The sequence below is a fragment of the Sphingomonas sp. UYEF23 genome, assembly GCF_040546165.1.
GTDB lineage: Bacteria > Pseudomonadota > Alphaproteobacteria > Sphingomonadales > Sphingomonadaceae > Sphingomonas > Sphingomonas glacialis.
Window position 1 is genome coordinate 563,588 of record NZ_JBEPNG010000001.1, and the last position, 100,927, is coordinate 664,514.

Sequence of the window (100,927 nt, forward strand, 5' to 3'; positions counted from 1 at the left end):
AGCGCCGCGATCGCCGACACGCCGTGCGTATCGCGCGCCAGCGGCGCGTTCCAGTCGAACTCTTCCTCGGTATCGACGAGCACGATGAAGCGCGTGCCGAACGCCGACGGCCACGCCACGAGATCGCGCGGCTCGGGGGCGCGCGGGCGATACCCGGGGGGTGGCACGCTTGCAGCCACGGTCAGTTGCTGGAAACCTGCTCCATATCGGCAGGAAAGGCGACCGGAAGGCGCAAAGTCAAGCTCTTGTCGCCGAGCGTCAGGCTCCCGCGCAATTCGACGGCGAGATTGCGCGCGAGCCGCAGCGCAAACCCGGTCCCGAGCAAGGGTGCACCGCCGGACTGGTCGGCGCGATCGGCCTCGGATTCGGCGTCGATCGTCAGCAGCGTTTCCTCGGCATAGGCGGCGAGCGCCTTGGGCCGATCGAACACGATCACGACCGCGCCATCATCGCGCCTCGCGACAACACCGATCCGGTCGCCAGCGCCGCCGGCTGCGACGAGCGTCGCGAGCAAGCGCGCGATCAGCCGCTCGACCGCGCGATCATCGCCGAGGATCGCCAGGGCGGGATCGTCGACCTGCAGCTCGAGCACGGTGCCGCGCAGCGTCGCGAGCGGCGCGAGATCATCGGCGATCCGCGTCAGCAGCGGTGCCAGCGGGACATCGGCGGCGCGCAGGTCGAGCGCGTGCGTCTCGATCCGCGCGGCCATGTCGATATCGTCGATCGCCGTGAGCAAGCCGCTCGTCTGGCTTCGGATCACACCGGCCTGTTCGCGATACGGCTGCGGGACTGGCCCGAGCATCTGCGCTTCGATCATCTCGGCAAAGCCGGCGATGGCATTGGTCGGCGTACGCAATTCGTGCGCGAGCTGGCGCAGCGCGTCGGCGGCGGGGTTGCGCGCCTCGCGCGTCGGTTCGGCGGTTTCGTCGGCACGCGGGCGCCGCGCGCTGCCGCGATAGCCGGTGAAGCGGCCCGTCGTCCGGTCGAACACCGGGATCCCGGTGATCCGCCACGGACCTGCCGCATCGGACGTGCCATCGACCACCAATCGCGCGTCGCTGAAGCCGGCGCGGCGCCGGAAGGCGCCTGACGCGACGCCATCGACCTGCGATCCGATCGCCCCGTGATCGAGCGTCAACCCGATCAGCGGCGCGCGCGCTGCGCCTTCGACCCAGCGCAGCACGCCCGCAGCGTCGGTCTCGAAGCGGAAGGTCTCGGCCTGGCGTGCCGCAGGGACGGACGGCTCGGGCTGGATTTCGAGCGGTGGCGGCGCGGGCGCCTCGGCGCGCTTGCGCTGATAGGCGTCGATCCGCGCGACGAGCTCGGCAATCGGGAAAGTGCCCGACTGCGGCTTGTCGGGCTTCGGATCGGCGCTCGGCGGTGCCACCGAACCGCCTTCGCTCGCCTGCTCGGCGCGGCGCCGCGCCTCGGCGACGAGCGGCATCGCTGCGGCGACCGAGGCAATCGACAGGAAGGGCGAGACGGGCGCGATCGTCTCGGGAATGGCGAACGGCTCGGGTTCGGCTTCGAGTATCGGCTGGGCGATAGGCGCTACGATCTCCGCCGGCGCCGGGATTTGGGCTGGCGCAACGACGTCTGCGACGGGCTCGGGCGCGCCGAGCACGAAATCGACGCTTCCGAAGCTTTGCAGCGCGCGCGTCACGCCGTCGGCCAAATCGCGGCGGTGGCGGAGCACCGAGCGCGCGGCCGGCGACAGCGTGGGAAGGATCGCGGCCCACTCATCGGTCGACAAATCGGCAGTGCGCAACATCGGTGCGGCGATGGCGAGCTCGTCCTGGGCGAAGAAAGCCACCAGGGCTGCGGGCGGCGTGGCAAAAGCCAGCGCGCGCGCACTCGCCGCGCGGACCGGCGGCGGGACGTCGCGCCGGATCGACGCGAGCCGTGCGATGGCGACGTCGCTGGCCGCAACACGCCCGCGACCGATCAGATCGACCAGCTGCCGCCACGTCGATTGCGCACCGAACGGCGTCGACATGTCTGCCGAAAGAACCGTGTCGAGGCTGTCGTCGAAGCGCAAGTCGGATCGTTCCCTGTGGTCGCCCATCGCGCCGTAAGAATTTCTTAACCGGGGGGAGGACTCGGTGGAAGCCCAAGATTTCGAGGCGTCGCATTGTGGGACAATTGCGTTCGCCGGCAATTATCTTATGCTGGGGGCAGAGCATGCGACGCGAAAGACGCGTCGCGGGGGAGCTGCACGTAATGAGCTTTGATTCGATCGACCGGCGTATTCTGGAATTGCTCCAGGACGACGGACGGATGACCAATGTCGAACTGGCCGAGCGCGTCGGGCTGACGGCACCACCGTGCCTGCGGCGTGTCCGCGCACTCGAGGAAGCCGGGGCGATCCGCGGCTATCACGCCGAGATCGATGCAGCAACGCTCGGGTTCCCGATCACGGTGTTCGCGATGGTATCGCTGCGCAGCCAGGCCGAGCACGATCTCGCCGCGTTCGAAGAGCATGTCGCGACGATCCCAGAGGTCCGCGAATGCCACATGCTCAATGGCGAGATCGACTTCATCCTGAAGATCGTCGCGAGCGATCTCAAGAGCTTCCAGGAAATCCTGATGACGCACCTGACGCCGGCGCCGAACGTGGCGAGCGTCAAGACATCGCTGACGATCCGCACCGCCAAGGCGCTGCCCGGGATCCCGATCCGATCGGCGTAGAGCGGACGGGAAGCGCGGCGATCGAACGAACGGATGGTCTTGCGCGCCGGTTCGGCCTAGGCGGCAGCGATGTCTGACACATCGCCCGCCCGGATCATGTCGCAGCGCGAGTTCGTCGCCTTTGTCGCGGCGTTGATGGCGGTCAATGCGCTCGGCGTCGATCTGATGCTCCCCGCGCTCGCCGATATCGGCCATCGCCTGGCGATCGCCACCGCGAATCAGCGGCAGTGGATCATCACGATCTACATGCTCGGCTTCGGCTCGGGACAGTTGGTCTACGGGCCGCTCGCCGATCGCTACGGACGCCGGCCGGTACTGCTGATCTCGCTCCTCGGGTTCGTCGGGGCGAGCGTGTTTGCTGGCGGGTCGCAGACCTTCGCGGCGCTGCTCGGCGCGCGCTTCCTGCAAGGGCTGATGTCAGCCTCGACGCGCGTGCTCGCTGTGGCGATCGTGCGTGACCGCTTCTCGGGCCGGCAGATGGCGCGGACCTTGTCGGTCGCGCAGATGATCTTCTTCCTGGTGCCGATCCTCGCGCCCAGCATCGGGCAAGTCCTGCTCGCGTTCGGGCCGTGGCGCTTCATCTTCTACGGGCTCGCCGCCTTCGCCGCGTTCGTGCTGAGCTGGACGTTCTTTCGGCTGGGCGAATCGCTGTCGGTCGAGCGGCGCTCGCCGCTGTCGCTCGCGTCGCTCGGCCAGGCGTATCGGCTGACGCTGACCAACCGCTATTCGGCCGGTTATGCGGTGGCGGCGTCGATGACCTTCGGCGCGATCATCGCGTTCGTGTCGTCGGCGCAGCAGATCTTCGTCGAGGAATTCCATGCCGGCACGCGCTTCACGATCCTGTTCGCGATCTGCGCCTTCTCGATGGGCTGCGCGGCCTTCGCCAACAGCCGGCTGGTCGAACGGCTCGGGACGCGGCTGATCTCGCAATCCGCCTTGCTCGGCCTCATCGCGCTGTCGGTGCTGCATATCGGCGTGATCGCGGCGGGCTTCGAAACGCTGCTGACCTATATGGTCTTCCAAGCGCTGAGCATGACGTGCATCGGCCTGTGCGGTTCCAACTTCGGCGCGATGGCGATGGAGCCCGTCGGGCATATCGCCGGGACGGCGTCGTCGATCCAGGGCTTCATCACCAGCGTCGGCGCGGTCATCGTCGGTTCGCTGATCGGGCAATCGTATAACGGCACGACCTATCCGCTGGCGATCGGCTATCTCGCGATCGGGCTGGTCGTGCTGGCGATCGTCTATTGGGTCGAAGGCGGCCGGCTGTTCCACGCACACCACGCGCGCTGACGCCGCGGGAGAGTTTGGCCAGCAGGATCGGGCGGCGCACCCACGCGTCAAGCCGAGCCGGTTGCGCTTGCGGTCGCCCGAAAAGAGCAGAGGATGGACCCGCGAACGGGCGGCCGTAGCGGGCAAGACCCCCATCCTAGGAGAGTGACGATGGACACGAGAGCCGGCAAGGAAGTCCATGACCTCATCGGTTTCGTCGGACTACGCGCGCATGCCACCGCGGTCGGCTTGCTCCAGCTCTCGGCCGAACTGGTCAAGGCCGGCGTCCTGCAGGAAGATGCGGTAACGCGGATCAAGGCGGCGATTGCCGACGAGCTCGAACTGTCGCGCCCGTCGACCGTGTCGAAGGCCGAATTCGACCGCACGACACGTCGGCGGCTCGACCGGCTCTTCGCTGGCGACGAGAAGCTCGCGCCGGGTCCTGCAGCAGAGCCAGCGACCGAAACCGGCGCGCACGCAGCCGAGCGTTCTTCCTGATCGAAGTTAATTCCCGAAGAAAGCTGTGCTTTTCGCGGGACCAAAATCGTGTCTCCGCCCGTTAGGACGCTCCTGACGCTGGGAGAGACTGACGCGATGCCGTGCCGATCATGAGCGAGACAAAGCGTGCGGCGGGTGCCGTAATCCCCGTGTCGGAACAGCCCCTTGCTGCTCGCTGACGCCAATCCGCCAGCGCCTGAAGCGCGCCAGACCGAGCGTGATGCCGCGATCGGGATCGTCGCGACCAAGCTCGCACAAGCGGCCGAGACGCACGACATTCTCTACATCGCGACCGACGAACAACGCGCCGAGGCGGTGGCCGCAGCGCTCGCCTGCGCCGAGCCCGATCTGCTGGTGGTGCACAGCCCCTCGAGCGACGCGCTGCCCGGCGACACCGCGCCCGCCTCCCCCACCAATGTCGGCCGCCGTATCGCCGCGTTACGCCGGTTGCGCGTCGCGCTGACCGACCAGCAGCGCGTCGCCTTCGTCACCACCGCCGAGGCGGCTGCCGCGGCCTACCCCCCGCCCCCGGCGTTCGATGATGCCCCACCGACGCTGCGGGTCGGCGACGACGTCGACATGACGGCGCTCGCCGAAATGCTCGGCGCGATCGGCTATGTCGCCGACGACCGGGTCGACGAGCCGGGCGAAATGGCGCTGCGCGGGCAAGTCGTCGACCTGTACCCCGCCGACGCGGTCGCCCCCGTACGCATCGAGATCGTCGACGGCGCGATCAGCGCGATCCGGCTCTATGATCCGATTTCGCAGCTCGGCACCGAGCCGATCGAGTCGATCCAGGTTGGCCGCGTGTCCGAACCAGCGCTTGGCGCCGACTGGGAGTCGCTGTTCGACCATGCGCCCGACGCCGTGATCGCGATCGACCCCGCGGGAACCGCGCGGCGCGATCGCTATGTCGGCCTTGCCACCAGCGCCGCCAAGGCGCGCGGTCTCGACACGCTGCCGATCGTCGATCGGAAGCGCTGGGACAAGGCGCTGAAAGGGCGCACGATCATCGCGGTCGCCGCCGCCGACGAACAGCCCGTCCCACGCTTCGTCGAGCGCAAGGCGGCGGGTCGCGCTTTCTCGCGCTTCGCCAAGGCGGCGCTGGCGCAGGGCGACCGGCTCGTCCTGCTCGGCGCGGCGCGCGACATCCGTTTCCTCGCGCCGCGCCTCGCCAAGGCGCAGGGCATCGCCTTCACCAAGATCAGCCATTGGGCCGAGGTCGCGACGCTCGAACCGGGCAGCGCGGCGATGCTCGACATGCCGATCGACCATGGCTGGCAAGCGCCCGGCCTCAGCGTCGTCGCGGCTGCCGATCTGCTCGGCAGCCGCGTCCAGGCGACGCATGCGCCGTCGGATGCCGCGGCGGCGCTGCGCGGCGACATGGGCGACATCCGCATCGGTGACGTCGTGGTCCACGAGGATTTCGGGATCGGGCTTGTCGCCGGGGTCGAGCCCGTCGGGGTCGATGCCGATGGCGGCGACGCGATCGTCCTCGAATATGCCAATGAGGGCCGGCGGCTGGTGCCGGTCGCGGATGCCGACCGCATCTGGCGCTATGGCGCCGACCAGGACGCGGTCGCGCTCGACACGCTCGACGGATCGAGCTGGGAAAAACGCCGCGGCGCGATCGACGCCGCGGTCGCCGAGAGTGCGCGCGGGCTGACCGCGCTCGCCGCCGAACGCGACCGCAAGACCGCAGCGGTGCTCGAGCCCGACGTCGACGCCTATGAGCGTTTCGCCGCCGAGTTCGCCTTCACCGAAACCCCCGACCAGGCGCGCGCGATCGCCGCGACGCGCACCGATCTGGCGGCGGGCAAGCCGATGGATCGGCTCGTCGTTGGCGATGTCGGCTATGGCAAGACCGAGGTCGCGCTCCGCGCCGCCGCGATCGCGGCGCTGGCGGGCAAGCAAGTCGTCGTCGCCGCGCCGACGACGGTGCTGGTGCGCCAGCATCTCGAACTGTTCGCCAAGCGCTTCGCCGCGACCGGGCTCGCGGTGGCCGGCCTGTCGCGGTTGTCGAGCCCGGCCGAGAAGAAGGCGGTCAAGGCCGGTCTCGCCGACGGATCGATCGCGATCGTGATCGGCACCGGTGCGGTGGCTGCGAAGGGCGTCGCCTATCGCGACCTTGGCCTCGTCGTGATCGACGAGGAACAGCGCTTCGGAGCGGCCGACAAGGCCAAGCTGCGCGGGCTCAACGCCGATGGCCATGTGCTGACGCTGACCGCCACGCCGATCCCGCGCACCTTGCAGGCCGCGCTGATCGGGCTTCAGCAGGTCTCGGTCATCGCCACGCCCCCCGCGCGGCGCCAGCCGATCCGCACCAGCGTCGGCAGCTTCGATCCCGTCACGGTCCGCACCGCGTTGCTCAGAGAACGCGAACGCGGCGGACAGAGCTTCGTCGTCGTCTCGCGGATCGAGGATATCGCGCCGATGGCCGAACGGCTCGCCGCGCTCGTTCCCGGCCTCACCATCCGGCAAGCGCATGGCAAGCTGCCCGCCGCCGAAATCGACACCGCGATGGTCAGCTTCGCGAACGGCGATGGCGACGTTCTGCTCGCGACCAACATCGTCGAGGCCGGGCTCGACGTACCGCGCGCCAACACGATGATCGTCTGGCGCGCCGACCGCTTCGGCCTGTCGCAGCTCCACCAGCTGCGCGGACGCGTCGGGCGGGGCGGGCGGCGCGGGCAGATCCTGCTGCTGACCGATCCCGAGAGCAAGGTCGCCGAAGCGACGCTCAAACGGCTGCGGACGCTCGAGGCGCTCGACAAGCTCGGCGCCGGCTTCGCGATCAGCGCGCGCGATCTCGACATGCGCGGGGCGGGCGATCTGCTCGGCGATGCGCAGGCCGGCCACATGAAGCTGATCGGCGTCGATCTGTACCATTACCTGCTCGAATCGGCGCTTCGCACCGCGCGTGGCGAGCATGTCGAGCGCTGGACGCCCGAGCTTCATCTCGGCATCGCGGGCAATCTTCCGTTGGACTGGATCCCCGAGGACGATGTCCGCGTCGCGCTGTACGGCCGGCTGTCGCGGCTGAGCGAGATGGCCGCGCTCGACGCGTTCGAGGCAGAGCTCGAAGATCGCTTCGGGAGTTTGCCACCCGAGGCGCATGCCTTGCTGGCGGTCGCGCGATTGCGCGTGCTCGCGTTCGGTGCGCGGATCGCGCGGATCGACGCCGGCCCCGCGGCGATCGCGCTGACCCCGCGGCACGATTTCGCCGGCGACGCGGCGGGGCTCGAGGTGAAGGGCGACCGGCTGCTTCTCCGCAGCGCGCAGGACGACGCGATGGCGCGGCTCGGCGTGATCGAGACGCTGCTCGAAGGACTGTCGAGCGACACTTGACCTTGCCGCACCGTTTCCTGTCTGTAGCGTGAACCAAAGCGACCGGTTGAGCGTTCGGTTGCGACGGATTACAGGTTGGCGCCGTAAATCGACGCTGACGGCGCAATGGCTGCGTGGCCATTTGATCACAAGAAGGACGTGCGGTGGATATCAAGAGCGAGACAGAGGTGTCGCGGCGCGGCGTCCTGGTGGGCGGCGCGATGACGGCGGGGCTGGCCGCGATCCCGGCAGCGGCGGCGCCGGTCGCAGCACAACAGGAGCGACCGATGACGATGCCCGTGACGCTCACCGTCAACGGCAAGAAGCAGACGCTCGAGGTCGATACGCGGACGACGCTGCTCGACACGCTGCGCGAACATCTGCATCTGACCGGCACCAAGAAGGGCTGCGACCACGGCCAGTGCGGTGCGTGCACCGTGATCGTCGACGGCAAGCGCATCAATTCGTGCCTCAGCCTCGCGGTGATGCACCAGGGCGACAAGGTAACGACGATCGAGGGGCTCGGCACGCCCGATCATTTGCATCCGATGCAGGCGGCGTTCGTCAAGCATGACGGCTATCAGTGCGGTTATTGCACCCCCGGGCAGATTTGCTCGGCCGTCGCGGTGCTCGCCGAGATCAAGGCCGGCACGCCGAGCCATGTCACCGCCAGCCTCACCGACGCACCGCGCGCCACCAATGCCGAGATGCGCGAGCGGATGAGCGGCAACATCTGCCGCTGCGGCGCCTATTCGAACATTCTCGACGCGATGAGCGAAGTTGCGGGGACAAACGCATGAAGCCTTTCACCTATGCGCGCGCCACATCGCCCGCCGAAGCGGCCGCTGCGGTCGCCCGCACCCCGAATGCCAACTTCATCGCGGGCGGCACCAATCTGCTCGATCTGATGAAGCTGCAGATCGAGACCCCGGCGCATCTGATCGACGTGCAGGACCTGAAACTCGACCGGATCGAGGAGACCAAGGACGGGGGCTTGCGCATCGGCGCGTTCGTCAGCAATTCGGATCTCGCCTCCGATGCACGCGTACGGCGCGATTACGGCGTGCTCAGCCGCGCGATCGTCGCGGGGGCGAGCGGCCAGTTGCGCAACAAGGCGACCACCGCGGGCAATCTGCTCCAGCGGACGCGCTGCCCGTATTTCTATGACACCAACCAAGCGTGCAACAAGCGCAAGCCCGGCTCGGGCTGTGCCGCGATCGGCGGGTTCAGCCGCCAGCTCGGCATCATCGGGACGAGCGACGCGTGCATCGCGACTTATCCCGGCGACATGGCGGTCGCGATGCGGCTGCTCGATGCAACCGTCGAAACGGTCCGCCCCGATGGCGCCGCGCGCGCGATCCCGATCGCCGATTTCTACACGCTACCCGGCAGCACGCCGCATATCGAGACGGCGCTGGTGCCCGGAGAATTGATCACCGCGGTCACGCTGCCCAAGCCGATCGGCGGGACGCACATCTATCACAAGGTGCGCGACCGCGCGTCCTACGCCTTTGCGCTCGTTTCGGTTGCCGCGATCGTCCAGCGCGATGGCTCGGGCCGCGTCGCGGTCGGCGGGATCGCGCCGAAGCCATGGCGCGTCGAGGCGGCCGAAGCGGCGCTGCCGCAAGGCGCCGCGGCGGTGACGCCCAAGCTGCTCGCCGGCGCCAAGCCGACGCACGACAATGCCTTCAAGGTCACGCTGGTCGAGCGCACGCTCGCCGCGGCCCTGATCGAAGCGAAGGGCTGAACGCCATGAAGTTTGATACACCCGCCGGCCAGAACCCGATCGACCAGCTCAAGCATGTCGGCAAGCCGATCGATCGCATCGATGGCAAGTTCAAGACCACCGGCACCGCGCCCTACGCCTACGAGCGCCATGACGTCGTCGCCAATCCGGCGTACGGCTATGTCGTCGGCGCGGCGGTCGCCAAGGGGCGGATCAGCCGGATCGACATGACCGCCGCCAAGGCCGCCCCCGGCGTGCTGACGATCGTCACTGCGGAGAGCGCAGGGCCGCTCGGCAAGGGCAATTTCAACACCGCCAAGCTGCTCGGTGGGCCCGAGATCGACCATTATCACCAGGCCGTCGCGCTCGTCGTCGCCGAGACGTTCGAACAGGCGCGCGCCGCCGCCGCGCTGATCGTGATCGATTACGCGCGCACCGCGGGCCGGTTCGATCTCGAGAAGGAGTTGAAAGACGCGCCGCTCCACAGCGAAAAGGGCAAGCCGCCCGTCACCAAGATCGGCGATTTCGACGCAGCGTTCGGCACCGCGCCGGTCAAGCTCGACGCGACCTACACCACGCCCGATCACAGCCATGCGATGATGGAGCCACACGCCACCACCGCCAAGTGGGACGGCGACAAGGTCACGCTGTACACATCGAACCAGATGATCGCCTGGAGCAAGGGCGACGTCGCGAAGACGCTCGGTATTCCCAAGGACAATGTCCGGCTGGTCTCGCCCTATGTCGGCGGCGGTTTCGGCGGCAAGCTGTTCATCCGCGCCGACGTGATCCTGGCGGCGCTCGGCGCGAAGGCCGCGGGCCGTCCGGTCAAGGTCACGCTGACGCGCCCGATGATGTTCAACAACACGACGCACCGTCCTGCGACGATCCAGCGGATCCGCATCGGCGCCAGCGCCGATGGCAAGATCACCGCGATCGCGCACGAAAGCGGATCGGGCGATCTGCCCGGTGGTGGCCCCGAGACCGCCGTCAGCCAGACGCGGCTGCTCTATGCCGGTGCCAATCGTCTGACGTCGATGCGGCTCGCGGTGCTCGATTTGCCCGAGGGCAATGCGATGCGCGCGCCGGGCGAAGCGCCGGGGCTGATGGCGCTCGAGATCGCGATGGACGAAATGGCCGAGAAGCTCGGCATGGATCCGATCGCCTTCCGCGTCGCCAACGACACGCAGGTCGATCCCGAAAAGCCAGAGCGCCGCTTTTCGCAGCGCCAGCTCGTCCAATGCCTCGAACAAGGCGCAGAGCGCTTCGGCTGGAAGCAGCGCAGCGCCAAGCCCGCGCAGCGGCGCGACGGCCAGTGGCTCGTCGGCATGGGCGTCGCGGCGGGCTTCCGCAACAGCATGGCGATGAAGTCGGCGGCGCGGGTCGCGCTCGACAAGAAGGGTATCGTCACCGTCTCGACCGACATGACCGATATCGGCACCGGCACCTACACCATCATCGCGCAGACCGCGGCGGAGATGATGGGCGTCGATGTCGCCAAGGTCGTCGTCCAGCTCGGCGATTCCGATCACCCGGTCTCGGCCGGATCGGGCGGGCAATGGGGCGCGAACAATGCGACCGCGGGCGTCTATGCCGCGTGCGTCAAATTGCGCGAGGCGATCGCGCAGAAGCTCGGCTTCAACTCGGCCGACGTCACCTTTGCTGACGGCAAGGTGCGCTCGGGCAACCGCAGCGTCGCGCTCACCGAAGCGGCGGGCGATGCCGGGCTCGTTGCCGAGGACGCCATCGAATATGGCACTTTGAGCAAGACCTATCAGCAATCGACCTTCGCCGGGCATTTCGTCGAGGCGGCGGTCCATAGCCTGACGGGCGAGGTCCGTATCCGCCGGATGCTCGCGGTGTGCGCGGCGGGGCGCATCCTCAACCCGAAATCGGCGCGCAGCCAGGTGATCGGCGCGATGACGATGGGCGCGGGCGCGGCGCTGATGGAGGAGCTCGCGGTCGACACGCGCTTCGGCTTCTTCGTCAATCACGATCTCGCGGGCTACGAGGTGCCGGTCCATGCCGACATCCCGCACCAGGACGTGATCTTCCTCGACGAGGTCGATCCGACATCGTCGCCGATGAAGGCCAAGGGTGTCGGCGAGCTCGGCCTGTGCGGTGTCGGCGCGGCGATCGCCAACGCGATCTACAATGCGAGCGGGGTGCGCGTGCGCGACTATCCGGTCACGCTCGACAAACATATCGCCCACCTGCCTCCAGTGGCATGAGCCCGGGGATCGCCGGCGGCATGGCAATCGTGCCGCCGGCATCCTAAATAGTACCACTGACCGTCGTCCGTCCCCGTTCGCCGTCCCCCATGAGTTTCCCATCTCCGATGTCGAACATCCGCCCCGACACCCCCCCGCCCCGCCCGCTCACCGACAGCTTCGGCCGCCGGATCACCTATCTGCGGTTGTCGGTGACCGACCGCTGCGATCTGCGCTGCCGCTATTGCATGAGCGAGGCGATGACGTTCCTGCCGCGCAAGGAAGTCCTGACGATCGAGGAAATGGGCGCGGTCGCCGATGCCTTCATCGCGCGTGGCGTGCGCAAGATCCGGCTAACCGGCGGCGAACCGCTGGTGCGGCGCGGCGTCGACGATCTCGCGCGCTATATCGGTCGGCATATCGCGACGGGTGCGCTCGACGAGATGACGCTCACCACCAATGCGACACGGCTGTCGCAGCATGCCGAGGCGCTGTTCGCGGCGGGTGTGCGGCGCGTCAATGTCAGCCTCGACAGCCTCGATCCCGACAATTTCCGCCATATCACGCGGACCGGCAACCTTGCCGAAGTGCTCGACGGCATCGCCGCGGGCAAGGCGGCGGGACTGTCGATCAAGATCAACATGGTCGCGCTGAAAGGTGCGAACGAGGACGAGATCGAACCGATGATCCGCTGGTGCGGCACGCACGGTTTCGACCTCACGCTGATCGAGACGATGCCGCTCGGCGTGGTCGATGAGGACCGCACCGATCGCTACCTCCCGCTCGACGTCGTTCGCGAGCGGCTCGAGGCGCGCTTCACGCTCGAGCGCGACGATCATCGCACCGGCGGCCCGGCGCGCTACGTCCGTGTGCGCGAGACGGGGACGCGGCTCGGCCTGATCACCCCGCTCACCAACAATTTCTGCGAAGGCTGCAACCGCGTGCGGCTGACCGCGTCGGGGCGGCTCTACATGTGCCTCGGCCATGACGACAAGATGGACTTGAAGCAGGTGCTGCGCGAGGGCGGCCCCGCCGCGCTCGATGCGGCGATCGACGCCGCCTTGCTGACCAAGCCGCTGCGCCATGCCTTCGAGATCGGCGACCGCAACGCCGCGCCCGCGGTCGGGCGGCACATGAGCGTCACGGGGGGCTGACACGATGGCCGATAACGAGACGGCGCTGGCGGCATTTGCAGCCTGGCGCGGGGCACCGATGGCGATCGCCACGGTCATCTCGACCTGGGGATCGGCGCCGCGCCCGCGCGGCAGCCATATGCTCGTCCATGCCGACGGTCGGCTCGAAGGCTCGGTTTCGGGTGGGTGCGTCGAAGGCGACGTGCTCGCGCTCGCCGCCGATGTAATCGCGCGCGGGACGCCCGAACGCCGCCAATACGGCGTCGCCGACGGCTCGGCGTGGGAAGTCGGCTTGCCGTGCGGCGGGACGATCGAAGTGCTCGTCCAGCCGGTGTCCGACGCGGGCTTCTCGCCCGCGCTGTTCGACGCAATCGAGCATGCGCAAGGGTCCGGTCGCGGCGTGACGGTCTATACCGATCTGGCGACCGGGCGCAGCAGCCTCTCGCCGATGCCGGGCGACGGTATCTTCGCCAACACCTATGCCGCGCCGCGCCAGGTGCTGATCGTCGGTGCCGTACAGATCGCGCAGGCGCTCGCGCAGATTTCCGAGACGCTCGGTGTCAAGGCGACGGTGATCGACCCGCGCACGCGCTTTTTGACCGAGGAGCGCTTTCCCGGCGTGACGCTCGACGATCGCTGGCCCGACGAAGCCGTCGCGGCATACAATCCCGGCCCGTCGACCGCGGTGATCACGCTCAGCCACGACCCCAAGATCGACGATCCCGCGCTGATCGCGGCGCTCTCGGCCGAGACCGGCTATATCGCCGCGCTCGGCTCGCGCCGCAGCCATGCCGCGCGGCTCGAGCGATTGGCCGCGGCGGGCTTCGGCCAGGACGATCTGGACCGGATCGACGGGCCGGCCGGGATCGACATCAACGCGATCGGCGCGAGCGAAATCGCGTTGTCGGTCGCCGCGGGGATGGTCAAGGCGCTGCACGCGCGGGGGTAACGTCGCCGGATTGCACGCGCGGCCCCCTACTCCGTTCGGGCTGCGCCTGTCGGAGCCCTGCCATCCGCACAAGCGCGCGGGTCCCATTGGGAGACCGGCCCTTCGACAGGCTCAGGGCGAACGGGTGAAGAGTCGCTTCATCCTCACCGCTCTGCGGGAGGCGCTGCCCGCCGCAAGTGTCGATCTTACATCAGCTTGTCGAGCGTGATCGGCAGATCGCGAACGCGCTTTCCGGTCGCGTTGAACACCGCGTTCGCCACCGCCGCAGCGACGCCGGTAATGCCGATCTCGCCGATGCCGTGCGCGCCCATCGGGGCGTGCGGGTCGGCGATGTCGGTCCAGATCACCTCGATCTCGGGCACGTCCATATGGACCGGCACATGATATTCGGCGAGGCTCGGGTTCATCACGCGCCCGGTCCGCTCGTCGAATTGCGTCTCCTCCATCAGCGCCATGCCGAGCCCCATGATGATGCCGCCACGGAACTGGCTCGTCGCGGTCTTGGGATTGAGGATCTTGCCGCAATCGAACGAGCCGAGGAAGCGGCTGACGCGCACCTCGCCGGTCACCGTATTGACGCGGACCTCGGCGAACATCGCGCCGTACGAGTGCATCGACCAATGCTGCGTCTCGAGCGGGGCCGAGCCCGCGGCCTCGACGCTGACCGCGTCACGCTGCGCGCGCGACAGGATCGAGACATAGCTTTCGCACGCGCTCGGAGCGTCGAGCTTGCACAGGCCACCCTCATACCCGCCGACTTCGCTCGGCTTGAGCCCGGCGAGCGGCGAATCGTTGCCCGCCAGCTTGAGCAATTCGGTGAACAGCGCGGTCTGCGCCGCGATCACCGCCGCGCCGATCGACGCGGTCTGCTGCGATCCGCCTGCCATCACCGTCCCCGGCATCTTCGAATCGCCGTACAGGAACGTGACCTTGTCCATCGGCAGCCCGAGGCGTTCGGCGAGCACCATGGTGTGCGTCGTCGCGGTCCCCATCCCCATTTCGTGCGCGGCGATCTCGACCGTGGCGTGGCCATCCTTGGTCAGCGTCAGCCGCGCAGCCCCACCGGGCATGCGGTAGTAAGGATAGGTCGCGGTCGCGCAGCCCATACCGACCAGCCACTCGCCCTCACGCCGCGTTCCTGGCGTGGCGTTGCGCTTGTCCCACCCAAAGCGCTCGGCGCCGCTGCGATACGCCGCGACGATGTTGCGCGACGAGAAGGGCGTGCCCGTCGTCGGGTTGGTCTCGGGCTCGTTCGTCTCGCGCAGCGCGATCGGATCGACGCCGAGTTGGGCCGCCAGTTCGTCGACCGCGCTCTCGAGCGCGAAGGTCCCGACCGATTCGCCCGGCGCGCGCATGAAGGTGTTGGCGAGCATGTCGAGCTCGACCGCTTTGACGTTGAGGAGAAAGCTCCCGGCGGCATAGGCCGAGCGCGTCGGCAGGATGAACGGCTCGGGCATGTTGTTGTGCGACGTCATCGCGACGACGCCGGTGTGGATCAGCGCATCGAAATGCCCATCGGCCTGCGCGCCGATCGCGACGCGCTGCTCGGTCAGCGTGCGCCCGCCGACCATCCGGTAGACGCCCTCACGCGACAGCATGATACGCACCGGCCGCCCGGCAAGCTTGGCGGCGGCGGCCGCCAGGATCTGGTGGTTCCACAGCGTCTTGCTGCCGAAACCGCCGCCGACATAGGGCGAGGTCACGTGGACCTGCGCCTCATCGATGCCGAACACCTGCGCGAGCGTCCAGGCGACGTGCGCGACGCATTGCGACGCGTCGTGGAGGATCAGGTCGTCGCCCTGCCAGACCAGTGTCGCGCCGTGGAGTTCGATCGGATTGTGGCTGTGGCGCGGCGTGCGATAGGTGCGGTCGACGCTGTGCGGCGCCGCGGCGAGCGCGGTCTCCGCATCACCGATCTCGAGCAGCATCGGCGCGCCCATGAACGCCGCGTTCTTGCGATCGGCCTTGGCGTCCTCGAACCGCGTCATCGCGATCTCGGTCTCGTACGTGACCGCGATCAGCGACGCGGCATGATCGGCCTGCTCCTGCGTTTGCGCGAGCACCACCGCGACCGGTTCGCCATTCCAATGGATGCGGTCATCCTGCATCACGGGCAACCTGTCACCACCAACCGCCTTCGGCGCGGTCATCATTACCGGCGTCGGGTTGAGCCGCGGCGCGGTCTTGTAGGTCATGACCAGCACCACACCGGGCAGCGCCTCGGCCGCAGCAACGTCGAGCGTGGCGATCCGCCCCTTCGGAATCGTGCTATAGGCGAGCGCGGCGTAGACCAGGTCCTCGAGCGGGAATTCAGCGGCGAAACGCGCCGCGCCCGTGACCTTCAACGGCCCGTCGAGCCGCGACACCTGCGTGCCGACGAGCCCGTGCTTGTGCGCGATCAGCGGATCAGGAACGCCGCCCGGCACCCAGCTGTCGGGCGCGAGCTCGACTGCTTTCTTCATCTCCGCCTGCATCGCGCCCTGCGCGAGCTGCGTGGCGTTTTCGATGATGCTCATGCCTGCTCTCCGCTCAGTTCGGCGAGGGTCGCGACGATCGCGCGCTTGGTCAGTTCGATCTTGAAGCCGTTGTCGCGAAGGCCCGCGGCGTCGGCCAGTTCCAGCTCGGCCGCGGCGCGGACGTTCGCTTCGCTTGACACCTGACCGCGCAAAGCGGCTTCGGCCTTGAACGCCCGCCACGGCTTGTGCGCCACGCCGCCGAGCGCGATGCGGACCTCCTTGATCGTGCCGTTCTCAGTCTCGAGGGCCGCGGCGACCGAGACGAGCGCAAAGGCATAGCTCGCGCGGTCGCGGACCTTGCGATAGGTCGAGTGCGCCGCGAATGGGAGTGCGGGCAGCGCGACCGACACGATCAGCTCACCCGGCTGAAGTTCGGTATCGCGCTCGGGCGTGCTGCCCGGCAAGCGATGCAAATCAACCAGTGCGATGGTCCGCTCGCCGCCCGGCCCCGCCACGCGCACCTGCGCATCGAGCGCCGCCAGCGCAACGCACATGTCCGAGGGATGCGTCGCGACACACGACGGCGACGCACCCAGGATCGCATGGATGCGGTTGAACCCGTCGATCGCGTCGCACCCCGCGCCGGGCGCGCGCTTGTTGCAGCGCGCTGCGTCGTCGTAGAAATAGCCGCAGCGGGTGCGCTGGAGGAGGTTCCCGCCGACGGTCGCGACGTTGCGGATCTGCGCGCTCGCCCCCGCCAGGATCGCGCGCGACAGCATCGGATAGTTCGCGCGGATCGTGCGGTCGGCCGCGAGCGCGGTGTTGGTCACCCCCGCGCCGATCACCACGCCGCCATCGGCGCCGACCATGATCTCGCGCGACAGGCCGGTCACGTCGACCAGCGCCGCCGGCCGCTCGATCGTCTCGCGCATCAGATCGACCAAATTAGTCCCGCCGCCCAGATATTTCGTATCCGGCGTGGCGCCTGCAAGCGCGATCGCGCCCGCCACGTCTTCGGCGCGGGCATAGCTGAACGGGGTCATGCCGCTTCCTCCTGCCGTGCGGGCGCGGCAGCATAGGTCTCCGCGATCGCCGCGACGATGCCGTTATACGCGCCGCAGCGGCACAGATTGCCGCTCATCCGCTCGCGCAGTTCGTCATGGTCGAGCGCGATCGTCGCGGCGGTGAGGTCGCCCGTGACATGGCTTGGGATACCGCGCGCGATCTCGTCGGCCATCGCCACCGCCGAGCACAGCTGGCCTGGCGTGCAATAGCCGCACTGGAACCCGTCATGCGCGATGAACGCGCGCTGGAGCGGGTGCAGCCCGTCGGCATCGGCCAAACCCTCGACCGTGGTAATCGCGCGGCCCTGATACTGCACCGCGAGCGCGAGGCAGGAATTGATTCGCTCGCCATCGACGAGCACGGTGCAAGCGCCGCATGCACCCTGGTTGCAGCCCTTCTTGCTGCCCATCAGGCCGAGATGTTCGCGGAGCAGATCGAGCAGCGAGGTGCGGAGGTCGACCTCGACCTCGACGGGCCGGTCGTTGATCGTGAATTGCATTCAGCACCTCGCCTCAGGATCCAGGCCGCGGCATTTCCGCGCTCGCCCGGCCGATGGTGAGTCGCCTGGTCGTGGCGAGTCATCGGCACCGCTGCTTTACGGCAGAAGACCAGCGTCCGTCACGCGATCTTGCCGCGCACGCACCAGATCAGCGCTTATTTCGGCTCGCGCGAGGCCCACGCTGCCGCAGCGGCGTCATCGGCAGCACGCGGCTCGACCCAATGCGCCGCGCCGTCGCTCTGCCATTCCTTTTTCCAGAACGGCGCGGCGGTCTTCGCCCAGTCGATCAGGAAGGCGCAGGCCTCCATCGCCGCGCCGCGATGCCGCGAGGCGGTACCGACCAGCACGATCCGCGCACCGACCGGCAGCCGGCCGTAGCGGTGGATCATCGTCACGCCGAGCAACGGCCAGCGCTCGGTCGCGGTCTGCGCGATCGCGCGCAGCGCCTGCTCTGCCATCGCGGGATAGGTTTCGAGTTCGAGCGCGACGGTGTCGACGGCGTCAGCGCGGACGATGCCGGTGAAACTCGCCACCGCGCCACCGCCCAGCGCCTCGAGCCGTTCGAGTTCGGTCGCGGGGATGAAATCCGCCTGCTGGACGCCGATCAGGATGCTCATCCGCCCGTCACCGGCGGGAAGATCGCGACTTCGCGCGCGTCGCCGATCGGCGTCGACAGCGGCGCGAAGGTCTGGTCGATCGCGCAGCGCAGGCGCTCGGTGGTGGCGAACACGCCATAGCCCTCGCCCCGCGCTGCCAGCCAGGCGAGCAAATCGTCGACCGTTGCGACCTCCGTCGGCAGCTCGACGACCTCACCATCACGGCCGACCGCTTCGCGCACCCAGGAAAAATAGAGCAGATCGAGTTTCATGCCACGTCACCATCAGCGCCGAACCGACGATCGCGGCGCGTGTTTCTGGGTCGTCACGTAAGACCGAAGCCAGCGTCATGCCACCTCCCTTCGCGCGAAAACGCACCGACCGACAAATTGACTTCCGCTCGCTATATTCGACGGTATACAGCGATTCGCAGCGAGCCGAATGTGGCGCGTAAGGGGTTTTGCGAATGCGAGTGTTGATCATGGCCGCCACCATTTCGGCGGCGGCCCTGTGCAGTGCCATGCCGACCGTCGCATCGGCCAAGGATGCGCCGCCCGCTGTCCCCGCCCTGGACAACAGCGCGGAGGGCACGGCCGACATCACCGTCACCGCGCGCCGCCGCAGCGAGGATCTCGAAAAGGTCCCGCTCGCGATTTCGGTGGTGGGCGGCGCACTGATCGAGCGGTCGTACACCGTCAACACCAACCAGCTCAGCCTGCTCGTTCCGGCGCTCAACTACAGCTCGGCCAATCCGCGCAACACCGCCTTCACGATCCGCGGCCTCGGCAGCAGCGTCGTCGCGGTGAGTCAGGCGAATGACGGGCTCGAGCCCGGCGTCGGCTTCTATGTCGACCAAGTCTATCACGCCCGCCCCGCCACCGCCGCGTTCGACTTTTCCGACATCGCGCAGATCGAAGTGCTGCGCGGGCCGCAAGGCACGCTGTTCGGCAAGAATACGACGGCGGGCGCGATCAGCATCACCAGCAAAGCGCCAAGCTTCAGCCCCGAGGCGAGCGAGGCGCTCTCGGTTGGCAGCTATAATTTCGTCCAGGCCAAGGCGTCCGCCTCGGGCCCGCTGATCGGCGATACGCTCGCCTTTCGCATCGCGGGGCTGACGACGCGACGCGACGGCGTGATCGACAATGTCCGCACCGGCGCCAAGCAAAACGGCATCGGCAACCAGGCGGTGCGCGGCCAATTGCTGTTCAAGCCGACCAGCGATTTCCAGCTCCGCCTTAGCGCCGACTTCACCAATTTCGAAAGCGAATGCTGCACCCAGGTCTATCTGCGCGTCGGCCAGAGCCTGCGCGCCGCGACGCGGCAATATGCCGGGCCGACCGGGCTCGCCGCGCAATTTGGCTATGCACCACCGAGCACCAACCCGTACGACCGCAAGACCGACATCGACGCGCAACTCGGCGTCGACACGAACGAGGGCGGCGTCTCGGCTATCGCCGACTGGAACTTGGGCAAGATCGGCACGCTCACCTCGGTCAGCGCGTGGCGCTTCTGGAACTGGGATGCGGCGAACGACCGCGATTACACCGGCATCCCGGTCCAGATCACGCAGCACATCCCCTCGCGCCAGGACCAGTTCAGCCAGGAACTGCGGCTCGCCTCGAACGGCGAGCACCGCCTGAGCTATGTCGCCGGCCTCTACTTCTTCGACCAGAAGATCACCGGCGAGCCGATCAGCATCTACGGCCCCGCCGCGGCGCGCTATCTGATCGGCACGACCACCGGAACCGGCGCGGCGGCGGTCGCGGTGCCGGCGAACCTGCTCGACGGCTATGGCACCGATGGCAACACCCGGCTCAAAGAAGACAGCTACGCCGCCTTCGCCGAACTCAACTACAAGCTCCTGCCGCGCCTGACGCTGACCGGGGGCCTACGCTACACCTATGAGGTCAAGGACGGCAGCTACAGCGCCTATACCTTCGGCGGACCGACCGTCACCAACGCGGCGCTGCTCGCGGCACAGCTCGGCGTGCTGCGCGGGCAGAGCTATTCGGGACACGACACGGAAAGCAACCTGTCGGGCCGCGCGAACCTCGCCTGGCAGGCGACCGATCAAGTGCTGGCGTACGCAAGCTATGCGCGCGGCTTCAAATCGGGCGGGATCAACCTGTCGGGACTGCCGCTCGACACCGCCAACCAGCCGGTGCTGACCACCGCCGTCATCCGGCCCGAGCTCAACACGACCTATGAGGCCGGGCTCAAAGCGGCGCTGTTCGAGCGGCGGCTGACCTTCAATCTTGCGGGCTTCACCACCGCCGTGCGCGATTTCCAGGCGACGATCGTCGACAGCGCGCAGACGGTAGCGCTGCGCGGCTATCTCTCGAACATCCCCAAGGTCACGGTGAAGGGCGTCGAGGCCGACATCACCGCCACGCTCACGCCCCGTTTCCAGCTCCGCGGCAACCTCGCCTACGCGCATGGCCAATACTCGCGCTACCCCGCCGGCCCCTGCCCGCTCGAACTCCAGACCGCCGCGACGGCCGCCTGCAACCTGACAGGGCGGCCGCTCGCCGGGCTGCCGAAATGGTCCGAGACGATCGGCGGCGACTATACGTTGCCGGTCGGCACGCTGGCGGTCATCCTCCATGCCGATTCGAGCTGGCGGACCAGCTATTATGGCGATCCGAGCCTGTCCAAATACACGCTGATCGACGGCTACACCGTCACCAATGCGAGCCTGGCAGTGCGGACCCGCGCCGGCCTCGAAGTCGCGGTGTTCGTCCGCAACGTGTTCAACGCCGACTACATCCAGAACCTGACGATCCAGGCGGGCAATTCAGGGCTGATCCTCGGCACGCCGAGCGACCCGCGCGTGATCGGCGTGACGCTGCGCGCGTACCAATAGCGCTCAGGTCAGCGGATAGACGCGGCGGCGCTCCCCGTCGGGCGTCGTGTCGGCGACCACCCAGCAATTCGCTTCGATCAGCGGGCGCAACGTGTGCGATCGCTGATCGGCGAGGATCCGGATCGCTCCAGCGGCATCGCGCGACGCCTTGAGGAACAGCGTCGTGTCGGGTCGCCGATCGGTGTCGATCTCGACCGTTTCGCCGCATTCGGGCGGAAGTCCGCTCATCACGCGGAGCGCCGCGCCGAGGAAAAAGCGCGCGCCGAGCAACGCCGCGACCGGGTTGCCCGGCAATCCGAAGAACAGCGTGCCATTCGGCAGCGTCGCGAACAGCAAGGGCTTGCCCGGCCGCATCCGCACCCCGTGGAAATGCACCTGCGCGCCGAGCCGCGCCAGCGCCCGGCCGAGATGGTCATGGTCGCCGCCCGAAGCGCCGCCCGTCGTCACGACGATCGCGCTGTCCGACGCGGCCGCGATCGCGCGCTCGAGTTGCCCGGCATCGTCGCTGACCGGCGCGGCGCGCAGCGGTTCGATTCCCTGCTCGCGCAGCAGCGCCGTGAGCATCACGCTGTTGGCGTCGAAGATCGCGGCGGGCCGCGCGACGCTCGGCGGCACGAGCAGTTCGTCCCCGGTCGGCAGCAGCGTGATCGAGGGTTGCCGCGCGACATCCAGCGCCGCGACCCCGTAGCAAGCGAGCGCCCCGATGACCTCGGGCGTTACCCGCGTTCCCGGCGACAGCACGCGCGCACCGGCGGCCGCATCCTCGCCGCGACGCCGCACGTTCCGCCCCGGCAGCAGCGGGCGATCGAGGACGAGCGCCCCCTGCTCGATCCGCGCTTCCTCATGCGGCAGAACGTAATCGCACCCGGCCGGGACCGGCGCGCCGGTGCTGATCCGGCACGCGGTGCGCGGCGCGTGCGTGGTCGGGCTGATGCCCGCGCGGACCGATCCCGCGATCGGCAAATGCGCTGGCTGCTCGGGCGTCGCGCCCACCGTATCGGCCGCGGCGAACGCGAAGCCGTCCATCGCCGCGGCATCGAAGCGGGGATAGTCGCTCGCCGCGATCCCGTCGCCCGCCGTCACGCGGTGCAGCGCATCGAGCAGGCCGACCGTCTCGACGCCGAGCGATGCCGACTGTTCGCGGATGATGGCGAGCGCGGCGTCGAAACTCGGCCGCGCGGGGCGTGGTGCGTCGCTCATTCGGCCCGGTCCGCGAGCCGCGCGAGATCGGCGGCGCGGTTGACGTTGGGCAGATCACCCCCCGCATCGATCGCCACCGCGCCGACACGCGACGCCCAACGATAGACCGCGCGATCTCCGCTCTGCGTCAGATGGTGCGAGAGGGGCTCGGTCAGCGCGACGGGCCAATAGCCGATGATCGGCGCCTGCCGCAAAAACCGCGCTTCGCCGCCCGCCATCAAACGCTCGACAAGTGCGGTCGGAAGATACGGCGTATCGCACCCGATCGACAGCACCGCGTCATGCCCGTGCGCTTCGGCGTGCCGCAACGCGGCGCACAGGCCGCCAAGCGGCCCGAGATCCGGCGCCGGCCAATCGGGAATCGCGGCAAGCCCGTCTGGCCCCGTCGTCCGCCCGCAGACGATCACCGTATCGGTCGCCGCCCGCAACGCCGCTGCCGCATGTGCGATCAGCGTCTGCCCGTCGAGCAGCGCGAGCGCCTTGTCGCTCCCGAACCGCGTCGCCTGGCCACCCGCGAGGATCGCACCGAGCAGCGTCATGCCGCGCCGTGCGCCGCCAGCACCGCATCGCTGCGCGCGAGCATCACCACGCGCAGATCGCACGACGCCGCACGCCGCAACGCAAGGTCGGTCGCCGCCGAGATCGTCACGAGGAGCGGGCAATTCGCCAATGCCGCTTTCTCGACCAGTTCGTATGAGCAGCGCGACGAGAGCAAGGCAAACCCGCCATCCCAGCCGCGCCGCTCGCGCGTCATCGCGCCGATCAGCTTGTCGAAGGCATTGTGTCGCCCGACATCCTCGCGGACGAGCAGCACTTCGCCCTCTGCCGAGCACAAGGCCGCGGCATGGACCGCGCCTGTCGCACGGTTGAGCGGCTGGAGCGGGCGAAGTGCGTTCAAGCCGCGGAACAGCGCGGCGCTGTCGGCACGGCTCTGCGCCGTCACGGCGGGCAACGGGCGCAGCGCCTGTTCGAGATTTTCTATCCCGCACATCCCGCACGACGATTCGGACACGCGGTGCCGCACGCGTTCGAGCAGATTGGGTCCGCACTCGGGCGCGAGCGCGACGCGCACGATGTCGCCGTCGGCGCGCGAATGCACGTCGATCCCGAGCACTGCCTCGACGCCAGGAATGAGCCGCTCGCTCAAGGCGAAACCGGTTGCGAAATCGGCGAGATCGGTCGGCGTCGCCATCATCACGGCATAGCCGACCCCGCTGAACTCGAGCGCGATCGGCCGCTCGACCGCGACCGCGCGGCGGATTTCGCTGTGCGTGCCGTCGGCGCGGATCTGCGCAAACGTCTGATCGAGGGAGGCATCCGTCATCGCATTCCCCTAGCCGATCCATCGGCATCGCCAAATGCGCAATCGCGCGCAAGCGATGCGCAAATCGTACGCTTTTGTGGGTGAACCAATCGGTTGCGGTATCGTTCAGCGAAAAGGTCCGCTCTGTCGTGCGGGCGAAATGCGGGAACGGTCATGGTCAAGCAGAAGTCGGACGCCCCTGAAATCGAGCCGTTCGAAGGGCCCGCCGGAGGCTGGGGTTCGGTCCGTTCACTCGCCGAGATCCTGCCGCGCGAACGCGTCGGCCCCGAGGCGCTGCGCGAACTCGTCCGCCAGAACAAGCCCGACGGCTTCCAGTGCGTCAGCTGCGCCTGGCCGAAGCCTAAGCATCTCCACCCCGTCGAATTCTGCGAGGAAGGCGCCAAGGCGACCGCGTGGGAGCTGACCAGCTACCGCACCACGCCCGATTTTTTCCAGCAGCACACGCTGAGCGAACTGCGCGACTGGAAGGATTACGACCTCGAGCAGAACGGCCGCCTGACGCATCCGCTGCGCTACGATGCCGCGACCGACAAATATGTCGCGTGCAGCTGGGACGAGGCGTTCGCCGAGATCGGCGCGACGCTCAAGCCGATGGATCCCAAGTCGGTGGTCTTCTACTCTTCGGGGCGCACCAGCCTCGAGGCGTCGTACATGTACGGCCTGATGGCGCGGATGTACGGCAACCAGAACCTGCCCGACAGTTCGAACATGTGCCACGAATCGACCTCGGTCGGCCTCAAGGCGGCGATCGGCGTTCCCGTCGGCACGACGCGGCTCGAGGATTTCGAAAAATGCGACATGATCCTGTTTTTCGGGCAGAATGTCGGGTCGAACGCGCCGCGAATGCTGCATGACCTGCGCAGCGCCCGCAAGCGCGGGGTCGAGATCGTCACCTTCAACCCGCTGAAGGAACGCGGGCTCGAGCGCTTCACCGACCCGCAGAACCCGATCGAGATGGCGACGCTCGGCGAGACCAACATCTCGACGCAATATCATCAAGTGAAGGCCGGTGGCGATCTCGCGGCAATGATGGGGATCGCGAAGTTCCTCGTCGAATGGCACGATGCAGCGCTCGCCGCGGGCAAGCCGCCCGTGCTCGATACCGCCTTCATCGCCGAGCACACGCACGGCTTCGACGCCTTCGTCGCCTCGGTCCGCGCCGCCGACTGGGATGCGATCGTCCACGAATCGGGCCTGCCCAAGGCCGAACTCGACGAATCGGCGCGGCTCTACGCCAAGGCGAAGGCAGTGCTCGCGATCTACGGCATGGGCCTGACGCAGCACGTCAAGGGCGTCGAGAACGTCCGCATGGTCGTCAATTTGCTGCTGATGCGCGGCAATATCGGCAAGCCCGGCGCCGGACCGACCCCGGTGCGCGGCCATTCGAACGTGCAAGGGCAGCGCACCGTCGGCATCACCGAGAAGACCGAGCTCGTGCCGGTCGACCAGCTCGAAAAGCAATACGGCTTCACCGCCCCGCGCGAGAAAGGCCTCAACACCGTCGAGGCGTGCCGCGGCGTGATCGACGGGTCGGTCAAGGCGTTCATCGCGCTCGGCGGCAATTTCCTGCGCGCGGTGCCCGAGACCGAGCCGATGGAAGCCGCCTGGACCAAGCTAGACGTGTCGGTCCAGATCGCGACCAAGCTCAACCGCAATCACCTCTTCCCGGGCAAGGTGACCTATCTCCTCCCCTGTCTCGGCCGGATCGAGAGCGACTTGCAGGCAAGCGGCCCGCAAGTCGTGACGGTTGAGGATTCGACGAGCTGCATCCACGCCTCGCGCGGCAAGGCGCATCCGGCGAGCGAGCATCTGCTGTCCGAACCCGCGATCGTCGGTGCGCTCGCCAAGCAGCTCCTGCCCCCCAATCCCAAGGTCGACTGGGACGCCTGGGTCGGCAATTACGCGCTGATCCGCGACGCGATCGAGGAAACCTATCCAAAGATCTTCCCCGATTTCAACAACAAGTTGTTCAGGCCCGGCGGCTATTGGAAGGGGAACAAGGCGTCCGAGCGGATCTGGCTGACGGAGAGCGGCAAGGCCGAATTCCTCGCGCCGAGCGGGCTGTGCGCCACCGGATTCGACGATGCCGAGGGTCGCTTCCGGCTCATGACGCTGCGCTCGAACGACCAGTTCAACACGACGATCTACGGCTATCACGATCGCTTCCGCGGCGTGAAGGGGACGCGCGACGTGCTCTTCATCCACGCCGCCGACATGGCGGATGCCGGACTCTCGGAGGGGCAACTCGTCGCGCTCGAAAGCGATGCGGGCGACGGCATCGCGCGCCGCCGCGACGGGTTGATCGTAACGCCGTACGATATCCCGCGCGGTTGCCTCGGCGCCTATTATCCCGAGTGCAACGTGCTGATGCCGGTCGAGCATTATGCCGAGAAAAGCTTCGTGCCGGCAGCGAAGTCGGTGCCCGTTAGGATTGTCGCCGACTAACCCTACGCCGTCACCCCGGCCTTGTGCCGGGGTCTACCGCGACCCGAGTGTGCCGCCGAAGCGCGCGCGGAACGGTGGGCCCCGGCACAAGGCCGGGGTGACGTATTCGCTTCGATCGAGGATCGCTTACCCCGCGCCCATATCGACGACCGTCGTCGCCAGCCGATCGACCTCGTTTCGGTCGTGGCTGACATACAGGATCGGCAGCCCGACTTCGTCGCGCACACGCTCGATTAACACCATGATCTCCGCCCGCCGCGCGCGGTCGAGCGAGGCGAGCGGCTCGTCCATCAGCAGGAATGCCGGCCCAGACAGCAGCGCCCGCCCGATCGCGACACGCTGCGCCTCGCCCCCCGACAGCGTGCGCGGCCAGCGATCGAGCAGATGCGCGATGCCGAGCAGTTCGCTCACCTCGTCGAGCGTCATCCCTGCCCCTGCCGCACGGCCAGTGCCGTACAGCAGATTGGCGCGCACGCGGTAATGCGGGAACAGCCGCGCATCCTGGAAGATATAGCCGCAACGGCGCTGCTCGGCGGGAACGTTGGTGGTGCGATCGAACAACGTGCGCCCCGCGACGCGGACATGCCCCGCATCCGGCCTGAGCAACCCCGCGATCATCGCGAGTGCGCTCGATTTGCCCGCGCCCGACGGACCGAACAGCGCGGTCAGCCCCGCCCCGCTCTGGAAGGCCAGCGCCGCGACGGTGCCAGAGCGGAAGCGATGCCGCACGTCGACGTCAAAAGACATGGTCGACGCCCCCGCGGCGGCTGAGCCATTCCGACAGCACCAGCGCCGCCAGCGACAGCAGCACCGAGATCGCCGCCAGCCGCGCGACCATCGGGTCCGATCCCGGCACCTGCAGCGCCGAATAGATCGCGATCGGCAGCGTCTGCGTTTCGCCCGGGATGTTCGAGACGAAGGTGATCGTCGCGCCGAACTCGCCGAGCGAGCGCGCGAACCCGAGCACCGCACCCGCCGCGATCCCCGGCAGCGCGAGCGGGATCGTGATCGTCCGCCACACGCGCAGCCGCGACGCGCCGAGCGTCCGCGCGGCACCCTCGAGCCGCGGGTCGACCGCCTCGATCGACAGCCGGATCGCGCGGACCATCAGCGGCAGCGCCATGATCCCAGCCGCCACCGCCGCCCCGGTCCATCGGAACAGCAGCGACACGCCGATCGCCGCAAGCGGCGCGCCGAGCGGTCCGTTCGGCGCGAAAGCCAGCAGCAACAACCAGCCCGTCACCACCGGCGGCAATACCAGCGGCAAATGGACGAGCCCGTCGAGCAGAAACTTCCCCGGAAACCGCGCCCGCGCGAGCAGCATCGCGAGCACGAACGCGATCGGCAGCGTCACCAGCACCGCGACGAGGCTGATCTTGAGCGACAGCCAGACGATCGTCCAAAGCTCGGGGGTCATCGTCGCTGCGACGCTCAGCGTGCCACGAAGCCGTAGCGCCGGAAGATCGCCTTGCCCGCGCTCGACACCAGGAAGCGCCGGAACCCCTCCGCCGCCGCTGGCGACGGCGCGGCCTTGAGCACCGCGACCGGATACGTGATCGGCGGATGGCTCGCCGCGGGGAACACCCCGACGATCCGCACCCGCTTCGAGGCATAAGCGTCGGTGGCGTAGACGATGCCGTACGGCGCCGCGCCCCGCTCGACCAAGGCGAGCGCCGAGCGCACGGTATCGCCGCGCGCAACCTTGGGCGCGACCGCGCTCCATACGCCCAACGCCGTCAACGCCTTTTGCCCGTATTTCCCCGCCGGGACCGCGCTGTCCGCCATTGCGAGCCGCCCGCTGCCGAGCCACTGCGCCAGCGCGAAGCCGCGCTTGATCGTCACTGGCTTCGCAACTGCCGCTGGCGCGACGAGCACCAGCCGGTTGCCGAGGAACGTCACGCGGGTCGCCGGCACGATCGCGCCCTTCTTAGCCAGCGCGTTCATCCAATCCTCGTCGGCCGACACAAACAGGTCGGCCGGCGCCCCCGCCTCGATCTGTCGCGCGAGTGCCGAGGAGCCGCCGAACGAAATGACCGGCCGCTTATGCCGCTGCGCCGCCCAGGCATCTGCCGCGGCGTTCATCGATTCCTGGAGGCTCGCCGCCGCGAGCACGAGCGGCCCGCGCGCGAGCGCCGGGGTCGCAGCAAGCAAGGCGACCGACACGGTGAGCACGCGAAAGAGGGGGCGCATCGTCAAACTCCTATGGCCGAAACCGTGCATGGCGCGCTCCGTGCGGGAGAGCAACCCGGTCCGCTGCCCGCCTAGAAGTCGATCACCGACACCGTGCTCCCGGCCGGTGCCGCGGCGGCATGCGGCAACCGCCGGATCAGCACATCGGCCTCGGCCAGCGCGCGCTGCAGCCCCGAATCCTGGTTGGCGAGCGGCGCAACGCCGTCGCCGTCGAAGCGCGCGCGCACGAAGGTCTCGCGCGCGCTCACCGCATCGAGCGGCGCGGTCAGCGTCGCACTCCGCCAGCGCAGCGCCGCCGACGGCGCGCGACCGCTCAGCCCTGCGAGCAGCGTCGTCAGGAACAAACGCGCGGTGACCATCGCCGAACTGGGATTGCCCGGCAGCCCAAGCACCAGCTGGTCGCCGCGCCGGCCGAACCAGACCGGCTTGCCCGGCATGATCGCGATCCGCGAGAACAGGATTTCGGTCCCGAGCGACACGAAGATCTGCTTGGCATAATCCTTCTCGCCGACCGACGCCCCGCCGGTGACAACGACGACATCGGCCTCGCCAAGCGCCTTGGTCGCGCCTGCGGTCAGCTCGGCAATGTCATCGCGCAGGCGGTACCGCCCCATCAGCTGCGCGCCCCAGCCTTCGCCGAGCGCCGCCGCGCCATAGGACGCGCTTTCCGGGATGCTCCCCGTCCGCTCGCGCGCGTGACCCGGCTCGGCGAGCTCGTCGCCCGTGCTGATCACGCTGAGCCGCGGACGCCGCCACACCGCAAGCGTCGCGACATCCGCCCCCGCCGCCGCAACCAACGCGCGCGGTCCGAGCACGGTGCCCGCGGGGAGCAGGACTTCGCCCATGCGGAAATCCGACCCATGCGGCCGGATGTAGCGCTTGCCGGAAAGTGTCCCGACGACGCGCATCGTATCGCCGTCGCGCGCGACATCCTCCTGTACGACGACACGGTCCGCGCCTTGCGGCAATGGGGCCCCCGTGAAGAGCCTGACACACGCGCCAGACTGCACCACTCCGTCGAAGGCCGTGCCCGGATAGGCAGCGCCGATGACGCGGAACGGTGCCCCCAGCGCGAGATCGGCGTCGCGCAGCGCATAACCGTCCATCACCGATATGTCCGAGCGCGGCGCATCGACCTGCGCGACGCACGGCTCGGCCAGCACACGCCCGAGTGCCGCACCGAGCGCAACCGTTTCCGCCGCGAGCGGCTTCGCCTCGGCAACGACGATCGCGAGCGCCGCGTCGAACGAGATCACGCCGCGTCCGCCTGCCAGACGCCCGAGCGGCCACCCGATTTGTGCGTCACCTGGATCCCCTCGATCCGCATCGTCTTGTCGACCGCTTTCAGCATGTCGAACAAGGTCAGGCATGCGACGCTGACCGCGGTCAATGCTTCCATCTCGACTCCAGTCTGCCCCTTGGTCTTGACGGTCGCCTCGACGCGAAAGCCCGGCAATGCGGGATCGGGCGCAATCCGCACCTTGATGCTCGTCAGCAGCAGCGGGTGGCACATCGGGATCAGCGTGCTGGTCTGCTTGGCCCCCATCACCCCGGCAAGCTCGGCGGTCTGCACCACCGCGCCCTTGGGCGCCTCGCCGCGCAGGACGATGTCGAGCGTCTCCGCGGTGCAGTGCAGTCGCCCCTCGGCGGTGGCGACGCGTGCGGTATCGGCCTTTTCGCTGACATCGACCATATGCGCCCGGCCCGCAGCGTCGATATGCGTCAACGCATCCGCGGTGGCGAGCGACGGGCTGGTATCAGGATCGGGCATGGTCTGTCCCATAGCTGGCGTCGCGCTCACCGTTCAGCCCTCGTCGATATCGAGGAACGGCACCACGTCGTTATCGGTCGCGAACCACAGCCCTGCCTGAACATCTTCGGGCTGTTGACGCGCGAGGACCATCGCGTCGGCGAGCGACCCGTAGAACAGCGTCTGCGCAACGGGGTCGCTCTCGTCGAGATAATATAGCCGCACGCTCGCGGTGGAGGAAGTGGTGCGCATCGCGCTGCTTTGCCGCCGCCGCGCGACCACGGCAAGGCCTCACGATGGTACCGGTGTCAGGGGGGCGGTGTCAGCGCTGAACGCGACCGAGGCCGCTCGCCTTCGCCATGCCCGAGCGCACGACGCTATAGTCGGCCGCGGTCATCGGATAGGATTCGGGCAACGACCATTTCTCGCGATAGGTTTCCGGCGTCAGCCCGTGGCCCGACAGATGGCGCTTGAGCGCCTTGAAGCGCGCACCGCATTCGAGGCACGCGATCGAATCAGGACGAACGCTCGCGCGCACCGAAACGGCCGGCGTGGGCGCTTCGGCGGCTGCTTCCGCCGGCGCTTCGCCAAGCTGCGTCATTGAGGCGTAAACCGACTTTATTAATTCGGGCACTTCACCGCTGGCGACGCGATTGGCGCTGACTTGCGCGATGACAATATCGCCAACGAGCCGTAACATCTTCAAATCCAACAATATCTCTTCCTCGTGTGCGCTCTTTGTGCGCCGCAGCACCTCAAGAGCCGTCTATTATAAGGTGATATAGTCTTAAAGGTCCCAGAAGGTTGCGGCCTTGCGGGAATTAACATGGTTTATATGCAGGGTGCGCGATATGGAACACCTACCTCCGCCAGCGCTTCGCGCTATACATCGTGCGCTCATCCCGATGTGCCAATTGCGTTAGATGGACGATGATCGACCAGTTTTCCTATCACCAGCGTTCGATCGGTCCGGCCCTGCGAACAGCCGACGCATGATCAAGGTCGTCAGCTACAACATCCACAAGGGCATCGGGCTCGATCGGCAGCGCGACCCGCAGCGCATCCTCGACGTGCTGCACGAGATCGGCGGAGACGTGATCGCGTTGCAGGAGGCCGATCGCCGCTTCGGCACCAAGGCGCGCATCATCCCGCAGCGTCTGATGGACGAGCATAGCCCCTGGCGCGCGATCCAGATTGGCCATGACCGCGCGAGCATGGGGTTTCACGGCAACGCATTGCTCCTTCGCAAGGAGGCCGCGGTGCAAAGCTGTGCGACACTGCATATCCCGGCGCTCGAGCCGCGCGGCGCGATCCGTGCCGATGTCGTCGCGAACGGCACGCCGATCCGCGTGCTGGGGATGCATCTCGATCTGTCGGGGCTGTGGCGCCGCAAGCAGGCGCGCGCGATCCTCGCGCATATCGACGGATGCCCCGCACGCCTGCCGACGGTGTTGATGGGCGATCTCAACGAATGGACCCCGGCCGGCGGATGTCTGCACGATTTCGGACGCGACTATCCGAGCGTCCCGACCGGCCCGAGCTTCCATGCCCGCCGCCCCGTCGGGCGACTCGACCGGATCATGACGCGCGGCTTTCGCGTCGTCGATTACGGCGTGCATGCCAGCGTGATCGCGCGCCGCGCCTCGGATCATCTGCCGATCTGGGCGGTGCTGGACCCCGAGTGATGCGCGAGAAGGAACTCCGCCTCGCGCTCGTCTGCTATGGCGGCATCAGCCTTGCCGTCTACATGCACGGCATCACCAAGGAAATCTGGCGGCTCGCGCGGGCCAGCCGCGCCTTCCACGCGGGCGACTCGGCTGCGGCGACGGGCAGCGAAGCGGTCTATTTCGCCTTGTTCGAAGAAATCGAGGCCGAGACCGGGCTCAAGCTGCGCGTGCTCGTCGACATCATCGCCGGCGCGAGTGCGGGCGGGATCAACGGCATCTTTCTGGGCCAGGCGATCAGCACTGGCCAAAGCCTCGAACCGCTCACCCAGCTCTGGCTCGATTCGGCCGATATCGAGGCGCTGGTCGATCCCAAGCAAGCGCCGACGCACCGCTTCACCAAGGTCTGGGCGCTGCCGCTCGCCTGGATGGCGGGGCGGCGCGATGGCGAGGATATCGACCAGACCGTCGAGCCCGGCGAGCGCGAGGAAGTCCGCGCCAAGCTTTCGCATTTCATCCGCTCGCGCTGGTTCGAACCGCCGTTTGGCGGCGAGCGTTTCACCGGGCTGATCCTCGATGCGCTCGCAGCGATGGCCGCCTCACCGCGCGAACCGCGCCTGCTCCCCCCGGGTCAGCCGCTCGACCTGTTCGTCACCGTCACCGACTTCCGTGGCCATCCCGAACGGCTGACGCTCAATTCGCCACCCGAAGTGGTCGAAACCGAGCACCGTGTGATCGTCCCGTTCAGCGACCACGGCATCGCCGGCGAGACGCTCGCCGACCCTGCCGAGCTCGCCTTTGCCGGGCGCGCGACGTCGAGCTTTCCGGGGGCCTTCCCGCCTTTCATGGTCGGCGAACTCGATCGCGTCCTCGAAACGCGCAAGGCCAGCTGGCCGGGCCGCGCCGCCTTCCTCAAGCGCATCCTGCCGCGGCAATTTGCCGTGAACGCCGCCGAAAGCGCGGTGCTGATTGATGGCTCGGTGCTCAACAACGCGCCGTTCCGCCCCGCGATCGAAGCGCTGCGCGAGCGTCCGGCGCGCCGCCAGGTCGATCGGCGCTTCGTCTATATCGACCCCAACCCGCGCGGCGCGCTGGTGTTCGGTGCGACGCGGAGCGAAGTCCCGGGCTTCTTCCAGACGATCCTCGGCGCGGTCACCGAATTGCCGCGCGCGCAGCCGATCCGCGACAATCTCGAGGAGATCGCCACGCGCTCGCGCCAGATCGAGCGCATGCGCGCGATCATCGCGGGGATCCGGCCCGAGGTCGAAAAGCAAGTCGAGGCGCTGTTTGGCTACACGCTGTTCCTCGATTCGCCGACTGCGGCACGGCTCGCGACATGGCGCCGCCGCGCGCAAGCCGCCGCCGCCAAGAGCGCGGGCTATGGCTATGCCGCGTACGGCCATCTCAAGATCAACGGCGTGGTCGAGGCGATCACCGACTTGCTGTACCATGCCGGCGGCGAGCCCGGCGGGCAGCATTGGCGGCGGATCCGCGGGCATATCGCCGAGGCGGTCAGCGCGCGCGGGTTCGACGATATGCAATCGAGCCTCGCCGGCGGAGCGAGCCGCGCGACGATCGGTTTCCTGCGCACCTTCGACCTGGGCTTTCGCTTGCGTCGGCTGCGCCTGCTCGCGCGCCGCATCACCGATCTCGAGGGCGACCAGCCCGAGGCCGAACTCTCCGGGATCCGAGAAGCGATCTACGAAAGCCTTGCCGAATATCTGGAGCGCAAGCGGACCGACCGCTACGGCGCGTTGCGCGACGCGGTGCAGGGCTTGCGCGGCGATGCCGGACCGTTGCTCGACGCGCTGGGCACGGCGATGGACTTGAAGGCGCTCGACAGCCGCACCGAGGCGCGCCTGGCAGCGGCGTTCGCCGGGCTCAGTCGCGACATCAAGCGGCCGATCCTGCTGACCTATCTCGGCTTTCCCTATTTCGATGTCGCGACGCTGCCGCTGCTGCAGGGCGAAGGGCTCGACGAATTCGACCCGATCAAGGTCGATCGGATCTGCCCCGACGATGCCGCGAGCATTCGCAGCGGCGGCGCCGAAGCAAGTTTGAAGGGCATCCAGTTCAACAGCTTCGGTGCGTTCTTCAGTCGCGCCTATCGTGAGAACGACTATCTGTGGGGCCGGCTGCACGGCGCCGAACGGATGATCGACATCGTCCTGTCAGCGCTCGAACCGGGCATGACGCTCAAGGCTGGACGCACCGCCGCGATCAAACGCGCGGCGTTCCTCGCAATCCTCGACGAGGAAGCCGAGAAGCTGACCGCGATCCCCGGCCTGTTCGAGACACTGCGCCGCGAGATCGGCTGAGGCGGCGAACGACGCGGCAGGTTGGCAACCCACCGCATTGCCATTACGCTGCCGTCATGCAGTTCCTCAAAATCCTCTTCTGGTGTCTACTCGCCTTCATTGCGGCGGTCTTTACGCTCGGCAATTGGACCAGCGTGCCGATCAAATTGTGGGGCGGGATGGAAGCGCTGGTCAATTTGCCGCTGCTGCTGCTGCTGACCTTCCTCGCCGGGCTCGTGCCGACGCTGCTGTGGCATTCGACGTTGCGCTGGCGCTTGCGCAACCGCCTCACCGCAGCCGAGCGTGCGCTGCACGATCTGCGCGTCACCGCGGCACCCGTGCCGGTCTCGACGCTCAGCCCCGAATCCTTCGTCGTCGTCCATCCGGTCGACCCGGCATGAGCAACCGCATCTACGTCGCGCTCGACACGCCCGATCTCGCCAAGGCGCACGCGATGGCGGGCAAGCTTCGCCACCATGTCGGCGGGATCAAGCTCGGGCTCGAATTCTTCATGGCCAATGGCCGCGCCGGCGTGCGAGACATGGCCGAGCTCGGCCTGCCGATCTTCCTCGACCTCAAGCTCCACGACATTCCCAACACCGTCGCCAAGGCGATCATGGCGCTGCGCGATCTCGCGCCGGCGATCCTCACGGTCCATGCCGCCGGTGGACGCGCCATGCTCGAGGATGCCAAGGCAGCGGCGCCTGTGGGCACCAAGGTGGTCGCGGTGACGACGCTGACGAGCCTCGACGGAACCGACCTTAAGTCGATCGGCTGCATGGGCGACCCGCACGAACAGGTGCTGCGCTTGACCGAACTCGCGCGTGACTCGGGTGTCGATGGTGTGGTCTGCTCGGGCGAGGAAGTCGCCGCCGCACATCGATTCTGGCCCAGAGGTTTCTTCGTCGTGCCAGGTGTACGGCCCGCCGACGGCGTGGTCGGTGACCAGAAGCGCGTCGTCACCCCCCGCGCAGCGATCGACGCGGGCGCGTCGATCCTGGTGATCGGTCGCCCGCTAACGCAAGCCGAGGATCCCGACGCGGCCGCGCGCGCGATCGCCGCGACGCTCTGAGCAAGCGCTGAGGAACCGTCATGCAGATCAGCGCGAAAATCTGTGGTCTCTCGACCCCCGAAACGCTCGACGCCGCGATCGACGGCGGCGCGAGCCATGTCGGATTCGTGTTCTATGCGCCGTCGCCCCGTACGCTATCGCGTGATCGTGCCGCACAACTCGCGGCGCGCGTGCCAGCGCATGTCCAGCGTGTCGGGGTGTTCGTCGATCCCGATGACGCGTTGCTAGACCGCGCGATCGCGGCTGGGCACCTCGACGTGCTGCAACTCCACAAGACCCCGGCTGCGCGCAGCGCCGCGATCAAGGCGCGGACCGGCCTGCCGCTGTGGAGCGCGGTCGCGGTGCGGACGCGCGCCGATTTGGCGGAGGCGGCGACCTATGGCGGCGTCGCCGATCGGATCCTCTACGATGCCAAGACGCCGCCCGGTGCCGCGCTTCCCGGCGGGATGGGCGTGCGGTTCGACTGGAGCTTGCTCGAGGGCTTCCGGCATCCCTTGCCGTGGTTGCTGTCGGGCGGGCTCGATCCGGTCAATCTGCACGAGGCGGTGGCGATGACCGGCGCGACGCTGGTCGACGTCTCCTCGGGCGTCGAAAGCGCCCCGGGGATCAAGGATGTCACGAAAATCCGCGCGTTCCTACAGGCGGTAAGCGACCTCTGATCTTAAAGCCCTCTCCCATCCTTCATGGGAGAGGGTTGGGTGAGGGTCTTCTATCTTCTGTCGTTTTTCCGCGCATCACGCCTCGAGAAGAAGACCCTCACCCAACCCTCCCCCGCGAAGGCGGGAGCGGGCTTTACGCCGCACCCGGCTCGACACGCCCGCGCCAGGTGCTAAACGGCACGGCATGAACGCTCCCAACTCCTTCCGCACCCAGCCAGACGAGCGCGGCCATTTCGGTGACTTCGGCGGCCGCTATGTCGCCGAGACCCTGATGCCGCTCGTGCTCGAGCTCGACACCGCCTATCGCGCCGCCAAGGCCGACCCGGCCTTCAAGGCGCAGTTCGACGATCTGCTCGAACATTATGTCGGCCGCCCGAGCCCGCTCTATTACGCCGAGCGCTTGACCGAAGCGCTGCGCGAATCCGCGCCCGAGGGCAAAGGCGCGCAAATCTGGTTCAAGCGCGACGAGCTCAATCACACCGGCGCGCACAAGATCAACAATTGCATCGGGCAGATCCTGCTCGCGATGCGCATGGGCAAGACGCGGATCATCGCCGAGACCGGCGCTGGCCAGCACGGCGTCGCCACCGCGACGGTCTGCGCGCGCTTCGGCCTGCCGTGCATCATCTATATGGGCGCCAAGGACATCGAGCGGCAGGCCTCCAACGTGTTCCGCATGAAGCTGCTCGGCGCCGAAGTCCGCCCGGTGACGAGCGGATCGCATTCGCTCAAGGATGCGATGAACGAGGGCATGCGCGACTGGGTCGCCAACGTCCACGACACCTTCTACATCATCGGCACCGCTGCCGGCCCGCACCCCTATCCCGAAATGGTGCGCGATTTCCAAAGCGTGATCGGCATCGAGGCACGCGCGCAGATGCTCTCGCGGATCAACCGCCTGCCCGACATGCTCGTCGCGGCGATCGGCGGCGGGTCGAACGCGATCGGGCTGTTCCACCCCTTCCTCGACGATAGCGACGTCATGATGCTCGGCGTCGAAGCCGCGGGTCGCGGGCTCGACAAGGAGCATGCGGCGTCGCTCGCCGGCGGCGCGCCGGGCATCCTCCACGGCAACAAGACCTATCTGCTGCAGGACGAGGACGGCCAGATCACCGAGGCGCACTCGATCTCGGCCGGGCTCGATTATCCGGGCATTGGCCCCGAGCACAGCTGGCTGCACTCGATCGGCCGCGTCGAATACACCTCGATCACCGACACCGAGGCGCTCGATGCGTTCCAGCTGCTGTGCCGCACCGAGGGCATCATCCCCGCTTTGGAACCATCCCACGCCATCGCCGCGGTGGCGAAGCGCGCGCGCGAAATGGACCGTGACCAGATCATCCTCGCGAACCTGTGCGGGCGCGGCGACAAGGACATCTTCACCGTCGCCGAGGCGCTCGGGGTGGCGCTATGAGCGCCGTCCAGAAGGCATCGTCACCCCGGCCTTGTGCCGGGGTCCACCAAGCCGCAAACTCCCCAGTCCGACACTCTTGCGTTGCGCTCGCTGCACAGTGGACCCCGGCACAAGGCCGGGGTGACGACCGATGAGTAACCGCCTCGCCGCCGCCTTCGCCAAGGGCCACCCCGCGCTCGTCACCTTCGTCACCGCCGGTGACGGCCCGACGCCTGCGATCCTCGACGCGCTCGTCGAGGGCGGCGCCGACGTGATCGAGCTCGGCATGCCGTTCACCGATCCGATGGCCGATGGCCCCGCGATCCAGGCGGCGAACATCCGCAGCTTGCTCGCCGGCACGCGCACCGCCGACATCCTCGCGATCGCGACCGACTTCCGCGCGCGCCACCCGGATACCCCGCTCGTCCTGATGGGCTATGCCAATCCGATGACGATCCGTGGCGGCGCGTGGTTCGCTGACGCCGCGCATGCAGCGGGCGTCGACGGCGTGATCTGCGTCGACATCCCGCCCGAGGAAGACCCCGAACTCGGCCCCGCGCTGCGCGCCAAGGGCATCGCGCCGATCCGCCTCGCTACGCCGACCACCGACGCTGCCCGCCTCCCCGTCGTGCTCGATGGCGCGAACGGCTTCCTCTATTACGTCTCGGTCGCCGGGATCACCGGGCTGCAGCAGGCGGCGCAGACTTCGATCGACGAAGCGGTCAAGCGGCTCAAGGCGCATACCGACCTCCCCGTCGCGGTCGGCTTCGGCGTGCGCACGCCCGAACAGGCCGCTGCAATCGCCAAGGTCGCCGACGGCGTCGTCGTCGGCTCGGCGATCGTCGAGCTCGTCGCCGAACATGGCGCGGCAGCGCCGCACGCCGTGCGCGCCTATATCCAGTCCCTGTCGGCGGCGATCCGCACCGCCCGCGAAGGAGTTCCCGCATGAGCTGGCTCACCAGCGTCCGCAACGCGCTCGCCTATGTCGTCCCCGTCAAGAAAGAAACGCCCGACAATCTGTGGCACAAGTGCAAGAGCTGCGGGACGATGACGTTCCACAAGGAGCTCGAGGACAATCTCCACGTCTGCCCGCATTGCGACCATCATGATCGCATCGGGCCGCTGCTGCGCTTCGAATATGTGTTCGACAAAGGCAGCTACACGATCGTGCCGCTCCCCAAGGTGCCCGACGACCCGCTCAAGTTCCGCGACACCAAGCGCTATGTCGATCGAATCAAGGCCGCGCGCGTCGCAACGTCGGAAGGCGATGCGCTGATCACGGCGCGCGGGACGATCGAGGGCCGCAAGGCGGTGATCGGCGTCCAGGACTTCGCCTTCATGGGTGGATCGATGGGACTTGCGGTCGGCGAGGCGTTCATCCGCGGCGTCGAGACCGCGATCCAGGAGAATTGCCCGTACATCATCTTCACCGCCGCCGGCGGCGCGCGGATGCAGGAAGGCATTCTCAGCCTGATGCAGATGCCGCGCGCGACAGTGGCGATCGCGATGCTGCAGGATGCCGGGCTGCCCTATATCGTCGTGCTGACCGATCCGACGACGGGCGGCGTCACCGCGAGCTATGCGATGCTCGGCGACGTCCAGATCGCCGAGCCGGGGGCGTTGATCGGTTTCGCCGGCCAGCGCGTGATCGAGCAGACGATACGCGAGAAGCTGCCCGACGGCTTCCAGCGCGCGGAATATCTGCTCGAGCACGGCATGATCGACATGGTCAAGCATCGCCGCGACCTGCGCGCGACGCTGGCGAGCCTGATCGACTATCTGTGCGGCGCGAAGATCGCTGCGTAGCGCAACCAACGCCCCTCCCGCTTGCGGGAGGGGCCGGGGGGTTGGCGCGCTATGCACGCGCGCTACGCCTGCCGGGGTGGGCTAGCGCTCTCAACGCGCGTATCGTTTGCTGATAGCGCGCGCCCACCCCCTACCCCCTCCCGCAAGCGGGAGTGGAGGAGTTGAAATGCCCGATCACGCAACTTCCACCGACTCAGCGGTCCAAGCCCAGCTCGACCGGCTCTGGTCGCTTTCCCCCGGCGCGGACATCCTTGGGCTCGAGCGCATCACGGCGCTGCTTGACCGACTCGGTAATCCGCACCACCGCCTGCCCCCTGTGATCCATGTCGCGGGCACGAACGGCAAAGGCTCGACCTGCGCGTTCCTGCGTTCGGCGATCGAAGCGTCGGGGCTTACCGCGCACGTCTACACCAGCCCCCATCTGGTCCGCTTCAACGAGCGGATCCGCCTCGCCGGCACCCTCATCACCGACGACGCCCTCGCGATCTTGCTCGCCGAAGTGCTCGATCACGCCGCCGACCTGACGGCGAGCTTCTTCGAAGTCACCACCGCCGCCGCCTTCCTCGCGTTCAGCCGCACGCCCGCCGACGTGTGCATCATCGAGGTCGGGCTTGGCGGCCGACTCGATGCGACCAACGTGGTGCCGGCGCCGATCGTCACCGGGATCGCGCAACTCGGGATCGATCATCAGAGCTTTCTCGGTGAAACGCTAGGCGAGATCGCGGGCGAAAAGGCCGGGATCGCCAAGTCCGGTGTTCCGCTCGTCACGATGCGCTATCCCGCGCCGATCGCAAAACGCGTCGCTGCGGTCGCGCGGACGGCCGGAGCCAAGCCAGCGCCCGCGGGCGACGACTGGCACTTCACGGTGGAAAGCGATCGCCTGATCTATACCGACGCCAATGGGACGATCGAAACCCCGCTGCCGCGCATGGCGGGCCCGCACCAGCCCGAGAACCTTGCGCTCGCCATAGCGCTGCTGCGCCACCAGAGCGCTCTGACAATCCCCGCCGACGCCTATCGCATCGCCGCCGAGACGACGCACTGGCCCGCGCGGATGCAGCGGCTCCACCCCGGCCCGCTGCTCGACCAGCTTCCAGCAGGCAGCCAGCTCTGGCTCGACGGCGGGCACAATCCCGCCGCAGCACAGGCGATCGCGGCAGCGCTCGACGCGATTGCGCATCCCGCCGTCGGGCGAAGCGAAGTGCATCTCGTGCTCGGCATGCTCGCGAACAAGGATCCGGTCGGGCTGCTCACCCCGTTCGCGCGACTGGCGACGACGCTTCACGCGGTGCCCGTCCCGAACCACGAGCATCACGCGCCCGCTGCGCTCGCCGCGGTTGCGCATGACCTCGGGATCGCAGCCCATACCAGCGCCGATATTGCGGGTGCGTTGCGCGACATCACGACGATCGCCGATCCGGCGGAACCGCCGATCGTGCTGATTCTGGGCTCGCTCTACCTCGCCGGGGAAGCGCTTTCGGCGAATCTCGAGGCGCCAGACTGACGCTTTTTTATTGCGATTGACTTGCAATAGCGAATGCCAGAGGATGCTCCCAGTAACGGAGCATCCCCTCATGAGTCTCAGCCCAGCCCCCTCGCCCAGCCCCGCACAGCGCCCGTCGGCGCTCGCCGCCAGCTTGCCGAATGCGATGCCGGAAGACCCGAATGCGCGCTTGCTGCTGTTCGCGTTCCGCCGGCTCGGCGCGAACGGCCTCAACGACGCGCACGGCGCGCAGGCGTTGTTTCACAGCTTTGGCGCAGCGTTTCGCCGGCCCTTGCTGTTGCTGCGCACGATGATGGCCGACCTCGCGCATTCCGCGATTTGCCCGATCGCGATCGCGCCGTGCTGCTGTCTGCGGATGACGAGCGCCGAGGCCGCGATCCTGACGATCGTCGCCCGCGCCGAGACCGCCCCCGAAACCGCACGGCTGCTGCTCGGCGACTTGATCGGCGTGCGTCGCCCGGACGGCGTGCTCGCCAGCATCACCGCGCTGGCGCAGGCGTTCGCCGATGCCGGGCGACCCGTTACGGCGTGACGCTGTCAGCCGGCCGGTTGCGCATCCTCGGTCTCGCCGACCGAGGCGTCGATCAGCCCCTTGCGGCTCATCCACCAGAACAGCAGCACGCCCGGCAGCGCCGCGACCGTCGTCAGCAGGTAGAAGTTCACATAGCCCATCGCGTCGATCAGGCCGCCCGCGGTGGTGCCCGTCACCGCGCGCCCGACGATGCTCGTCGCCGCCGAGATCAGCGCATATTGCGCCGCGGTGAAGCGCGAATTGGTCAGCGCCGAGAAATAGGCGACGACGGTGACGCCGCCGATCCCGCTCGAGAAATTCTCGAAGCCGATCGCGCCCGCCATGCCGAGGTTCGAATGCCCCGCCATCGCCAGCCCGGCAAAGCTGAGGTTCGACACCATCATCAGCACGAGCGAAATCAGCACCGAGCGCTTCATGCCCAGCCGCGTATAGATCAACCCGCCGATGAAGATCCCGACGAGATAGGCGAGGAAGCCGATCCACACGTCGTAAAAGGCGATCTCGTCATTGGTGAATTTGAGCGAGTCGAACAGCAGTCGGAAGGTCAGATTGGCGAGCGTGTCGCCGATCTTGTGGATCAGGATGAACAGCAAGACGAGCAAAGCGCCCTGCCGCTGGAAGAACTGCACGAACGGCCCGATGATCGACGCGCCGAGATTGGCGATCCCGCCGCGTGCATCGGGCTCGCGGTGCCGCGCGGGCTCGCCGTAGAGCAGGCCCGCGATCATCGCGGGAAGCGCGAACAGGCCGCACAGCAGATAGGCGTTCGACCAGCCGAAGCGCGCCGCCACGACCAACGCGAGCGCCCCCGCGCCCGCCGACCCAAGCCGCCAGCCATATTGTGACATGCCCGAGCCGACGCCCAATTGCCGCGGCTCGAGGATTTCGATGCGATACGCGTCGATCACGATGTCGAAGGTCGCGCCCGCCGCGCCGACCAGGATCGCTGCGATCGCAGTCGCGTAAATATCAGCCTTTGGATCGACCAAAGCGAGGTTGGCGACCGCCGCCATCACCAGCAGCCCGGCGACGATCAGCCACGAGACACGCTGTCCGAGCCGCCCGATCAGCGGTAGGTGGACGCCGTCGACGACCCACGCCCAGATCCATTTGAGGTTGTAGACCAGGAAGGCGAGGCTGAACGCGGTGACCGTCGACTTGGTGATGCCGCTCTGCGCCAGCCGCGTCGTCAGCGTCGCGCCGATCATCGCGAACGGGAAGCCCGACGAGATCCCCAATGCCAGCGCGGCGAGCGGTGCCTTTTCAAGATACGGCCGGACACCGTCCCACCAATTCGGGTCGCGCCCGGTCACCGCATCCATTCGTCACTCGCCCCTTGCTCGTTAAAGCGCGAGACTAGCGGTAAATCACGTCGGAGGAACCTCCCAATCGTCACCCCGTCACGGACCGGGGCGAGCGATCAGCTTACGGTCACGAACAAACTGAAGCCGTTGGGCATCCGCTTGGGCTTCTTCCCCTCGAGCACGGCTTCGATTGCGGCAATCGCCGCAAGCAAATCACGCTGCGCATAGGGCTTCGCCAGGCACCCTGCGGCGACTTCACGCCCGCCCTCGGGGCAAGAGCCCGTCACGAACAGCACCGGCACGCCGACGCCATGCGCCGCGCGCGCGACGTCGAGTCCGCTGCCATCGGCCAAACTGATGTCGACCAACACCAGATCGATCTCGCGCTCGCGCCCGATGACCACAAGCGCATCGGCGACGCGGTCGACCGTCGCCACCACAGAATATTCGGCATCGCGCAGGAAATGCTCGGTGTCGAACGCCACCAACGGCTCGTCTTCGACAAGCAAGAGGTTGGAAATCCGCCGCTTCTTCTTCGCGAAAAGCATCGCAGGAAATACCCGTCTTTTTTCTGGGGCCACCACAATGGCGGCGTGCGCACCGCCCTCGTTACGCATCCGAGCCTTAACGCGCGGCTACGAGATTGGGCACACATTATTTTGTGCGCACAACATGAGATAAATTGGGTATCAGGCGAGTGTGTCCAAGCCCCCTACCCCAATAGACCGCTCGAACGAGCCCCCGCGACCTTCGACGCGACCCAAAGACGAACAGAGGATCGCAAAACTGCTCGCGCGCGCCGGCGTCGCGTCTCGGCGTGAAGTCGAACGCATGATGGCCGAGGGGCGCGTCGCGCTCGATGGCGTCGTGCTCGATACGCCGGCGACGATCCTGCACTCGCTCACTGGTGTGACCGTCGATGGCGAGCCGATCGCCGCGCCAGCCGCTGCACGGCTGTTCCTCTATCACAAGCCGCCCGGCCTGCTCGTCACCGAGCGCGATCCCGCCGGGCGCCAGACGATCTACGACCAGCTGCCCGACGATCTGCCGCGGCTCGTGCCCGTCGGCCGGCTCGATCTCAACACCGAGGGCTTGCTCCTCATGACCACCGATGGCGAGTTGAAGCGCCAGCTCGAGCTGCCCGCCACCGGCGTCGAGCGTGCGTACCGCGCCCGCGCCTACGGCCCGATCACGCAGGAGCAGCTCGAGGAGCTGATCCACGGCGTCGAGATCGAGGGCATTCGCTACGGCTCGATCAACGCCAATCTCGAGCGCCGCACCGGCGCGAACGTGTGGATCGAAATGATCCTGACCGAAGGCAAGAATCGCGAAGTGCGCCGCGTGCTCGAATATCTCGGGCTCAAGGTCTCGCGGCTGATCCGTACGCGCTACGGCCCGTTTCTGTTGGGGGATCTCGCGGTCGGCGAGATTGGCGAGGTCAAGCAGCACGACGTCGTCAGCTTCCGCAAGGATCCGACGCGCAAAGGCGGCGGCGAAGCCCCCAAGCTGGTCGAGAAGCCGCGCCCGCAACAACGCGGAATGCAGCAGATCCCGTCCGCGCCAAAGGCCCCGACGCCTAAGCCGCAGCCCGCGCGGCGCATCACCAAGACCTCGGCCAACCGCGCCGACAAGGCGGCGTTCGCCGAACCGACGCGCCAGGCGCAGCCCGGCCGCGATCCGGTCGTGCTGACCAAGGCGACCAAGGTGAAACGCTTCTACGACGCCAAGCCGAAGGCCGGCACCGAACCCGTTGCCCCGCGCGCGATCGCGCCGGGCCAGCGCCCCAAGGTGTTCAGCCCCGAGCTCGGCCGCAACGTCCGCGCCAAGCCGGGCCGCACCGCCACGCCGACCGAGACCGCCGAGCGCAAACCCGCCAAGGCGACGCCGCGCACCGCGGGCAAGGCGCGCGCCGCGCCGTCGAAGCCGGCGCGCGTGAAGATTCACAAGAGCCGGACCAGGAAGTAAGATGCGCATCATTGCCGGAAAATGGCGCGGCCGCCCGCTCGTCGCGCCCAAGGGCGACGCGACTCGCCCGACTGCCGATCGCGTGCGCGAGGCGCTGTTCTCGATGCTCACCAGCCGCGTCGGTAGCTTCGAGGAATTGGCGGTCGCCGATTTCTTTGCGGGCTCGGGCGCGCTCGGGATCGAGGCGCTGTCGCGCGGCGCCGCGTCGTGCATCTTCGTAGAGCAGGACAAGCCCGCGCTCGACGCGCTGCGCGTGAACCTGACCAAATTGGGCGGCGCGAAGGAAATCGGCGCCGACGTCCGTGCGCAGTCGGTACTGGCTTTGGGGCTTGCCGCCAAGCCGCTCGATCTGATCGTGATGGACCCGCCCTATGACAGCGGCGCGGGCGCGGTTGCGCTCGACAAGCTCAACCGGCTGGGGTGGATCGGCGAGGCGACGTGGATCAGCATCGAGACCGCCAAGGCCGAGCTGGTCGAGGTGGCCGGGTTCGTCGAGGACGTCAGCCGCGTGCACGGCAAGGCGCGGATCACGCTGCTGCGGCGGGCTTGAACAGATAAGCCCCTCCCCTGAAGGGGAGGGGCTTTAGATTAGCTCAAACGTGATGCGACAGCCCGAACAGCGTCAGCATCAGCCAGTACAGCCCGCCCGACAGCGCCATTGCCGCGGGCAGCGTCAGCACCCACGCCAGCGCCATGTTGCGGAGCGTCGTGATTTGCAGCCCGGCGCCATTCGCCACCGAGGCACCCGCCACGCCGCTCGTCAGGATGTGCGTCGTCGACACCGGCACCGCGATGAAATCGGCCCCGGCGATCGTCGCCGCAGCGACGATTTCGGCAGCGGCACCCATGCCGTACGTCAGATGCGTCTTGCCGATCCGCTCGCCGACGGTGACGACGATCCGCTTCCAGCCGATCATCGTGCCGAGCCCGAGCGCGATCGCGACGATGATCTTCACCCAATACGGAATGTAGCGCGTGCCATGCTCGAGATTGGTGGCGTAGCTGTTGATCGCCTTGAGCTCGGCCGGCGCGAAGGTCTTCGCCGCCTTGTCCTTGTCCTTGACCGCGAGCTTGATCGTATCGAGCGCGAGATACATGTCGTTGCGCAAATTGGGCGTCGCCGCAGCGGGCACCTTCTGCAGCGTGCCATAGCCCTCGATGCGCTGGCTGACGTCGCGTGACAGCGTATCGATCGCGCCGAACACCTGCGGCGACAGCACCTCGCGCACGCGCAGCGCCTTGGTCAGCGTCGTGCGCGCCGCGTCCACCGTCCCGTCCGGAGCATCGCCAGCATGCGCGCGGAATGCGCCGGCAGCCTGGTTGGCGGTCTGGACGAAGGCGGGCATGTCGCGCTCGGGCATCGTGCGATTGAGCGCATAGGCGGTCGGCGCGCAGCCGATCAGGATGAGCATGATGAGGCCCATGCCCTTCTGCCCGTCATTGCTGCCGTGGAAGAAACTCACCGCGGTGCACGTGCCGATCAGCAGCGCACGGATCCCCGGCGGCGGCGGCGTCTGGCCCTCGGGCTCGGCATACAGCTTGGGGTTCCGGATGACGCGCTTCATCAGCCACAGCAGCGCGAGCGCACCGCCAAAGCCCATCAGCGGGCTGAAGAACAGCCCCTTGAAGACGTTGAGCGCTTGCGACCAATCGACCCCCGAGGTGCCGCCGGTGTTCGCGGCAATCAGCTGGTTGGCGAAGCCGACGCCGAGCACCGAGCCGATCAGCGCATGGCTCGACGAATTGGGGAGCCCGACATACCAGGTGCCGAGATTCCACAGCACCGCGGCGAACAGCAGCGCGAAGATCATCGCGAACCCGGCGTTGCTGCCGACATGCAGGATCAGGTCGACCGGCAGCAGCGTGACGATCGTATAGGCGACCGCCCCGCTCGACAGCAGCACGCCGAGCAGATTGCAGCATCCCGACCACACCACCGCCACGGGTGCGGGAAGCGAGTGGGTATAGATGACGGTGGCGACGGCATTGGCAGTGTCGTGGAAGCCGTTGACGAATTCGAACCCCAGCGCGATCAGCAGCGCGAGCCCGAGAAACGCGAAGGTGCCGAGCGCCAGCCCCTCGCCGACGTTCGCGGTGTCGGTGAAGATGCTGTACGCGGCATAGGCGATCCCGGCGAACAGCACGCCGAAGAAGATCCAGCGCCCCGCAGGATGCAGTTTATGGTCGAGCCGTGGCCCATGCGATGCGTCCGTCGCCGATTCGGGGGACGCGAGAAAGGTGGTCGCCATGTCCCCTAAGGCCTTCGCTGGGTTCTGTTACGGTATGATGACAGCGCGCGGCTCGCGTGCCGCATCGGTGCCGCCGAGTCGGGAGCCAGCGCCCGGAAAATCGCGCTATTTCAAGCAACGGTCGGCTCGTAGCCCGGCGCGACCTCGAGGATTCACCGCGAGCGTCGACTCCGGTAGGCGATGCCGGGTGCATGGCGTAATGCGATTTGCGTGTCGCGCCGCCGCGCTCTAAAGCGTTTCGACGCGACCGGGGGGCGCAGGAGAGATTTGGGTGGGCACGGCTTTTATCGCGAGGGCGCAAGTCGATACTGCCGAGCCTCCGCTGATCGCTCCCCCCCCTGCCCCGTTCCAGCATCCACCGATTGCTGGCCCGCTGCGGATCCTCACCTATCTCTACAGTTTCGCGCCAGGCGGCGTCGAACGCGTTGCGGCTCGGCTGCATGCGGCATGGAGCATTCGTGGTTTCGACGCGCAGGTCGTGCTCGCCGACGCCCGCGTCGCGCCACCGCAACAGTTGCGCGCGACGCGGCAAGTCGGCGTTCGACCGGCGGCGGGCCAGCTCGCCGGGTTCGTCGCACTCGCGCGCGGGCTTCCCGCGATGATCGGGGTGGAGCGCCCCGACATCCTGTTCTGCGCGGGCAATACCTATACCGCGCTCGCGGTCGTGCTGCGCTTGCTGCTCGGGCGGAAATTCCCGCCGATCGTCGCGAAGATCAGCAACTGCCTCGAGCGCCCCGACATGTCGCCGCCGGTGCGCGCATTCTACCGCATCTGGCTGCGCATCCAGGGGCGCTACATCGACCATTTCGTTGCGATGGCGCCCGCGATGCGCGACGAAATCGCGCAGCGGACCGGGGTCGCGGTCGACCGGATCAGCGTCATCCCCGATCCGGCATTGTGCGCGGACGATCTCGCCCGGCTCGCCGCCGCGCGCGATGCGGCATCGCGCGGTCGCCCCGGCCGCCATTATCTCGCGGTCGGTCGACTTGCACCGCAGAAGAATTTCGCGCTGCTGCTCGAGGCGTTCGCGCGCGTCGTGACGCCGGGCGATACGCTGACGATCCTCGGCGAAGGGCTCGAACGCGCGAGCCTCGAACGACTTGCGGCGTCGCTCGGGATTGCCGGCGCGGTGCACATGCCGGGGCATACCGACCCGCTCGACCAGTGGCTGGCGCAGGCCGACGTGTTCGTGCTGTCCTCAACCTATGAGGGCGTTCCCGCCGTGCTGATCGAGGCGCTGGCCGCCGGCTTGCCGATCGTCGCGACCGATTGCTGCGTCAGCATGCGCGATCTGCTCGGCCACGGTGCCTTCGGCGCGATCGTGCCGAAGGGCGATTGCGCGGCACTGGCGCGCGCCATGACGACAATCGCGCTCGACGATCGCGCGGTCGTCACGGCCCGGCGCGCCGCCGCCGCGGCGTTCACGGTCGAACATGCCGCCGACGCCTATCTCGACGTCATGCACACGCTCGCCGCACCACGCCGCGCGCTGGTGGCGGGCAGGATCGACGCGCCCGCGCTCGCGGCCGAATAAGCGGAAGCGCTTGCCCGCGGGCGCGCCGTTCCCTACCTGTTCACCGATGAGTCTCCCCGCCCCTACCGATCAGGATCCGCCCTATTTGCGCGGCCTCAACGCGCCACAGCGCGACGCCGTGCTCACCACCGAGGGCCCCGTGCTCGTCCTCGCCGGCGCGGGCACCGGCAAGACCGCCGCGCTTACCGCGCGGCTCGCGCATCTGCTCAACACGCGGAAGGCTTGGCCGAGCGAGATCCTCAGCGTCACCTTCACCAACAAGGCCGCGCGCGAGATGCGCCACCGCGTCGGCATGCTCGTCGGCGACGTGGTCGAGGGAATGCCGTGGCTCGGCACCTTCCACGCGATCGGCGCGAAGATGCTGCGCCGCCATGCCGAGCTGGTCGGGCTGCAGAGCAATTTCACGATCCTCGACACCGACGATCAGCTGCGCCTGCTGAAACAGCTGATCCAGGCCGCCGACCTCGACGAGAAACGCTGGCCCGCGCGCTCGCTCGCCGGGCTGATCGACGGCTGGAAGAATAAGGGCCTCACGCCCGCCCAGATCGATGCCGGCGAGAGCGAACTCTACGCCAACGGCCGCGGGCAGGAACTCTATGCCGCCTATCAGGCGCGCCTGGTCGCGCTCAACGCCTGCGATTTCGGCGATTTGCTGCTCCACATGCTCGTCATCCTGCAGCGCGACCGCGACGTGCTCGCCGACTACCAGCGCCGCTTCAAATACATCATGGTCGACGAGTATCAGGACACCAACAGCGTCCAGTATCTCTGGCTCCGCCTGCTCGCGCAGGAGCGCAAGAACATCGCCTGCGTCGGCGACGACGACCAATCGATCTATTCGTGGCGCGGCGCGCAGGTCGAGAATATCCTCAAGTTCGAAAAGGATTTCCCAGGCGCCAAGATCATCCGGCTCGAGCAGAATTACCGCAGCACGCCGCACATCCTCGGCGCCGCCTCCGGCGTCATCGCCAACAATAGCGGCCGCCTCGGCAAGCAGCTGTGGACCGAGCTCGACGCGGGCGAGAAGGTCAAGGTGCTCGGCGTGTGGGACGGCCCCGAGGAAGCGCGTCGCGTCGGCGAGGAAATCGACAGCGTGCAACGCGGTGGCAAGTCGCTCGACGAGATCGCCATCCTGGTGCGCGCGCAGCACCAGACGCGCGAGTTCGAGGACCGCTTCATCGCGACCGGCATTAATTACCGCATCGTCGGCGGTTTCCGCTTCTACGAACGCGCCGAGATCCGCGACGCGCTCGCCTATCTGCGTGTCGTCGCGCAGCCGGCCGACGACCTCGCCTTCGACCGCATCGTCAACGTCCCCAAGCGCGGCCTTGGCGACAAGGCGGTCGCCAAGATCCACCAGCTCGCGCGCGCGCAGAACGCCCCGCTCGTCACCGCCGCCGCGCGGCTGCTCGATACCGACGAGCTGAGCGGCGCGGCGCGCAAATCGCTCGGCAATCTCGTGATCGACATGGCGCGGTGGCGCGCGCAGGTGACCGAGCTGCCGCATGGCGAGCTCGCCCGCATCATCCTCGACGAGAGCGGCTATACCGCCGCGCTCCAGGCCGAGAAATCGGTCGAGGCCGCGGGGCGCCTTGAGAACCTCACCGAACTCGTCCGCGCGATGGAGGAATATGAGACGCTCGGCGCCTTCCTCGAACACGTTTCGCTGGTGATGGACAATGAGGCCGCCGCCGAGGAGCCCAAGGTCACGATCATGACGATCCACGCCGCCAAGGGCCTCGAATACGACACGGTGTTCCTGGTCGGCTGGGAGGAAGGGCTGTTCCCCTCGCAGCGCTCGCTCGACGAGGGCGGCACCAAGAGTCTTGAGGAGGAGCGCCGGCTCGCCTATGTCGCGATCACGCGCGCACGGCGCCGCGCGATCATCCTGCACGCCGCCAACCGCCGCATCTACGGCCAGTGGACGAGCAGCATCCCGAGCCGCTTCGTTGGCGAACTCCCGCCCGAGCATATCGAGGCCGAGTCGAGCATGGCGGGCGGCGAGAGCCTGTGGCGTGCCAATTGGTCCGAACGCGCCGATCCGTTTGCCGACGTCGCGCGCGGCACCGGCCGCGGCCCGGGGTGGCAGCGCGCGGCGGGCGTCGATTCCGCCAAGCCCGGCGGCGGCTACACGAACCGGACCTTCACGCGCGAGCCGAGCCGCGTCCAGGAATCGCGCGCTTCGGCGGTGAGCCTCGGCAACAAGGGCCGCGCCGACGTTTCGGTCGGGATGCGCGTGTTTCACCAGAAGTTCGGCTATGGCGCGATCGCCGAGATCGAGGGCAACAAGCTCGAGATCGACTTCGAGAGCGCCGGGCGCAAACGCGTGATGGATACGTTCGTGACGGTCGAGGCGTAGCCGCGATCGCAATCGTCGCCCCGGCGACGGCCGGGGCCGCCAGATCGGGCGCGAGACGCGGAGATGCAGCAAAGCGAGGAGATCGGACACCGCCGCCGCGCCATCGCACTGCGCGGTACGGCTCGCCGAGCCCGCTTCCGCGCAACGCGTTTTACCAGCGCCTAGCGCGCCACCGCGCGTACCGGCACCAGCACGTTGCACAGATCCGTCGCACCCGCGGGCACCGTGAAGAACGGCCCGCCGCGATTGGCCCGCGCCTCTAGCGTCGCTGCGAAGACGGGCGCGTCGGGGCGCAGATATTCAAACGCCGGGCGTTCCGCCGCGGGCAGATCGGCCGCGATCGCAATCCGCTTGATCGGCACGCGTTTCTTTGGATCCTCGTACAGCCCGAGCCCCCCGCCCGTCCCGCGCGGCAAGGCCGAGAGCGCCGCCATCCCGTCGATCACGCGCCCGACCAGCGCGATATTGCGGTCGAGATGGCGCGGGGCGTGCCCGATCACGGTATAGAGATCGCCCCCTGTCCCGGTATCGGGCGCAAGGTCGCGCGCGACGCCGACCATCCCATAGCAATGCGGCAACCACTGTCGCGCACCATCGCCCGCGACCGCCCAGCCGCTTGGGGTAAAGCCGGTCCGGGTGGCATAGGCATCGCGATACGGATTGGCGACGGCTGCGCCATGCGCGCCCCACGACCACTCATATTCGGCGGGCGGCTTGGCGGTGATCCCAACGGCGGGCGGCTTCTTCTCGGTCGCATCGCCCCATTGCGTGACGTAATTGTCCTGCACGCGGTAGACGGTCGCGTCGTTCCACCAGCCGCTCCGCGCGATCGTGCGGATATTGGCGACGTGTACCGGCGCGAACGCCGGGGCGAGCCAGATCACGCTGCGACATCCGTCGGCAAAGTCGATCAGCAGCAGATCCTGCGGGTCGATCGCGCCCCAGGCACTCGCCGGAGCGGCGGCGGCGAGCTGCGCCGCGGTCGGCTTCGGGGCGGGGGCGGGCGCGGGGGCGGCCTGGGCGGCGGCGAGCAGGGCGAAAAGCGGGAGCAGCATCGGCATCCCGCCAACCTGCCCGTTCGGCACGGCAGCGGCAATCCCTGTCGCGCGCAGCAGAATGCTTGCACAGCGGGCAGCGACGCTCTAGGGCCACCCTCCTGTCCAGGACATGCGGAGCGGTGGCCGAGTGGTCGAAGGCGCTCGCCTGGAAAGTGAGTATACGTCAAAAGCGTATCGAGGGTTCGAATCCCTCCCGCTCCGCCAGTCAGTCTTGTTCTGACCACTACAATCTGCCTCCTAGGACCAGAACCACGGGTTTCCGCGCCATTCCCGTCTGCAAACGGTACTACTAAGAACCAAGCCTTCGCTAAATCGGCGTAGATTCGCGGCGAATTCTCCGCCCCTCCGCCGGCAGTACCGTTTCGAATTAGGTGGCAGATCGCTGCAACCAGGGCCGCACAAACCATCTCGCGAAAATAAATCTCGAGCCCGCCTTCTCGCGTGTCGAAGGCCTCCGTCGCGCGCATCGAAAGCGTCGTTTTGCCTGATACCGACGATTAAACAGGTTGCTGGACACTTTCGCGACCGCACGGGGCATTTTGAGACTGCCATCACTCTGATTTTTTGGCAAAATCCGATCGCCAACCCTGTTTTTCTTAACAGCCTAAAAACAGGCAAGGATCAGGCAAGTAACAGGTTGCCAAATGAGCGAACAGGCTAAGCGCCCAGCGACGCTTCGCGGCTGCCAACAAGCTTTGAGACAGCCGAGATTCATTGTCAACATACTGATTTCTTTAGCTTTTCGCAAATGTCTTGCTTGACCTAATTCGAGATCGCGCTTAGCTTAAATCCTGGTCGACAGACCAACTCGCGTAACGAAGACGCGCCGGCTCAATCGGCAACATCAGAGCACGAGCCATTCAACGAACCGTCAATGTGGCGATCGGTGAAGGCTGTCCGATGTTGATTGGATGCCTGAACCATCGTCGCTCTCACTCTGTGGAGCGATGAACATGCGTAAAATACCTTCAAGTAAGAGAGCGAAGTCGACGTCTTCGGATTTCGACTTCGGCATCGTCGACCCAATCATTTTCGGCGAGATCGAATATATGCAATTGGACCAGATCAAGGTCCCGCCAGGCAACCCACGCAAGCACGACGCAAAGAATTTGGAGGCGATCGCAAAGGCGATCGCGGCCACGCGGGTGATGACGCCGCTGGTCGTCAACAGCCGCAATGAGCTGGCATCTGGCGAAGGCAGGCTCGGCGCGGCCAGGCTGCTAAAGCTGACCACCGTACCGGTGCTTCGCGCGGAGGCGCTGACGCAGGAGCAGTTCCTGGCGTTCCGCATCGCCGACAATCGAATCGCTGAACTTTCATGCTTTGACGACAAGGCGCTCGCGCTCGCCTTGCAGGAGCTGTCGAGCACGAGCCTCACGTTCAATATCGAGCATATCGGGTTTGATCTGCCTGAGATCGACATCAGGATCGACAGCCTCAGCGCAGCAGTGAACCCCGATGAAGACCCCGGAGACCTGCTACCCGCGATGCCATCCCCAGCCGTAACTCTCCTGGGCGACGTGTGGCTGTGCGGTGATCACCGGATCATCTGCGGATCGGCGCTCGACCCACTGGTCTATCAGGCACTGATGCGAGACGAGCGCGCACGCATGTCGATTCAGGACCCGCCGTACAATGTTTCAGTGACGAAGCATGTCGGTGGCCTTGGAGCAATCCAACATCGTGAGTTTGCGATGGCTTCGGGAGAGATGTCCGAAGATGAGTTCTTCCATTTCCTTGCGAGCGAACTCGATCTCGCACAGCAGTACCTGGTCAAAGGTACCATCTTTATGGCCTTCATCGATTGGAGAAGCATCGATAAGCTTATCGCCGCTGGAAAAGCGGCCGGGCTCGAGCTCGTCAATCTTTGCGTCTGGAACAAGACCAACGCGTCCCTCGGATCACTCTACCGGTCAAAGCACGAACTGGTCGCCGTATTCAAGAAGCCCGGCGCTCGACATACCAACAACGTCCAGCTCGGTAGCTACGGGCGGTATCGGACGAACGTCTGGGATGCGCCAGGCTGCAACACGTTTGGCGCGAACCGGATGGCAGAACTCGCCTCGCATCCGACCGTAAAGCCTGTCGCTCTTGTGGCAGATGCGATCCGCGATGTCTCGCATCGTGGCGAGATCGTGCTCGATAGTTTTGGTGGCTCGGGTACGACCATGATCGCCGCCGAGCGGACCGGTCGCATAGGCTATCTGATCGAACTCGATCCGATCTACGTCGATACAACCGTACGGCGCTGGGAAGCGTTCACCGGCCGCCAGGCGGTACTCGAGGCGAGCGGGCAGATCTTTGCCGACACCGCAGATGCGCGCGCGGCCGGCACAAAGCCCGCCGTGTTCGCACGCGCGCGGACACGCCCGATCGCTGCCTAATTCTCCCCGTTAATCGAAAGCTTTTCCCATGGACACGCCATATACATCTCCGCGCCCGCGTATGCGCATCCGTGCCGTCACCGATATCGGTCTGCAGTCAACAGCCGATCGACCTGGCCCTGAAGTATCGCGTATCATCGCCGACGCCGAACCGAAACAAGGAGCGCGCAAGCGTGAACCCAACAAGGGCAGCTTCCAGCACGGCCAGTCCGGCAACCCCGCGGGTCGTCCGCGCGGCGCCAAAGGCGTCAAGGCAATGGTGCGAAAGGCGTTCGACACCCGCATCGAGATCAAGTCGGCCAAGGGTCCGAAGAAGGTCAGGATTTTCGAGGCGCTGTTGAAAAAGGAAGTGTCACTGGCGGCAGAGGGAGACTGGCGCGCGCGCAAGACCGTATTCGACCTTGGCAAATGGGCGTTGGGCGACAGCATCGAACTTCCGCTCACGCCTGAGGCGTCATCGCCCGAGCAACTCACCGAGACCGGCCAGGCTATCATCGCATGGTTCAAGGATGAGATTACCGAACAGTCCCGCAATCAGGGAGACGGACAATGACGGCGGTCAGACACAGCGCAGTTGCCGATGCCCTGGCACGGGACCGGCTTATGCCATTCCTGATGTTGGTGTTCGCCCACCTTAATCCGAACCAACCGCCGTTGCAGTCCTCCTGGTATCTGCGCGCGATGTGTTACTGGCTCGAGCGCATCGAACGCGGCGAGTTGCTGCGCTCGATGATCTGGCTGCAGCCCCGCGCGCTGAAATCTATCACGGTCGCGGTCGCATTCCCGTGCTGGATCCTTGGTCGCGATGCATCACGCGAGATCATGGTCGCAACCTATGGCGGCGCCCTCTCGGCCCAGCACGCCGATCACCGTCGTTCGGTGCTGAAGTCGGACTGGTACCACAAATTGTTTCCGCAAACGAAGATAGCGCCGGGCGGCGATCGGCAGGATGAGATCGTTACAACCATGCACGGCCGATGCCTGTCGATCTCGGTCGGTGGGCGAGTCACCGGGAGCGGTGCAGACTTCCTCATCTTCGATGATATCATGAAGGCGGATGAGGCAAACAGCGAGGCGATCCGCGCCGCAATGAAGAACTGGATCGACTCTGCGGCCACGCAGCGGCTTAATCCAAAGGGTGTAGGGGCGATCATCTCGATCCAGCAGCGTCTGCACGAGGACGATCTGCCGGCCTATCTGCGCGACAAGGGCTATGCGTGCTTGTGCCTGCCCGCGATCGCGCAACGCGACATGGTGATCGAAACCGGGCCGGGGGTAACGCACCTGTTCCGTCGCAACGATGTTCTATGCCCGGAGCTCGTGTCGCGCGAGCAGCTCGAACAAAAGCGGCTCGAGTCCGGCCGTCAGGTGTTCTCCGCCCAATATCTGCAGGAGCCGGTTGCGCTCGAAGGCAACCTGATCCGGCTCGAGCATTTTCGGAGGTTCGAATGCGAAATCCCGCGCCAAAAGTTCGACAAGGTTTTCATCAGCTGGGACACGGCGACTAGCAGCCTTCCGACCGCGGACTGGTCGGTGGGCACGGTCTGGGGAGCCGTGGCGGGGCGCCTGTTCCTGCTGGAAATTTATCGCAGACGGGTGGATTATCCTGATCTGAAACGGGCGGTGATCGCATTGCAAAGAAAATGGCGGGCCGACCGCGTCTTGATGGAGGACGCCAATGCCGGCACCGGCCTGATCCAGGAGTTCCGCAAGTCAGGACCGTTCCGGCTGTTCGCTTGCCGTCCCATAACCGGGAAGGTGGAACGGCTGGTGGCGCAAACCGGTCAAATTGAGGAGGGTCGCGTCTATCTTCCAGCTGAACTTGATGGCTTGGACGCTATGCTCGGCGAACTCCGCGCGTTCCCGCATGGTGCGCATGACGACATCGTCGACAGCATCTCGCAGCTACTCGAATATTGGATGATGCACTGGAAATACACCGAGACAGAATTTGCTGCTGACGGGCGCGCCGAACGTTTGTTGCGGCAGCGGAAGCGGCCGCTACTACCGCAGCTCCCGGACTGGATATCGTAAGCTCGGCGATGGTCAGTTTGATTGGTGCGCGCCCAGCCGCTCTAACAGGACCACCATTGCTAGCGTATCACGCGCGCAATAATCGAGCAGCCCGGCGCGGATGACGCCGTGCTGCTCGACCGTCGTCGCGGGGTCGACCGCCTCGAGATACGCATCCTGTGCTTCCATGCCCGAGCGTGCGCCGTCGAGCGTAGTGTAGGCAAGTTCGGGCGCGAGCGTAGGCAGTACCGCTTTGATCGACCAGCTGCCACGCATGTCGCGGTGGTAGTAATGCCGCCTGGCAACCGGCAGCAGGTCGACCAGCAGGCTCGCGAGTGAGCGCAGCGCCTGGGCATGGTCCGGGACATGCTCGGCGAGCTTGTGCAGGCACGATCGCTCGAAGCTGGCATTCCACGCGATTACCGCGCCGCTCACCGGCAGGTTTGCCAAAGCCTCGGCGCAAGCCGTACGCGGGTCGGCACCGTCAGTGGAGAGAAACGCGAAATGCTCAAGCGCGCCGCTCCCGCGATCGATATGTGCAGAAAACTGGAACGGGACCTGTTGGTAAGGGCCGGTCCCGATCCAGCGCGGGACCGCGAACGCGATCGTCTCGAAGTCGAGGAACGTTCGCGGGTAAGCCCACCTTTCTGTCTCAAAGCGTACAGCCTGAACGTCATGGTATGGCGTGCCGGTCATGGTCGCGGCGTGGACCCGCGTCAGCAGCGGTTGGGTCAGAAGTGCCGCATCAATCAGTAGCAGGTCTTCGACACCATCTTGGGCGACCGCGCGGGCAAAGGCTTTGCCCGCGACCCCCGGCAGCAGGCTCGCCGGCCACGCGGGCGGCGGCGGTAGGTCGCGTTCACAATATCCAACGAACGAGCAGGCGAATGGCTCGGCGCAGTGCGGGCCTGGTCTGATCGCGGGCTCGCCACCGGTCAGCGTCGCCACCGCGCTGGCGACGATCTCGCGCCGAGCCGCGATCAACGGCTTTATCCCCTCCCCCGCGGGCTCATCGATAAACAGTCCGTGATAGTCGCCCGCGGCGCGAAACACGAACGTAGGGTCGATAACGCGCACTGACGCGCGTGTAATGTTCACACCGCAGCCGTTGAGCACCCAAAGCTGCGTTGCAAGATCGGCGCGCTGATACGGTTTGACGCTGGTCGTGCTCTTGACCTCGGCCACCTGCCAGCCATTCCCGTCCGGGATCATCAGATCGACCCGTACTGCTACACCGGCATGGATAAAGGTCGCCTCGAATAGCGGCACGCGAATGGCACGGCCGAGGGCGATCGCGGTCGCTTCAGCCGCGGCGGCCATGCCGGCGCTGCCGTCAATCTCGATCCCGTCCGGATAGAGTGCGCAAGCGGCCGCTCCCACTTCGTGTCCGATCCGAAATACGCGACGTGTGCCGTCGCTCTCCTGCGCAAGGTCCGGCCGATGCACCGAAAGCCACAGCCGCTTTGCGCACTGTTCAAAGATCGCGATGCGCGATTTAGACAGGCCGGCGCGGCGCTGCACGAACGGTTGTGCCAGCGTGGCGGCCCCGGGCGGCGGATCAGCCATGCACGTTTTGCAGCCGAGGACGGAAGCTGTTCACGAACTGGTTGGCAACCACTCCCATCCAGCGCAGCATCCGGTCCTGTTCGGCAGGCTCCCACGGGATGACAGACGGGGTGACCAGCCCTATTGCCGGGCCCTCGCCCTCGCCCTCGCTCCAATCGGGCGCAGGCAGTCCAGCTGCTGTAAACTCGGCATCGATCGCATCTCGGTCGGCGTAGCATAGCTTCCATGCCGCCCCGTCCAGGCTAGCGAACCTCATCTGTGCCCCGCACTGCTGGTTGGCCGCGGACCGGTAGAGGTTTACATACAACCCATCCGGCAGCGGCACGCGAATCCAGCCATTGCCGCCGCGGCGCGCAAGCGGCTGCGCTGGATCATCGAACACCGTCTCGGCGACGAAGCGGTCAACGAACTGTTGCCATGACCGGCTGGCATCCGATGGCTCGCTTGCGGGCGCGACTGTGCGCGGGGTCGGTCGTGGTTCGATCGCGTCGATGCTGACGCCGGCCACCTCGCTGCGGATCACATGGCGCTCGATCGTCACCGTCTGCGCCAATATCCGAGGCTGGATGATCGTCCGGGTGGCACCGCTCGCGTCATCTGCGCGGTACTCGGCAAACTCGATCAGCGCGAATTCGAACGCGAGCCCAGGCTGCGCACGCAAATATTCGCCGATCCGCCTCGTGCCCTCGGTGATCCCGTCGCCCGCGATTAGCAGCAAGAACCGCCCGGCCGCCAGATCGCGCGAGACGCGGTCGACGAACTGCGCCTCGTCGAGTGCCCCGCCTGCTTCACACGCCAGCGCATACAGCACGTTGCCCTGCCGCCGCGTGGCGATGCTGATCTGGCGCTGCAGGTCCTCATAGCCGTAGCGGCTCAGCTCGCGCGCATAGTCGAGGATTTGCCCCACCACCTCGCGCCGCGCCTGCGGGTTGCGCCAGAGCTTGCACTCGACCACCACCAGCCGGCCGTGCTCGTCCGCGAGCAGCACGTCGATGAATCCGACGCCGGGGATATTCAGTTCGCGCGCGACTGTGAACAGCCGCCCGTAGCCAGGGTCGATATCGCGCACCGGCAGAATCGCCGGGTTGTCGTAGATGAGGTCGCGCAGCGTGCGTTCGCGCCGGGCTTCGCCCTGCGGCACGCGCTCGACGATCGTCGGCGTATCGTCATCGCGTATCAGTACCAGCGTCATGGTCGCACCTCATGTCTGGATGCGAATGCTGTCCGCCGGATGGCTTCCTCGTCGCACCTATGTCCACTCAGGGCGACGGCCGAAGCCGGATGTTCGAAACCTGCAGGAGTCCAACAGGCGCATGCGCCTTTACCGTTGCCGGCTGGACATGCGCGCATGCCACCCGGCCTCCGCTTTCGCAGTGACCGGCTGACTCCTTTGTGAGGTTTCGACGCCCCGCTCCCGATCTCTCGGGAGCAGTGTCAGATTGCTCGCTTCGTGCGCGCAGACAAGTGGAATATCGCGGGACGGGCCGGTTTCGCGGATTTTAAGCACGATCCGCTCCGATCAGCGAAGGGTCGCCCTGCCCGCCTCTGGTCGTCCGTCGCTGGCTCCGGTACGCCGGGCGCGGAGATCGACCATGACGCACTTCGGCGACTATCAGAACCTGATCTACGGGAGCGGCCTGTCGGGCGTTCAGCCAACCTGGCCGGTCGATTACGCGACCCTCAAAGCACGTGCCGAAGCCGCAATGCCGCCAGGGGTGCTCACCTACGTCCAGGGCGGCTGCGGCGACGAGTTCACGCAAGACGAAAACGCTCGCGCGTTCCAGCATTGGGGCATGGTGCCGCGCATGATGGTAGACTGCTCGACGCGAGACCTCTCGACACGGGTGTTCGGCATGGAGCTGACGAGCCCGCTGTTCATGGCACCGATCGGGGTCACGGGTATGTGCACGCAGGATGACCACGGCGACCTAGCCGCCGCTCGCGCCAGCGCAGCGACGGGTGTGCCATTAATCGCGTCGACGCTGTCCAATGACCCGCTCGAAGCGGTTCGAGTTACGTGCGACGACACCCCGGCGATGTTCCAACTCTACACGCCGCGCGATCCCGACGTCGCGTCGAGCCTGGTGTCGCGCGCCGAGGCGGCGGGGTACAAGGCCATCGTCGTGACGCTCGATACATGGGTGACCGGCTGGCGGCCGCGCGATCTCAACGTTGCCAATTTCCCGCAGCTTCGCGGTCACGTGTTGCAGAACTATTTTACTGATCCCGCCTTTCGCAAGCTGCTCGCCAAGCCGCCCGAGGATGACATGCGCACCGCAATTGGCACCTGGGCTGCAACCTTCGGCAAAGTGCTGACGTGGGATGACATGGCGTGGTTGCGGAGCCTCACCAAGCTGCCAATCGTGCTAAAGGGCATTTGCCACCCGGATGACGCGCTACGCGCGATAAATACCGGTGCCGATGGTATATACGTTTCCAACCATGGTGGTCGCCAGGCTAATGGCGGCATCGCTACGATCGACATGCTCCCAAAGGTCGTGGCGGCGGTCGCGGGCCGCATACCCGTGCTGTTCGATAGCGGGATACGCTCGGGCAGCGATGTGATCAAAGCGATAGCGCTCGGCGCAGACTTGGTTGGGGTTGGCCGGCCATACAGCTATGGCCTCGCGCTTGGTGGCGCAGACGGCTGCGCTCATGTGTTGCGCTGTCTGCTTGCCGAGGCTGACTTGCTGATGGCGGTAAATGGTTGGCCAACCCTCGCCGCAGTGCGCGAAGCTGGCGCGAAACGGACCGATCTTACACTGCCGAGCCGATAGAGTACGTGGGAGTTGACCGTCTATTTTTGGGCTAATTAGGGTGGAAAACGGAACGGCCGGTTTGGCCCGGCATCTGACGTAACCCGCCCCCCGTTCAGACTTAGCTGGTCACCAGCTAGGGGCCATAGTTGCCGCCGTTCACGCGGTAGCCGTGTCGTCGGCGCGAGGGTCACTGCCGTTACGCTCCACCTGGGGGCGACAATGGGGACGCGGACGACAATGCACTGACTATCTAGGCGGGCCACCCGGTCGAGCTACTTTTCTGGTAGCATCCTTTATCTCCATCTCCATTCGCAAATTTTTAACCAGTGACAGGCGGGGCAGATTCAGCGATAGGGTCAATAATATTTATTGTCGAAAGACGAGATAAATAGCGATGAGCGAGCGGAACGATATCGTCGATTTGACTGGCGTAGTTAAGGGTGCGCAAACCCTGATGCGGGCGTTAGATATAATGGACGAGGTAATTGCGGGACCAATCCGTTTGACCGATCTTGCCCAAAAGCTTTGCATGAGCAAGACTACTACACACCGATTGGTGGCGGCATTAGCATCGCGCAAATATCTACATTTAACGCCGACCGGCTTCGGGCTGGGCCCAAAGTTAATACAGATGGGCGTAATCGCCAGCGAACAAGTAAATTATATAAACGTGGCTCGCCCGGCTATGGAATTACTTTCGGAACGGACTGGCTTTTGTGTATTCTCCGGTAAACGAGAGGGGGATTGGTTGCGTTATGTCGATCGCGTGACTGGACAGCAGCGGCTTCGGTTGTCAGCTGCGCCGGGCGACTTTCGCCCAATCGCTGAAACCGGAATGGGTAAAGCACTGCTGCTCGACGAAGGCGAGCCAGCTTTGGTGTACCTCTACAAGCAGGCTACCGGAGAGGCACCGGAATCGCCCCGAGGTATACAGTTCCTAGATTCAATGCGGATAAACCGAAGACGCGGCCTTGTGCTGCATGACAGCGAAAGCGATAATGGCGTCCGCTCAGTTGCGGCTCCGGTACGTGACGCAGGAGGGCGTATCTGCATGGCGATTAGTATCGCCAGCGCGGCGCATTATCTGACAGATAGCAACATTGGACAGCTTGCGGAGCAGCTTGCACGCTCGGTTAAGCAGGTGAGTACGGCAATTGGTTACAAGGGGAACGAATGATTTTTTATCTAGAAAACTGGATTTATATCTGAGAAAAGCACATTCCTACAATAGTATATATTTTCGCTTTGATATTATATATTTATAATTTAAAATATATATTTATTAATTTTATTATCTATATCTGAAAATTCGGATAATAGGCTGCGTTATGAACAAGTAAGGATACTCATATTAGAGGACTTACTTATTGCCAAATCAAGCGGCAACAGGAGTTCCGCAACCCCAAAGCGGGATGAGCGAAGCTGAGATAAAGCCCCGCGCTTCCTTCGGTAAAGCGTCGGCGGCGACATCTGAATCGTGCCCGTAGTTCCGCACCAGGTTCAACAGGCATATCCGGCGTCATCGCAACATGATTGCCTTTTGCCGGTTAGGGTGGGCCGCAGTGCCGACGAAGCCCGTCGTCGCGAGACCCGTCACATCCACCGCCTCGATTGCGCGGGAAAATTGACTTGGAGATGTCGCGTCCCAGGATAGTCGGCATCCAACAAGGGTTATTAGATCGGCGTGACGGATGTGGAAGCCGGGCGTGTCGTGCGGCTCCAGCGCCGGCACGGCGCTGGTCGGGCGATTGTCGTAAATTCCGCCGGAATAGCGCGTCCAGCGGCCCAACGTCATCGCTACGTCCGTAAGCGTCACGTGATGCAACCGCGACTGAACGCTGCCTTCGATCCGCACGCTGTTTTCCGCCCGACCGGTCACGCGCTCGACGGTGATATGGTGGATGGCGCCGACGCGGGTTTCGGGCGTGCGTGGAATGGCGGTGAACGAAATGCCTTCGCCACGGCCCCACCAAGGCGAGGAGAAATAGCGCGCGGCGAAGCGAATGTCGCGAAAGACGATGTTGAAGACATTCCCTTCGTCGCGCAGCTGGATACACAATCCACGGCCTGCGTCGAGAATCGTGCAGCGCTCAAACAGAACGTCATGTACGTCCTGAACGGTCTCGGTGCCGATTTTCAGCCCTGAATCCTGCGTTTCCAGCACGCAGTCATGGACATGAATGTTGTGCGACGGGCCGTAGCGCTCATTTCCGCGCGTGGCCTTGATCACGATTGCATCGTCGCCGCATCGGATGCGACAATTGCGAATTTCGACGTTCTGGCAATGGTCGGGGTCGATGCCGTCGCAATTGGGCACGTCGAGCTGATTGTCGATGTGTAGCTGTTCGATTAGGACTCGGCGACAGCCTAGGAGATGAACGGTCCAGCTCGGCGCATGGCGCAGGTGGAGATCGCGGATCGTCAGGTCGGCACAATTTTCCAGCACGATGAGACGCGGGCGAAAGGCTTTGGGCACATACCATTCGCCCTCGGGATCGTAGCGCTCCATGAAATCGGGCGAGCAGCCGTCGATCGTACCGCTGCCGCTCAGCACCAGGCCGTCCGCGCCGTCCGCGTGAATCAGGCCGGCGGCGCGGTCACTATAATCCTCAGGACGCGTGCTAGCCAGCAGGGTGCCATCGACCCGAAGCTCTATACCGCTGCGCAGAGTAATCGGCCCAATCACGCAACGCCGGCCCTTGGCAATTAGTACGCAGGAACCGGGCGCGGCGGCGTTTATTGCATGCTGGATCGCGGCGGTGTCCAAGGTCGAGCCATCTCCCACCGCGCCGAATGCGTGCACATCGAGGATGTGTTTCGACGTGGCGCGGCGGGCAGGCGCGATGACGGCCATCATGCCGGCGGCGAGCAATGTCCGGCGGTCTATCATTTCGGCAAATCCCCTGCGAACGACACATCCCATACCTTCGAAAGCGTGGCGTGGCCGGCCGGACCGCTCGCCCGCAAGCTGACCACGAACTTACCCGCAGACGCATAGCTATGGACCGGGTTGCGCTCTTCCGAATGCGTCCCGTCGCCGAAATTCCAGAACCAGCCCGTGACCGCGCCGAGCGTATCGTCGTGGTAGGCCACGGTGCGGCGGTCCCGGTCAAGGATGGTGAAAGACCAGTCGGCCTTGATCGGCGGGCGCTGCCCGGCCTCGAGCGGCATCAGCCGGAACCCGCACAATTCGGACGCCTGACCGTACATCGTGTGGTGCGGCGACAGGTTCCAGAAATGATGGTGAGTGGGTCCATCATAGTCGATCACCGCCCAGGCCAGGCCGATAACCTTATTCTCGGTTAAAGCACTTTCGACAGAATAGGCAGGTCCCCGTGCGTCCGCATGATCGAATGGGGTGATCCAAAATTCGGCGACCAGCTTGCCGCTCTGCCCGGGCTTGAAGGTGTAATGATAGGCGATGTTGGACCACGGCAGGCGCTTGATCCACGCCGCCTGCGGGCCCCACGCCATCGCCCAGTCCTTTTCGAAGGCGGGCGTAAAAATGTGGTAATTCTGAGAGTCGACATTCTGGAAATCGAACCAGGCAGTCTGCTCGTCGATGCCGGGGCCGAGCCCGGTTGCAGGCGCCTTTAGCGGATGGAAACGTGAAATGAACGGGCCGCCCGAGCGGTTGCCATCAACGGCGATCTCGAGTGTGTCGTTATGCAGGCCGGGCTCGTCGAAATCCCAATAGTCGTCACGCGCCTCATAAAGAAAATAGAGGCGGTTTAGGCCTTTGACCCATGCGACCTTGAGCGAGACGTCGAGGCTCTTCGGATCGGGTCGGACGTTCGAGCCGTCATCGGCGGCGAGCGCGTCAGTGCCGATCGCGTAGCGGTCCGGCACCGCTGCCCAGTCATCGATCTTGCCATCGATACGCGGGATGGAATCGGCGGTGAACTGATAGACAGGATAGCCCTCCGCCGAGCAGGTTTGCGTACGCGGCGACACGGCTGAAATCGCAAACGCAAGTGCAGCGATGACACTCAGTCCAACTGTCATGCATCCTCCGCAATTAAACTATCATTTTATAGCATTACGTAGCATATTGTGGCAGCGAGTCGAGTGGGAACCGATCGGCGGCTGAGTCATCAAGGAAAGCATTATTCGGGGTGCTTGCAGGGTGTTTGCCACAGGCGGTGCTGGCCTTCCTGCAGGCCGAGACGATCGCCATGACCCCCCATGGCTGGTTCGTGGCGCAGAACGCGGTCCCCAACCAAGCGGTCGATCACGTCGCGGATCTGGCGAGTTTAGGCCGCAAGGCCGGTCTGATGCGCGACATCTGTGCGACGCAGATGTCGGTGACCGATGACGTACCGATCGCGACCTACGAGAATCATCTCCACGATCCGTATCCCGCATGGTTCGTTCATTGCCCATCGCTGCTCAAGATCTTCCTCTCGGCTGAACTCAAGCCGCTAGCATCTATCGCCTATCTAGCGCGGATCCAACATATCCGCGCGCGACGCTGTGCCGTCCTCGAGCGGGATGGCTTGGAGCGTCTTTGGAACAGGAACTTAGCCAGCCGTATTGCCCGAGCCGTTCTTAATCGAATTTCCCGAATAGGGCGGACCGCGCATCGATCGGTTCAATCGCTCGCGGAAAGTCTACTTCTCGCCCAACGTCTACCGTCAAGACGTTAGCAGGATGTGTCGTGATCCGGTGAAGAGGTTGCTTTCCGCGTGTCCGGCCGTGGATACCTTCCTCTGGATGAGGACCGACGAAGGATCGGGGTTCGACTGCGCGCCGGCGCTATATCTTGGCGGCAACGGGAAGAGCGCCGGTGCCGACAAACCGCTGACGGATGTGGTGGTCGGCTTCATACTCAAGATCCGCCAGGCGCTGCCGACGATGGGTGGGACGTGCGCGTCGCGATCAACCAGATCGAGCCAAGCCAGCTGATGAGTCTCACGTTCAGCGCCGACGTGGTCGCGAAAATAGTTTGGCAGCTGCCGCCGGGTCTCGCGGTCGACGGCCGCAAGCGATCCGACGGACACCCGGTCGATAGCGGCATGCCGAAGGCGGCCAATCCATTCCATTCCATCGACGGGCCAACCGTACCGCGCCTCGCGCCGCGGCCGGTGCCCGGCGTGCGCCGCAGCTAAGCCCTCGGTAATGTCGAAAACACTGACTTCGCCTGTCAGCTGCCGAAGGCCTCAAACAGCGCGACGATGATCACCGCCGTCACTCGACTGGCGGCGCTGCGCGCGTTCACGGCGCAGGATGCCGGCGAAGGCAAGGCGAATCGCGTGATCGAGTTGTTGCGCGCACTGGGCGATATGCAGAGCGCCTCAGCATGCTGGAGTTCGCCGGGGAGCCACGCTTCGGCCGCGTGTTCAATCGCGGGATTTCGCGGCTGACTTTGCCTTTTTCGCTTATGCTCAGCAATTCCGAGAAAGCAGACTACGTGGCTTTCATCCTCTAGGCGAACCACCTGGCCAAGCCGCTAACCTCACCGATTTGCAGGTAATGCAGATGTTAGAAGGGTGCGGCGCGCATCAACTCTTCCAGCATGTCGTCGAACTTGCCATGCGGCGCGCAAGCACAACCGAGGCGATCGCCGAGGAACGCGCCGCCGCGGCGACCGTCCCGGCGACAAGCGAATAGTTGTTGCTCTTCGCTACCCGGATACAGGTGCTGCGTTACGTGTTGCAATCCGCCGATGAAACGATCTTCTACCAAACGCATCTCAACCGCGTGGCGCAATTGGGCATGCGGCCTAAAGTCAATCCGGTGCTCGGCATCCATTCCGATTGGCGGCATAGTGAGGTGACCACGCTCGCGCAGCGCGAGATTCATACGACCGTCGCGAGTGAGGCGCTGCTGGGCAGCACCCACGCCCCCTTTGCTTGATCTGGTCCCGACGAAGCTCCAGTAATCGACCACTCGGCTATTCTCGAGCCTGCTAGCTCCGATGCGCGACAAAGTCGGCATCATGAGTGTGCATTCATGCGACTACGACCGCCCGTTCACGATGCGCAACATCTGACACGAAAAGGCGTCCGGTGGAATTGCCACCGGACGCCATTCCATCGGGGAGCGACTTCAGAACTTGTAGCGAGCGCCGAAGAAGAACTGCCGCCCGGTCGAGCTGTAGATCTGCTGGTCCAGCCGGGTCTGTCCATCGAAAAAGCTGGTCGGCTGGTTGGTCAGGTTGATCGCGTCGATCGTAAGCTGGACGTGCTTGGTCAGCTTGTAAGACGCCGAGGCATCAACATTCTTGGTGCTGAACGAACCCGTCGCATCGGGAAGACCGGCGCGCAGGGGTACCGAACGCAGATATTGATCTCGATAGGCGAACGAACCGCGAATCGAGAATTTCGCATCTTCGTAATAGAGCGTCGCGTTTGCCGAATTCGGCGAGGCGTTAACCAGCGGTGCGCTGAGTGCCGGACCGGTGGCGTTGGTCGTCAGGATGTAGCTGATGTTCGATTTGATATGAGTGTAATTTAGGATCGTCCCAAAATGCTTCAAGAAGCCTGGAAGGAAAGTAAAGGGTTGCTGATACTGCAGCTCGATGCCGTCGATCTTACCACCGGCCGTGTTAGTGTACGAGGTAATGGTCGTTAGCGAGTTGGGGTCCTGCGACGCGCTAAGCAGGTTGAGCGGCAAGCCTGCAGCAGCATAGGTCGTCTGCGACGAAATCTGCTGCACGAAGCTTCCGACATTCTTGTGAAAATACGATGCCGACAACACCGCGCCACGAAGGAAATACCATTCGACCGCGGCGTCGATATTGGTCGCACGGTAGGGATCGAGGAACGGATTACCGACCGTTGCCGAGAAGGGCGGGTTAGCGGTGCTGACCGAGCCGCCCGGGGTTAGGAAGCTGAGCGACGGCCGAGACATCACCTTTGCTGCCGCAAAGCGCACTGTGAGCTTATGGGTTACGTCGAGAGCGAGGTTCAGGGCCGGCAGCCAGTCATTGTATTCGCGAGTGACCGACACTGGGACTCCAGTGCCCACGAAGCCCGTCGAATATTGATGCGTATGGGCAAAGCGGACGCCGACGTCGCCGCGAAGCTGCATCAAGCCAATCGGGAGGTTGAAGTCCGCCTGAATATATGGGCTAAGATCCTGTTCCTGAACCGAACGATTATCACCTTGCGCTCCTGTGCCCGTGCTGCCCAGGCGAAAGTCGCCATATTGATTCACGCAATAACAATCCACGTTGAACGCAGACATGATCTTGTTGATGTCCGGCACGATGAAGCTGTTGGTCGATCCGGGCAGCAGGCCGAGCGAATTGATCGTGATCGGCGCGGTGCTCACTTGACTAATTGTCAACCCCGCCGAGGCGAGTGATGGAATAGTAGTCGTCGGCGCGATGCGCTGCTGGCGTTGCGAGATAAAGTCAAACCGCTTGAATGCGGCACCCACCTTCATGGTCAGCTTGTCGCTGAATTCATATTTGAAGTCTGCCTTCAGCGTATGCAGCCGGTTAATGACTTTATTTTTAAACTCACGAATATTATCGTAGCCGTTCTGGTATTGCCAATTGTTCGGGTTAGTCGCGTCGAAGCCGTAGTTGAGGATAGGGCGTTGCGGATCCTGCCGCGCGTCGTAGATAAACCCGTTGCCGTCGAAGCGGCTGAACGTGACGAGACGCGAGTAGGGATTGTCGAACACCGATTCACTCTGTCCGTACAGGACGTGAAGATTGCCGCGATCGCCGAACTTCTGCTCCAGATTAAAATCGGCCTGGTAAAAGCTTGTGGTCGAGATGTTGTGGCTATTGGCCACGCTGAAATCTGTACCATCGAACACGCCGTAGACGAGCTGTCCGTTGGCATCGACCTGCGCGTCGCGGATCTTCATGTTGGGTCGGCCGGCCAGTTGCAGCGCGGTTAGGCCACCTGCGGCGGCGCCATTAGCGCGGTTTAGACTAACCGGATTTGTTGCGAGATCGTTTTGATCTTGATCATATTTGGCATAAGTGCCGTCGATCGTGATCGTGGTGGTGTCGGTCACTTTCGCCTGAAAGGTCGCGGCAAAGCCGAGGCGGCGTTCGTCGTCGGTGAAGCGGCCGTAGCCCGGCAGCTTGGGTACGAACACACCGGTCTTATTTACCGTGTTGTACGCACTCGATGTCGACCCCGGGTTAGGGCCGGCAGCGGGGGTGCACTGATTGGAATTGTTGCCCGTGCCCGCCAGCGGGTTGACGAATTGTGAAAAGGTACCCGGGACGACCGGACAGAATCCGCCATTCACGTCAGCGAAATCAGCAAGGGCCGTATTCGAATAGGCGTCTTCCTGAACCTTGCGGCGGCTGTAGGCGCCAGAGATCATAATACCGAAGCGACCGCCGCCGAAGGTCTTGCTGATCGAGCCTGCGAGGCGCGGCTCGACATCGTTGTTGATGTCATAATAGGCGGCTTGCGCTGACACCGCCGCCTGGAAGCCAGGGAGATCGAGCGGCTTGGCGGTCTGTAGATCGACCGTCGCGCCGAGCGAGCCTTCGTCGATCTCAGCCGACTGCGTCTTGCGGACCACGATCGAATTGAACAGTTCCGACGCCAGCACGCTGTAATCGAAGCTTCGTCCCTTGTTGATACCGGCTCCGAGCGTTGAGCCGGTGGTCGCGATCGTTGATTCCAAGCCGTTAAGGCGCGTGCGGCTGAAGTCGCCGCTCAGCCCGCGCACGGTGATGGTGCGGCCCTCTCCGCCGTCGCGTTCGATCGAGATGCCAGGGATGCGCTGCAACGAATCCGCAAGATTCGCGTCCGGGAAGGACGCGATGTCCGAGGCGTTGATCGCATCTATCACGCCAGCGGCCTGCTTCTTGGCGTTCAGCGCCGATTGCAGGCTCTGGCGGAAGCCGGTGACGACGATGTCCTGCGCTCCGTCGTCGGCAGGCGCTGCTTGGGCCGTCAGCGGTGGCGTTGGTGCCGGGGTGGCGGCAGGCGACTGCTGCGCCTGTGCGACGGCCGGCACAGCGAGCACCGTCATCAGGGCGAGGGGAGAAGTACGGGCAGCAACCCGCACACGAATCGAAAAAGCCTTCTTCATGATATTCTCCCCGTTGTATAGTTGGACCGCTGCTTGTGCTTCGCTGATCCGTATATAAAAAACTTTGTATTCAGGCGTTACCTGGATCTTTTGAGTTCCACCGCGTAGACTTGCGTGCCGCCGTGTATATTCGAGCGAAAAACGAGCCATTTTCCATCCGGCGTGAAATTGCCGTTGGGTTCGAGCCGGTAATCTTGTTTCGACATGTCCACGAGCTTTTCTGCGATGAAGTAACCTGGCTTTATTAGCGATACGGCGCCGGGTGCGTGAATGCCCGCGACGTCCGGAATATTGTGTGGGGTAAACAGATAAAGCCACTTCCCGTCTGGTGCGTGCGCGACCATTTCGGGATCTCCACCGTCGCCTGAAAAGACCTTGCCGTCGGGCGAAGCGTGATAATGGACTGACCACTCATTTCGCTGAAGGTGGAAGCGTACGCGCGCGCCGGTCGCGATAGTATAGCCCGCCACCCAGAAATCCTCGCCGCGCGGGGTCTGCAGGTCGTACCAAATCGTCTTGCCGTCGTGACTGAACCATTCGTGGCCGGCAATTTCCATGTTCATGGTACGCTGATGTAGCCGGATCGGTGAGGCGTCGGGCTTGTCGAGTTGCATCAGCCACAACCGGTCGACCTTATGCCACGGTCCTTCATGGCAAAACATGAGAAGGTTTGGATTGGTTGGTGAGAATTGTAAGTGGTTTAGCCAGTCGGTCGCGCGGTGGATGACGCGGCGCCGCCCAGTGTCGAGGGCGACTGTAAACATCTCCATCGGAATGCGGGCTTCGAGTCGGTCGTTCATGCGGACCTCCTTCGCCAGAGCGTAGGGGAGCGGTTTGCCGTCCGGCCCGTCGGCCCGGTAGTCTGCCTGGTCGTAACGCGAGTCGCGCTTTTGGAACGCGGCGAGCTCGCCCGATTTGGCGACGGGGTCGGTATCAACCCCGGCCAGAAGTGTCTCGTCGGCGTTAATAGTTTGGATGTCCCCGCGCGCGATCGTCGCGACCTGGCGCACCTGACCGCTATCGATATCGGCGGCGAAGATGGTTTTGGGACCGATGCCGTCCTTCGCCTGGGTCTGGTAATAGGCCGTTCTTGTCTTGTGGCCGACGAAGAGCAGCCGGAACGGCGTGCTTATACGAACGAACGTGGTGAGCTTCCGGGTCTTAAGATCGACCTTGGCCAAGCCTTGTGGCGTCGAGATCACGAGGAGATCGCCTAGCGGCGTGTAGCCGTTGTAGTTGAAATACAGACTCGAACTGCCGGGTTCGTCCGAAAGACGGACGATATGGTGCCCCGTGGCGGGATCGACCCACTCGCGAGGTATGGCCTGCGCAAGGGTCGCGGATGCGATCGTGCCGAGGGATACTGCGATCAGAGCCCGATAACCGTTCCGACCCATGCCGCCCCTCCCCTCGTTTATGGTTCCATATATCGAGAGTCGACATTATGATGTGAATAATTACATTGTCAATGCCGATTGCCGGGCCGTGTTTCGCAAATCAGCTACCAGCGAGAAACATAGCTGAGGAGCGGCGTGGTCCAACGAAATAGGGACTGTCTGTCATGACCTTGGCCGAAACCGGCATTTAGCGCCCACAGCGTGCGCGCGACGATATTGGCGGCCGCGCGGCGAATTCGCTGAGATGCACTTCGTCATCGATCCCGTTGGGGAAGCCGGGCACGCGGTCCCTTGCCGCACGTTAGTAAGCGTAGCCTGAAGGCCGCCTTGTCAGATGCTTGGCGGGCGGGCCGATTGCCGCTCTTTGAGCGGCGTGTTGATGTCAGACCAGATTGTAGAGTCGGCGGGCGAACGAGCGAGCACTCATACGAGTGGTCGTATGAGTGCTCGGAGCGAGATCGTCGGGCGGGTGCCCGCGCTCGTCACGCACATACGTCCATAGCCTGCCGGTCCTGGTGCGCCCCTCGCCAGGTGCAAGCACGGGCACTGGCGTGTCGTCGGCGTGGAGCGTGGTCCCGCCCATGACGTGGCGCTCGAGTGCGTCGACCAGCGGATCGAGCAGGCTAGCCGAACGCCCGACCTAGTCGGCCAGCGTCGAGCGCGCGAGCTCCACGCCGTGCCGGGCATAGATCCCCGACTGGCGGTAGAGCGAGAGATGATCGGCGTACTTGGAGACGAGCACGTGCGCGAGCAGTCCAGCACCGGGTCTGCCGCGCTCGATCGGCATAGATGGTAGCGGCGCCTGCCCCTCGCGCGACGTGCATGAGCGCTACGGAAAGTCGAACCCGGTCTATGTTCGTTTCCGCTGTTGGGCAGAGCAGGGCATGGGGACGTGATATGACGGGTATGCCGACTGCGAAGACCTGCTTTGGCGGGGGTATCCTGCCGATCATCCCGCCCAAGGCAAACCGTCGAGAGCCGCTCGCCTATGATTTCCGGGTAAGCATCCGATGAGGACCGCAGCTACGCGGCCTTGAGCATTTCCGCTGGTCGCTGCCAGTTCCATGGGAGCAGTTCGTGGAGCTGGCTCTGCGGGATGTCAGCGATGCGGGCGAGGACATCGGCGAGCCATGCTTGCGGGTCGATGTCGTTGAGCTTGGCGGTGCCGATCAGCGTGTACATGGACGCGGCGCGCTCGCCGCCGCGGTCGGAGCCAGCGAACAGCCATGCTTTGCGGCCCAGGGCCACGCCGCGCAGCGCGCGTTCAGCAGCGTTGTTGGTCAGGCAGATGCGGCCGTCGTCGAGGAACCGGGTGAACGCAGTCCAGTCTTTCAGGATATAGTCGATCGCGCCCGCCACCGGGTTGTGGCGGGCGAGTACGGCGCGCTGGGTTCGCAGCCGTTGCTCCAGGTCGGTAACGAGTGGCGCTGCGATCTCCCGGCGTACGGCGAGCCGTTCGGCGATGGCCGTGCCGTTGATGCCGCGTTCGACGTCGAAGACCCTGTCGATGCGCCTGACCGCTTCGGCCGCGATCGGCGAGATGACCGCCGCGCCCTTGCGGCGCTTCAGTTGTGCGGCGACGTCGGCCAGCTCGAAGAACTTGCGCCTGGCATGTGCCCAACACAGCGCGCGGGTAAGCGGGGCCGGAGAACGGTCAAAACGGAACAGCGCATTGTACCCGGCATAAGCGTCGGCCTGCAGGATGCCGCCATAGCCGGTGAGATGCGCGACCGGATGCTCGGCGCGACGGGTCCGCGAGTAACGGAACAGGGCGGCTGGCGGCGCAAGCCCTGCGAACGGTCGGTCATCGCGCACGTAGGTCCATAGCCGGCCGACATCGGCCTTGGTCTTTGCCAGCACCCGCACGGTCGTATCGTCGCCGTGGAGCCGCTCGGCGGCGAGCACATGCCGCTCGATCAGCAGGTGGAGCGGTCGCAGCGCCGCGGCACAGGCGCCGACCTGATCGGCGAGCGTCGACAGGCTGATCTCTACGCCCTCGCGGGCATAGCGGTCGCGCTGACGGTTGAGCGGCTGGTGTGTCTCGAACTTCTCGAACATGACCATAGCCAGGAAGCTCGGCCCGAACATCCCGCGCGGCGTCGCATGGAACGGCGCCGGTGGTTGCATTACTGCTTCGCACGCACGACAGGCGAACCGCTCGCGCACTGTCTGCACGACCTTCCACTGGCGCGGAATCACCTCCAGCGTCTCGGTCACGTCTTCGCCGAGCTTCGACAACCGATCCGATCCGCAGCAGGCGCAGCTGGTCGGCGCGGGAACGACGACCCGCTCGCGCGGCAGATGCGCCGGTAACGGCTTGCGCGAGGGTCGCGCACGGATGAACGCCTCGACGGTAGTGCCGGCCGCGGCACGCTGGCCCAGAGCCTCATACTCGCCAGCGCTCGCCTCCAGCTCCTCCAGACCGAACTCCAACTGGTCGATCAACAGCTGGCCGCGCTCGGAACGCTGCCCATAGAGTGCGCGCCGCATCTTCTCGTTCTGCAACTCGAGCAGGGCCACGCGGGCTGCCAGATCGGCGTTGATCGCCTTTGCGCGGGCGGCTTCGGCCTCGGCATCCATGAGTGCCGCGCGAAGCGTCGTGACATCGCTGGAGAGCGTCGCTGCCATGCCCGCGAGCATAGCAGAAAGCCGCAGAGAACCTAGCTTTTTACGCCATCCCGCCGCTTGCGGACGCCACGTCATGCGTGGGTTGCGCCAGTCGATCGCCTCCAGCAGACATGCCATCTGCGACGCCGTAATCGCTACCACGCCATCGGTTGCCGCCGGCCAGACGAACCGCCCCCAATCGAGCCGCTTGGCATAGAGCGACATACCCACGCCGTCATGCCACAGCACCTTGATAAGATCACCACGCCGCCCGCGGAAGATGTACAGATCGCCAGCGTGCGGATCGCGCTTCAGTCCCTGCTGCACTTGCAGCGCCAAACCGAACATCCCGCGGCGCATATCGGTGCACCCCGTCGCGAGCCAAATCCGGACGTCGCTGCGGACCGGGATCATCGCCGCAGCGACCGCACCACCGCCGCTACAAGCACCGGCGGCGCGTCCGCCGCGATCCGCAGCACCGCGCCGCCAACCTCCAACATCACCGCGCATCCCCCCGCCGGTTCGGGCTCGGCGCTGACCGTCACTGCCGCGAAGCCCGGTGACACCGGTTCGGCAAGGTCGCGCCGCCAACGGTATAACTGGCTTGGCCGCAGGTCCGCACGCCGCGCGATCTCCGCCACGCTCGCCCCCGGCGCACACGCCGCCGCGACCAGCGCCCGCTTCTGCTCGTCCGTCCAGACCCGGCGTCGCTCAACGCCCGAAATTATCGTCACCTGACTCATCGCACCGTCGCTAACACCGGTGCAAACACCGTCGCTTGCACCAGTGCTACGTCAGCCGATCACCCCCGCCCGGCAAGGCCGTCCCCACCGGAGGGGTACATTTCCGGCGCTATCGCGATCGCAATCACGTCGAGCGCCTGTTCAAGCTACTGAAGCAAAACCGCTGCCTCGTTCCCAGGCTTCCGCTCGCTCGCCGCTGTCCAAGTCTGGCTAACCGATTACGTCAACAGGACCTGAGTTGGAATTTGTCAGCTCAGACCGGTTCAGGAAACGAGCTACAGATTCCCTTGATCCATATTCTCATAGCATCTCTGGGGGGCAGTTCAGCATTCGGCCTTTTACCTCCCGGTAAGTGCCCGCAAATTCACCGCATCTGCCATCGCCTGATAGCCGGCATCATTGGGGTGAAGCTTGTCACCATCGTTGTAGCTCGGATCAATTTTCAGCTGGTCGACCTTATCGGCGATCGCGGCCGCAAAATCGATCACGCTATCAAAGGCGCCTGAATTCCGGATCCAGTTATTAAGGACTTGCCGCACGGCTTCACCTTTCTCGCTCGCATAATTAGCTTCCTTGTAAGGAGTAAGCGTGGCGCCGATTACGCGAATGCCGTGCTCGTGCGCTCGCTCAATAACCTGCTTGTACGCGGCGATCAAAGCGTCCGCCGTCACTGGATCGCCTGTTCCACGAGAGCTGAAGCTACGACCGATATCGTTAATGCCCTCAAACACTATAACCGCTTTGACGCCGGCCACGCTTAGCACGTCTCGGTCGAACCGCGCCAATGCGCTTGGTCCCGACCCGTAGCCAAGCATGCGATTGCCACTGATCCCTGCGTTCACCACCGCCCACCGTTGCTTGCCCGGCAGCGCTGCCAGTCGCTCTGCCAGCCGACCGGTCCATCCACGGAATGCATTGTTTGTCGAGCCGTAACCCTCCGTAATTGAATCGCCGAGCGCCACGATGACGCCCGTGGGCATGACTGGTGCAACCTCGACCTGAGTCAGTATTACTGGCGCACTCGCAAGCCGGACCTGAGGCAGAGCCGGCATTCCGCTGCTGTCGCCGCTCGTGCCGGCAACGTACTCCCAAAGCGTGCGCGCATTCCGGACTGGAAGACGACCCGGCGCGTATATGGAGATAGCGATCTTATGGAGTGCTTCGACGGGAAACTCGACAGGATCGCTCAGTAATGGCGCACCTGCGGGAATGTTGGTGCCTCGAAGACCCGAAAAGGTGACGACGCGATCGGTTTTAGGCAAGATCGACCCATCGGGTCCTGCCAGGCCAATATGCACTCCCCCGACCGCTAGAGTATCCACACCGCCTTCGTTCGACAAACGCAAGCGTATCGCGCTTCCCGCGACCGAGACGCGGACGACCTGGCGGACGGTGACGTCGATGAGGTCGGCCGTGCCGACGTCGATCTTCACATTGCCTGGGTTTTCAATCAGTCTCGGCGGATTTGGTGTTTTGACTGGGCCTGACGAGTATCCTAGCGGGATAACAGGACCAAGGAACCCTCCGTTCGAGGTAGCGGGCTGTTGACCGGGCGGGAGCGGGGAGATGACATAACCCCAGGCGGCAACCCAAACGCGATGATCAGCATCTAGCGCCGATGCCTCACATTTTGGCGCGGCGGCAACCGGTGCCGACATCGCGACCAGACCAAAAAACAAGGCCGCCTTGGATCGTATCATTTCAGACATCTCCCGGTTTCTTGATCGTTACCGTGGCACGCGCCTCACGTGAAGCTATTTCAGGCACAGACGCCGCACTGGGTTCGACGTGATCGAGTGTCGAAGCCTTGTCGCGGTGCCTTCAGTCTAACGCGAACGGCTCTCTCAATGATACATGTCGGAATTTTGTGGTCGGGGAACTAGCCCATGATCGAACGTCACGCTGAGCACGATCGATCCCGGCGTGATCGTTGCGTCATGGGCGGGCGAAGTTGCGATGACGCGTGGTGCGACATCGATGCCGGTCTGGCGCGACCAATAGGCAGCGAACACTGTAACAGCCGAACGTTCAACACCGTTATCATCCGACGAATCTCGAAAGCTCGTTGCTAGTTCTCGATCAAATCCGGCGGCGCGCACAGCGGTCACCAGGGAAGGCGCCCTAAGGCTGTCGATCGCACGATCGCGGCCGTCGGCGGCAATCAGGCCGGTCAACTCGCACAGCGTAGTGGCACAGTGAACGGTGATGCAACCGAGCGATGGAATGGCGGAATAGATGCTCTCAAGCCGCCGTTGCGCAGGCTCCATCCACTTTTGATCGACCGGTTCTTTCTCGACGCGATCATGCAACAGGCGAGCATCACCAGTGTCGACAACGGCTTCTTCCGATCGCGCGGCGTTTCCTCGGGGGTGCTGCATGGCTGGCACGGTAAGGACAGCCGCGGACGCAATAACAAGTAACAGGGACATCGCGAGAACCTCCTTGGGTCGTTCGCGGCACATCAGGAGGATGCGCCGGAAGCCGCCGTGTTCCGCCGGTACCGGGGCCTGCTCTATCCCGATTTGCTCGTCCCAAGTTTCTTGTGGGTCCTCCGCCTTCAGCCAGCGCGCGACCTCGCGGCTGCTGCCGAGCCCGGTCTTGCGCCGGGCCTCGCGCAGCCGCTCGTTCACGGCATTGACCGAAATGCCGAGTTCGCGCGCGATCGACTTCGCCGTGTGGCCGTCACCGAGCATCGTCACGGCCTGACGCTCGGCGAGGCTGAGGGGCCTTCGGGGCGGCGTGAGTTCTTGCGGCATCAGTGGCACTTATCGCGGGCACGCTGGCACTCGCAAGCTCATGCGGGCATCTGCGATGGCGTCGATGCAATATCGCTCCGCCAAAACCGAAGCATCCATTCGCCGCGTTTTGCGGTCCCCGATCCCGTTGGGCCAATGCTCGGGCATGGCTTTCGACGGACGATGCAGATCGTCGCGGAGAAGGCTTGAGATTTCCCCCTGATCAATACGGCCTTAACCTTAATTGGTTAGTACGCGAGGTATGGGCGTAGGCATGAAAGTAGATTTTCGCGACATCCTGATCGACATCGATCTCGCCGAAAAACTTCGTCTGTTTGGTTTCACCGACGCAGACACCCTTTTGGGTCGCCAAATCTGGGTGATCATTGAGCCTTATGCGCAGCGTATTGCCGAGGCGGAGATCGACGGCTGGTGTCGGCTGCTGCCAAACAATCCTTACGCTGACCGCAATGACCATCTTTTAATACTAATACGAGCCGTGCAGTCTCGACTCTGCGATGTGCGCGGCGGAGACTGGGTGAACCACAGCGCAAGTCGGGTCGCATCGGCGTTTGACGCGAAAGTACCCCTCACAGCAATACTAGCACTTGAGAGCGCCACAACCGCGCTTGCTGTGAAAATCATGACTGACGAATACAATTGCTTGAAGGAGGAGCGGACGGCTATCAACCAGCTGTTCCTCCGTCTTCAGGCGCTGGAATGTGACGTCCTTGCAACCATTTACGCCGCAAATATCGATGCCGCCACGCAGCGTCAGCGCAACACAACTGCGGAAGCCTTTCGTAGCGGGATCGCAACGCTCGTCACCGACAGTTCAAACGAGGGATCCGATCTCCGCGAACAGACCGCAAGGACCGCAGTCGCAGCGCGCGGCATGCTTGGCAAAGCCAGCGAAGTCGCTACCGCCGCCGAACAGTCCGCCCTTGCGATGCGCGCGGCCGCCCAGACTGCCGCGGGCTTGATCCACGCGATCGAGGACGCGCGGAACGAGGTCGAAGATGCGGCAGAAATCGCGAGCCGCGCTAGTGTTCAGGCAACCCAGGCGGTCGGCATGTCCGAGGCGCTGAGGGAACATGCCACGTCAATCGAATCTATCTTAAGCCTGATTCGCGACATAGCCGGCCAGACCAACCTGCTCGCATTGAACGCAACAATCGAAGCGGCGCGCGCGGGTGATGCCGGACGCGGTTTCGCGGTCGTCGCGCAGGAAGTCAAAAGCCTCGCCAGCCAAACCGCGCGTGCCACTGACGACATCGCAGCCAAGATCGCCGCCATCCAGTCTGCCACGCGTTCGACCGTCGACACAAACGCCTCTATCAAGGCGACCGTCACCGAAGTCCTGGAATCCGCGAATCGAATCCGTTACGCGATGGAGGCGCAGGCGCAGACCGTGACCGCGATCACCGCCGCCGTGGATGAAACCGCACTTGCCGCCAATTCGATGTCTAACACGATTGCCGCGATTCTTGAGGATACCGAGACCGTGGCCTCCGAGATCGACACTGTCGGCCATGGCTTTGACAGGCTGGATGGGCGATTAAACATCCTCAAGAACAGCGCCGACGACTTTTGTCGCCGAGTAGCGAGCTAATTAACCGCGTCAGCGGCCGCCAAAACGCAACACACGAAAGTAGACGAGCCGCTTCGCTAGTTTTCCCGTTCATCGTGGGAAATTCACAATATTCGCATCATAGCTAAAATGTTGAAATTACGGCAATTTTTTAATGCAAAAAAAATTCGATGCAATGTCGATTCAAGCATGTTGCAGCTGATAATTTATGTGCTAATTTTGACGCTGTTCTTATTAATTTCTCGCACAGAGCTTATGGAACTCAACAAACCCAAAAAGTTCTTTACCGCTGAGGAAAGAAATCATCTTATCAACAATTTAGCTCGTGCGAAAGAGTACGGGGATCCCCGACAGGTATGGGTCGAGGACGGTCATGTATTTGTCGAGGGACACGATGGAGAAGTCGTATCGATGACTCCTGCGGTTGCGATTAAGATGGGTCGGATGTTGGGAGAAGCCGGGGCAGATTCGCTGATTAATCAAGTCATGGACGACTCTGCGAAAACGGCAGAATAGTGAACCTGATTAGCTATTCGCACTATTCGGTCTTATTTTGATGCAGCCGCGATATCGTTGCCTGATTGTCGATAGGCGTCCAAGCGGAGCCATATTTCTTCGCGGTACAAAGGATTAAAAAGCCACACGAATATGACTTTTCAGGGGGGTCCCAATCGGCGCCGATCTGGATCCCCCTAGTCTCAAATCTATTGGCTTTTACAAATATTTATTCGGATTCTGGCGGGCTCCCGCTTCGACGCTTATCCACACTCAAGCCCCGACCCGGGCCAACACTTACGATGCACGCCGCCCCTGCCCCCTAGCCCGTTCCGCCGCTTTAACTCGTCACCCGAGGTGATCCGACTGCTCGTGATGATGTATGTCCGGTTCCCGCTGTCGCTTCGAAACGTCGAGGATTTGCTGTTCGAGCGTGGGATCGACGTTTGTCATGAGACCGTGCGGCAATGGTGGGGGCGGTTGGGCCCGATCTTCGCCGGCGACATCCGGCGGCGGCGGGTCAACCGGATGCGCGTATGTGGATCGGCCCCCAAAGCGGGGCCCAAGCAGATTGTCGCCAAGCTATTGATCATGTGTCGAATCATTACATGGAAGGGGTTCCGATCGGCGCCGATCCTGACTCCTTCATATCCCATGTTTTCGAAATGATGAGAAATAGTTATCTCGCTCGGAGCGGGGTCCCGCTTTGGGCGCCGATCTCCAGTCGTGACCGTTTAACAGGAAGCAGAGTCAGCTGAAACCTTTAGGGAAAACAGTGGTTTGTGCTCAAGGGCGCTTCGCGCCTGTCGAGCTGAAGCGCCGCGAGCACCACGATCGGAGTGATCATCGCTGCATGAAAGGCGCTGAAGCCAATCTTGAACACGACCAAAGCGCCCCAACTCCAGTCGCTACTCCAGCATAAACAGAGCAGAACGATTGTCGGGACCGCGACCAATGCCAGCGCGATCAGTGCGATCGCAGGCGCGCGCAATAGCACTCTGAGCGGCAGGATAAAGGGTAGCCTCGGGGCTGGTGTGACGGTCAAACCTTGCCGCATCCGCTTGCGCATCAGGACGGTGATCGGAAAGGTCATCAACAAGGCCGGGAGGAACGCGGCCGGTATCATGTCCAGCAACATGGCATCTCGTCCGATCGGTGTGCGGCCATAGAATATGAGCCACGCGAAAAAGAGATTGAACGCGATGTTTATGATGGTGCCGACCGCGATCTCGCCCGCCAGCAACCGCATCAGCGGCACCGGGTTAGCGCCGACCGCGACGTTCCTACTTGGTTGCGCATCGTCCACGCTGGGCATGCCGCCTTCCATCCTCTCAACCCTTCAGTGCGGCGCCAGGCACCCAGATGCCGTGAAATCCTTCATGAACGCGACACGGGAATTTGATGATCGCGACGGGTCCATCGGACAATGCCTGGGCATCGAGGATGACCAGATCGGTCCGGTTCTCGTCGCGGCGACCGACGATCGTCATCAGCCACCCGTCGCCCTCCGCGGCATCAGAGGAGCGCGGGACGAAGACTGGCTCCTCCGGTGAGGAATGCGGCCCGGCATAGAAGAAGTCGAGCTTTTCGGTCACGGCGTCGAAATGACCGAGGCACGTGAAAGGAGGCCCTTTGGCTCCGCGTGGCAGCATCGGCCCCAGCGCGGGGTTGTTGGTGCCGAACCAGAAATGCCGCGTGCGATGCGTGGCAAAGCGAAGATCGATCATCGGCATCTCGCCGATATGACCCCACATCGGCGCGATCGCGACACTGTCTTCGCTCGAGCTGAGGTCTATCGTCCAACGCTGCGCGAAAGGCGGCTTTTCCTGGGCCTGCGGATTGTTGATGTCGGGAAATTGCGACAGCCAGCCGGTCTGCGTGATGAAATGTTCAAGATTGAGCAGCTCGCCGTCCTCCCACGCATTGAACGTGTGCGTCTCCATCACTGGGTTCGGCGCTTTGAACCACCGCACGTCCTTTGCCCCGCCGGGACGACGCGGCACGACCCCAACCATCGTCGGCAAGCGGTCGTCCCAGTGGAAGAAGGCTTCGCCTTGTTTCACGCGCTCCCAGTCGCACACCATCGGACAGATCGTGAAGATGACGTAATTTTCGGATAGCAGGCAATCGTGGATCATGGATGGGTAGGGCGCGTCGAAGCGCTCCGTTCGCGTTAGTTCACCACTCGCATCGATATAATAGAGCTCGACGCCGGTATCCGCGACACCCTTCGTGAAATAGCCAAAGGCGATCATCTCGCCGGTTCGCGGATCGATCTTGGGGTGGGCGGTGAAGGTTTCGGACGCGAGCCGTCCGTCGAAATCATAGCTGCCAAGCGTGGCGAGCGTATCCGGATCGATGCGCATCGGCCGCGCGGCTTCCTTCAGCGCCAGCAGCGTGCCGCCGTGAAAAACGACTGAGGTGTTGGCGGTCGACCGGTCCTTGCCCGCGACGCTCGGATCGTCGGTGAACATGTTGCGATATGCGCCGAACAGCGCGCGCCGCGCCGCGCGTTCCACCTTCAACTTTTCTGTCTGAACATAGCGGGTTGAAAGATCGGCCTTTCCGTCTTTGATCCGAACCTTGTGCAGCATGCCGTCGCCGTTCAGGAACAGATCATTTTCATACATCGGCGGATGGGCATGGTCGGCGCTGTTGCGAATGTACGCGCCATCTAAGGCGGGCGGAATCGTGCCGACGATCTCCAGATCATGGACCTCGCCTTCTAGCCGAACCGGTGACGCATAGCCTCGGAACACCGGCGTGTCGGGCCAATGCATCAGATCGCGTGGCGTGACCGTATCGGTCAGGGCGTCTGTGGTGGGATAGTCGAGTGCCATGATGTCGCTCCTCAGGACGTTGCGCGAGCGGCGACCACGCCGTCGCGAATTGCTAGATCGTCATTGGCGCCGGTATCGCCGCTCACGCCGACGGCCCCGACGACCAGGCCTGTCGCGTCGCGCAACAAGACGCCGCCTGGCATTGGCAGCATGCCGCCGATCAACGTCGCGGCGAGCGCGGCATAGAAGGCCGGCGCGGCTTTTGCCCGGTCGGCTAGATCGGCACCGTCGAGCCCCATGCCGAGGCAACTCGTCGCCTTGCCACGTGCGATCCCGACCCGGTGGAAACCGGCGCGTTCGGACCGCAGCACGACGAGATCATGGCCGCCGGCATCCAGCACGACGATCGCTAGCGGGTGCAGCGCCCGCGCCTCCGCCGCAGCCTGCACTGCGGCAGCCATCGTCTGCGCCTCAGCCAGGGTCAGCGTCATGTCGTTTCTCCTGAACGCGTCATATCGGATAATGCCCTGCTTGCGTTTCGATCGTGATCCAGCGCAATTCGGTAAAGGCGTCGATCCCGGCCTGCCCGCCGAACCGTCCGTAGCCGGAGGCGCCGACGCCGCCGAACGGCATCTGCGCCTCGTCATGAACCGTCGGCCCGTTGATGTGGCAGATCCCGGACCGTATTCTGCGGGCGACGCGAAGCCCGCTCGCCGAATCTTGGGTAAAGACCGCCGCCGACAAGCCATACTCGCTGTCGTTGGCCAGTGCGACTGCGTCCTCTTCGTGGCGCGCGCGCGTGATCCCGACCACCGGGCCGAAGCTCTCCTCGTGAAACAGCCGCATGGCGGGCGTGACATGATCGACCACATGCGCTGGCATGACGACCCCATTCGCCGCACCGCCGATGACGAGCGTCGCGCCGGCCGCTACCGCATCATCGACCAGCGCCTGCACGTGCCCGACGGTCCGACTGTCAACGACCGCACCGAGCGGCGTCGTGCCGACACGGGGGTCGCCAGCGATAAGCGTCGCGACCTTGTCGCGAAAGCGGGCGACGAAGGCGTCCGCAATGCTATCGATGACGATGATCCGCTCGGTCGACATGCAGATTTGGCCCTGGTTCATGAATGCGCCGAAAGCCGCGGCCTTGACGGCTTCGTCCAGATCCGCATCCTCGAGTACGATCAGCGGTGCCTTGCCGCCCAGTTCGAGCAGGCACGGTTTGGGATGAACTGCGGCGCGCGCCGCGACTATGCGGCCGATCGTACTCGATCCGGTAAAATTGATCCGCCGCACTGCTGGATGGTCGATTAGCGCGCCGACGACATTTCCAGCGGCCTCGGGCGCGTGGGTGACAAGACCGAGCACGCCGTCCGGTAGCCCAGCTTCGCTAAACGCCTCGACGATCAGGCGGTGCGTTTCCGGGCAGGTTTCAGACGCCTTGAGAATGGCGGTGTTGCCGCATGCAAGCGGCACCGCGACCGCGCGGACGCCGAGAATTATGGGTGCATTCCACGGCGCGATACCAAGCACGACACCGACGGGTTCGCGCAGGGTCATTGCAAAGCAGCCGGGCTTATCGGACGGGATCGTTTCGCCCCCGATGCGCGTCGTGAGCGCTGCCGCCTCGCGCACGATTCCCGCCGCGAGCGCCACATTGAAACCGGCCCAGCCTGGCGTGGCGCCGATTTCGCCCGCCATTGCATCCACGAACGCGCCGCGCCGCGCCTCGATCGCATCGGCTGCCCTGTTCAACACCGCCCGTCGCGCGCTCGGGCCAAGCGCAGCCCAACCCGGAAACGCCGCCTCCGCGCGACCGGCGACCTCAGTCGCCGCGGCCACGTCCATCGCCGGTGCGCGCGACGCGACTCCGCCATCGAGCGGCGAAATGCGGTCAAAAAAAGCGGTCATCACACTCTATCATCCTAATCCTTTGCCCGCTCAGACGAACGGGATGGCGAGCTGCGCCGCCTTGCATGACGACGATTTCGGCGGCGCGATGCCCCATTGGTCGGTGCGCCCCGTGGGCCACGACCAATTCTCTGGGCTGCCGACGCGATAGTCGTCATCGACCTGCAGCACGTCGGTGGTGTATTGGACGACGAAACCAAACGGATCGACGAAATAGGCGAACACGTTGTTGCCGGGCCCATGTCGTCCCGGGACCCAGCCGATCGGAAAGGCGTGATCGACCATTCGACCCGAGGCTCGCATCACGCTTTCCCAATCGGGCAGTTGGAACGCGACATGGTTAAACGTGTTCACGGGCGCCTCGGCGATGACGACCGCGTGATGGTCGTCATTGGTGCGCACGAACGCCATCATTTTCGAACGGTCGGTGAGCGTGAAGCATAACGCGTCGGTAAACAGTCGGACGTCGCGGGCGACATCGTCACTGTTAAAATTTATATGCGTGAGCCGTTCGGGCCGGTCGGGATCGTGCGGTAGCGGCGACACGCGGGTATCGTCCTGCACGAGCCGCAACGCGCGTCCTTGTCCATCTCGCACAACGACCGCGCGACCGCCGCCGGGTTCGTCCAGATCGTGAAGCGCGGCGACCAACGTTCCGCCATGTGCGACTAGCGCATCTGCCAACGCGGCGAGGTCACTGTCGGGAACCGCGCGGAAGGTCATCCAACGAATTGCCGGGGCATCGCCTATGTGCAGCGCGAGGATCTGGGCGTCGCTGCCCATGTCGCGCAGCCAGACCGTATCGCCGCGCCCCTCGGCAATCTCCAGACCCCACACTGCCGTGTAAAAATCGGTCGCCGCCGCGAGATCTGGCACGATGAAATTGACGCTGCGGATGCCCTCGATCGGAAAGCGTTTCATCAGGAAGGTTGCTCTTTCGCCTCTCACGCCGTTTACCGACGGCTCCAGCATGCTTTGAACCCATTGCGGCGAAGCTGTCCAATACGCGATTGCTAGAGTTGCATAATCTGTATCTATTGATCTAATGATCGATCCCCGCCTCCTTCGCACCTATCTCGCAGTTTGCCGGGAGCGCTCGATGAGTGGCGCTGCGCGCCGAATGAACATCGCACAGCCGTCCGTATCGGTAGCGATCGCGCAACTCGAGCGGCACCTTGACACGTGCCTATTCACGCGGGGGAGGTTAGGTATCACTCTGACGGCCGCAGGCACCGCTTTGCAACGCCGTGCCGAGGCTATGGAAACACTGCTGCTTGATGCCGAGGAGGAAGTCGCACTGGCCCGGCTTGGAGTTCGGGGTCCGCTTCGGATTGGTGGAACGCCGGGCGCGCTTGTCAGTCTCGTGCCCGATGCAGTGGCGAGGCTCGATCCTGGGGAACGTCTATCGCTGCACATACTAGAACGTCCCGATTTCGAACTGACGGAATTACTGCGCAAGGGCGAGATCGAAGTTGCAGTGGTGACCACCGCAATCGAGGTTCCGCCACCTGATATCGAGGAACGCAACATCGGGCGCGATCCTTTCGCGCTGATTGTTGGCCGCTCGCACGAGGATATCGGCGCAAGCATCTCCCTGCGCAAAACACGGGACTGGGGTTGGGTGCTACCGCAGGCAGCCGGCGCGTTTCATCGCCAAATCGAGGCCTTGTTCCTCTCCGTCGAGATGGCGGTTCCGATCGACGTGATTCGCTGCGACTCGCTTATGACATCCAAGGCGATTGTACAGCAGGGCAACCGGGTGACGATGCTCCCGAGCGGTGTAATCGCTGCAGAGTTGTCCATCGGCGTTTTGCGGGCGATCACGATTAGCGATGCGAGACTGGTTCGCAGCGTCGGTATTAGGATGATGGCGGATCGGCCTTTGTCGGACCTCGGTCGACGATTCGTCGAGGCGATCGAGAATGCCCACATATAATTCAAAACTATCCATCCCTCAAAATTCAATATTTTACTTATTGCTTTGATCGCGGGCAGATAACCCCCAGCCGCGGCAGCGCGGCCATAGGGGTTAAACCATCATGCATCGCGGCTCGGCAGAGTTTTGTTTTGAATTGGTCAAATGGTGGCCGTGATGACCGACGTTGATGTCGTGATCGTCGGGTGCGGTCCGGTGGGTGCGCTTGCGGCGAATCTTGTCGCGGCGGCTGGTCTCACGACGCTGGTGATCGATCGCGAGGCCAATCCGCACCCGTTGCCGCGCGCGGTGCATCTCGACCATGAAATGATGCGGCTGTTCCAATCGGTTGGGCTGGTCGATCTTATTCGCCCCGGCATGAACGAGACCGAGGGGCATCTGCATATCGGCGCCGACCAAGGCGTGATCCGCTATATGGGTACGGCCGGGCGGCCAAAACCGTTCGGTTGGGCTAACGACTATTTCTTCTTCCAGCCCGAACTCGAAGCGTTGTTGCGCGAAGGAATCACGCGCTTCACCAATGCCAAACTCCGCACCGGCGTGACGCTCGAAACGCTGGCGCAGGATGCTGACGGCGTAACGCTGACGCTTTGCTCGGATGCCGGGACTTCACAGGTCCGCGCCAACCACGTAATTGCATGCGACGGTGCGCGCAGCGTCGTGCGCGGACTGCTTGACATCGCGCTAGACGATCTCGACTTCGAGGAGCCCTGGTTGGTGGTCGATGCCGAGGTGATCGGCCCGGTGCGCTTTCCCGATTTATGGGGCACACCAGGCGAGATCGACCTACAACGCCTTTCGGTGATGATGTGCGATCCGGTGCGCCCTGCGACGATCGTTCCAGGCCGTGGCACCATGCGTCGGTGGGAATTCATGCTGCTCCCGGGCGAGGAAGATGCCGAGATGATGCGGCCCGACCGCGTCGCTGCGCTGCTTGCTCCATATCTCGAAGGTGTGCCGCACCGCATCATACGCGCCACGACCTATCGCTTCCACGGACTCGTCGCCGAACAGTGGCAGGACGGCCGGGTTTTCCTGGCGGGTGATGCGGCGCACCAGACGCCGCCTTTCTTCGGCCAGGGCATGTGCCACGGCATGCGCGACGTCGCCAACCTTGCCTGGAAGCTGGCCGCGGTCGCGCGGGGTGAGGCAGGAGAGGCATTGCTCGACAGCTATCAGCCCGAACGAGATCCGCATGTCCGCGCGGTTATCTCGGCAGCGGTCGAGGCCGGGCGCTACATTTGCGAACTCGACCCCGCGCGCGCTCGCGAGCGCGACCGCGCCTTTCGCGAGCGCGCTCAAGGGGGTGCGACGGGCACAGCCGCCGATCTCATCCCCGCGATATGCACGGGCATCATCGCCGCGGGCACGCCCGCCGCGGGCGAGCGATTCATCCAGCCGCGACTCGGCGAAGGCGGACGATTGCTGGACGATTCAACCGGTAATGGCTGGCGGCTCGTCACGCGAGACGACGCTCTGCTCGTGGATGCGAAGCGCGCCGTCGCCGGTACGCCCGTCGCAGTGACGATCGTGGATGCCCATACGATCGGCGACGATGGTGCGCTGCTGCGTTGGCTCGACGCACGCGGCGCGGCGGCGGTATTGGTGCGACCCGATTTTTATGTGTTCGGCACCGGCGAACCCGCCGATCTAGTCAGCGCCCTCACCACTGCGCTGTGCTTGCCCCAGGGAATGGCCGCATGACCTGTAGTTCCACCCATGGAGACGCCCGATGGCATTCGTAAGCTTCCGTCGCGCCGACGGCGTTGCCAGCTACGGCAGGCTTGATGGTGACCGGATCGTGGATCTTGGCGCCGCACCAGGTGCTCCCGCCGATCTAAAGGCTGCGATAACCGCCGGCACTTTGGCGACGCTGACCTCTAACACGCACGTCGCGTTGACCGAGGTGGCGCTGCTGCCGGTGCTGCCCAATCCCGGCAAGATTCTGTGCGTCGGACACAATTACGAGAGCCACCGGCAGGAGACGGGCCGCGCAAAGGTCGATAATCCCTCGATCTTCACGCGTTTCGCCGATACACTGATAGCGCACGGCGAACCGATTATCCGCCCCAAAGTCTCGACCGACCTCGATTTCGAGGGTGAACTGGCGATAGTCATCGGCACTGGTGGCCGGGCCATTTCGGAGGCCGAAGCGCTTTCGCACATCGCGGGCTTCGCCTGTTTCAATGACGCCTCGGTACGCGACTGGCAGTGGCACACAACGCAATTCGCGCCCGGCAAGAACTTTCCCGGCACCGGCGCGCTTGGTCCGCAGCTCGTAACACCGGACGAAGCCGGGAATCTCGCCGACGTCCATGTCGTGACGACACTGAACGGCGACGTGGTGCAGGATCAGCCGATCAGCGACATGATCTTTTCGCTGGCCAAGATAATCGCCTACATCTCCGCCTTTACCCCGCTCGCACCGGGCGATGTGATTGCCACCGGCACGCCGGGCGGGGTCGGCTCCAAGCGCACGCCGCCTCTGTGGATGAAAGCGGGCGACAAGGTCGAGGTCGCGATCGGGCCGATCGGCACTCTCACCAACCCAGTTGCCGACGAGCCATAAACGCAGCGTCAAAAAGCATAAACCAAGCGTCAAAGACGCTGATAAAAACAGGAGAGGATTTATGATGAGGTTCATCGCATTATCGCTGACGACGACGAGCATGATGGCGCTAGCCGCGCCGGCGACCGCGCAGCAAGCCGCCCTGACATCCCCGCACGCCCAAACCCCTGAACCGCAAGCAGCAGCAGCCGATACCGGAATCGCCGATATCGTTGTGACGGCTCAGCGCCGCTCGGAAAACCTCCAGAAGACCGCGCTCGCGGTCAGCGCGGTGGATGCGGCGGCGCTCAGAAACGCCGGTATCAGCCAGCCGTCCGACCTGACCAAGCTGGTGCCCGCGCTCCAGCTCGCACCGCTCGGCGGCGGCGGCACGCAGGTGACGATCCGCGGCGTCGGCAATTTCGCGCCGTTCCTCTATTCCGAACCTGCGGTCGCGATCAATTATGACGGCGTCTATCTCGCGCGCTCTGCCGCACCCAACGGCCTGTTCTTCGATCTTGAGCGAGTCGAGGTGTTGAAGGGGCCGCAGGGCACGCTCTACGGGCGCAACGCGACAGGCGGCGCGATCAACGTAATTTCTGCCAAGCCAGTCATATCCGGTATTCATGCCGCGGGCGACATTGAAGCGGGCAATTTCGGTCTAATTCGCGGTTCGGCGATGATCAACCTGCCGCTGGGCGAGGACGTGGCTTTGCGCATCGCCGGACAGGCGATCAGCCGCGGCGGTTACCTGTCCGACGGGTATCTCGACGATAAAGGCCAAGCGATTCGCGGACAATTGCTGTTCAAGCCCACAGGCGCGCTGAGCATCAATCTGGCGGCCGATTATATCCATCAGGGCGGCAAAGGTCCGGGCGGGGTGTTTGCTCCGGGCGGATTTCTTGTGCCGTCCGATCCGTATCGCGGCGCGACCTCACCTGAATCGCAGGCACTGCTGCGCGGGGCATCGCTTGGAATTACCGGCGGTGCCAACCCCAACTTCCTGCCGCCGTTCGGCACCGATGGTTACACCAATGTCAAGTCGTGGGGCATATCGGCGACGATCAATTACAATCTCGGCTTCGGCAACCTCACCGTCCTTCCGGCGTATCGCAACACGGCGAACGACTTCAAACATTATGTCGGCGGCTTTCCCCTGATCTCGACCGAACGTTCCGAACAGGAAACGGTGGAGGTGCGGCTGTCCTCCGCCAACCGATCGCCGATCAAGTGGGTGGTCGGCGGTTATTACTTCCACGACGCATCCTCGCTCTACTCCGATGCCAGGCAGGGCATCGCGCGCACCATCACCATTGCCTCCGCCCTGCCCGTCGACAGCGCGGCGGGGTTCGGACAGGTGACAGTGCCGCTGACGTCCCGCTTCCGAGTGACCGGCGGCGTTCGCTACACCGACGAGACCAAGTCGCAGACGGGACAGAACATTAGCGACCTGCCGCCCGTGCCGACCGGCTTCCCGGCACCTGCGATTGTATTCTACAACGCGGTGTGCCCGGCCCCGGCGGCGACGCTTAACGTGGCGGCCGGCACGTGCACCGGACCTTTCGCCGGGCGCGTGCATTATAAGAAGGTCACGTGGAAGGGCGGGGTCGAGTTCGATGCCGGACCCAATTCGCTGATTTACGCCAGCGCCGAGCAAGGCTTCAAGGCGGGCGGTTTCTATCCGTCGCTGCCGCCAAACACGTTTCGCCCGGAGAAGATCTTCGCTCTGACGCTCGGGTCTAAGAACCGGTTCTTCGGCAATACGCTTCAGTTTAATGCCGAGGCCTTCTACTGGAAATATACCGACAAGCAGGTCAGCCATCTCGGTCCGGTGCTGCCCGAAGGCTATGGGATCATTACCGAAAACGCGGGAAAAGCGACGATCTATGGTGCAGAGGCGGATTTGATCTGGCGGCCTACCCGCGCCGATCGTTTGAGCGTCAACCTACAATATGTGAAGAGCAAGTATGATACGTTCCTGTATAGCGTGCCGCTGCTGAGCGCGACGGCCACTAAGGCTGCGGTGACGTGCCCGCAGACCGTCGCGACTTCAATTACTGGAGCGCGTACTGCGACTGTCGATTGCGCCGGGCAGGTGCTGCCGCAAACCCCGCGCTGGACGCTCAACGCCAGCTATCAGCGCACGTTCGAAATCGCCAACCAGGCCAAGGTCGAGGCGATCGTTGGCACCAAGGTGCAATCGTCTTTCTATGTTGGGGAGGAATTTCTCTCCGGCGAATTCCAGGGCACGTCGATGGTATCCTACGCTTCGCTAACCTACCGTGCGCCAGGCGATCGTTTCTCGGTCGGGGCATATGTCGACAATATCGAGAATCAGGCTGTAAAGGCATCGAGCTTCGTGCAACCCGCGATCGGCGTGCCGGTGGTGATCCTGCGCGCGCCGCGCACCTTCGGCGCGCGCGCCGGGTTCCGTTTCTGAGAGGGGATACTGCGATGATCACGTTGCACGGCCATCCCTTCTCCCGAGCGCACAGGGTGATGTGGATGCTCAAGGAACTTGGCCTGCCGTTCGAGCATGTCCCGACCGACTTTCGCGGCGGCGCGACGAGGACGCCACAGCATCTCGCTATCAACCCCAACGGCCGCGTACCCGCCTTGGTTGATGGAGACCTGACCCTGTTCGAATCACTGGCGATCAACCTGTATCTCGCGCGTCGCTATGGTGGCCCGCTCGCCCCCGCCGACGTCGCCGAGGAGGCGCTGGCGACGCAGTGGAGTTTCTGGGTCGCGACGGAGGTTGAAAAACCTTTGCTGCTCGCCGCCGCCAATCTGATGTTGTTCGCAGAAGGGGGCCGCGATGCCGATCAGGCCGCACTCGCGTGTCGGAAGCTGGATCGTCCGTTGAGGGTAATGGAATCGCACCTCGCCATGCTGCCCTATCTGCTCGGCGAGCGTTTCACCGTGGCCGACCTCAACGTAAGCGCGGTGATGACGCTGATCCCGATCACGGGCGTGCCGTTGGCGGACTATCCAAAGGTCGCCGCCTGGCTCGACCGCTGCCTGGAACGGCCAGCCGCGGCCGATTGGAAGCCGATCACCTTCTCAATCCCCCGCCCGCCGACCGAGGCCGGGATTTTAGCGATGTTCGTCTGATCTCAGGGCTGACGGACAATCCAACAGATGGGCGAGAGCGTCAGTGGCACGTTCTGATCAAACACGCTGGAGTGGACTAAGGGCAATATAGGACGATGCAACCGGGCTCCGACCGCGCGGCGTTCACGCGCAGGCGCAAGCCAAGCGCGTATGTCTACGGCGGGCTCTGTCAGACCAACGAGGCGCTCGCTATCGTGGCCCAATGAGCCGCAAATCGAGAGCCCTGCCCCCTAGCCCGTTCCGCCGCTTTAACTCGTCACCCGATGTGATCTGACTGGTCGTGATGATGTATGTCCGTGTGTGGACGCCCCGTCGGATACAAGGGGGTATTCGAGAGATTTGATCGCGCAGGTTCAGGTGCTTCCGTGTGTCAGGCCTACTGATGCAGCCATCATCACGGCTGCTGGCGGCCCTGTCAGACCAACGAGGCGTTCGCTACCGTGGCCCAATGAGACGCAAATCGAGAGCCCTGCCCCTCAGCCCGTTCCGCCGGTTCAACTCGTCACCCCAGGTGATCCGACTGGTCGTGATGATGTATGTCCGGTTCCCGCTGTCGCTCCGCAACGTCGAGGATCTTCTGTTCGAGCGCGGGTTCGATATTTGCCATGAGACAGTGAGGCAATGGTGGGGGCGGTTCGGGGTGACGTGACCCCCGTCTTTCATCCAGCCGCAACCAGAGACCGACCAATGTTGTCGCGCATGAGCGCGGGTGATGCAACGGGCGGGATTAGCTCCGCCCGTTGCTGTTCGAGTTCGGCAGCGAACGCTGCCGGTGTGGCGTAGCCGAGCGATGAGTGCGGCCGCTCGGTATTGTAGTCGTGAGCCCAGCCAGCAAGGATTGCGCGGGCCTGACCGATCGTGAAGAACAGCGTCTCGTTGAGAAGCTCGTCGCGCATGCGACCATTAAAACTCTCGACGAACCCGTTCTGCGTTGGCTTGCCCGGCGCGATATAATGCCACTCGATGCCGACGTCGCCGGACCAGGCCAGCACCGCGTTCGAGGTGAGCTCGGTGCCGTTATCGCTGACGATCATCTTCGGCGCTCCGCGCCTGGCAATCAGACTTTCCAGCTCGCGCACGACCCGTCGGCCCGAGATCGACGTGTCGACCACTGCCGCCAGACACTCGCGCGTCACATCGTCGACGATGTTGAGCACGCGGAACCGCCGCCCGGTGACGAGCTGGTCGTGGACGAAGTCCAGGCTCCAGCGCTGGTGGGGAAGAACCAACACCGGTGCCGGTGCCCGCGCGCCCACGGCGCGCTTGCGTCCCTTCCTGCCCCTGACCGTCAGCCCCTCCTCGCGGTAGAGCCGCCGGGTCTTCTTGCGGTTGATCGTGATGCCGTCACGGCGGAGCAGGATGTGCAGCCGTCGGTAAGCCAAGCAACTGCCGGGCGTGTTCGAGATGGGCCTTGCGGGTGGCGCCGGCGAGCAGGCCGTAGTGGCGGATGCGGTGGAACCCGCGCGGCAGGACGTGGAGCAGGAAGCGGCGGATGAACTCGTCTGTCGCCAGCGTCATAACCTGCTGGCGATCGGCACCGACGCGGCGATAGGACGCTGCGCCGCTTGCCCTCGCGCCACCACAGCCACAGCAGCTCGAGCAGTTGCGGCGACAGCATGGCGTTGCGGTCCATGCGCCCCTTGCCCTCCTCGATCCGGATCAGCATGCGCTTGCTGTCGATATCGTCGGCCTTGAGATGCGCCACCTCCGACACGCGCAGGCCGGCGCCATAGGCAACGCCCAGCGCCGTGCGGTATTTGATGCCCGGTGCCGCCTCGAGCAGCCTGGCCACCTCATCGACGCTCAGCACGTCGGGCAGCTTCCTGGGACGATGCGCGAGCACCAGCCGCCGCGACAGGTCGGGTCGCTCGAGCGTCACGTCGAACAGAAAGCGCAGTGCCGACACCGAGCCGTTGATCGTGGACTCGCCGACACCGTGTTCGCGCTGATGAAGCTGGAAGCGGCGCACGTCCTCCGCGGTCGCGGTATCGGGCGAGCGCCCGAGGAACGCTGCGAAGGCACGGACGTCGCGGACATAATCGTGCTGGGTCCGCGCGCGCATCGCACGCATCGCCATGTCGTCGAGCATGCGCTGACGCAGCGGGGTGACGGGTGGGTCGATCGGTTGAGTCGCCATGATGAGTTCCTCTCGTTCAAGGAACTCCATCGTCCGCCACTGCCTCCGCAGGGCCAAACCTCAGCGCAGACGCGCTACCTCACCGCCAACACCACTGCCGCGCAGCGGCTTCGTGCACTGGGTCCTGTCAGCCGAAAGCCAACGGACCGGTACGGCGCCAGAAACCGCCATTTCAAAACCCAAGTTCGAGCGCCGTTGGCCAACGGCTATCTGCACCGTCTTGGATCGCGTAGCGTGTCATCTCGACGCCGACAGGAGATCGTGCCGTGAAACAATTAATCTATTGCTCGAATCCGTTCGGGTTCGACCGCGCGATGCTCGCCGGGATTTTGGTAGGTGCGCGGCGTAACAATGCGCGGGACGACGTGACAGGCGCGCTGATTTGCCGCCACGATCTGTATCTTCAGCTTATCGAAGGGGCGGCCCCGGCAATCGACGCGCTTTACGCCCGCATTCTGCGCGATGATCGCCATTCTAGTGTCCGATTGTTGCTGTCCGATAATGTTGAGACGCGGATGTTTCCCGAGTGGAGCATGCTTGATGACGAAATGCCGTCGATGGCCTGGTCACCGGCTGAGGTTCAGGCCGGCGCGGTCGAGGCGGCACCTGCTAGCGCGCTGCGCGAGATTTTTGAGCGGATCGCCACCATCGCGCGCGAACGCACAACGCCTGTTGTTTGATCGTGACCGTGCCTGCCTGACGTTACCCTTAATCGATAGGTACCGATCAGCGACGGGAAATGACTGCGGCTAAACCAATCTGCTCATTTAAATGCCGACCTTCGCACAATCGACCACTCCCCGGCGAGGTCCGCTGACTTTCGGACCTCCTAAAAGGGAGAGATGAACAAGTGATCGAAGTTGAGAACGCAAAGCTGGATCGGGAGTGGGCAGAAATGGGTCTAGCCAGCCGCGGACCGCTCGTGCGCATCGAATTTTTAAGCTGCCTTTGAAGTTCGCAGTTGCGCCCGGCGCCCAAGCCCCGTGCCGGGATGATCATCATGATCGTCAATCAATGCCAGATACGACCGATCGACTGCCTGAACGAATTCGGGTGCGGGCATGTCGGGGCGAACTGGCGGCATGAGTCGTGGCGGCTTACCGTATCGCCGCCGCCCTAGCAGCTGCACCGCAATAGCGCGCGCCAATACCTCGCCGAGCAAAGAGGGGACAGCATTGCCAAGCATGCGCTGTATCTCATTGCGGCTGGCGTCGAACACTAGCCCGTCCGGGAAAGTCTGCAGCCGCGCTAGTTCGCGCGCGGAAAGCTTCCGACTAGCCCAATGGAAAGGACCAGTCGCGGATCCGGGTTGCGCCTGTATCGTCCAGGAAGGACGGTCCTTGGCGAGCTTGAGCAGGAAGTTCCAGTAACGGGTGCGCCAGCCGAACAGTGGCAGCCCCCCACCCCGCTTGGTGTGCCATAGATAGTTCGCACCCTCGGGAATTGTCGGCAGCAGCTTTGCCCATTTCCCACCCGCGACAAGCGCTTCGTCGTTGGGGAGGTCTGGCAGGTCGCCGATCGCGTCCCAAGTCGTGCGATACGGCTGCTCATTGGGGAGCAACGCGCCCTGCTCGCCGTGCGTGGCATCTGGGAAGCGAAACTCCGTTCCGTCACGGCTGCCGACGATGAACACGCGTTCGCGTAGCTGGGGGACACCGAACGACGCGGCGTTTAACACCTTCCAGACTGTTTTATAGTTGCTACCCGTGCGTTGGTTGATTGCCGCAACGCCGCCGAGGATGCGGTTGAGCCCCTCATCCTTGCCGCGGTAAGCGAGCCCGGAGACATTTTCGAGTAGGAACGCCCTGGGCTGTGTATCTTCAAGCACGCGTAGATAGGCCGACAACGTGTCTGCGCGTGCATCACCCAGCCGCTTCGCGTCACCTGTCACCCAATAGCCCGACTTGGAGAATGGCTGACACGGCGGTCCACCGATCAGTATGTCCACCTCCCCGATCTTAAGGCTAGCCGTCTCCAGCAATCGCTCCGTCGTGACCGCATGGATATCGTCCTCGATCACCGGCCAGTCGCGATTTGAGCGCAAAGCTTCACAGCAAGCCCGGTCAATTTCAATAGCGACCGCGGTGTCGAACCCTGCAGCCTCGAACCCAAAGTCCAGACCGCCGACACCGGTAAATAGGCTGATCGCTTTCATAAGCTCGATTCTTCTACAAATAACGCTAGGGTGCAATCGGCATATCCAACCTCATTGTATTGTCAATACAAGATGAAAATTCGGCTGCGGGAACAGATGGCGGTATACAGGCAGCGCTTTGGCGCGCCGTTGACCTACGCCCAGCTGGCGGAGCTGACCGGGCTGTCGCGCGCCAGTGTGGAATCCATAGCAACTCGACCGAGCTATAACGCAACGATCGAAGCGATCGAGCGGATTTGCCTCGCGCTAGGATGCGAACCTGGTGACCTGCTCGAACTGGAATCCCCTGCGCCTGCGATGCGCGAGGCGGGGTAAATGGTTGTTGCGAAGGCTGACATCGATAAGCGCATCGCGCGTGGGGTGCTGTATGAGGAAGCGGCCAAATCGGCCGCGGGACACATTGACCAAAGTTGGGCGCGTCCAATCGAAGAGCTAAGCGAAGCCGCGACCGCTACCAGTCTGACCCATATCGCTTTTCTAGGCACAGCCATTCTCGCCAAGTGTGTCGATCCGACAATCGATGTGTTTGCGGTCAAGAAGTCGGCCGGGCCAAAGGCCTATTCGGCACGTGGTCTCTGTCACGGTGTGCTGGTGCCCAACGCACCCGAGCTGGATATAAGCCTGGGGGTGAGTGGTCGTGAGCCCCTCAACAATCAGCCCTATTTCCGGATTGAGCGGCTGACCCGCGAAGCACCGGTGCGCAGCACGGCGCGCGGCGTGCTCAATTTGCTGTGTGACATCCTGGACCGACTGCAGGCGGCATCGGAAGAACAGGCGCGCCAAGCGATGCGGGCGTTCATCGATGTACGACGGCGTTTTGGCACCCGCTACTCGCGCTCAATCGCAGATCGGCTTACCATCAGCGTGCCCGACCTGATCACCGCGATCGTGACCCTTGTCGAGACAGGTTCTGAGGGCGGCCGCGTTGCACAAGCAGTTGTTGCCGGACTGATGGACGTATTTGCTGGCGAAGACCGGGTCGATGCGCGGCGAGTTAATGATCCGTCGCGTACCATTCCAGCTGATGTAAACGTCCGCCGGAAGGAAGAAACGGGTTGGGAGCGTGCGTTTGAGGTGCGCGATAAGCCGGTCACGCGCGAGGATCTCTATCTGCTGGTCGGTAAATGCGTGCTCGCCGAAGTTGATGAAGCGGTGATGGTTGCGATCGCACCCAGCCCTCCAATTACTTTGTTGGCCGAGACACGCGCTTGGGCCGCCGAGCGCGGAGTCGCCGTAACCGTTTATAGCGACTGGAACAGTCTCGTGCAGCAAGTACTGCACTGGGCGCCTCTCGCTACGCTGGTCGGCGCTTCCCGACTCCCGTCCCGGATCGAGCAGCGCCTCATCGAAGCGGAAGCGTCACCTGAAGCTCTTGCGTTGTGGAACACGCTCGTGGGCGTGAGGGCCGGCCAGCAAAACTGATCACGTCTGTTTCTAACCTAAGATGGTAGCGACGTTATGGCTGAGGACACGACACGCGTCCCCTTTCGAGCGACGCGATTGAGGCTCTCGTAGCCTCAACTCACGTTCGCTTGGCTTGGCGTGGCAACCAAAGAAGACGGCAACATCGCACTTGGCTCACGCCCGACTCGCCGGCAGCATGCGTAGCCGCTGCATCACCCAGAGCGGATCGATCGCGGCAGTGGCCGTTAGGCTCGATCCATCGACACCCGGCAGCAGCGGGCCGGTGAGGATTGCGTCGACAACCGCCGGCGCCAAAAACGCGAGCCGCAGCACGCGTGTGATGTACGCCGGCTGCACCCCCTCGATCTCGCCGAGCGTCTTGATGTCCACGTCACCCACTCGCAGCCGAGCCCACCAACGCCACGCTTTCAGCACCAGCTTGATCAGCGAGAGGTTTGGCGGTGAGACAATGGCAGCACCGTCCTGTCCGATCAGGCGCATCGCCCTGCCCGTCCGCGTCAGCCTGACGTCTGCGGTTAGCGTGAACACCTCCGAGCTGTCGTCCTCGCGTTGTGCGCCGATCGCCTCAGCGAGGACGCTGGCGGAGCCGTCAATCTCGATACTGCTGCGATGGAAGCGCACCTGCTGCACCAGATCCTGAAACAGCGCGGAGCGCCGCATCGCGACCTCCGCCCCCACCTCGACCGACCGCGCCATAAGGGTGGCGATGTCGCTGGGCGTGACGATCAGCCCTACTTTGGCGCTTAGTGCCAGTCCGTCGTGGAACAGTGCCGCGAGGCGCTTCAACACCACGGCTTCGATCTCGCGCGCGGGGATCCGCATGCCGCCGTCGCCGGTGCGATCGTGCAGTGTGCGACTAGTGTAATAGCGGTAGCGCACCTTGCCCTTAGTGGCATGCGTTGAGATCAGCGGCTCGCCTTGCTCATCGACCAGCTTGCCCGCGAGCATGGCCGGGTGCGCGGCACGAACGCCGCTGCGTTCACCCTGCAAATTGCCGGCGAGGATTGCCCGGGCGGCGTCCCAGGTCTCGCGTGTGATGATCGCATCGTGCAGGCCCGGATAGATTTGTCCCTTATGGTGGACCTCCCCGATATAGATGCCGCATTTGAGGATCGAGTAGATCTGACCCCGGCTAAGCGGCACACCGCCATGGGTTCTTCCAGTGCCTGTCGTTCGGACCGGCGAGCGGTGTCCGTCGCGCTCGAGCTGCTCGGCGACCGACCGCACATTGCGACGCTCGATATATAAGTCAAAAATCGTTCGGATGAGTTTTGCATGCGGCTCGACGACGGTGAGGCTGCGACCATTGGGGGCATATCCGAGCGGCGGGGTCCCGCCCATCCACATGCCTTTAGCCTTGGACGCAGCGATCTTGTCGCGGATGCGCTCGGCGGTGACCTCGCGCTCGAACTGCGCGAAGCTGAGCAGCATGTTGAGGGTAAGCCGCCCCATGCTGGTGGTGGTGTTGAACGACTGAGTCACCGAGACGAACGACGTACCTGCCGCGTCGAACGCTTCGACCAAACGCGAGAAGTCGAGCAGCGAGCGTGTCAGCCGATCGACCTTGTACACGACGATGATATCGACCCGGCCCGCTTTCACCTCGGTCAGGAGTCGTTGGAGCGCCGGACGCTCGAGCGTGCCACCCGATAGGCCGCCATCGTCATAGATGTCCGGAGACGCTACCCAGCCTTCGCTGGCTTGGCTCTTGATGTACGCGGCACACGCTTCGCGCTGCGCGTCAAGCGAGTTGAACGCCTGTTCCAACCCCTCCTCGCTCGACTTGCGGGTATAGATGGCACAGCGGATCTGTTTCATGCCGCCAGCTTCCGCTTGAGGCCGAAGAACGCGGGCCCCGACCAGCGAGTGCCGGTAATCTCGCGGGCTACCTGCGACAGGCTTTGCCACTCGCGCTCGTTCCAGCGGATCACCTTGTCCTCACCGATGGTCACCACATGTGCCTTGCCGCCCCACTCGCGCACCAGCCGCATGCCCGGCGACACCGCGCTGGTCTTGGTCTTGGCCGCCGCCAGCTGATCGAGCTTGCGGGTGGTCTCGCGCGACAGCCCGCCGAACGCGCGGGCCTGGATCTCGTATGCCAGCGCCATTCGCAGCAGGCTTGGGCTGATCCGCGGCACTAGTGACGCGGTTAGCCGCGTCCACGTTTCGCGCAGGTCGGCTGAAGACAGCGTCGTCAGCCGGGCGATCTGTTCTTCCATGGTCATAGCCATGGTCAACCCGCCGCCACGATGCGGTAGCAGGTCGCGTCGTCGCGCTTGCTTCGCTCGATTGTACGCCCTTTCTTGCGCAGGCCGGTCAGCGCCGCCCGCGTCGTATGGGGCAGCCAGCCGGTCGCGGCGATCAGCTCTGCAAGCGTTGCGCCTTCCTCAAGCTGGAGCAGCGCAATTACCATAGCCGCCTTGGTCTGGCGTTCGGGCTTGGGCTGCGCGAGCATCGGCGGCGTGACGTCCGAACCAGCCCCCTCCCCTTCACCCAGGCCGATCGCCGCGAGCCCCGCCGGAGTGATGAAGACGCCGTAGCGCAGATCACCGTCCTCGCGGGCGACGCTTACCGCATCGTCAGTTTCGCGATCTTCCATAAGGCTGCGCTTGATCAGCGCCGCAATTGCTTTGCTTGCGCGGTCGTCCGCGTTCGCCAGCGTGTCGGGCAGCGGGTACACGCTGCCGTTGTCGCGCTGGCCTGCGGTGGACAGTAGGATGCTCTGAATATCATTTAACTTCGTCATTGGCTGGTCTCCGTGTTGGAGAGCGGCATCAGCACCGCTTCCACCAGCCTCAGCCCCGCCCGATCACATCGGCAGGGCAGGTCGCGCGCCCTCGGGCTGCGACTCAACGACTATGGTGTTCGCTCTGGTTGCAGCGAAAGTCGAATGGTTTGTCACGACGTGACCATCGTCGGCGGATTTTCGGTCCGGGATCAGTACCATGGCAGCCCGATCGATGTCATTTCTGTCCTATCAGGTTCTAAACCGGCCGACGTACTGCAGAAAAAGCATGGAAATTGCCCTGATGAGACACAATCCGTGTCCAATCTATGCAAAACATCAGGGGTATACCCTCACTGACATCGACGGCATGATCTGCCCCCCGCTGAGTGGCCCAGAGACTATGATAGTCTGGACCACGAAAGGGACGACGAATGCCGAGCAAGAAGCACAAGCCGGAAGAGATCATCGGGAAGCTGCGTGAAGTTGAGATTGTGCTGGCACAGGGGTCATCGACTGCGGAAGCATGTCGGCGGATAGCGCTCAGCGAGCAGACATATTATCGCTGGCGCAAGGAGTATGGCGGTCTGAAGACTGACCAGGCCCGGCGGATGAAGGATCTGGAGAAGGAGAACCTTCGGCTTCGAAGGGCGATATCGGACCTGACGCTGGACAAGCTGATTTTGCAGGAGGCAGCCCGGGGAAACTTCTGAGCCCCGCGCGGCGAAGGCGCTGTATCGATCATGTGCAACGAAAGCTTCCGGTGTCCGAGCGACGGATGTGCCGGGTGCTGGGCCAGCATCGATCGACGCAGCGCAAGGTGCCGCGCGGGGCGGATGACGAACAGGCGCTATCGGAAGACATTATCGCGCTGGCGAAGCAATATGGCCGCTACGGCTATCGCCGGGTGACAGCGTTGCTCTGCCATGCGGGCTGGACGGTGAACCATAAACGGGTCGAGCGGATCTGGCGGCGCGAAGGGCTCAAAGTCCCGCAACGTCAGCCAAAGCGTGGGCGGCTTTGGTTGAACGACGGATCGTGCATCCGGCTTCGACCGGAATATCCGGGGCATGTGTGGGCGTACGACTTCGTCGAAGGCCGCACGCATGATGGTCGCAAGTTCCGTATCCTGACCATCATCGACGAGGCCAGTCGGGAGTGCCTGGCGCTGGTTGTTGCTCGTCAGCTCAAACATGAAGATGTGCTCGCCGTAAGCGTGGCGCATAGGCCGCCTTGCGGCTGACGGTGATGCTGCGATGCTTGTGCCTTTCGGCGGAGCGGCGCGGTGGATGATGAAGTCGGGG

At 64.7% G+C, this 100,927-nt stretch carries 86 protein-coding genes, 1 tRNA gene and 8 pseudogenes (1 of these 95 only partly in view); 51 read left to right on the forward strand and 44 right to left on the reverse strand.

The features are described 5' to 3' along the window. A protein-coding gene (locus ABIB28_RS02700; RefSeq protein WP_354286160.1) for a polysaccharide deacetylase family protein crosses the window boundary here: on the reverse strand, positions 1-167 show its beginning. The gene continues 859 nt to the left of window position 1, outside the view; 167 of the gene's 1,026 nt are visible here — the first part of the coding sequence; its start codon is at positions 165-167; the stop codon falls past the left edge of the window. 14 nt (positions 168-181) lie between these two features. Next, positions 182-2,038, reverse strand: coding sequence for a histidine kinase dimerization/phospho-acceptor domain-containing protein (locus ABIB28_RS02705; RefSeq protein WP_354286162.1), 1,857 nt, complete (start codon positions 2,036-2,038; stop codon positions 182-184). Positions 2,039-2,220: 182 nt separating this feature from the next. Between ABIB28_RS02705 and ABIB28_RS02710 the strand changes: the two genes are divergently transcribed. From ABIB28_RS02710 to ABIB28_RS02750, 9 genes are all read left to right on the forward strand, one after another. After that, positions 2,221-2,688 (forward strand): Lrp/AsnC family transcriptional regulator, encoded by a 468-nt coding sequence (locus ABIB28_RS02710; RefSeq protein ID WP_133188921.1) that lies wholly within the window; start codon positions 2,221-2,223, stop codon positions 2,686-2,688. A 96-nt stretch (positions 2,689-2,784) separates the two neighbouring features. Next, on the forward strand, positions 2,785-3,981 hold the full coding sequence (locus ABIB28_RS02715) for a multidrug effflux MFS transporter (RefSeq protein WP_354286334.1): 1,197 nt from the start codon (positions 2,785-2,787) through the stop codon (positions 3,979-3,981). Between the two features lie 150 nt (positions 3,982-4,131). Beyond that, the gene (locus ABIB28_RS02720) at positions 4,132-4,458 is read left to right on the forward strand and encodes a hypothetical protein (RefSeq protein WP_322163154.1); all 327 of its coding nucleotides are present in this window, start codon (positions 4,132-4,134) and stop codon (positions 4,456-4,458) included. A gap of 165 nt (positions 4,459-4,623) precedes the next feature. Further along, entirely contained in the window at positions 4,624-7,806 is a 3,183-nt protein-coding gene (locus tag ABIB28_RS02725; RefSeq protein ID WP_354286165.1) for a helicase-related protein, read from the forward strand. Positions 7,807-7,949: 143 nt separating this feature from the next. Next, positions 7,950-8,585 carry an aldehyde dehydrogenase iron-sulfur subunit PaoA gene (gene paoA, locus ABIB28_RS02730; protein WP_133188927.1) on the forward strand — a complete coding sequence of 212 codons (636 nt, stop codon included), beginning with the start codon at positions 7,950-7,952 and terminating at the stop codon, positions 8,583-8,585. After that, positions 8,582-9,532, forward strand: a complete 951-nt coding sequence (locus tag ABIB28_RS02735) for an FAD binding domain-containing protein (RefSeq protein ID WP_354286167.1) — start codon at positions 8,582-8,584, stop codon at positions 9,530-9,532. Before paoA ends, ABIB28_RS02735 begins: the two co-directional genes overlap by 4 nt. Positions 9,533-9,537: 5 nt before the next feature. After that, on the forward strand, positions 9,538-11,742 hold the full coding sequence (paoC, locus tag ABIB28_RS02740) for an aldehyde oxidoreductase molybdenum-binding subunit PaoC (RefSeq protein WP_354286169.1): 2,205 nt from the start codon (positions 9,538-9,540) through the stop codon (positions 11,740-11,742). Positions 11,743-11,831: 89 nt separating this feature from the next. Further along, positions 11,832-12,875: a GTP 3',8-cyclase MoaA gene (gene moaA / locus ABIB28_RS02745; protein ID WP_502958191.1), complete on the forward strand. Its 1,044-nt coding sequence runs from the start codon at positions 11,832-11,834 to the stop codon at positions 12,873-12,875. Positions 12,876-12,879: 4 nt separating this feature from the next. Beyond that, positions 12,880-13,803, forward strand: coding sequence for an XdhC family protein (locus ABIB28_RS02750; RefSeq protein ID WP_354286171.1), 924 nt, complete (start codon positions 12,880-12,882; stop codon positions 13,801-13,803). A gap of 185 nt (positions 13,804-13,988) precedes the next feature. Here ABIB28_RS02750 and ABIB28_RS02755 read toward each other — a convergent pair whose 3' ends face one another. The 5 genes from ABIB28_RS02755 to moaD form a co-directional block, all read right to left on the reverse strand. After that, positions 13,989-16,319 (reverse strand): xanthine dehydrogenase family protein molybdopterin-binding subunit, encoded by a 2,331-nt coding sequence (locus tag ABIB28_RS02755; protein WP_354286173.1) that lies wholly within the window; start codon positions 16,317-16,319, stop codon positions 13,989-13,991. Continuing rightward, entirely contained in the window at positions 16,316-17,302 is a 987-nt protein-coding gene (locus ABIB28_RS02760; RefSeq protein WP_354286174.1) for an FAD binding domain-containing protein, read from the reverse strand. The genes ABIB28_RS02755 and ABIB28_RS02760 overlap by 4 nt, the downstream gene beginning before the upstream one ends. After that, positions 17,299-17,823, reverse strand: a complete 525-nt coding sequence (locus ABIB28_RS02765) for a 2Fe-2S iron-sulfur cluster-binding protein (RefSeq protein WP_354286175.1) — start codon at positions 17,821-17,823, stop codon at positions 17,299-17,301. Before ABIB28_RS02765 ends, ABIB28_RS02760 begins: the two co-directional genes overlap by 4 nt. A gap of 155 nt (positions 17,824-17,978) precedes the next feature. Then, a complete protein-coding gene (locus ABIB28_RS02770) occupies positions 17,979-18,440 on the reverse strand; it encodes a molybdenum cofactor biosynthesis protein MoaE (protein WP_354286177.1) in 462 nt (153 codons plus the stop codon). Continuing rightward, the gene (gene moaD, locus ABIB28_RS02775) at positions 18,437-18,691 is read right to left on the reverse strand and encodes a molybdopterin converting factor subunit 1 (RefSeq protein ID WP_354286179.1); all 255 of its coding nucleotides are present in this window, start codon (positions 18,689-18,691) and stop codon (positions 18,437-18,439) included. The genes ABIB28_RS02770 and moaD overlap by 4 nt, the downstream gene beginning before the upstream one ends. Positions 18,692-18,900: 209 nt before the next feature. Here moaD and ABIB28_RS02780 point away from each other — a divergent pair, with 209 nt between their 5' ends. Next, positions 18,901-21,282: a TonB-dependent receptor gene (locus tag ABIB28_RS02780; RefSeq protein WP_354286181.1), complete on the forward strand. Its 2,382-nt coding sequence runs from the start codon at positions 18,901-18,903 to the stop codon at positions 21,280-21,282. A gap of 3 nt (positions 21,283-21,285) precedes the next feature. On the opposite strand, the gene ABIB28_RS02785 is transcribed toward ABIB28_RS02780, so the two are convergent. From ABIB28_RS02785 to fdhD, 3 genes are read right to left on the reverse strand one after another with little or no spacing between them, the layout of a single operon-like run. Further along, a complete protein-coding gene (locus ABIB28_RS02785) occupies positions 21,286-22,482 on the reverse strand; it encodes a molybdopterin molybdotransferase MoeA (protein ID WP_354286182.1) in 1,197 nt (398 codons plus the stop codon). Continuing rightward, positions 22,479-23,021, reverse strand: a complete 543-nt coding sequence (locus tag ABIB28_RS02790; RefSeq protein ID WP_354286185.1) for a molybdenum cofactor guanylyltransferase — start codon at positions 23,019-23,021, stop codon at positions 22,479-22,481. The genes ABIB28_RS02785 and ABIB28_RS02790 overlap by 4 nt, the downstream gene beginning before the upstream one ends. After that, positions 23,018-23,806 carry a formate dehydrogenase accessory sulfurtransferase FdhD gene (fdhD, locus tag ABIB28_RS02795; RefSeq protein WP_354286187.1) on the reverse strand — a complete coding sequence of 263 codons (789 nt, stop codon included), beginning with the start codon at positions 23,804-23,806 and terminating at the stop codon, positions 23,018-23,020. Before fdhD ends, ABIB28_RS02790 begins: the two co-directional genes overlap by 4 nt. Before the next feature lie 153 nt (positions 23,807-23,959). Between fdhD and ABIB28_RS02800 the strand changes: the two genes are divergently transcribed. Continuing rightward, positions 23,960-26,251, forward strand: a complete 2,292-nt coding sequence (locus ABIB28_RS02800) for an FdhF/YdeP family oxidoreductase (RefSeq protein WP_354286189.1) — start codon at positions 23,960-23,962, stop codon at positions 26,249-26,251. A gap of 126 nt (positions 26,252-26,377) precedes the next feature. On the opposite strand, the gene ABIB28_RS02805 is transcribed toward ABIB28_RS02800, so the two are convergent. From ABIB28_RS02805 to ABIB28_RS02835, 7 genes are all read right to left on the reverse strand, one after another. Continuing rightward, entirely contained in the window at positions 26,378-26,998 is a 621-nt protein-coding gene (locus tag ABIB28_RS02805; RefSeq protein ID WP_354286191.1) for an ATP-binding cassette domain-containing protein, read from the reverse strand. Next, positions 26,988-27,668, reverse strand: a complete 681-nt coding sequence (modB, locus tag ABIB28_RS02810) for a molybdate ABC transporter permease subunit (RefSeq protein ID WP_354286193.1) — start codon at positions 27,666-27,668, stop codon at positions 26,988-26,990. Before modB ends, ABIB28_RS02805 begins: the two co-directional genes overlap by 11 nt. A 14-nt stretch (positions 27,669-27,682) precedes the next feature. Next, a complete protein-coding gene (modA, locus tag ABIB28_RS02815; RefSeq protein ID WP_354286195.1) occupies positions 27,683-28,441 on the reverse strand; it encodes a molybdate ABC transporter substrate-binding protein in 759 nt (252 codons plus the stop codon). A 71-nt stretch (positions 28,442-28,512) separates the two neighbouring features. After that, positions 28,513-29,697: a molybdopterin molybdotransferase MoeA gene (locus tag ABIB28_RS02820; RefSeq protein ID WP_354286197.1), complete on the reverse strand. Its 1,185-nt coding sequence runs from the start codon at positions 29,695-29,697 to the stop codon at positions 28,513-28,515. After that, positions 29,694-30,212, reverse strand: a complete 519-nt coding sequence (gene moaC / locus ABIB28_RS02825) for a cyclic pyranopterin monophosphate synthase MoaC (protein WP_354286199.1) — start codon at positions 30,210-30,212, stop codon at positions 29,694-29,696. Before moaC ends, ABIB28_RS02820 begins: the two co-directional genes overlap by 4 nt. A 33-nt stretch (positions 30,213-30,245) precedes the next feature. Further along, positions 30,246-30,443 carry a hypothetical protein gene (locus tag ABIB28_RS02830; protein ID WP_354286201.1) on the reverse strand — a complete coding sequence of 66 codons (198 nt, stop codon included), beginning with the start codon at positions 30,441-30,443 and terminating at the stop codon, positions 30,246-30,248. 70 nt (positions 30,444-30,513) lie between these two features. After that, entirely contained in the window at positions 30,514-30,891 is a 378-nt protein-coding gene (locus tag ABIB28_RS02835; protein WP_133188967.1) for a Ros/MucR family transcriptional regulator, read from the reverse strand. A 292-nt stretch (positions 30,892-31,183) separates the two neighbouring features. Here ABIB28_RS02835 and ABIB28_RS02840 point away from each other — a divergent pair, with 292 nt between their 5' ends. The 10 genes from ABIB28_RS02840 (at position 31,184) to ABIB28_RS02885 (ending at position 41,118) form a co-directional block, all read left to right on the forward strand. Further along, positions 31,184-31,876, forward strand: coding sequence for an endonuclease/exonuclease/phosphatase family protein (locus tag ABIB28_RS02840; protein ID WP_354286204.1), 693 nt, complete (start codon positions 31,184-31,186; stop codon positions 31,874-31,876). Next, positions 31,876-34,173 (forward strand): patatin-like protein, encoded by a 2,298-nt coding sequence (locus ABIB28_RS02845; protein WP_354286206.1) that lies wholly within the window; start codon positions 31,876-31,878, stop codon positions 34,171-34,173. The genes ABIB28_RS02840 and ABIB28_RS02845 overlap by 1 nt, the downstream gene beginning before the upstream one ends. A gap of 56 nt (positions 34,174-34,229) precedes the next feature. Further along, entirely contained in the window at positions 34,230-34,553 is a 324-nt protein-coding gene (locus ABIB28_RS02850) for a hypothetical protein (protein WP_133188973.1), read from the forward strand. Beyond that, positions 34,550-35,224: an orotidine-5'-phosphate decarboxylase gene (gene pyrF / locus ABIB28_RS02855; protein ID WP_354286209.1), complete on the forward strand. Its 675-nt coding sequence runs from the start codon at positions 34,550-34,552 to the stop codon at positions 35,222-35,224. Before ABIB28_RS02850 ends, pyrF begins: the two co-directional genes overlap by 4 nt. 20 nt (positions 35,225-35,244) lie before the next feature. After that, a complete protein-coding gene (locus ABIB28_RS02860; RefSeq protein ID WP_354286211.1) occupies positions 35,245-35,883 on the forward strand; it encodes a phosphoribosylanthranilate isomerase in 639 nt (212 codons plus the stop codon). Between the two features lie 184 nt (positions 35,884-36,067). Next, on the forward strand, positions 36,068-37,297 hold the full coding sequence (gene trpB, locus ABIB28_RS02865) for a tryptophan synthase subunit beta (protein WP_354286213.1): 1,230 nt from the start codon (positions 36,068-36,070) through the stop codon (positions 37,295-37,297). A gap of 130 nt (positions 37,298-37,427) precedes the next feature. Then, positions 37,428-38,225, forward strand: a complete 798-nt coding sequence (gene trpA / locus ABIB28_RS02870; RefSeq protein WP_133188981.1) for a tryptophan synthase subunit alpha — start codon at positions 37,428-37,430, stop codon at positions 38,223-38,225. Further along, on the forward strand, positions 38,222-39,082 hold the full coding sequence (accD, locus tag ABIB28_RS02875) for an acetyl-CoA carboxylase, carboxyltransferase subunit beta (RefSeq protein ID WP_354286216.1): 861 nt from the start codon (positions 38,222-38,224) through the stop codon (positions 39,080-39,082). The genes trpA and accD overlap by 4 nt, the downstream gene beginning before the upstream one ends. Positions 39,083-39,248: 166 nt before the next feature. Further along, positions 39,249-40,586, forward strand: coding sequence for a bifunctional folylpolyglutamate synthase/dihydrofolate synthase (locus tag ABIB28_RS02880; protein WP_354286218.1), 1,338 nt, complete (start codon positions 39,249-39,251; stop codon positions 40,584-40,586). Between the two features lie 70 nt (positions 40,587-40,656). Further along, on the forward strand, positions 40,657-41,118 hold the full coding sequence (locus ABIB28_RS02885) for a DUF6628 family protein (RefSeq protein WP_354286220.1): 462 nt from the start codon (positions 40,657-40,659) through the stop codon (positions 41,116-41,118). A gap of 5 nt (positions 41,119-41,123) precedes the next feature. Here the strand turns inward: ABIB28_RS02885 and ABIB28_RS02890 are convergent, their stop codons facing one another. After that, positions 41,124-42,440 carry an AmpG family muropeptide MFS transporter gene (locus tag ABIB28_RS02890; protein WP_354286222.1) on the reverse strand — a complete coding sequence of 439 codons (1,317 nt, stop codon included), beginning with the start codon at positions 42,438-42,440 and terminating at the stop codon, positions 41,124-41,126. A gap of 98 nt (positions 42,441-42,538) precedes the next feature. Beyond that, positions 42,539-42,970: a response regulator gene (locus ABIB28_RS02895; RefSeq protein ID WP_133188990.1), complete on the reverse strand. Its 432-nt coding sequence runs from the start codon at positions 42,968-42,970 to the stop codon at positions 42,539-42,541. A 283-nt stretch (positions 42,971-43,253) separates the two neighbouring features. Between ABIB28_RS02895 and ABIB28_RS02900 the strand changes: the two genes are divergently transcribed. Beyond that, positions 43,254-44,387, forward strand: a complete 1,134-nt coding sequence (locus ABIB28_RS02900; RefSeq protein ID WP_354286224.1) for a pseudouridine synthase — start codon at positions 43,254-43,256, stop codon at positions 44,385-44,387. A gap of 1 nt (position 44,388) precedes the next feature. Beyond that, on the forward strand, positions 44,389-44,937 hold the full coding sequence (gene rsmD / locus ABIB28_RS02905; RefSeq protein WP_189675085.1) for a 16S rRNA (guanine(966)-N(2))-methyltransferase RsmD: 549 nt from the start codon (positions 44,389-44,391) through the stop codon (positions 44,935-44,937). A gap of 43 nt (positions 44,938-44,980) precedes the next feature. Here the strand turns inward: rsmD and ABIB28_RS02910 are convergent, their stop codons facing one another. Then, positions 44,981-46,636 carry an inorganic phosphate transporter gene (locus ABIB28_RS02910; protein ID WP_354286227.1) on the reverse strand — a complete coding sequence of 552 codons (1,656 nt, stop codon included), beginning with the start codon at positions 46,634-46,636 and terminating at the stop codon, positions 44,981-44,983. A 271-nt stretch (positions 46,637-46,907) separates the two neighbouring features. Between ABIB28_RS02910 and ABIB28_RS02915 the strand changes: the two genes are divergently transcribed. Then, entirely contained in the window at positions 46,908-48,170 is a 1,263-nt protein-coding gene (locus ABIB28_RS02915; RefSeq protein WP_354286229.1) for a glycosyltransferase, read from the forward strand. Between the two features lie 46 nt (positions 48,171-48,216). Then, on the forward strand, positions 48,217-50,529 hold the full coding sequence (locus ABIB28_RS02920) for an ATP-dependent helicase (protein WP_133188996.1): 2,313 nt from the start codon (positions 48,217-48,219) through the stop codon (positions 50,527-50,529). A 161-nt stretch (positions 50,530-50,690) separates the two neighbouring features. Here the strand turns inward: ABIB28_RS02920 and ABIB28_RS02925 are convergent, their stop codons facing one another. After that, on the reverse strand, positions 50,691-51,590 hold the full coding sequence (locus ABIB28_RS02925; protein ID WP_354286231.1) for a peptidylprolyl isomerase: 900 nt from the start codon (positions 51,588-51,590) through the stop codon (positions 50,691-50,693). Between the two features lie 110 nt (positions 51,591-51,700). Between ABIB28_RS02925 and ABIB28_RS02930 the strand changes: the two genes are divergently transcribed. From ABIB28_RS02930 to terL, 4 genes are all read left to right on the forward strand, one after another. After that, positions 51,701-51,791: transfer RNA gene (locus tag ABIB28_RS02930), tRNA-Ser, on the forward strand. 743 nt (positions 51,792-52,534) lie between these two features. After that, positions 52,535-53,971, forward strand: coding sequence for a site-specific DNA-methyltransferase (locus ABIB28_RS02935; protein ID WP_354286232.1), 1,437 nt, complete (start codon positions 52,535-52,537; stop codon positions 53,969-53,971). Positions 53,972-54,032: 61 nt separating this feature from the next. Next, positions 54,033-54,524: a DUF5681 domain-containing protein gene (locus ABIB28_RS02940; RefSeq protein WP_354286234.1), complete on the forward strand. Its 492-nt coding sequence runs from the start codon at positions 54,033-54,035 to the stop codon at positions 54,522-54,524. A gap of 62 nt (positions 54,525-54,586) precedes the next feature. Further along, positions 54,587-56,005: a phage terminase large subunit gene (terL, locus tag ABIB28_RS02945; RefSeq protein WP_354286236.1), complete on the forward strand. Its 1,419-nt coding sequence runs from the start codon at positions 54,587-54,589 to the stop codon at positions 56,003-56,005. 12 nt (positions 56,006-56,017) lie between these two features. On the opposite strand, the gene ABIB28_RS02950 is transcribed toward terL, so the two are convergent. Together ABIB28_RS02950 and ABIB28_RS02955 are read right to left on the reverse strand one after the other, a co-directional pair. Beyond that, on the reverse strand, positions 56,018-57,550 hold the full coding sequence (locus ABIB28_RS02950; RefSeq protein WP_354286238.1) for a DUF2779 domain-containing protein: 1,533 nt from the start codon (positions 57,548-57,550) through the stop codon (positions 56,018-56,020). Beyond that, a complete protein-coding gene (locus ABIB28_RS02955; RefSeq protein WP_354286240.1) occupies positions 57,543-58,742 on the reverse strand; it encodes a hypothetical protein in 1,200 nt (399 codons plus the stop codon). Before ABIB28_RS02955 ends, ABIB28_RS02950 begins: the two co-directional genes overlap by 8 nt. 400 nt (positions 58,743-59,142) lie before the next feature. Between ABIB28_RS02955 and ABIB28_RS02960 the strand changes: the two genes are divergently transcribed. Together ABIB28_RS02960 and ABIB28_RS02965 are read left to right on the forward strand one after the other, a co-directional pair. After that, positions 59,143-60,327 carry an alpha-hydroxy-acid oxidizing protein gene (locus ABIB28_RS02960; protein ID WP_354286242.1) on the forward strand — a complete coding sequence of 395 codons (1,185 nt, stop codon included), beginning with the start codon at positions 59,143-59,145 and terminating at the stop codon, positions 60,325-60,327. A 376-nt stretch (positions 60,328-60,703) separates the two neighbouring features. Further along, positions 60,704-61,486 carry an IclR family transcriptional regulator gene (locus ABIB28_RS02965; protein ID WP_354286244.1) on the forward strand — a complete coding sequence of 261 codons (783 nt, stop codon included), beginning with the start codon at positions 60,704-60,706 and terminating at the stop codon, positions 61,484-61,486. 342 nt (positions 61,487-61,828) lie between these two features. On the opposite strand, the gene ABIB28_RS02970 is transcribed toward ABIB28_RS02965, so the two are convergent. Together ABIB28_RS02970 and ABIB28_RS02975 are read right to left on the reverse strand one after the other, a co-directional pair. After that, on the reverse strand, positions 61,829-63,199 hold the full coding sequence (locus ABIB28_RS02970) for a glycoside hydrolase family 28 protein (RefSeq protein ID WP_354286245.1): 1,371 nt from the start codon (positions 63,197-63,199) through the stop codon (positions 61,829-61,831). Further along, positions 63,196-64,314: a PKD domain-containing protein gene (locus ABIB28_RS02975; protein WP_354286247.1), complete on the reverse strand. Its 1,119-nt coding sequence runs from the start codon at positions 64,312-64,314 to the stop codon at positions 63,196-63,198. The genes ABIB28_RS02970 and ABIB28_RS02975 overlap by 4 nt, the downstream gene beginning before the upstream one ends. Before the next feature lie 137 nt (positions 64,315-64,451). Between ABIB28_RS02975 and ABIB28_RS02980 the strand changes: the two genes are divergently transcribed. The 6 genes from ABIB28_RS02980 (at position 64,452) to ABIB28_RS03005 (ending at position 66,165) form a co-directional block, all read left to right on the forward strand. Beyond that, positions 64,452-64,955 carry a hypothetical protein gene (locus ABIB28_RS02980; protein WP_354286248.1) on the forward strand — a complete coding sequence of 168 codons (504 nt, stop codon included), beginning with the start codon at positions 64,452-64,454 and terminating at the stop codon, positions 64,953-64,955. A 49-nt stretch (positions 64,956-65,004) separates the two neighbouring features. Then, positions 65,005-65,214 (forward strand): hypothetical protein, encoded by a 210-nt coding sequence (locus tag ABIB28_RS02985; protein ID WP_354286249.1) that lies wholly within the window; start codon positions 65,005-65,007, stop codon positions 65,212-65,214. Beyond that, entirely contained in the window at positions 65,175-65,417 is a 243-nt protein-coding gene (locus ABIB28_RS02990; protein ID WP_354286250.1) for a hypothetical protein, read from the forward strand. The genes ABIB28_RS02985 and ABIB28_RS02990 overlap by 40 nt, the downstream gene beginning before the upstream one ends. Before the next feature lie 66 nt (positions 65,418-65,483). Continuing rightward, positions 65,484-65,672 (forward strand): hypothetical protein, encoded by a 189-nt coding sequence (locus ABIB28_RS02995; protein WP_354286252.1) that lies wholly within the window; start codon positions 65,484-65,486, stop codon positions 65,670-65,672. A gap of 109 nt (positions 65,673-65,781) precedes the next feature. Next, a complete protein-coding gene (locus tag ABIB28_RS03000; RefSeq protein ID WP_354286254.1) occupies positions 65,782-65,919 on the forward strand; it encodes a hypothetical protein in 138 nt (45 codons plus the stop codon). A 27-nt stretch (positions 65,920-65,946) separates the two neighbouring features. Further along, entirely contained in the window at positions 65,947-66,165 is a 219-nt protein-coding gene (locus tag ABIB28_RS03005) for a hypothetical protein (RefSeq protein WP_354286256.1), read from the forward strand. Positions 66,166-66,357: 192 nt separating this feature from the next. Here ABIB28_RS03005 and ABIB28_RS03010 read toward each other — a convergent pair whose 3' ends face one another. From ABIB28_RS03010 to ABIB28_RS03020, 3 genes and pseudogenes are all read right to left on the reverse strand, one after another. Further along, positions 66,358-69,321 (reverse strand): TonB-dependent receptor, encoded by a 2,964-nt coding sequence (locus ABIB28_RS03010; protein ID WP_354286258.1) that lies wholly within the window; start codon positions 69,319-69,321, stop codon positions 66,358-66,360. Positions 69,322-69,398: 77 nt separating this feature from the next. Further along, entirely contained in the window at positions 69,399-70,718 is a 1,320-nt protein-coding gene (locus ABIB28_RS03015) for an oligogalacturonate lyase family protein (protein ID WP_354286260.1), read from the reverse strand. 475 nt (positions 70,719-71,193) lie between these two features. After that, positions 71,194-71,523 (reverse strand): annotated as a pseudogene (locus ABIB28_RS03020) (IS66 family transposase); the annotation flags it as partial. On the opposite strand from ABIB28_RS03020, the pseudogene ABIB28_RS18505 reads away from it, so the two are divergent. Beyond that, positions 71,522-71,605: pseudogene (locus ABIB28_RS18505) on the forward strand (IS5 family transposase); the annotation flags it as partial. The pseudogenes ABIB28_RS03020 and ABIB28_RS18505 sit on opposite strands and share 2 nt — an antisense overlap. A 136-nt stretch (positions 71,606-71,741) precedes the next feature. On the opposite strand, the gene tnpC reads toward ABIB28_RS18505, so the two are convergent. The 4 genes from tnpC to ABIB28_RS03045 form a co-directional block, all read right to left on the reverse strand. Next, on the reverse strand, positions 71,742-73,739 hold the full coding sequence (gene tnpC, locus ABIB28_RS03025) for an IS66 family transposase (RefSeq protein ID WP_502958192.1): 1,998 nt from the start codon (positions 73,737-73,739) through the stop codon (positions 71,742-71,744). After that, a complete protein-coding gene (tnpA, locus tag ABIB28_RS03035) occupies positions 73,736-74,068 on the reverse strand; it encodes an IS66-like element accessory protein TnpA (RefSeq protein WP_354286262.1) in 333 nt (110 codons plus the stop codon). Before tnpA ends, tnpC begins: the two co-directional genes overlap by 4 nt. Positions 74,069-74,406: 338 nt before the next feature. Beyond that, a complete protein-coding gene (locus ABIB28_RS03040) occupies positions 74,407-75,501 on the reverse strand; it encodes an SGNH/GDSL hydrolase family protein (RefSeq protein ID WP_354286264.1) in 1,095 nt (364 codons plus the stop codon). A gap of 411 nt (positions 75,502-75,912) precedes the next feature. Then, positions 75,913-76,824 (reverse strand): helix-turn-helix domain-containing protein, encoded by a 912-nt coding sequence (locus tag ABIB28_RS03045; RefSeq protein WP_354286266.1) that lies wholly within the window; start codon positions 76,822-76,824, stop codon positions 75,913-75,915. 253 nt (positions 76,825-77,077) lie between these two features. On the opposite strand from ABIB28_RS03045, the gene ABIB28_RS03050 reads away from it, so the two are divergent. The 3 genes and pseudogenes from ABIB28_RS03050 to ABIB28_RS18510 all read left to right on the forward strand — a co-directional run. Then, positions 77,078-78,415: a methyl-accepting chemotaxis protein gene (locus tag ABIB28_RS03050; RefSeq protein ID WP_354286268.1), complete on the forward strand. Its 1,338-nt coding sequence runs from the start codon at positions 77,078-77,080 to the stop codon at positions 78,413-78,415. 168 nt (positions 78,416-78,583) lie between these two features. Beyond that, the gene (locus tag ABIB28_RS03055) at positions 78,584-78,910 is read left to right on the forward strand and encodes a hypothetical protein (protein WP_354286269.1); all 327 of its coding nucleotides are present in this window, start codon (positions 78,584-78,586) and stop codon (positions 78,908-78,910) included. A gap of 354 nt (positions 78,911-79,264) precedes the next feature. Continuing rightward, positions 79,265-79,435: pseudogene (locus tag ABIB28_RS18510) on the forward strand (IS6 family transposase); the annotation flags it as partial. A gap of 217 nt (positions 79,436-79,652) precedes the next feature. Here ABIB28_RS18510 and ABIB28_RS03065 read toward each other — a convergent pair. The 5 genes from ABIB28_RS03065 to ABIB28_RS03085 are packed head-to-tail and all read right to left on the reverse strand — an operon-like array spanning position 79,653 to position 84,504. Continuing rightward, positions 79,653-80,216 carry a hypothetical protein gene (locus tag ABIB28_RS03065; protein ID WP_354286272.1) on the reverse strand — a complete coding sequence of 188 codons (564 nt, stop codon included), beginning with the start codon at positions 80,214-80,216 and terminating at the stop codon, positions 79,653-79,655. Between the two features lie 4 nt (positions 80,217-80,220). Next, on the reverse strand, positions 80,221-81,729 hold the full coding sequence (locus tag ABIB28_RS03070; RefSeq protein ID WP_354286274.1) for a carotenoid oxygenase family protein: 1,509 nt from the start codon (positions 81,727-81,729) through the stop codon (positions 80,221-80,223). A gap of 11 nt (positions 81,730-81,740) precedes the next feature. Next, positions 81,741-82,160 carry a GlcG/HbpS family heme-binding protein gene (locus ABIB28_RS03075; protein WP_354286276.1) on the reverse strand — a complete coding sequence of 140 codons (420 nt, stop codon included), beginning with the start codon at positions 82,158-82,160 and terminating at the stop codon, positions 81,741-81,743. A gap of 19 nt (positions 82,161-82,179) precedes the next feature. Further along, positions 82,180-83,583: an aldehyde dehydrogenase gene (locus ABIB28_RS03080; RefSeq protein ID WP_354286278.1), complete on the reverse strand. Its 1,404-nt coding sequence runs from the start codon at positions 83,581-83,583 to the stop codon at positions 82,180-82,182. Positions 83,584-83,613: 30 nt separating this feature from the next. Next, positions 83,614-84,504, reverse strand: a complete 891-nt coding sequence (locus ABIB28_RS03085) for a VOC family protein (protein WP_354286280.1) — start codon at positions 84,502-84,504, stop codon at positions 83,614-83,616. 124 nt (positions 84,505-84,628) lie between these two features. On the opposite strand from ABIB28_RS03085, the gene ABIB28_RS03090 reads away from it, so the two are divergent. The 6 genes and pseudogenes from ABIB28_RS03090 to ABIB28_RS03115 all read left to right on the forward strand — a co-directional run. Further along, complete coding sequence (locus ABIB28_RS03090; protein WP_354286282.1) at positions 84,629-85,519, forward strand: LysR family transcriptional regulator; 891 nt, start codon at positions 84,629-84,631, stop codon at positions 85,517-85,519. Positions 85,520-85,675: 156 nt separating this feature from the next. Further along, on the forward strand, positions 85,676-87,223 hold the full coding sequence (locus tag ABIB28_RS03095) for a bifunctional 3-(3-hydroxy-phenyl)propionate/3-hydroxycinnamic acid hydroxylase (protein WP_354286284.1): 1,548 nt from the start codon (positions 85,676-85,678) through the stop codon (positions 87,221-87,223). Between the two features lie 28 nt (positions 87,224-87,251). Beyond that, positions 87,252-88,088 (forward strand): fumarylacetoacetate hydrolase family protein, encoded by an 837-nt coding sequence (locus ABIB28_RS03100; RefSeq protein ID WP_354286286.1) that lies wholly within the window; start codon positions 87,252-87,254, stop codon positions 88,086-88,088. A gap of 61 nt (positions 88,089-88,149) precedes the next feature. Continuing rightward, a complete protein-coding gene (locus tag ABIB28_RS03105) occupies positions 88,150-90,507 on the forward strand; it encodes a TonB-dependent receptor (protein WP_354286288.1) in 2,358 nt (785 codons plus the stop codon). Positions 90,508-90,521: 14 nt separating this feature from the next. Then, on the forward strand, positions 90,522-91,181 hold the full coding sequence (locus tag ABIB28_RS03110) for a glutathione S-transferase family protein (RefSeq protein WP_354286290.1): 660 nt from the start codon (positions 90,522-90,524) through the stop codon (positions 91,179-91,181). A 529-nt stretch (positions 91,182-91,710) separates the two neighbouring features. Then, positions 91,711-91,821, forward strand: a pseudogene (locus ABIB28_RS03115) (IS6 family transposase); the annotation flags it as partial. A 19-nt stretch (positions 91,822-91,840) separates the two neighbouring features. On the opposite strand, the pseudogene ABIB28_RS03120 reads toward ABIB28_RS03115, so the two are convergent. The 3 pseudogenes from ABIB28_RS03120 to ABIB28_RS03130 all read right to left on the reverse strand — a co-directional run. Further along, positions 91,841-92,557 (reverse strand): annotated as a pseudogene (locus tag ABIB28_RS03120) (IS3 family transposase); the annotation flags it as partial. Between the two features lie 36 nt (positions 92,558-92,593). Then, positions 92,594-92,699 (reverse strand): annotated as a pseudogene (locus ABIB28_RS03125) (transposase); the annotation flags it as partial. 61 nt (positions 92,700-92,760) lie between these two features. Next, positions 92,761-93,348 (reverse strand): annotated as a pseudogene (locus tag ABIB28_RS03130) (tyrosine-type recombinase/integrase); the annotation flags it as partial. A gap of 236 nt (positions 93,349-93,584) precedes the next feature. Between ABIB28_RS03130 and ABIB28_RS03135 the strand changes: the two are divergent. After that, a complete protein-coding gene (locus tag ABIB28_RS03135) occupies positions 93,585-93,998 on the forward strand; it encodes a BLUF domain-containing protein (RefSeq protein ID WP_354286292.1) in 414 nt (137 codons plus the stop codon). Between the two features lie 257 nt (positions 93,999-94,255). Here the strand turns inward: ABIB28_RS03135 and ABIB28_RS03140 are convergent, their stop codons facing one another. Next, positions 94,256-95,473 (reverse strand): DNA cytosine methyltransferase, encoded by a 1,218-nt coding sequence (locus tag ABIB28_RS03140; protein ID WP_354286294.1) that lies wholly within the window; start codon positions 95,471-95,473, stop codon positions 94,256-94,258. Between the two features lie 72 nt (positions 95,474-95,545). Between ABIB28_RS03140 and ABIB28_RS03145 the strand changes: the two genes are divergently transcribed. Both ABIB28_RS03145 and ABIB28_RS03150 read left to right on the forward strand, forming a co-directional pair. Beyond that, on the forward strand, positions 95,546-95,788 hold the full coding sequence (locus tag ABIB28_RS03145) for a helix-turn-helix domain-containing protein (protein ID WP_354286296.1): 243 nt from the start codon (positions 95,546-95,548) through the stop codon (positions 95,786-95,788). Then, a complete protein-coding gene (locus ABIB28_RS03150) occupies positions 95,789-96,895 on the forward strand; it encodes a restriction endonuclease, SacI family (RefSeq protein WP_354286298.1) in 1,107 nt (368 codons plus the stop codon). A gap of 156 nt (positions 96,896-97,051) precedes the next feature. Here ABIB28_RS03150 and ABIB28_RS03155 read toward each other — a convergent pair whose 3' ends face one another. From ABIB28_RS03155 to ABIB28_RS03165, 3 genes are read right to left on the reverse strand one after another with little or no spacing between them, the layout of a single operon-like run. After that, positions 97,052-98,716: a recombinase family protein gene (locus tag ABIB28_RS03155; RefSeq protein WP_354286300.1), complete on the reverse strand. Its 1,665-nt coding sequence runs from the start codon at positions 98,714-98,716 to the stop codon at positions 97,052-97,054. After that, positions 98,713-99,117 (reverse strand): DUF2924 domain-containing protein, encoded by a 405-nt coding sequence (locus ABIB28_RS03160; protein WP_354286302.1) that lies wholly within the window; start codon positions 99,115-99,117, stop codon positions 98,713-98,715. Before ABIB28_RS03160 ends, ABIB28_RS03155 begins: the two co-directional genes overlap by 4 nt. 14 nt (positions 99,118-99,131) lie before the next feature. After that, positions 99,132-99,644, reverse strand: coding sequence for a DUF3489 domain-containing protein (locus tag ABIB28_RS03165; RefSeq protein ID WP_354286304.1), 513 nt, complete (start codon positions 99,642-99,644; stop codon positions 99,132-99,134). Between the two features lie 413 nt (positions 99,645-100,057). Between ABIB28_RS03165 and ABIB28_RS03170 the strand changes: the two are divergent. After that, positions 100,058-100,833, forward strand: a pseudogene (locus ABIB28_RS03170) (IS3 family transposase); the annotation flags it as partial. Positions 100,834-100,927 lie beyond the last annotated feature (94 nt).

What these genes read in the sequence shown, in the direction of transcription:
- ABIB28_RS02710 (WP_133188921.1), top strand. Translation starts at nt 2,221, where the DNA reads ATGAGCTTTGATTCGATCGACCGGCGTATTCTGGAATTGCTCCAGGAC.
- ABIB28_RS02715 (WP_354286334.1), top strand. Translation starts at nt 2,785, where the DNA reads ATGTCGCAGCGCGAGTTCGTCGCCTTTGTCGCGGCGTTGATGGCGGTC.
- ABIB28_RS02720 (WP_322163154.1), top strand. Translation starts at nt 4,132, where the DNA reads ATGGACACGAGAGCCGGCAAGGAAGTCCATGACCTCATCGGTTTCGTC.
- ABIB28_RS02735 (WP_354286167.1), top strand. Translation starts at nt 8,582, where the DNA reads ATGAAGCCTTTCACCTATGCGCGCGCCACATCGCCCGCCGAAGCGGCC.
- paoC (WP_354286169.1), top strand. Translation starts at nt 9,538, where the DNA reads ATGAAGTTTGATACACCCGCCGGCCAGAACCCGATCGACCAGCTCAAG.
- moaA (WP_502958191.1), top strand. Translation starts at nt 11,832, where the DNA reads ATGAGTTTCCCATCTCCGATGTCGAACATCCGCCCCGACACCCCCCCG.
- ABIB28_RS02750 (WP_354286171.1), top strand. Translation starts at nt 12,880, where the DNA reads ATGGCCGATAACGAGACGGCGCTGGCGGCATTTGCAGCCTGGCGCGGG.
- ABIB28_RS02755 (WP_354286173.1), bottom strand. Translation starts at nt 16,319, where the DNA reads ATGAGCATCATCGAAAACGCCACGCAGCTCGCGCAGGGCGCGATGCAG.
- ABIB28_RS02760 (WP_354286174.1), bottom strand. Translation starts at nt 17,302, where the DNA reads ATGACCCCGTTCAGCTATGCCCGCGCCGAAGACGTGGCGGGCGCGATC.
- ABIB28_RS02765 (WP_354286175.1), bottom strand. Translation starts at nt 17,823, where the DNA reads ATGCAATTCACGATCAACGACCGGCCCGTCGAGGTCGAGGTCGACCTC.
- ABIB28_RS02770 (WP_354286177.1), bottom strand. Translation starts at nt 18,440, where the DNA reads ATGAGCATCCTGATCGGCGTCCAGCAGGCGGATTTCATCCCCGCGACC.
- moaD (WP_354286179.1), bottom strand. Translation starts at nt 18,691, where the DNA reads ATGAAACTCGATCTGCTCTATTTTTCCTGGGTGCGCGAAGCGGTCGGC.
- ABIB28_RS02780 (WP_354286181.1), top strand. Translation starts at nt 18,901, where the DNA reads ATGGCCGCCACCATTTCGGCGGCGGCCCTGTGCAGTGCCATGCCGACC.
- ABIB28_RS02785 (WP_354286182.1), bottom strand. Translation starts at nt 22,482, where the DNA reads ATGAGCGACGCACCACGCCCCGCGCGGCCGAGTTTCGACGCCGCGCTC.
- ABIB28_RS02790 (WP_354286185.1), bottom strand. Translation starts at nt 23,021, where the DNA reads ATGACGCTGCTCGGTGCGATCCTCGCGGGTGGCCAGGCGACGCGGTTC.
- fdhD (WP_354286187.1), bottom strand. Translation starts at nt 23,806, where the DNA reads ATGACGGATGCCTCCCTCGATCAGACGTTTGCGCAGATCCGCGCCGAC.
- ABIB28_RS02800 (WP_354286189.1), top strand. Translation starts at nt 23,960, where the DNA reads ATGGTCAAGCAGAAGTCGGACGCCCCTGAAATCGAGCCGTTCGAAGGG.
- ABIB28_RS02805 (WP_354286191.1), bottom strand. Translation starts at nt 26,998, where the DNA reads ATGTCTTTTGACGTCGACGTGCGGCATCGCTTCCGCTCTGGCACCGTC.
- modB (WP_354286193.1), bottom strand. Translation starts at nt 27,668, where the DNA reads ATGACCCCCGAGCTTTGGACGATCGTCTGGCTGTCGCTCAAGATCAGC.
- modA (WP_354286195.1), bottom strand. Translation starts at nt 28,441, where the DNA reads ATGCGCCCCCTCTTTCGCGTGCTCACCGTGTCGGTCGCCTTGCTTGCT.
- moaC (WP_354286199.1), bottom strand. Translation starts at nt 30,212, where the DNA reads ATGCCCGATCCTGATACCAGCCCGTCGCTCGCCACCGCGGATGCGTTG.
- ABIB28_RS02830 (WP_354286201.1), bottom strand. Translation starts at nt 30,443, where the DNA reads ATGCGCACCACTTCCTCCACCGCGAGCGTGCGGCTATATTATCTCGAC.
- ABIB28_RS02835 (WP_133188967.1), bottom strand. Translation starts at nt 30,891, where the DNA reads ATGTTACGGCTCGTTGGCGATATTGTCATCGCGCAAGTCAGCGCCAAT.
- ABIB28_RS02840 (WP_354286204.1), top strand. Translation starts at nt 31,184, where the DNA reads ATGATCAAGGTCGTCAGCTACAACATCCACAAGGGCATCGGGCTCGAT.
- ABIB28_RS02845 (WP_354286206.1), top strand. Translation starts at nt 31,876, where the DNA reads ATGCGCGAGAAGGAACTCCGCCTCGCGCTCGTCTGCTATGGCGGCATC.
- ABIB28_RS02850 (WP_133188973.1), top strand. Translation starts at nt 34,230, where the DNA reads ATGCAGTTCCTCAAAATCCTCTTCTGGTGTCTACTCGCCTTCATTGCG.
- pyrF (WP_354286209.1), top strand. Translation starts at nt 34,550, where the DNA reads ATGAGCAACCGCATCTACGTCGCGCTCGACACGCCCGATCTCGCCAAG.
- ABIB28_RS02860 (WP_354286211.1), top strand. Translation starts at nt 35,245, where the DNA reads ATGCAGATCAGCGCGAAAATCTGTGGTCTCTCGACCCCCGAAACGCTC.
- trpB (WP_354286213.1), top strand. Translation starts at nt 36,068, where the DNA reads ATGAACGCTCCCAACTCCTTCCGCACCCAGCCAGACGAGCGCGGCCAT.
- trpA (WP_133188981.1), top strand. Translation starts at nt 37,428, where the DNA reads ATGAGTAACCGCCTCGCCGCCGCCTTCGCCAAGGGCCACCCCGCGCTC.
- accD (WP_354286216.1), top strand. Translation starts at nt 38,222, where the DNA reads ATGAGCTGGCTCACCAGCGTCCGCAACGCGCTCGCCTATGTCGTCCCC.
- ABIB28_RS02880 (WP_354286218.1), top strand. Translation starts at nt 39,249, where the DNA reads ATGCCCGATCACGCAACTTCCACCGACTCAGCGGTCCAAGCCCAGCTC.
- ABIB28_RS02885 (WP_354286220.1), top strand. Translation starts at nt 40,657, where the DNA reads ATGAGTCTCAGCCCAGCCCCCTCGCCCAGCCCCGCACAGCGCCCGTCG.
- ABIB28_RS02890 (WP_354286222.1), bottom strand. Translation starts at nt 42,440, where the DNA reads ATGGATGCGGTGACCGGGCGCGACCCGAATTGGTGGGACGGTGTCCGG.
- ABIB28_RS02895 (WP_133188990.1), bottom strand. Translation starts at nt 42,970, where the DNA reads ATGCTTTTCGCGAAGAAGAAGCGGCGGATTTCCAACCTCTTGCTTGTC.
- ABIB28_RS02900 (WP_354286224.1), top strand. Translation starts at nt 43,254, where the DNA reads ATGATGGCCGAGGGGCGCGTCGCGCTCGATGGCGTCGTGCTCGATACG.
- rsmD (WP_189675085.1), top strand. Translation starts at nt 44,389, where the DNA reads ATGCGCATCATTGCCGGAAAATGGCGCGGCCGCCCGCTCGTCGCGCCC.
- ABIB28_RS02910 (WP_354286227.1), bottom strand. Translation starts at nt 46,636, where the DNA reads ATGGCGACCACCTTTCTCGCGTCCCCCGAATCGGCGACGGACGCATCG.
- ABIB28_RS02920 (WP_133188996.1), top strand. Translation starts at nt 48,217, where the DNA reads ATGAGTCTCCCCGCCCCTACCGATCAGGATCCGCCCTATTTGCGCGGC.
- ABIB28_RS02925 (WP_354286231.1), bottom strand. Translation starts at nt 51,590, where the DNA reads ATGCCGATGCTGCTCCCGCTTTTCGCCCTGCTCGCCGCCGCCCAGGCC.
- ABIB28_RS02935 (WP_354286232.1), top strand. Translation starts at nt 52,535, where the DNA reads ATGAACATGCGTAAAATACCTTCAAGTAAGAGAGCGAAGTCGACGTCT.
- ABIB28_RS02940 (WP_354286234.1), top strand. Translation starts at nt 54,033, where the DNA reads ATGCGCATCCGTGCCGTCACCGATATCGGTCTGCAGTCAACAGCCGAT.
- terL (WP_354286236.1), top strand. Translation starts at nt 54,587, where the DNA reads ATGTTGGTGTTCGCCCACCTTAATCCGAACCAACCGCCGTTGCAGTCC.
- ABIB28_RS02950 (WP_354286238.1), bottom strand. Translation starts at nt 57,550, where the DNA reads ATGGCTGATCCGCCGCCCGGGGCCGCCACGCTGGCACAACCGTTCGTG.
- ABIB28_RS02955 (WP_354286240.1), bottom strand. Translation starts at nt 58,742, where the DNA reads ATGACGCTGGTACTGATACGCGATGACGATACGCCGACGATCGTCGAG.
- ABIB28_RS02960 (WP_354286242.1), top strand. Translation starts at nt 59,143, where the DNA reads ATGACGCACTTCGGCGACTATCAGAACCTGATCTACGGGAGCGGCCTG.
- ABIB28_RS02965 (WP_354286244.1), top strand. Translation starts at nt 60,704, where the DNA reads ATGAGCGAGCGGAACGATATCGTCGATTTGACTGGCGTAGTTAAGGGT.
- ABIB28_RS02970 (WP_354286245.1), bottom strand. Translation starts at nt 63,199, where the DNA reads ATGATAGACCGCCGGACATTGCTCGCCGCCGGCATGATGGCCGTCATC.
- ABIB28_RS02975 (WP_354286247.1), bottom strand. Translation starts at nt 64,314, where the DNA reads ATGACAGTTGGACTGAGTGTCATCGCTGCACTTGCGTTTGCGATTTCA.
- ABIB28_RS02995 (WP_354286252.1), top strand. Translation starts at nt 65,484, where the DNA reads ATGATCACCGCCGTCACTCGACTGGCGGCGCTGCGCGCGTTCACGGCG.
- ABIB28_RS03000 (WP_354286254.1), top strand. Translation starts at nt 65,782, where the DNA reads ATGCAGATGTTAGAAGGGTGCGGCGCGCATCAACTCTTCCAGCATGTC.
- ABIB28_RS03010 (WP_354286258.1), bottom strand. Translation starts at nt 69,321, where the DNA reads ATGAAGAAGGCTTTTTCGATTCGTGTGCGGGTTGCTGCCCGTACTTCT.
- ABIB28_RS03015 (WP_354286260.1), bottom strand. Translation starts at nt 70,718, where the DNA reads ATGGGTCGGAACGGTTATCGGGCTCTGATCGCAGTATCCCTCGGCACG.
- tnpC (WP_502958192.1), bottom strand. Translation starts at nt 73,739, where the DNA reads ATGATCCCGGTCCGCAGCGACGTCCGGATTTGGCTCGCGACGGGGTGC.
- tnpA (WP_354286262.1), bottom strand. Translation starts at nt 74,068, where the DNA reads ATGAGTCAGGTGACGATAATTTCGGGCGTTGAGCGACGCCGGGTCTGG.
- ABIB28_RS03045 (WP_354286266.1), bottom strand. Translation starts at nt 76,824, where the DNA reads ATGCCGCAAGAACTCACGCCGCCCCGAAGGCCCCTCAGCCTCGCCGAG.
- ABIB28_RS03050 (WP_354286268.1), top strand. Translation starts at nt 77,078, where the DNA reads ATGAAAGTAGATTTTCGCGACATCCTGATCGACATCGATCTCGCCGAA.
- ABIB28_RS03055 (WP_354286269.1), top strand. Translation starts at nt 78,584, where the DNA reads ATGTTGCAGCTGATAATTTATGTGCTAATTTTGACGCTGTTCTTATTA.
- ABIB28_RS03065 (WP_354286272.1), bottom strand. Translation starts at nt 80,216, where the DNA reads ATGGAAGGCGGCATGCCCAGCGTGGACGATGCGCAACCAAGTAGGAAC.
- ABIB28_RS03070 (WP_354286274.1), bottom strand. Translation starts at nt 81,729, where the DNA reads ATGGCACTCGACTATCCCACCACAGACGCCCTGACCGATACGGTCACG.
- ABIB28_RS03075 (WP_354286276.1), bottom strand. Translation starts at nt 82,160, where the DNA reads ATGACGCTGACCCTGGCTGAGGCGCAGACGATGGCTGCCGCAGTGCAG.
- ABIB28_RS03080 (WP_354286278.1), bottom strand. Translation starts at nt 83,583, where the DNA reads ATGACCGCTTTTTTTGACCGCATTTCGCCGCTCGATGGCGGAGTCGCG.
- ABIB28_RS03085 (WP_354286280.1), bottom strand. Translation starts at nt 84,504, where the DNA reads ATGAAACGCTTTCCGATCGAGGGCATCCGCAGCGTCAATTTCATCGTG.
- ABIB28_RS03090 (WP_354286282.1), top strand. Translation starts at nt 84,629, where the DNA reads ATGATCGATCCCCGCCTCCTTCGCACCTATCTCGCAGTTTGCCGGGAG.
- ABIB28_RS03095 (WP_354286284.1), top strand. Translation starts at nt 85,676, where the DNA reads ATGACCGACGTTGATGTCGTGATCGTCGGGTGCGGTCCGGTGGGTGCG.
- ABIB28_RS03100 (WP_354286286.1), top strand. Translation starts at nt 87,252, where the DNA reads ATGGCATTCGTAAGCTTCCGTCGCGCCGACGGCGTTGCCAGCTACGGC.
- ABIB28_RS03105 (WP_354286288.1), top strand. Translation starts at nt 88,150, where the DNA reads ATGATGAGGTTCATCGCATTATCGCTGACGACGACGAGCATGATGGCG.
- ABIB28_RS03110 (WP_354286290.1), top strand. Translation starts at nt 90,522, where the DNA reads ATGATCACGTTGCACGGCCATCCCTTCTCCCGAGCGCACAGGGTGATG.
- ABIB28_RS03140 (WP_354286294.1), bottom strand. Translation starts at nt 95,473, where the DNA reads ATGAAAGCGATCAGCCTATTTACCGGTGTCGGCGGTCTGGACTTTGGG.
- ABIB28_RS03145 (WP_354286296.1), top strand. Translation starts at nt 95,546, where the DNA reads ATGAAAATTCGGCTGCGGGAACAGATGGCGGTATACAGGCAGCGCTTT.
- ABIB28_RS03150 (WP_354286298.1), top strand. Translation starts at nt 95,789, where the DNA reads ATGGTTGTTGCGAAGGCTGACATCGATAAGCGCATCGCGCGTGGGGTG.
- ABIB28_RS03155 (WP_354286300.1), bottom strand. Translation starts at nt 98,716, where the DNA reads ATGAAACAGATCCGCTGTGCCATCTATACCCGCAAGTCGAGCGAGGAG.
- ABIB28_RS03160 (WP_354286302.1), bottom strand. Translation starts at nt 99,117, where the DNA reads ATGGAAGAACAGATCGCCCGGCTGACGACGCTGTCTTCAGCCGACCTG.
- ABIB28_RS03165 (WP_354286304.1), bottom strand. Translation starts at nt 99,644, where the DNA reads ATGACGAAGTTAAATGATATTCAGAGCATCCTACTGTCCACCGCAGGC.